Annotated in this window: 109 protein-coding genes, 4 tRNA genes and 1 pseudogene (1 of these 114 cut by a window edge); 53 read left to right on the top strand and 61 right to left on the bottom strand. The window is 58.4% G+C overall.

All coding sequences use genetic code 11. The features are described 5' to 3' along the window. On the bottom strand, positions 1 to 37 hold the start of the coding sequence (locus tag ACR0JF_RS00570; protein ID WP_170659515.1) for a YihY/virulence factor BrkB family protein. It extends 830 nt beyond the left edge of the window; the window shows 37 of its 867 coding nt (coding positions 1–37); the start codon lies at positions 35 to 37; its stop codon lies beyond the left edge, outside the window. Positions 38 to 176: 139 nt separating this feature from the next. Between ACR0JF_RS00570 and ACR0JF_RS00565 the strand changes: the two genes are divergently transcribed. The 7 genes from ACR0JF_RS00565 (at position 177) to ACR0JF_RS00535 (ending at position 7,546) form a co-directional block, all read left to right on the top strand. Next, positions 177 to 1,262: an AI-2E family transporter gene (locus tag ACR0JF_RS00565; protein WP_170659514.1), complete on the top strand. Its 1,086-nt coding sequence runs from the start codon at positions 177 to 179 to the stop codon at positions 1,260 to 1,262. 166 nt (positions 1,263 to 1,428) lie between these two features. Then, positions 1,429 to 2,406, top strand: a complete 978-nt coding sequence (locus tag ACR0JF_RS00560; RefSeq protein WP_170659513.1) for an AAA family ATPase — start codon at positions 1,429 to 1,431, stop codon at positions 2,404 to 2,406. Between the two features lie 20 nt (positions 2,407 to 2,426). Next, on the top strand, positions 2,427 to 3,374 hold the full coding sequence (locus ACR0JF_RS00555) for a DUF58 domain-containing protein (RefSeq protein ID WP_170659512.1): 948 nt from the start codon (positions 2,427 to 2,429) through the stop codon (positions 3,372 to 3,374). Further along, positions 3,371 to 3,844, top strand: coding sequence for a DUF4381 domain-containing protein (locus ACR0JF_RS00550; RefSeq protein WP_170659511.1), 474 nt, complete (start codon positions 3,371 to 3,373; stop codon positions 3,842 to 3,844). Before ACR0JF_RS00555 ends, ACR0JF_RS00550 begins: the two co-directional genes overlap by 4 nt. Then, positions 3,844 to 4,827 (top strand): vWA domain-containing protein, encoded by a 984-nt coding sequence (locus ACR0JF_RS00545; RefSeq protein WP_170659510.1) that lies wholly within the window; start codon positions 3,844 to 3,846, stop codon positions 4,825 to 4,827. The genes ACR0JF_RS00550 and ACR0JF_RS00545 overlap by 1 nt, the downstream gene beginning before the upstream one ends. Before the next feature lie 2 nt (positions 4,828 to 4,829). Beyond that, the gene (locus tag ACR0JF_RS00540; RefSeq protein WP_170659509.1) at positions 4,830 to 6,326 is read left to right on the top strand and encodes a vWA domain-containing protein; all 1,497 of its coding nucleotides are present in this window, start codon (positions 4,830 to 4,832) and stop codon (positions 6,324 to 6,326) included. After that, the gene (locus ACR0JF_RS00535; RefSeq protein ID WP_170659508.1) at positions 6,323 to 7,546 is read left to right on the top strand and encodes a BatD family protein; all 1,224 of its coding nucleotides are present in this window, start codon (positions 6,323 to 6,325) and stop codon (positions 7,544 to 7,546) included. The genes ACR0JF_RS00540 and ACR0JF_RS00535 overlap by 4 nt, the downstream gene beginning before the upstream one ends. Before the next feature lies 1 nt (position 7,547). On the opposite strand, the gene ACR0JF_RS00530 is transcribed toward ACR0JF_RS00535, so the two are convergent. Next, on the bottom strand, positions 7,548 to 8,228 hold the full coding sequence (locus tag ACR0JF_RS00530) for a Crp/Fnr family transcriptional regulator (RefSeq protein WP_170373655.1): 681 nt from the start codon (positions 8,226 to 8,228) through the stop codon (positions 7,548 to 7,550). A gap of 198 nt (positions 8,229 to 8,426) precedes the next feature. On the opposite strand from ACR0JF_RS00530, the gene ACR0JF_RS00525 reads away from it, so the two are divergent. The 3 genes from ACR0JF_RS00525 (at position 8,427) to cls (ending at position 12,521) form a co-directional block, all read left to right on the top strand. Continuing rightward, the gene (locus ACR0JF_RS00525; RefSeq protein ID WP_480523739.1) at positions 8,427 to 10,037 is read left to right on the top strand and encodes an arylsulfatase; all 1,611 of its coding nucleotides are present in this window, start codon (positions 8,427 to 8,429) and stop codon (positions 10,035 to 10,037) included. A gap of 73 nt (positions 10,038 to 10,110) precedes the next feature. Further along, a complete protein-coding gene (locus tag ACR0JF_RS00520; RefSeq protein ID WP_170659507.1) occupies positions 10,111 to 11,085 on the top strand; it encodes an HAD family hydrolase in 975 nt (324 codons plus the stop codon). 23 nt (positions 11,086 to 11,108) lie between these two features. Next, positions 11,109 to 12,521 carry a cardiolipin synthase gene (gene cls, locus ACR0JF_RS00515; RefSeq protein WP_170659506.1) on the top strand — a complete coding sequence of 471 codons (1,413 nt, stop codon included), beginning with the start codon at positions 11,109 to 11,111 and terminating at the stop codon, positions 12,519 to 12,521. Here cls and ACR0JF_RS00510 read toward each other — a convergent pair. Continuing rightward, the gene (locus ACR0JF_RS00510; RefSeq protein WP_170373652.1) at positions 12,518 to 12,952 is read right to left on the bottom strand and encodes a potassium channel family protein; all 435 of its coding nucleotides are present in this window, start codon (positions 12,950 to 12,952) and stop codon (positions 12,518 to 12,520) included. The two genes, cls and ACR0JF_RS00510, sit on opposite strands and share 4 nt — an antisense overlap. Positions 12,953 to 13,111: 159 nt before the next feature. Here ACR0JF_RS00510 and ACR0JF_RS00505 point away from each other — a divergent pair, with 159 nt between their 5' ends. Genes ACR0JF_RS00505 through ACR0JF_RS00495 form a run of 3 tightly spaced genes read left to right on the top strand, consistent with a single transcriptional unit; the run spans position 13,112 to position 17,191 of the window. Further along, positions 13,112 to 13,759: an ABC transporter ATP-binding protein gene (locus ACR0JF_RS00505; protein ID WP_170659505.1), complete on the top strand. Its 648-nt coding sequence runs from the start codon at positions 13,112 to 13,114 to the stop codon at positions 13,757 to 13,759. Further along, a complete protein-coding gene (locus tag ACR0JF_RS00500; protein WP_170659504.1) occupies positions 13,756 to 16,161 on the top strand; it encodes an ABC transporter permease in 2,406 nt (801 codons plus the stop codon). The genes ACR0JF_RS00505 and ACR0JF_RS00500 overlap by 4 nt, the downstream gene beginning before the upstream one ends. Next, entirely contained in the window at positions 16,151 to 17,191 is a 1,041-nt protein-coding gene (locus ACR0JF_RS00495; RefSeq protein ID WP_170659503.1) for a lipocalin-like domain-containing protein, read from the top strand. The genes ACR0JF_RS00500 and ACR0JF_RS00495 overlap by 11 nt, the downstream gene beginning before the upstream one ends. A 1-nt stretch (position 17,192) precedes the next feature. Here the strand turns inward: ACR0JF_RS00495 and ACR0JF_RS00490 are convergent, their stop codons facing one another. From ACR0JF_RS00490 to ACR0JF_RS00475, 4 genes are all read right to left on the bottom strand, one after another. Continuing rightward, complete coding sequence (locus ACR0JF_RS00490; RefSeq protein WP_170659502.1) at positions 17,193 to 17,624, bottom strand: universal stress protein; 432 nt, start codon at positions 17,622 to 17,624, stop codon at positions 17,193 to 17,195. Continuing rightward, a complete protein-coding gene (locus tag ACR0JF_RS00485; RefSeq protein WP_170548871.1) occupies positions 17,621 to 20,233 on the bottom strand; it encodes a TRAP transporter permease in 2,613 nt (870 codons plus the stop codon). The genes ACR0JF_RS00490 and ACR0JF_RS00485 overlap by 4 nt, the downstream gene beginning before the upstream one ends. A 102-nt stretch (positions 20,234 to 20,335) precedes the next feature. Further along, positions 20,336 to 21,304: a TAXI family TRAP transporter solute-binding subunit gene (locus tag ACR0JF_RS00480; protein ID WP_170467054.1), complete on the bottom strand. Its 969-nt coding sequence runs from the start codon at positions 21,302 to 21,304 to the stop codon at positions 20,336 to 20,338. 403 nt (positions 21,305 to 21,707) lie between these two features. After that, positions 21,708 to 21,793: transfer RNA gene (locus ACR0JF_RS00475), tRNA-Leu, on the bottom strand. Between the two features lie 145 nt (positions 21,794 to 21,938). Here ACR0JF_RS00475 and ACR0JF_RS00470 point away from each other — a divergent pair. Then, positions 21,939 to 22,517, top strand: a complete 579-nt coding sequence (locus ACR0JF_RS00470) for a YqaA family protein (RefSeq protein ID WP_170373645.1) — start codon at positions 21,939 to 21,941, stop codon at positions 22,515 to 22,517. After that, positions 22,514 to 22,981 carry a disulfide bond formation protein B gene (locus ACR0JF_RS00465; protein ID WP_170467057.1) on the top strand — a complete coding sequence of 156 codons (468 nt, stop codon included), beginning with the start codon at positions 22,514 to 22,516 and terminating at the stop codon, positions 22,979 to 22,981. Before ACR0JF_RS00470 ends, ACR0JF_RS00465 begins: the two co-directional genes overlap by 4 nt. Here the strand turns inward: ACR0JF_RS00465 and ACR0JF_RS00460 are convergent. Beyond that, positions 22,978 to 23,565, bottom strand: coding sequence for an HNH endonuclease (locus tag ACR0JF_RS00460; RefSeq protein ID WP_170458136.1), 588 nt, complete (start codon positions 23,563 to 23,565; stop codon positions 22,978 to 22,980). The genes ACR0JF_RS00465 and ACR0JF_RS00460 overlap by 4 nt on opposite strands. Positions 23,566 to 23,778: 213 nt before the next feature. On the opposite strand from ACR0JF_RS00460, the gene ACR0JF_RS00455 reads away from it, so the two are divergent. Both ACR0JF_RS00455 and ACR0JF_RS00450 read left to right on the top strand, forming a co-directional pair. Further along, a complete protein-coding gene (locus ACR0JF_RS00455) occupies positions 23,779 to 24,384 on the top strand; it encodes an rRNA large subunit pseudouridine synthase E (protein WP_170659501.1) in 606 nt (201 codons plus the stop codon). Between the two features lie 32 nt (positions 24,385 to 24,416). After that, a complete protein-coding gene (locus ACR0JF_RS00450; RefSeq protein ID WP_170659500.1) occupies positions 24,417 to 24,842 on the top strand; it encodes a VOC family protein in 426 nt (141 codons plus the stop codon). A gap of 5 nt (positions 24,843 to 24,847) precedes the next feature. Here the strand turns inward: ACR0JF_RS00450 and ACR0JF_RS00445 are convergent, their stop codons facing one another. Genes ACR0JF_RS00445 through ACR0JF_RS00430 form a run of 4 tightly spaced genes read right to left on the bottom strand, consistent with a single transcriptional unit; the run spans position 24,848 to position 26,944 of the window. Beyond that, a complete protein-coding gene (locus ACR0JF_RS00445) occupies positions 24,848 to 25,150 on the bottom strand; it encodes a putative quinol monooxygenase (protein ID WP_170659499.1) in 303 nt (100 codons plus the stop codon). Continuing rightward, positions 25,144 to 25,647 (bottom strand): GNAT family N-acetyltransferase, encoded by a 504-nt coding sequence (locus tag ACR0JF_RS00440; RefSeq protein ID WP_170659498.1) that lies wholly within the window; start codon positions 25,645 to 25,647, stop codon positions 25,144 to 25,146. The genes ACR0JF_RS00445 and ACR0JF_RS00440 overlap by 7 nt, the downstream gene beginning before the upstream one ends. Before the next feature lie 2 nt (positions 25,648 to 25,649). Further along, a complete protein-coding gene (locus tag ACR0JF_RS00435) occupies positions 25,650 to 26,315 on the bottom strand; it encodes an alpha/beta fold hydrolase (RefSeq protein ID WP_170659497.1) in 666 nt (221 codons plus the stop codon). Beyond that, complete coding sequence (locus ACR0JF_RS00430; RefSeq protein ID WP_170659496.1) at positions 26,312 to 26,944, bottom strand: DNA-3-methyladenine glycosylase 2 family protein; 633 nt, start codon at positions 26,942 to 26,944, stop codon at positions 26,312 to 26,314. The genes ACR0JF_RS00435 and ACR0JF_RS00430 overlap by 4 nt, the downstream gene beginning before the upstream one ends. Before the next feature lie 97 nt (positions 26,945 to 27,041). On the opposite strand from ACR0JF_RS00430, the gene ACR0JF_RS00425 reads away from it, so the two are divergent. After that, positions 27,042 to 28,268, top strand: a complete 1,227-nt coding sequence (locus ACR0JF_RS00425) for an MFS transporter (RefSeq protein WP_170659495.1) — start codon at positions 27,042 to 27,044, stop codon at positions 28,266 to 28,268. Here the strand turns inward: ACR0JF_RS00425 and ACR0JF_RS00420 are convergent, their stop codons facing one another. Genes ACR0JF_RS00420 through cysS form a run of 3 tightly spaced genes read right to left on the bottom strand, consistent with a single transcriptional unit; the run spans position 28,269 to position 32,131 of the window. Continuing rightward, positions 28,269 to 29,051, bottom strand: a complete 783-nt coding sequence (locus ACR0JF_RS00420) for a squalene/phytoene synthase family protein (protein WP_170659494.1) — start codon at positions 29,049 to 29,051, stop codon at positions 28,269 to 28,271. It abuts the gene before it with no gap. Continuing rightward, positions 29,048 to 30,682 (bottom strand): citramalate synthase, encoded by a 1,635-nt coding sequence (cimA, locus tag ACR0JF_RS00415; RefSeq protein ID WP_170659493.1) that lies wholly within the window; start codon positions 30,680 to 30,682, stop codon positions 29,048 to 29,050. The genes ACR0JF_RS00420 and cimA overlap by 4 nt, the downstream gene beginning before the upstream one ends. A 57-nt stretch (positions 30,683 to 30,739) precedes the next feature. Next, positions 30,740 to 32,131, bottom strand: coding sequence for a cysteine--tRNA ligase (gene cysS, locus ACR0JF_RS00410; protein WP_170659492.1), 1,392 nt, complete (start codon positions 32,129 to 32,131; stop codon positions 30,740 to 30,742). 207 nt (positions 32,132 to 32,338) lie between these two features. Between cysS and ACR0JF_RS00405 the strand changes: the two genes are divergently transcribed. After that, a complete protein-coding gene (locus ACR0JF_RS00405) occupies positions 32,339 to 32,683 on the top strand; it encodes an MmcQ/YjbR family DNA-binding protein (RefSeq protein WP_170659491.1) in 345 nt (114 codons plus the stop codon). Positions 32,684 to 32,740: 57 nt separating this feature from the next. After that, entirely contained in the window at positions 32,741 to 33,928 is a 1,188-nt protein-coding gene (locus tag ACR0JF_RS00400) for a pyridoxal phosphate-dependent aminotransferase (protein WP_170659490.1), read from the top strand. Positions 33,929 to 33,934: 6 nt separating this feature from the next. Here the strand turns inward: ACR0JF_RS00400 and ACR0JF_RS00395 are convergent, their stop codons facing one another. From ACR0JF_RS00395 to purC, 7 genes are all read right to left on the bottom strand, one after another. After that, complete coding sequence (locus tag ACR0JF_RS00395; protein WP_170373632.1) at positions 33,935 to 34,453, bottom strand: outer membrane beta-barrel protein; 519 nt, start codon at positions 34,451 to 34,453, stop codon at positions 33,935 to 33,937. Between the two features lie 255 nt (positions 34,454 to 34,708). Next, entirely contained in the window at positions 34,709 to 36,043 is a 1,335-nt protein-coding gene (locus ACR0JF_RS00390) for a sigma-54-dependent transcriptional regulator (RefSeq protein WP_170659489.1), read from the bottom strand. A gap of 14 nt (positions 36,044 to 36,057) precedes the next feature. Continuing rightward, positions 36,058 to 37,800 carry an ATP-binding protein gene (locus ACR0JF_RS00385; protein ID WP_170659771.1) on the bottom strand — a complete coding sequence of 581 codons (1,743 nt, stop codon included), beginning with the start codon at positions 37,798 to 37,800 and terminating at the stop codon, positions 36,058 to 36,060. Between the two features lie 69 nt (positions 37,801 to 37,869). Further along, a complete protein-coding gene (purQ, locus tag ACR0JF_RS00380; RefSeq protein WP_170659488.1) occupies positions 37,870 to 38,538 on the bottom strand; it encodes a phosphoribosylformylglycinamidine synthase subunit PurQ in 669 nt (222 codons plus the stop codon). A gap of 11 nt (positions 38,539 to 38,549) precedes the next feature. Continuing rightward, positions 38,550 to 39,593: a zinc-dependent alcohol dehydrogenase family protein gene (locus ACR0JF_RS00375; RefSeq protein WP_170659487.1), complete on the bottom strand. Its 1,044-nt coding sequence runs from the start codon at positions 39,591 to 39,593 to the stop codon at positions 38,550 to 38,552. Positions 39,594 to 39,597: 4 nt separating this feature from the next. Next, complete coding sequence (purS, locus tag ACR0JF_RS00370; protein WP_170659486.1) at positions 39,598 to 39,828, bottom strand: phosphoribosylformylglycinamidine synthase subunit PurS; 231 nt, start codon at positions 39,826 to 39,828, stop codon at positions 39,598 to 39,600. A gap of 235 nt (positions 39,829 to 40,063) precedes the next feature. Then, a complete protein-coding gene (gene purC, locus ACR0JF_RS00365) occupies positions 40,064 to 40,819 on the bottom strand; it encodes a phosphoribosylaminoimidazolesuccinocarboxamide synthase (protein WP_170467720.1) in 756 nt (251 codons plus the stop codon). A 275-nt stretch (positions 40,820 to 41,094) separates the two neighbouring features. On the opposite strand from purC, the gene ACR0JF_RS00360 reads away from it, so the two are divergent. After that, positions 41,095 to 41,412, top strand: a complete 318-nt coding sequence (locus tag ACR0JF_RS00360) for a DUF1476 domain-containing protein (protein ID WP_170659485.1) — start codon at positions 41,095 to 41,097, stop codon at positions 41,410 to 41,412. Positions 41,413 to 41,533: 121 nt separating this feature from the next. Further along, positions 41,534 to 42,547: a betaine--homocysteine S-methyltransferase gene (gene bmt, locus ACR0JF_RS00355; RefSeq protein ID WP_170659484.1), complete on the top strand. Its 1,014-nt coding sequence runs from the start codon at positions 41,534 to 41,536 to the stop codon at positions 42,545 to 42,547. Between the two features lies 1 nt (position 42,548). On the opposite strand, the gene ACR0JF_RS00350 is transcribed toward bmt, so the two are convergent. From ACR0JF_RS00350 to ACR0JF_RS00305, 10 genes are all read right to left on the bottom strand, one after another. Next, positions 42,549 to 43,325 carry an enoyl-CoA hydratase-related protein gene (locus tag ACR0JF_RS00350; protein ID WP_170659483.1) on the bottom strand — a complete coding sequence of 259 codons (777 nt, stop codon included), beginning with the start codon at positions 43,323 to 43,325 and terminating at the stop codon, positions 42,549 to 42,551. Positions 43,326 to 43,399: 74 nt separating this feature from the next. Continuing rightward, positions 43,400 to 43,855, bottom strand: coding sequence for a cytochrome c-type biogenesis protein (locus tag ACR0JF_RS00345; RefSeq protein ID WP_170641474.1), 456 nt, complete (start codon positions 43,853 to 43,855; stop codon positions 43,400 to 43,402). After that, the gene (locus ACR0JF_RS00340; protein ID WP_170659482.1) at positions 43,852 to 45,816 is read right to left on the bottom strand and encodes a heme lyase CcmF/NrfE family subunit; all 1,965 of its coding nucleotides are present in this window, start codon (positions 45,814 to 45,816) and stop codon (positions 43,852 to 43,854) included. Before ACR0JF_RS00340 ends, ACR0JF_RS00345 begins: the two co-directional genes overlap by 4 nt. Positions 45,817 to 45,891: 75 nt before the next feature. Continuing rightward, positions 45,892 to 46,467 (bottom strand): holin family protein, encoded by a 576-nt coding sequence (locus tag ACR0JF_RS00335; protein ID WP_170548935.1) that lies wholly within the window; start codon positions 46,465 to 46,467, stop codon positions 45,892 to 45,894. After that, a complete protein-coding gene (locus ACR0JF_RS00330; protein ID WP_480668846.1) occupies positions 46,458 to 47,069 on the bottom strand; it encodes a holin-associated N-acetylmuramidase in 612 nt (203 codons plus the stop codon). The genes ACR0JF_RS00335 and ACR0JF_RS00330 overlap by 10 nt, the downstream gene beginning before the upstream one ends. A 151-nt stretch (positions 47,070 to 47,220) precedes the next feature. Then, complete coding sequence (gene ccmE, locus ACR0JF_RS00325) at positions 47,221 to 47,667, bottom strand: cytochrome c maturation protein CcmE (protein ID WP_170458116.1); 447 nt, start codon at positions 47,665 to 47,667, stop codon at positions 47,221 to 47,223. Positions 47,668 to 47,674: 7 nt separating this feature from the next. Then, positions 47,675 to 48,703, bottom strand: a complete 1,029-nt coding sequence (gene argC / locus ACR0JF_RS00320; RefSeq protein WP_480668845.1) for an N-acetyl-gamma-glutamyl-phosphate reductase — start codon at positions 48,701 to 48,703, stop codon at positions 47,675 to 47,677. Positions 48,704 to 48,797: 94 nt separating this feature from the next. Further along, entirely contained in the window at positions 48,798 to 49,607 is an 810-nt protein-coding gene (locus ACR0JF_RS00315) for a glutamate racemase (RefSeq protein WP_170373618.1), read from the bottom strand. A gap of 7 nt (positions 49,608 to 49,614) precedes the next feature. Further along, a complete protein-coding gene (locus ACR0JF_RS00310) occupies positions 49,615 to 50,493 on the bottom strand; it encodes a lysophospholipid acyltransferase family protein (protein WP_480668844.1) in 879 nt (292 codons plus the stop codon). 80 nt (positions 50,494 to 50,573) lie between these two features. Beyond that, the gene (locus tag ACR0JF_RS00305; protein WP_170659475.1) at positions 50,574 to 53,993 is read right to left on the bottom strand and encodes an indolepyruvate ferredoxin oxidoreductase family protein; all 3,420 of its coding nucleotides are present in this window, start codon (positions 53,991 to 53,993) and stop codon (positions 50,574 to 50,576) included. A gap of 169 nt (positions 53,994 to 54,162) precedes the next feature. On the opposite strand from ACR0JF_RS00305, the gene ACR0JF_RS00300 reads away from it, so the two are divergent. From ACR0JF_RS00300 to grxD, 5 genes are all read left to right on the top strand, one after another. After that, positions 54,163 to 55,071 carry a LysR family transcriptional regulator gene (locus ACR0JF_RS00300; protein ID WP_170659474.1) on the top strand — a complete coding sequence of 303 codons (909 nt, stop codon included), beginning with the start codon at positions 54,163 to 54,165 and terminating at the stop codon, positions 55,069 to 55,071. A gap of 299 nt (positions 55,072 to 55,370) precedes the next feature. Further along, positions 55,371 to 57,632, top strand: a complete 2,262-nt coding sequence (locus ACR0JF_RS00295; protein ID WP_170659473.1) for a mechanosensitive ion channel family protein — start codon at positions 55,371 to 55,373, stop codon at positions 57,630 to 57,632. A 188-nt stretch (positions 57,633 to 57,820) separates the two neighbouring features. Then, the gene (gene purL, locus ACR0JF_RS00290; protein WP_170659472.1) at positions 57,821 to 59,980 is read left to right on the top strand and encodes a phosphoribosylformylglycinamidine synthase subunit PurL; all 2,160 of its coding nucleotides are present in this window, start codon (positions 57,821 to 57,823) and stop codon (positions 59,978 to 59,980) included. Positions 59,981 to 60,118: 138 nt separating this feature from the next. Further along, complete coding sequence (locus ACR0JF_RS00285) at positions 60,119 to 60,355, top strand: BolA/IbaG family iron-sulfur metabolism protein (RefSeq protein WP_170373612.1); 237 nt, start codon at positions 60,119 to 60,121, stop codon at positions 60,353 to 60,355. 249 nt (positions 60,356 to 60,604) lie between these two features. Next, a complete protein-coding gene (gene grxD / locus ACR0JF_RS00280) occupies positions 60,605 to 60,967 on the top strand; it encodes a Grx4 family monothiol glutaredoxin (RefSeq protein WP_170659471.1) in 363 nt (120 codons plus the stop codon). Between the two features lie 7 nt (positions 60,968 to 60,974). On the opposite strand, the gene ACR0JF_RS00275 is transcribed toward grxD, so the two are convergent. The 3 genes from ACR0JF_RS00275 to ACR0JF_RS00265 are packed head-to-tail and all read right to left on the bottom strand — an operon-like array spanning position 60,975 to position 62,562. Continuing rightward, complete coding sequence (locus ACR0JF_RS00275; RefSeq protein ID WP_170659470.1) at positions 60,975 to 61,322, bottom strand: MliC family protein; 348 nt, start codon at positions 61,320 to 61,322, stop codon at positions 60,975 to 60,977. Next, positions 61,319 to 61,711: a cell division protein ZapA gene (locus ACR0JF_RS00270; RefSeq protein WP_170373609.1), complete on the bottom strand. Its 393-nt coding sequence runs from the start codon at positions 61,709 to 61,711 to the stop codon at positions 61,319 to 61,321. The genes ACR0JF_RS00275 and ACR0JF_RS00270 overlap by 4 nt, the downstream gene beginning before the upstream one ends. Continuing rightward, the gene (locus ACR0JF_RS00265) at positions 61,711 to 62,562 is read right to left on the bottom strand and encodes a hypothetical protein (protein WP_170659469.1); all 852 of its coding nucleotides are present in this window, start codon (positions 62,560 to 62,562) and stop codon (positions 61,711 to 61,713) included. The genes ACR0JF_RS00270 and ACR0JF_RS00265 overlap by 1 nt, the downstream gene beginning before the upstream one ends. Positions 62,563 to 62,798: 236 nt before the next feature. Between ACR0JF_RS00265 and tkt the strand changes: the two genes are divergently transcribed. Further along, entirely contained in the window at positions 62,799 to 64,820 is a 2,022-nt protein-coding gene (tkt, locus tag ACR0JF_RS00260) for a transketolase (protein WP_170659468.1), read from the top strand. Between the two features lie 50 nt (positions 64,821 to 64,870). Here tkt and ACR0JF_RS00255 read toward each other — a convergent pair whose 3' ends face one another. Then, on the bottom strand, positions 64,871 to 65,671 hold the full coding sequence (locus ACR0JF_RS00255) for a thioesterase family protein (RefSeq protein WP_170659467.1): 801 nt from the start codon (positions 65,669 to 65,671) through the stop codon (positions 64,871 to 64,873). A gap of 77 nt (positions 65,672 to 65,748) precedes the next feature. After that, positions 65,749 to 66,720, bottom strand: a complete 972-nt coding sequence (locus ACR0JF_RS00250) for a DUF808 domain-containing protein (RefSeq protein WP_170373605.1) — start codon at positions 66,718 to 66,720, stop codon at positions 65,749 to 65,751. Between the two features lie 181 nt (positions 66,721 to 66,901). Between ACR0JF_RS00250 and gap (ACR0JF_RS00245) the strand changes: the two genes are divergently transcribed. The 3 genes from gap (ACR0JF_RS00245) (at position 66,902) to gap (ACR0JF_RS00235) (ending at position 69,205) form a co-directional block, all read left to right on the top strand. Next, positions 66,902 to 67,903: a type I glyceraldehyde-3-phosphate dehydrogenase gene (gene gap, locus ACR0JF_RS00245; protein WP_480668843.1), complete on the top strand. Its 1,002-nt coding sequence runs from the start codon at positions 66,902 to 66,904 to the stop codon at positions 67,901 to 67,903. Between the two features lie 71 nt (positions 67,904 to 67,974). Continuing rightward, entirely contained in the window at positions 67,975 to 68,118 is a 144-nt protein-coding gene (locus ACR0JF_RS00240; protein WP_170458101.1) for a hypothetical protein, read from the top strand. 82 nt (positions 68,119 to 68,200) lie between these two features. Then, positions 68,201 to 69,205, top strand: a complete 1,005-nt coding sequence (gene gap, locus ACR0JF_RS00235; RefSeq protein WP_480668842.1) for a type I glyceraldehyde-3-phosphate dehydrogenase — start codon at positions 68,201 to 68,203, stop codon at positions 69,203 to 69,205. Here the strand turns inward: gap (ACR0JF_RS00235) and coaD are convergent. From coaD to ACR0JF_RS00220, 3 genes are all read right to left on the bottom strand, one after another. After that, positions 69,197 to 69,688, bottom strand: a complete 492-nt coding sequence (gene coaD / locus ACR0JF_RS00230) for a pantetheine-phosphate adenylyltransferase (protein ID WP_170548987.1) — start codon at positions 69,686 to 69,688, stop codon at positions 69,197 to 69,199. The genes gap (ACR0JF_RS00235) and coaD overlap by 9 nt on opposite strands. Positions 69,689 to 69,769: 81 nt before the next feature. Then, a complete protein-coding gene (locus ACR0JF_RS00225) occupies positions 69,770 to 70,207 on the bottom strand; it encodes a CBS domain-containing protein (RefSeq protein WP_170659465.1) in 438 nt (145 codons plus the stop codon). Positions 70,208 to 70,267: 60 nt separating this feature from the next. After that, positions 70,268 to 71,170 carry a LysR family transcriptional regulator gene (locus ACR0JF_RS00220; protein WP_170659464.1) on the bottom strand — a complete coding sequence of 301 codons (903 nt, stop codon included), beginning with the start codon at positions 71,168 to 71,170 and terminating at the stop codon, positions 70,268 to 70,270. A gap of 103 nt (positions 71,171 to 71,273) precedes the next feature. On the opposite strand from ACR0JF_RS00220, the gene ACR0JF_RS00215 reads away from it, so the two are divergent. Both ACR0JF_RS00215 and ACR0JF_RS00210 read left to right on the top strand, forming a co-directional pair. Next, positions 71,274 to 72,773: a CoA-acylating methylmalonate-semialdehyde dehydrogenase gene (locus ACR0JF_RS00215; protein WP_170467131.1), complete on the top strand. Its 1,500-nt coding sequence runs from the start codon at positions 71,274 to 71,276 to the stop codon at positions 72,771 to 72,773. 201 nt (positions 72,774 to 72,974) lie between these two features. Further along, the gene (locus ACR0JF_RS00210) at positions 72,975 to 73,559 is read left to right on the top strand and encodes a L,D-transpeptidase (protein WP_170641445.1); all 585 of its coding nucleotides are present in this window, start codon (positions 72,975 to 72,977) and stop codon (positions 73,557 to 73,559) included. 71 nt (positions 73,560 to 73,630) lie between these two features. On the opposite strand, the gene ACR0JF_RS00205 is transcribed toward ACR0JF_RS00210, so the two are convergent. Continuing rightward, positions 73,631 to 74,107, bottom strand: coding sequence for a fasciclin domain-containing protein (locus ACR0JF_RS00205; RefSeq protein ID WP_170373597.1), 477 nt, complete (start codon positions 74,105 to 74,107; stop codon positions 73,631 to 73,633). A gap of 71 nt (positions 74,108 to 74,178) precedes the next feature. Then, complete coding sequence (locus ACR0JF_RS00200) at positions 74,179 to 75,030, bottom strand: class I SAM-dependent methyltransferase (RefSeq protein ID WP_170659463.1); 852 nt, start codon at positions 75,028 to 75,030, stop codon at positions 74,179 to 74,181. Between the two features lie 139 nt (positions 75,031 to 75,169). Between ACR0JF_RS00200 and ACR0JF_RS00195 the strand changes: the two genes are divergently transcribed. The 4 genes from ACR0JF_RS00195 (at position 75,170) to mmsB (ending at position 79,458) form a co-directional block, all read left to right on the top strand. Beyond that, entirely contained in the window at positions 75,170 to 76,285 is a 1,116-nt protein-coding gene (locus ACR0JF_RS00195; RefSeq protein ID WP_170638793.1) for a carboxylate-amine ligase, read from the top strand. Between the two features lie 106 nt (positions 76,286 to 76,391). Continuing rightward, positions 76,392 to 77,534, top strand: a complete 1,143-nt coding sequence (locus ACR0JF_RS00190) for an acyl-CoA dehydrogenase family protein (protein WP_170659462.1) — start codon at positions 76,392 to 76,394, stop codon at positions 77,532 to 77,534. Positions 77,535 to 77,541: 7 nt separating this feature from the next. After that, entirely contained in the window at positions 77,542 to 78,582 is a 1,041-nt protein-coding gene (locus ACR0JF_RS00185) for a 3-hydroxyisobutyryl-CoA hydrolase (RefSeq protein ID WP_170747542.1), read from the top strand. Between the two features lie 3 nt (positions 78,583 to 78,585). Continuing rightward, positions 78,586 to 79,458 (top strand): 3-hydroxyisobutyrate dehydrogenase, encoded by an 873-nt coding sequence (mmsB, locus tag ACR0JF_RS00180; RefSeq protein ID WP_170747543.1) that lies wholly within the window; start codon positions 78,586 to 78,588, stop codon positions 79,456 to 79,458. A 79-nt stretch (positions 79,459 to 79,537) separates the two neighbouring features. Here the strand turns inward: mmsB and uvrA are convergent, their stop codons facing one another. The 3 genes from uvrA to ACR0JF_RS00165 all read right to left on the bottom strand — a co-directional run bounded on the left by uvrA (position 79,538) and on the right by ACR0JF_RS00165 (position 82,770). After that, complete coding sequence (gene uvrA, locus ACR0JF_RS00175; protein WP_170659461.1) at positions 79,538 to 82,396, bottom strand: excinuclease ABC subunit UvrA; 2,859 nt, start codon at positions 82,394 to 82,396, stop codon at positions 79,538 to 79,540. Between the two features lie 175 nt (positions 82,397 to 82,571). Beyond that, positions 82,572 to 82,648, bottom strand: a tRNA-Asp gene (locus ACR0JF_RS00170). Between the two features lie 45 nt (positions 82,649 to 82,693). Then, a tRNA-Asp gene (locus ACR0JF_RS00165) sits at positions 82,694 to 82,770 on the bottom strand. Between the two features lie 289 nt (positions 82,771 to 83,059). Here ACR0JF_RS00165 and ACR0JF_RS00160 point away from each other — a divergent pair. From ACR0JF_RS00160 to ACR0JF_RS00150, 3 genes are all read left to right on the top strand, one after another. Beyond that, entirely contained in the window at positions 83,060 to 83,779 is a 720-nt protein-coding gene (locus tag ACR0JF_RS00160; RefSeq protein WP_170659460.1) for a porin, read from the top strand. A gap of 91 nt (positions 83,780 to 83,870) precedes the next feature. Then, positions 83,871 to 83,945 (top strand) — tRNA-Val (locus tag ACR0JF_RS00155). A 90-nt stretch (positions 83,946 to 84,035) separates the two neighbouring features. Continuing rightward, positions 84,036 to 85,622, top strand: coding sequence for an APC family permease (locus ACR0JF_RS00150; protein WP_170659459.1), 1,587 nt, complete (start codon positions 84,036 to 84,038; stop codon positions 85,620 to 85,622). A 37-nt stretch (positions 85,623 to 85,659) separates the two neighbouring features. Here ACR0JF_RS00150 and lon read toward each other — a convergent pair whose 3' ends face one another. The 3 genes from lon to ACR0JF_RS00135 form a co-directional block, all read right to left on the bottom strand. Continuing rightward, on the bottom strand, positions 85,660 to 88,068 hold the full coding sequence (gene lon / locus ACR0JF_RS00145; RefSeq protein ID WP_170659458.1) for an endopeptidase La: 2,409 nt from the start codon (positions 88,066 to 88,068) through the stop codon (positions 85,660 to 85,662). A 203-nt stretch (positions 88,069 to 88,271) separates the two neighbouring features. Then, positions 88,272 to 89,402 (bottom strand): tRNA guanosine(34) transglycosylase Tgt, encoded by a 1,131-nt coding sequence (gene tgt, locus ACR0JF_RS00140; protein WP_170659457.1) that lies wholly within the window; start codon positions 89,400 to 89,402, stop codon positions 88,272 to 88,274. A 63-nt stretch (positions 89,403 to 89,465) separates the two neighbouring features. Beyond that, on the bottom strand, positions 89,466 to 90,377 hold the full coding sequence (locus ACR0JF_RS00135; RefSeq protein ID WP_170659456.1) for a nucleoside hydrolase: 912 nt from the start codon (positions 90,375 to 90,377) through the stop codon (positions 89,466 to 89,468). 175 nt (positions 90,378 to 90,552) lie between these two features. On the opposite strand from ACR0JF_RS00135, the gene ACR0JF_RS00130 reads away from it, so the two are divergent. The 3 genes from ACR0JF_RS00130 to ACR0JF_RS00120 all read left to right on the top strand — a co-directional run bounded on the left by ACR0JF_RS00130 (position 90,553) and on the right by ACR0JF_RS00120 (position 92,174). Next, entirely contained in the window at positions 90,553 to 91,443 is an 891-nt protein-coding gene (locus ACR0JF_RS00130) for an SPFH domain-containing protein (RefSeq protein WP_170373587.1), read from the top strand. After that, entirely contained in the window at positions 91,443 to 91,721 is a 279-nt protein-coding gene (locus ACR0JF_RS00125) for an NfeD family protein (protein ID WP_170659455.1), read from the top strand. The genes ACR0JF_RS00130 and ACR0JF_RS00125 overlap by 1 nt, the downstream gene beginning before the upstream one ends. A 90-nt stretch (positions 91,722 to 91,811) precedes the next feature. Further along, positions 91,812 to 92,174, top strand: a complete 363-nt coding sequence (locus ACR0JF_RS00120; protein ID WP_170458085.1) for an SUF system Fe-S cluster assembly protein — start codon at positions 91,812 to 91,814, stop codon at positions 92,172 to 92,174. Positions 92,175 to 92,386: 212 nt separating this feature from the next. Here the strand turns inward: ACR0JF_RS00120 and ACR0JF_RS00115 are convergent, their stop codons facing one another. Then, complete coding sequence (locus ACR0JF_RS00115; RefSeq protein ID WP_480668841.1) at positions 92,387 to 92,725, bottom strand: hypothetical protein; 339 nt, start codon at positions 92,723 to 92,725, stop codon at positions 92,387 to 92,389. A gap of 206 nt (positions 92,726 to 92,931) precedes the next feature. Here ACR0JF_RS00115 and ACR0JF_RS00110 point away from each other — a divergent pair, with 206 nt between their 5' ends. Continuing rightward, positions 92,932 to 93,297, top strand: a complete 366-nt coding sequence (locus tag ACR0JF_RS00110) for a HesB/IscA family protein (RefSeq protein ID WP_170467154.1) — start codon at positions 92,932 to 92,934, stop codon at positions 93,295 to 93,297. Here ACR0JF_RS00110 and ACR0JF_RS00105 read toward each other — a convergent pair. Next, positions 93,294 to 94,205, bottom strand: coding sequence for an isopenicillin N synthase family oxygenase (locus tag ACR0JF_RS00105; protein WP_170659454.1), 912 nt, complete (start codon positions 94,203 to 94,205; stop codon positions 93,294 to 93,296). The two genes, ACR0JF_RS00110 and ACR0JF_RS00105, sit on opposite strands and share 4 nt — an antisense overlap. A gap of 127 nt (positions 94,206 to 94,332) precedes the next feature. Between ACR0JF_RS00105 and tpiA the strand changes: the two genes are divergently transcribed. Next, entirely contained in the window at positions 94,333 to 95,082 is a 750-nt protein-coding gene (gene tpiA, locus ACR0JF_RS00100; protein WP_170659770.1) for a triose-phosphate isomerase, read from the top strand. 6 nt (positions 95,083 to 95,088) lie between these two features. Here the strand turns inward: tpiA and ACR0JF_RS00095 are convergent, their stop codons facing one another. The 7 genes from ACR0JF_RS00095 to ACR0JF_RS00065 all read right to left on the bottom strand — a co-directional run bounded on the left by ACR0JF_RS00095 (position 95,089) and on the right by ACR0JF_RS00065 (position 102,785). Further along, on the bottom strand, positions 95,089 to 95,400 hold the full coding sequence (locus ACR0JF_RS00095) for a DMT family transporter (protein ID WP_170373583.1): 312 nt from the start codon (positions 95,398 to 95,400) through the stop codon (positions 95,089 to 95,091). Positions 95,401 to 95,553: 153 nt separating this feature from the next. Beyond that, a complete protein-coding gene (locus tag ACR0JF_RS00090) occupies positions 95,554 to 96,930 on the bottom strand; it encodes a TRAP transporter large permease (protein ID WP_170659453.1) in 1,377 nt (458 codons plus the stop codon). After that, entirely contained in the window at positions 96,930 to 97,607 is a 678-nt protein-coding gene (locus tag ACR0JF_RS00085) for a TRAP transporter small permease (protein WP_170659452.1), read from the bottom strand. The genes ACR0JF_RS00090 and ACR0JF_RS00085 overlap by 1 nt, the downstream gene beginning before the upstream one ends. Before the next feature lie 115 nt (positions 97,608 to 97,722). Beyond that, positions 97,723 to 98,724: a DctP family TRAP transporter solute-binding subunit gene (locus ACR0JF_RS00080; RefSeq protein ID WP_170641417.1), complete on the bottom strand. Its 1,002-nt coding sequence runs from the start codon at positions 98,722 to 98,724 to the stop codon at positions 97,723 to 97,725. A 355-nt stretch (positions 98,725 to 99,079) separates the two neighbouring features. Next, complete coding sequence (locus ACR0JF_RS00075) at positions 99,080 to 100,309, bottom strand: sigma-54-dependent transcriptional regulator (RefSeq protein WP_170373579.1); 1,230 nt, start codon at positions 100,307 to 100,309, stop codon at positions 99,080 to 99,082. Further along, positions 100,306 to 102,039 carry an ATP-binding protein gene (locus tag ACR0JF_RS00070; protein WP_170659451.1) on the bottom strand — a complete coding sequence of 578 codons (1,734 nt, stop codon included), beginning with the start codon at positions 102,037 to 102,039 and terminating at the stop codon, positions 100,306 to 100,308. Before ACR0JF_RS00070 ends, ACR0JF_RS00075 begins: the two co-directional genes overlap by 4 nt. 266 nt (positions 102,040 to 102,305) lie before the next feature. After that, entirely contained in the window at positions 102,306 to 102,785 is a 480-nt protein-coding gene (locus tag ACR0JF_RS00065) for an Lrp/AsnC family transcriptional regulator (protein WP_170659450.1), read from the bottom strand. 141 nt (positions 102,786 to 102,926) lie between these two features. On the opposite strand from ACR0JF_RS00065, the gene cobA reads away from it, so the two are divergent. The 7 genes from cobA to infC all read left to right on the top strand — a co-directional run bounded on the left by cobA (position 102,927) and on the right by infC (position 108,566). Beyond that, a complete protein-coding gene (gene cobA / locus ACR0JF_RS00060) occupies positions 102,927 to 103,703 on the top strand; it encodes a uroporphyrinogen-III C-methyltransferase (RefSeq protein ID WP_170659449.1) in 777 nt (258 codons plus the stop codon). Next, positions 103,703 to 104,017, top strand: coding sequence for a DUF2849 domain-containing protein (locus ACR0JF_RS00055; protein WP_170659448.1), 315 nt, complete (start codon positions 103,703 to 103,705; stop codon positions 104,015 to 104,017). Before cobA ends, ACR0JF_RS00055 begins: the two co-directional genes overlap by 1 nt. 65 nt (positions 104,018 to 104,082) lie before the next feature. Continuing rightward, positions 104,083 to 105,747: a nitrite/sulfite reductase gene (locus tag ACR0JF_RS00050; RefSeq protein WP_170659447.1), complete on the top strand. Its 1,665-nt coding sequence runs from the start codon at positions 104,083 to 104,085 to the stop codon at positions 105,745 to 105,747. Continuing rightward, complete coding sequence (locus tag ACR0JF_RS00045; RefSeq protein ID WP_170659446.1) at positions 105,737 to 106,498, top strand: phosphoadenylyl-sulfate reductase; 762 nt, start codon at positions 105,737 to 105,739, stop codon at positions 106,496 to 106,498. The genes ACR0JF_RS00050 and ACR0JF_RS00045 overlap by 11 nt, the downstream gene beginning before the upstream one ends. Continuing rightward, positions 106,495 to 106,902: a DUF934 domain-containing protein gene (locus tag ACR0JF_RS00040; RefSeq protein WP_170373572.1), complete on the top strand. Its 408-nt coding sequence runs from the start codon at positions 106,495 to 106,497 to the stop codon at positions 106,900 to 106,902. Before ACR0JF_RS00045 ends, ACR0JF_RS00040 begins: the two co-directional genes overlap by 4 nt. Before the next feature lie 105 nt (positions 106,903 to 107,007). Beyond that, entirely contained in the window at positions 107,008 to 107,859 is an 852-nt protein-coding gene (locus tag ACR0JF_RS00035; RefSeq protein WP_170487349.1) for a ferredoxin--NADP reductase, read from the top strand. 116 nt (positions 107,860 to 107,975) lie between these two features. Continuing rightward, positions 107,976 to 108,566 carry a translation initiation factor IF-3 gene (gene infC / locus ACR0JF_RS00030; protein WP_480668897.1) on the top strand — a complete coding sequence of 197 codons (591 nt, stop codon included), beginning with the start codon at positions 107,976 to 107,978 and terminating at the stop codon, positions 108,564 to 108,566. A 54-nt stretch (positions 108,567 to 108,620) separates the two neighbouring features. Here infC and ACR0JF_RS00025 read toward each other — a convergent pair whose 3' ends face one another. From ACR0JF_RS00025 to ACR0JF_RS00015, 3 genes are all read right to left on the bottom strand, one after another. Beyond that, a complete protein-coding gene (locus ACR0JF_RS00025; protein WP_170659445.1) occupies positions 108,621 to 109,010 on the bottom strand; it encodes a hypothetical protein in 390 nt (129 codons plus the stop codon). Between the two features lie 73 nt (positions 109,011 to 109,083). Then, positions 109,084 to 110,400: an aspartate aminotransferase family protein gene (locus ACR0JF_RS00020; protein ID WP_170659444.1), complete on the bottom strand. Its 1,317-nt coding sequence runs from the start codon at positions 110,398 to 110,400 to the stop codon at positions 109,084 to 109,086. Then, a complete protein-coding gene (locus ACR0JF_RS00015) occupies positions 110,397 to 111,149 on the bottom strand; it encodes a beta-keto acid cleavage family enzyme (RefSeq protein ID WP_170659443.1) in 753 nt (250 codons plus the stop codon). The genes ACR0JF_RS00020 and ACR0JF_RS00015 overlap by 4 nt, the downstream gene beginning before the upstream one ends. 89 nt (positions 111,150 to 111,238) lie before the next feature. Between ACR0JF_RS00015 and ACR0JF_RS00010 the strand changes: the two genes are divergently transcribed. Next, positions 111,239 to 112,138, top strand: coding sequence for a MurR/RpiR family transcriptional regulator (locus ACR0JF_RS00010; protein WP_170659442.1), 900 nt, complete (start codon positions 111,239 to 111,241; stop codon positions 112,136 to 112,138). A gap of 50 nt (positions 112,139 to 112,188) precedes the next feature. On the opposite strand, the pseudogene ACR0JF_RS00005 reads toward ACR0JF_RS00010, so the two are convergent. Beyond that, positions 112,189 to 112,279 (bottom strand): annotated as a pseudogene (locus ACR0JF_RS00005) (FAD binding domain-containing protein); the annotation flags it as partial.

The raw sequence follows: 112,279 nt of genomic DNA, 5'->3' as shown, positions 1-112,279 counted from the left end.
TCAAACGGCTTGATATGGGATTCGCAGCACTGGACATACGGAACTCTAACCTGCGCACCCTACGGGTAGAAGTCACCCAAGCGGAAAATCAATCATATAAATAATTGAGCGCATTGCATAAACTCTTTGCCCTGTGCAGGATCGTGCTAAGCACCTTTTGCCAAACTGGTTTGCACATGCCTCTGGACCCGAACACAACCACGGACGTACCCCGCGCCACACTGCCTGTGGTGCGTGACACCTGTATTGTCGCGACCCTTTTGGTTTTGGGGTTATACGCCGGGGCCGCGTTCCTGATCCCACTGACCATGGCCCTTCTGGTCAACGTCCTGATCATTGCGCTGAGCGACCGGATCGCCGCCCTGACACGTGTCCCCGTCTGGCTCGCCAACATAGCTGGTGTCACCGTCGTTCTGGCTGGCTTGTTCATGATTATGTATATCCTCGGAAGTCAGGCCACCCAGTTCGCCCGCACCGTCGGCACCTATGAGGAGCAATTCGACAATGCCGTGAATCGCGTCGCCGGATTAGTCGGCAGCGACGTGACGCGTTTTATCCGGGACAATCTGGTCAGCATCGACATGTCCTATGTCGCCCGCATCCTTCTGGGCAGCGCGACCTCGCTGCTGAACCAGTTCTTCCTGATCAGCCTCTATGTTGCGTTTCTGATGGCCGAGCGTTTAGCGTTTCGAAAGAAAATCCAGATGGCGGCCGGCAACCCGCAAACCGGTCGAGAATTCGCGGCCATGCTGGATGCGATCTCATTTAGTCTGCAACGCTATGTCGGGGTCAAAACCCTGATCAGCCTGATCACGGCGGGCATAAGCTACAGCATCTTTCGCGTGCTGGGCCTTGAATATGCCGAGACATGGGCGGTGCTGACCTTTGCGCTTAACTTCATCCCTTCGATCGGGTCGATCATTGCCGTCATCTTCCCCGCGATGATCGCCCTGGTACAATTCGAAAGCATCGCTCCGTTTCTGGTGGTGGTTCTGGGCTGCGGCACCATCCAGTTCCTGATCGGCAATTTCCTCGACCCGGCGTTGCTGGGCCGATCGCTGAACATGTCGACTTTTCTGGTCATCCTTGCCCTGATGTTCTGGACCACCGTTTGGGGCCTGATCGGAGCCTTCCTGAGCGTCCCCCTAACCGTCTGTATCCTGATCGTCTTCAGCCATATCCCCGCGCTGAGGCCTGTTGCGATCCTGATGTCTCTAGATGGCAGGCTTGGGGATGACAGCAACGGCGCGGTTTCTCGCTAGTTTCGCCGCCTCGCAAAAACAATCAAATATAAGGAAGTCAGAATTCCTGTTGGTCTGCGTGGTGTCGCGCTGATAACATGTTCTCATTACTTGAAAATCCCGATTCCGGGTCATTGCAGACATTGGGCTGCACGGCCTGCCTTTCGGGCCGCAACGGGATATTTATATGAGCGCACTCAATCAGATCATGGATCTCAGATCCCGCATGGCGCAGTCGATCATTGGACAGACCGAGGTAATTGATCGCCTGTTGATCGGTCTTCTGGCCAACGGCAACCTGCTGATCGAAGGGCTACCGGGTCTGGCAAAAACGCGCGCGGTCAAGGCCATGGCCAAGAACATGGACGCTCAGTTCAGTCGCATTCAGTTCACGCCGGACCTGCTGCCCTCGGACGTGACAGGGACCGAGATTTATCAACAGACGGATAAAGGCAGCGAATTCAAATTCGAACCTGGCCCCATCTTTGCCAACATCGTCCTCGCCGACGAAATCAACCGTGCGCCCGCCAAGGTTCAGGCCGCTCTGCTTGAGGCAATGGAGGAACGCCAGGTCACCGTTTCCGGCACGACCCACAAGATGGAGCCGCTATTCATCGTCATGGCCACCCAAAACCCGATCGAGCAAGAGGGCACCTACCCTCTGCCCGAGGCGCAGATGGACCGGTTCCTCATGCATGTGAAGATCACTTACCCTCCGGTCGAGGATGAGGTTGAGGTCATCCGCCTCGTACGTGGCGAGGACATCGCCGCAGGCAAAGATGCCCCCAAGGAACGTCCGCCAGCGATCCCGCAGGATGCAATCTTTGACGCCCGTTCTGAGATCGGACAGATTCACGTTTCGGATGCGATGGACCGCTATATGGCTGATATCGTGCAGGCCACCCGCACGCCCGAGGCACTCAGCCCCGAATTGGCCAGTTGGATCGAGATCGGCGCCAGCCCCCGCGCCTCACTTGCGTTGGACAAATGCGGGCGCACCCATGCGTGGATGAACGAACGCGACTATGTCGACCCCGCCGATATCCGTGCCATTGCCCATGACGTGCTGCGCCATCGCCTGACCCTCAGCTTCGAGGCGCAAGGATCCGGCAAATCAGCAGATGACGTGATCGACGAGCTGTTGCGTTTGGTTGCTTTGCCCTGACGCTTAAGGATACCGGACGCATGACTCAGACTGCGCCATATTCCGAAGACCCGCGCATCCATGTGGATGCCGACCAGCTTGTGCGTCTTGGTACCCGCGCCCGCGCGCTCAGCCTGCTGCCCCGTCAACCTGCACGGTCGATCCTGAATGGACGCCATGCCTCGCGCCTGCGCGGACGTGGCCTGAACTTTGAAGAACTGCGCGGCTATCTGCCCGGTGACGACATTCGCACGATTGACTGGAAAGTCACCGCCCGAACCGGAGACCCCCATGTGAGGGTCTATACCGAAGAGCGTGACCGCCCGGCCCTGTTGCTGGTCGATCAGCGTGTTTCGATGTTCTTTGGAACCGTCGCCTATATGAAATCCGTCATCGCAGCCGAGGCCGCAGCGATTGCAGCGCATCGCGTATTGGGCCAGGGTGACCGCGTGGGCGGCCTCGTATTCAGCGACACCAGCGTGGCCGAACATCGCCCTCAGCGCCGCGCGACCGCCCTGACGCGATTGTTGTCTTCCATAGCGGCAGCCAACTCCGCCCTGCATGCGGGCCTGACGCCGGAACCGACCGTATCATTGAACGATATGCTGACCGAAGCCGCGCGTGTCTGCCAAACCAGCGGTTTGATCTGCCTTTTCTCCGACTGCGACGGGCTGGATGACCGGTCGGAAGCCCTGCTCCGTCGTCTTGCAGTGTCGAACGACCTGATCGTGTTCAACGTCGCGGATCCGACGTCGCGCAGCTTGGCACCTGACCTCAAACTGACCGTCTCGGACGGTGACGCGCAGATCGAAATCGACAGCTCCGATCCCGAGCTTTCCGCGAAAATCCGCGCCTCCATGGAGGACCGTCTTTCGCAGCTCCACAAATGGTCGCGCCGATACGGGTTCCATGTGGTTCCCTTGACGACCTCGGAACCGGCGCTGGACCAGTTGCTGCGCTTGTTCGGACATGGCGGAGCACGGCGATGAGCATCGACACCACCGGGAAATCTCTGGTCGACTTGCTGAACATGCTCGAACCCACGCCCGAGCCTTTGCCCATTGCAATGTCGCCCCAGACATGGGGATGGGCTGCTTTGGCGATCTTGTTGCTGATCGTCTTATTCACCGCGGTCTCGGTCGTTCGCAAACATAGACGCGCCAACGCCTATCGCCGGGCTGCTCTGGCAGAGCTGTCGGTGCCAGACATCCCGGCAGCAAAGATTGCCGAGGTGCTACGGCGGACGGCTTTGGCCGCATACCCGAGGGACCAGGTCGCAGGTCTATATGGTGGGGATTGGACTAAATTTCTAAGCCAATCCTCTGATATACAGACATTAAATCAAGAGTTAAGTCATGCGTTGACCGAAGCGCCATACAAGGCAACACCCTCGAACGAAGACCTGAGGCAAATGGCCCGGCATTGGGTCAAGTCTCACAAACCGTATCGGAGCGCATGATGTTATCCTTCGCCGTGCCCTGGGTCTTCCTCTTGCTGCCATTGCCCGCAGCGGTGTATTTCCTTGCCCCACCTCGGCGTGAGAAGACGGCCTCCGTCCGTATTCCCTTCTTTCGCCGCGTCGCGCAAGCTGCTGGTGTTGAGCCCAAATCTGGCTCCGTGATCCGAAACCGCGCCAGACTGCAAACAGCCAGTATCATCATTATCTGGGCGCTGCTGGTTCTGGCCCTCGCTAGACCGGAGCGTTTGGGCGAGCCAATTGTGATCGAAAAATCCGCCCGCGATGTTGTTCTTGCCTTGGATATCTCAGGCTCGATGGATCAGCGCGACTTTCAGACTGACTCTGGCGCGCCGATGCAACGACTGGATGCCGTTAAAGGCGTTCTAAAGCAGTTTATTGCCGAACGAGATGGCGACCGGATGGCCCTGATCATCTTTGGGACCCGCGCATTCATTCAAGCCCCGTTCACCGAAGACCTCAATAGTTTGAATGGGTTCTTGGATCAAACGCAAGTCGGCATGGCTGGTCCAAACACGGCGCTTGGCGATGCTATTGGCCTTGGAATACGCACGTTCGAGTCAAGCGAGGTTGACCAGCGTCTGATGATCGTTCTCAGCGATGGGGCCGATACGTCAAGCCGCATGACGCCGGTGAACGCCTCAGCCATTGCTGCCGAGAAAAACGTGGTCATCTACACGATCGGGGTCGGAGATCCGAACGCCTCTGGCGAAGATCGCGTGGACCTCCAGGCCTTGCAGGACATAGCCGACCGGACGGGCGGAGAGTATTTCTTTGCCGACGATACAACAGCTTTGGCGCAGACCTACACGCGCATTGATGAGTTGAACCCACGAACCGTCGAAACCCAAAGTTATCGACCCCGTCAAAGCCTGTCTCATATTCCTTTGCTGCTGGCGCTGATGGCCATTCTGATCAGCACTACCGGGTTCCATATCTCCCACCGTAAGAAGGGAGTTAGCTGAAAATGGACCTCACTGATTTCCATTTTATTCGAGTGTATTACCTGTTGTTCCTCATCCCCATGGCGTTCCTGTGGTGGCGGATCAGACCTAAGCCTACCCGTCAATCTGCTCAGGCGGTCGGGATCGCACCACATCTTGCTGCCGCCCTGCAATTGGGCGCGGAGGAGACCCGTCGAATTCACCCCATCGACGTCGCCATGATCATCGCCACGCTTGTCACTCTCGCGGCGGCGGGGCCGACGTGGTCGCGCGCACCCAACCCGTTGATCGCGGATACCGCGCCGCTGGTGATCGCTCTCAAAGTCACCGAAAGTATGGAGACCACCGATCTTGCGCCTTCGCGCTTAGACCGGGCCAAGTTCAAAATCGCCGACCTGATCACCGAACGCGCCGGAGCGCGCACCGCCCTGATCGCTTATGCTGGTACCCCTCACCGCGTCGCACCTCTGACCGAGGATGCCAACATCCTTCGCCCACTGCTTGAGGGGCTGACGCCAGCCGTGATGCCCAAGCAAGGTGATGCCGCCGCCGATGCCCTAGCGCTAGCACAATCCATTTTGGACGAAAGCGAGAACCCGGGCGCAGTTTTGTTTGTTCTGGACGATCTCGATCCGTCTCAGGTTCCTGCTCTAAGCACCTCAGCCCATGATCTTTTCTTCCTGACCATGCTGCCCGACGGCGACCGGATTGCGCAGCTGGGAAATGTCCAAGCTGCTTCGACTGTTGCGTTCACGGATGACGACCGGGATATCTCTCGGCTGCAACGCCAAATTCAGTCGGCCTATACCGCAGCGCTGGCCGATGAAGATCGGCTGGACTGGCAAGACAAGGGTTGGATTCTGGCCTGGCCCGCAGCGCTGCTGTCGCTTTTGTGGTTCCGCAAGGGTTGGGTGATCCGTTGGGCGCTTTTAGCGTCGTTTGTACTGCCGGCCTCGGGCGCGCGCGCCGAGGGTTGGCGAGATTGGTTCCTGACACCGGATCAGCAGGGGCAAATTGCGATGAACCAGACGCGGTTTGGAGACGCGGCCGAATTGTTTGAGGACCCGTATCACAAGGGTTATGCGTATCTCAAAGACGGACAATATGAACAGGCCTCTGAGATTTTCGCCGGTTTGAACACGGCCGAGGCCGCTTTTGCCGAAGGTATGGCCCGTATCCGAAACCGCGAATACCGCCCGGCAATCGTGGCCTTCGAAACTGCTCTGGAACGGCGCCCGGATTGGCCAGAGGCGCAACATAACCTTGAGGTCTCAAAGGCTATCTTGGATTATGTCGAAACGACCCGGGAACAGTCGGACACAGGCGAAGAAGCTGGCATCGGCGCGGACGATACTGTGCTCGACAATGACGACGCGCGCGGTAGCGAAACCACGGTCCAAGCACCCAAGGACGGACCGCAAACGCTGAATGCGGAGCAATGGATCAGCACCATTGATACCGACATGCAGGATTTCTTGCGCAACCGCTTCCTATTGGAAAATCAGGAGAGAACGGAATGAGATACGCGCTCCTCTTCATTTTCCTCTTCCCCGTTTCCGTCTTCGCACAAGGCAGCGATACAACGGCACCTCAGATCACGGTGGAGGCTCCGGAGGAGCCTGTCATCGTCGGCCAGCCAGCGATTGTTCGGGTCAAGGTTCTGGTGCCGACCTTCATGCCACAACCGCCAGAATTTCCCTCTCTGGAGCAGCAGAACCTCTTGGTGCGCCTACCCGAACGGGCCTCGGGGCCGGTCAGCGGGACCGTGAACGGCGAGACATGGTCGGGTGTTCAGCGCAGCTATCGGGTGTATCCTCTGATCGCCGGCGACATCACCTTCGACGCGCAGTCAGTTGCAGTGACCTATGCCGATCCCGCCACAAACGCCCCGATTCAAGCCACGGTCGACCTGCCTCCGGTCAAGATAGCGGCCGAAATACCCGGTGGCGCGGAAGGCCTTGATCCGTTGATCATCGCAACCGGGTTTACCCTCGAGCAGAAACTCGAAGGCCCGACCGAGATGCAGGCCGGTGACGCCATCACACGCGAATTGACTGCGCGTATCTCTGGCACAACGCCGCTGTTGATCCCGGTTCTGACACCGCAACAGCAAAGCCCACTGCTGCGCACCTATCCCAAGGAACCCCGGATTTCAGAATCCGAGGAACGTGGAGTGTTGTCCGGCCAACGTCAGGAGGAGGTCGTGTATATCGCGCAGCAAGAAGGCGTCGCGCAGTTGCCCGAGGTTTCCATCGACTGGTTCAACCTGCAGACCAACCAGGTCGAAACCGCCTCAGTTCCCGCGACGGACCTGACGCTTGCGCCACCAAAATGGCAACCACCCAGTCTGGACGAAGCTCTGAAGATCGCTGCCTTCGCCGCGATCGCCCTTTTTGCGATTGGTGCTTTGTGGCGTTTTCTTTCCCCACGCATCCGCGATCTGAGAAAGGCACGCCGTGATCGCTATCTGGCGTCGCCGAGATATGCGGTGGACGCCTTGAAGACCGCCGTTCAAGCGCATGATTTAAATGCCACTTATACCGCATTGGAGCTTTGGAGATCGCGTGGCGGCAACTCTAAGAATGCAGCCCAGCTAGAGGAATGCCTGACCCGTATCGGCGCTGCCCGGTACTCCGGTCGCGATCAATCTGAAGACTGGAGTTCCGCCTTGCAAAGCCTAACCTTGCTGAAAGAAGCGGCAGCGCGCGACAAGGATGCTTTGCCTCCTCTCAACCCCTAGATTAACTCTGGCAATTAGCAATCAGTTTGCTGCGGTCGATCAGGCGCAGGCGCCCATAGCCGAGTTCGACCAGACCCAGATCCACCAAACGATGCAGGTTGCGATGCAAGGTCGGTTGAGAAACCGCGACCATCGCGGCCAGCTCCTCTTGCGATACGATGATCCATCCGTCGGCTTTCGCAGCACCCTCGTCCAGATGCAACAGACGCAAAACGAGGCGTTTCTCGGTGCCCGTGACGGCCAGATTGGCCATGATGCGCAGGGATGTTTTCATGTTCTCGCGCGTCAATGCGTAGAAATCGCGTATGTATTCTGGGTTGTCTTGGACCAGCCTCTCGACCCGTGAGGTGGGAAAGAACAAGGCCCGGGTTTTTTGGGTCGCCATCACACTGATCAGGCGTCGCGCTTCGGCAAACAGCGCCAAATCACCAACCCAAAACCCGCGCCCATCGCGATGAACGACAAATTCCTGCCCGTCATCGGCCGGGGCGGTGATCTGAACAGCGCCGCTGAGAACCGCGTGAATTCCATTTGCCTCATCGCCGTAGAGATAAAGCGTTTCCCCCGCATCAAAGGTTTTTCGCACGGCGCAGGTCATAAGATCGCTCTGAAATTTGTGGCCGCGCGCGCCAAACCAATCCGACTGGGTCAGCGTTCGGATATCCTCATCAACATCAAACATTAGTATCTTTCAAAGCGATCATATGATAAGTTTTCGATACGTTTCATAGCCTAATCTAGTTCTGTTCGATTCTCGGACCAATAGATAGTTTTTTGTCTGACAATCAACACCTTGCTCGCGGTCTTTTCCTTAAGTCGGCCGCTGCCATTAACGATAAAATTACCGGGCCATTAATTCCCGTTTACTGAGGAGTACTACATGTCACCTCCACGAATGTTTGCTAACAATTGGCGCAGTGCAGTGCGCAGGGTCGCTGTTGCCACTGTAGCCGTTGCCCTTGCCCTGCCGGCTTGGGCGCAGGATCAAAAGCCCAATATTCTTGTGATATGGGGCGACGACATTGGTCAGTCGAATATCTCGGCCTACACGATGGGCCTGATGGGATATCAGACACCCAATATCGACCGCGTCGCCAAAGAAGGCATGATCTTCACCGACTATTACGGTGAGCAATCCTGTACCGCGGGCCGGTCCTCCTACATCATGGGTCAGTCCGTGTTCCGGACCGGTCTGTCTAAGGTCGGGCTTCCAGGTGCTGATCTGGGAATGCAGGTCGAGGATCCGACCATTCCCGGCCTGTTGAAAGACCACGGCTATGTGACCGGTCAGTTCGGCAAGAACCACTTGGGTGACAAAGATGAGCATCTGCCGACAAACCACGGTTTTGATGAGTTTTTTGGCAATCTTTATCACCTGAACGCCGAGGAGGAGCCGGAAAACGAAGACTATCCCGGTGATCGCGTTTTGGCCGATGGCCGCACCTTCCGCGAGGCTTATGGCCCCCGTGGCGTGATCAAATCGAAATCTGATGGCACGATCGAGGACACCGGACCTCTGACCCGCAAGCGCATGGAAACTGTAGATGATGAGACCGTGGCCGCCGCCATCGACTTCATCACCCGCGCGCATGAGCAGGGTCAGCCCTTCTATGTCTGGTGGAACGGGACCCGGATGCACTTCCGGACCCACGTCAAGGACGAGATGCGCACCAAGGCCAACGAAATCTCGGGTCGTGTGGCCGATGAGTACACCGCAGGCATGATCGAACATGACATGCATGTCGGGCAGCTTTTGGATTTGCTGGACGAGCTTGGCATCGCCGACAACACGATCGTTCACTACTCCACCGACAACGGTCCGCACATGAACACGTGGCCGGATGCCGCCGCGACGCCATTCTGGGGTGAGAAGAACACCAACTGGGAAGGCGGATGGCGTGTGCCCTCGATGGTGCGCTGGCCGGGCCAGATTGAGGCCGGTTCTGTCACCAACGAGATCGTCCACCATATGGACTGGCTGCCCACGTACCTTGCTGTTGCAGGCGATCCGGATATTAAGGAAAAGCTGAAGGCGGGCTATAGCTCGTCCGGTATGGGCCGCGACTACAAGGTGCATCTGGATGGCTACAACATCCTGCCCTTGCTGACCGGTGAGTCCACCGAAAGCCCCCGGAAAGAGATCTTCTACTTCTCGGATGATGGCGACCTGACGGCACTTCGTTTTGAGGACTGGAAGCTGATCTTCCTGGAGCAGAAAGCATGGGCAACCCTTCGCGCCTGGATCGAACCCTGGACCGAGCTGCGCATCCCGTTGATCATCAACCTGCGCCGCGATCCTTACGAGCGCGCCTACCGGACCTCGAACACCTACTATGACTGGCTGTTGGATCGGGCCTATTTCCTGGTTCCCGCCCAGCAATATGTCGGTACGTTCCTGAGCACGTTTGAGGAATTCCCACCGCGCCAGAAAGCGGCAAGCTTCAACCTGGATCAGGTTATGGAGAAGCTGACAACGCCGACCAACAACTAAAACTGGCGTTCAAATATACCGGGCCGCCCGTCATGGGGCGGCCCTTTTCCATTCCAAAACCACCGAGAATTTCATGAAACACGCTGTTCTAGGCGCTCTTTTGTCCGTCGCCCCTATTGCGCTGTTGGCCGACCCTCTGCCCAGTTGGACGCAAAGTGACTCGAAAGCCGCGATTGTAGAGTTTGTCGAGGCTGTGACCGACCCTGACGGCCCGGATTATGTCACCCCTGCACAACGGATCGCGGTCTTTGACAATGACGGCACGCTTTGGGCAGAACAGCCTGTCTATTTCCAGTTCATCTTTGCTATGGATCGGCTGGCCGAGTTGGCTGAGCAGGACCCAGGCATCCTGGCCACTCCGACCTTGAAAGCTGCCGCAGAGGGTGATCTTGCTACCATCCTAGAAGGCGGTCACGACGCGTTGATCGAGGTCGTCAACGCCTCGCATTCCGGCGTCAGCGTCGAGGCGTTTCAGGCCGCGGTAGCCGATTGGCTGGACAATACGCAGCACCCCGATACCGGTTTACCCTTTGATCAGATGACCTACCAACCAATGGTCGAGTTGTTGCGCTATCTGCGTGATGAGGGATTTACGACCTACATCGTCTCAGGCGGCGGTCTTCATTTCATGCGGGTCTTTGCCGAACAGGCCTATGGCATTCCACCCGAGCAAATCCTCGGCACTTATGGCACCACCAGCTATGCGCAGGTCGATGGTGTTCCAACCATCGTCAAGGAACCGGGCATCGCCTTTATCGACGACAAGGAGGGCAAGCCGATCAACATCGAACGCACACTCGGCAAGCGCCCCATTCTGGCCGGGGGTAACTCGGACGGCGACTTCGCCATGATGGAGTGGACCACGGCGGGTGATGGTCCGCGTCTTGGTGTTCTAGTCCACCACACGGATGCGGAACGGGAATGGGCCTATGACCGTGAAAGCCCAATTGGCCGCTTGGTTGACGGGCTGGATAAAGGCCCAGACATGGGCTGGGTCATAGTGGATATGGCGCAGGACTGGTCGCGCATCTACACTGGCGCTAACTAACCTGCGCCGGAGGCCCTAAGCCCATGTGGACATTGCTTGTTTCTGCCCTCGTTTTTTGTCTCTACGTGACAGCAGGCGTGTTCTCGCTACGCGCGGCACAAACTGCGCGCACCCCTCAGGGGGCAGTGGGCTGGGTGGTCTTCCTGATCTCGGCCCCCTTCTTTGCGGTGCCGATGTATCTGTTTTTGGGCCACCATCGCTTTCGCGGCTACCGCATCGCGCGGCAGGAAAGCGAGCGCGTCGTCGAAGGCATCAAGACCTTTGCCGACTATTCGAAACCTGATCCCTCGACCATGACACTCAACCCGCGTCCGTTTGAGGTTCTAGCCCACCTGCCCGTCTCGCGCGGAAACGGGGCTGAGTTGCTGGTCGATGGGAAGGCCACGTTTGATGCGATTTTCAAGGCGATTGATGCCGCTAAAAACTACATCCTGATCCAGTTCTACATCGTCCGGGATGATACACTTGGGCAAGAGCTGCAGAAAAAGCTGATCGCCGCAGCCAAGCGCGGGGTACACGTTCGGTTCATGACAGATGCCGTCGGCAGCTACGGCCTTCCTCCCACATATCTCGAAACGATGCGCGAGGCCGGGATAGATGTAGCCGACCCCAAAGAACAACGTGGCCCGAACTTCCGGTTTCAACTGAACTATCGCAATCACCGCAAAACGGTGATCATTGACGGAGAAACCGGCTTTATCGGCGGCCACAATGTAGGGGTCGAGTATCTGGGCCAAAGTGAGCGTTTTGGCCATTGGCGCGACACCCACTTGGAAATGACTGGCCACATCGTGCGGCAGCTACAGCTGATTTTCTGCGAAGACTGGCATTGGGCGCGCGACGAGGATCTGATCGATCACCTTGATTGGGCAGGAAGCGAGGCCGAGCAAGACATGAATGCCCTATTGGTGGCGACCGGGCCGGGAGATGACACCGAAACCGGCGCCATGTTGTTTTTTTCCGCCATTGCAGAGGCCAAGGAAAGACTGTGGATCGCCTCGCCCTATTTCGTGCCGGATATCGACATCATGACCGCCCTACAGCACGCGGCCATGCGCGGCGTCGACGTCCGTATTCTGTTACCAGACGTGATCGACCACCGCCTGCCCTGGCTGGCCGCCTTCGCCTATTTCGATGAGATTCGAGACTGCGGCGTGCGCGTGTTCCGCTATACTGACGGGTTCATGCATCAAAAAGCGTTCGTGGTAGACGATGCCCTGGCTGCGGTTGGAACGACAAATCTGGACAACCGCTCATTCCGGCTGAATTTTGAGGCGATGGCGCTGTTCTTCGACCCACGCGCCGCGGAAGCCGTCAGTCAGATGCTGTCAGCCGATTTCGAGAACTGCTACGAGCTAACGCGATCAATGTCCCAGCAACCAGCCCATATCCGCTTTGGCGCCCCTCTGGCGCGGCTCTTTGCACCTATCCTCTAAGAGAAAATTCGGTCCTGAAATACGCGCGTCATCATGGCAACCATGTAGGCGGTCGACAGGCCAAAGGCCAACAGCCCCGCCACAGAAGCGAAAGATCCGAAAATCCGAAGTGCCTCACCCAGAACGATGTCGCCGTAGCCCAGGGTCGTGAAGGTCACCAAGGAAAAGTAAATCGCGGTGTTCCAATCCGGCAGAACATCGAGCAACACCCAGACGATCGCCCAAATCCAAACCTGAATGGTGTGGATCGCGACTATGAAAACGAGCGCCACCGCAATCGGCATCGCCGTGCCCATAAACACGCCTCTCTTTTCCAGATTGGTTTCCATCTTCATGATCACCACGGTACACCATGTCAAAAGCAGGATTTCGACCAGAAAACAAAGGCCCAGAAACGTGCTTCCCCAGACAATCTGATGTAGCAAGGTCATGTTTTTACGTCCTGAATCAAGCTGCGGTAAGGTCGTCTCAGCATGACCTTTGCGGCCCGCAAGCACAAGGGCACAGGCCGATGTCACGTATCAAGACCCAGTCGGCACTGGACAGCGGATCAAACAGTTGCACATCTAGGACAAAAAGCGAGGCGGATCATGCTGTTGTTGATTGAACATGTTCACAAGACCTATCCCGGTGGACGGCCGGTGCTGCAGGATGTCTCGCTGTCGCTGGACCACGGCCAAACCTTGGCGCTGACCGGTGAAAGCGGCAGCGGCAAATCCACCTTGCTGAACCTCTCGGCCGCGCTGGATCATTTCGACGCCGGAGAGATCACGCTGGACGGTATTGCTCTGTCACACCTGGATGATGCCGGGCGCGCCGGGCTACGACGGAAACACGTCTCGCTGGTGTTTCAACAATTCAACCTGATCCCGTCGTTGTCGGTTGCCCAGAACCTCTCCTTTCACGCGCGGCTGGCCGGGTGCCACGAACCAGATTGGGAGGCGCATCTGGCAGATCGCCTTGGCCTGAGCGATCTTCTGTCCCGCTTCCCTGAGCGACTGTCCGGCGGTCAGCAACAACGCGTCGCCATCGGGCGCGCAATGGCCGTGAGGCCCAAGCTGCTGCTTGCGGACGAGCCAACGGGAAATCTCGATGAAACCGCCAGTGCGGCCGTTCTGGATTTGATGCTGTCCCTCGTGGCCGAAACAGGTGCCGCTCTGCTGTTGGTAACCCATTCGCAAGATATCGCAGGCCAACTGGATCGCAGAGTTCACTTGGCGGGCGGGCGTATTCAATGACTGCAGCTGTTGTACAAGCGCTTTTGTCTCATTGGCGAAGCCATTGGTTGCAGCTTGTTACACTGCTCATCGGGATCGCCTTGGCAACCGGGCTTTGGTCTGCGGTTCAGGCGATCAATGCTGAGGCCCGCGCCAGCTACGCCCGTGCCAATGCGCAGCTTGCCCTCGGCCAGTTTGATGAGCTGCGCGATCCTTCGGGCGCGATCCCTTTGGCCCGCTATGCCGACCTGCGTCGCGCCGGTTGGCAGGTCGCAGCGGTGCTCGAGGGGCCTTATCGCATCCACGGCCGAACGCTGCGCGTGTTAGGCGTCGACATGGTCGCCTATCCGGCCCTCCCTGCGATCACCGAGGCTGAGGCCGAAACGGATCCCGCTGATATCCTGACGGCGCCAGGTCGCTTGCTGGCCTCGGCTGAGTTGGCCACCCTATTGCAGGCGCAAGCCGATCTACCGCCGGTCCTGATCACAACCGAGCTTCCACCCGATGTCATCCTGACGGACATCGGAGTCGCCGAAACCATGCTCGGCGCGCCCGGCCAGATCTCTCGCCTTGTGATTCTGCCGAACCAACCCCGATCGACCCCTCCACTGTCGGAAATCGCGCCCGAGTTGGAGCGGGTCAGCCCCGCCTCACAAGTCGATACCGCGCAGCTGACCGACAGCTTCCACCTGAACCTGACCGCTTTTGGAATGCTGTCCTTTGCCGTGGGGCTGTTCATCGTCAACGGCACAGTCGGTTTGGCTTTTGCGCAGCGTCGCGGCATGATCCGAACGTTGCGAGCGCTTGGTGTCTCAATGCGGCGGCTTGTTTGGTTGATCCTTGCTGAGCTGACCATACTGGCCCTGATCGGAGGCATCATCGGCCTGTCCCTGGGCTTCTTCCTCGCCGGAGCGCTCTTACCAGATGTCGCTGCCACATTGCGAGGCCTCTACGGGGCACCTGTGACCGGGCAATTGACCCTCCAACCCGCATGGGCGTTGGCCGGATTAGGAATGGCGCTCGGAGGCACTCTGATCGCGAGCGCACAAGCCCTTTGGCGCCTGTCACGAATGCCGTTATTGGCTGGCCCGGGCGTGCAGGCCTGGCGCGGAAGCGGGCAAGGCCAACGGCTAGCGGCCTACTGCGGCTTGGCGCTGCTTGTCTTCGGGGGCCTCTCTTACACCACGGTCGGAGGCCTCCTCGGCGGTTTCGCACTATTGGCGGGCCTGTTGACGGGGGCGGCCTTGCTGTTGCCGATTAGCCTGTCTGTAGCGCTAAACCTCTGCGCCCGTCGCGCCCACGGCCCGGTGGCGCAATGGGTCTGGGCAGACATGCGCGCGCAACTGCCCGGTCTGTCGCTCGCATTGATGGCCCTACTGCTGGCCCTCGCGGCGAATATCGGCGTGGGAACGATGGTCTCCAGCTTCCGCCTCACCTTTGTCGGCTGGCTGGATCAACGACTAACCTCCGAGCTTTACCTGACCGCCGAAAGCGACCAACAAGGGCGTGAGATCACCCAGTGGCTAGAGCCGCAAGTCACAGCTACCCTCCCCATCCGCAACGTGGAACTGGCGCATGAAACCGGGCCGCTGTTCCTGTATGGCGTGGTCGACGACCCGACCTACCGCCAGTATTGGCCATTGATCGCGCGCACAGATGATAGTTGGGATCGGGTCATGTCGGGTGATGCGGTTTTGATAAACGAACAGCTTGCACGACGCGCCGACCTTTGGCCCGGTGACGTGCTACGCCTTGGTCCGAACCACCAACTGCCAGTCGCAGGGGTTTACTCGGACTATGGCAACCCGACCGGGCAAGCGATTGTTTCGATGGCGCAACTGGACCAAATCGCACCGGGGCAAGAGGCGCGCCGGTTCGGCATTCGGCTCGACCCAAACCGCGCGACCGAGTTGGCGCAAACCCTGCGCGAGCGGTTCGATCTTGCGCCTCAGGCCGTCGTTCAACAGGCCGCGATGAAGGCGCAATCCCGCGCGATTTTCGAGAAGACCTTTGTGGTAACTTCGGCCCTCAATGTCCTAACGCTTGGGGTTGCCGGGTTTGCCATCCTCACCAGCCTCCTGACGCTCTGGACGCAGCGACTGCCCCAGATTGCTCCTGTTTGGGCGCTTGGGCTAGACCGCGCGCAATTGGCACGGTTGGAGCTTTCGCGCAGCGCCATTTTGGCCGCGATGACGGCTTGCCTTGCGCTGCCGCTTGGGCTGGTCCTCGCCTGGGTGCTGCTGGCCGTAATTAATGTCGAGGCCTTCGGCTGGCGGTTGCCCATGTATGTCTTCCCATGGGACTGGCTGGTTCTCTTCCTGCTGACCCTCGTTGCCGCGCTGGCCGCGGCCGCCCTGCCCGCCCTGCGTCTGCTGCGTCTGCCACCCGCTGACTTGCTGAGAGTATTTGCCAATGAACGCTAAGGCCTTTTTGATTGCGGTGCTGTTTCTCTTCCCCTTTGGCGCATTGGCTCAGGGGTATGCAGGGCTTGGCGGTTCCGCCGAAGGATTTGAAGTCCCTCAGCGCGGCTACACGTTCGAATTCCCCGCAGATCACGGCCCTCATCCCGCGTATCGGATCGAATGGTGGTATTTGACGGCCAACCTGAAGGGCGATGACGGGAAAGACTATGGCATTCAATGGACCTTGTTCCGATCAGCCCTGAAACCCTTTGAAACCGAAGGCTGGCAGAGCCCTCAGATATGGATGGGCCATGCCGCAGTCACCACACCCGAACGCCACTTCTTTGCGGAACGCTTGGCGCGCGGCGGCGTGGGTCAAGCCGGTGTCACTGCGCAACCGTTTGCGGCCTGGATTGACGAATGGCGGATGAGTGGCCCGGACTTCAATACCATGTCCTTGACTGCCAATGGCGCAGATTTTGGCTATGACCTTTCGCTGAGCGCTCAAGGGCCGTTGGTCTTTCATGGGGACGCTGGCTACTCCGTAAAATCTGCCGACGGACAGGCAAGCTACTACTACTCGCAACCGTTCTACGCTGTGGAAGGCACATTGCACCTGCCGGACCGAGACGTCACGGTCACCGGTCAGGCGTGGTTGGATCGTGAGTGGTCTTCGCAACCACTGGCCGAGGATCAGAGCGGATGGGATTGGTTCTCGCTCAGCTTTGACACCGGCGAAAAGCTGATGGGTTTTCGCCTGCGCGGCGATCGTCAGGACTATACGGCCGCCACCTGGATCAATGCGGATGGCAGCACGCGGGCTTTGCCCGATGGGTCCGCCTCGTTCACGCCGCTTGAAATCGCGCCGGTTGCCGGGCGCGACGTGCCGATACGCTGGAACGTCACATTGCCGGACTATGACTTGGATGTTGAGGTCGCGGCATTGCTCCCCGATGCGTGGATGGGAACGCGATTTGAGTACTGGGAAGGTCCGGTCACCGTCTCAGGCAGCCACGCCGGGCGCGGCTATCTGGAGATGACCGGATACTGATCTACCGCACGACGTAGACCGAGACGTTTGCGTGCCGCACCACACGGGCGGCATTCGGTCCCAGAAGATAGTCTTTCAGGTCCGGCTTGTGCGCACCGATAACGATCAGGTCCGACCCTGCACTTTCTGCTGCTTTCAGGATCTCTTGATAGGCTGTCCCGGTGGCGACGACATGTCGGACGGAGGCATTACGCTCTGCACCCAAGGTCGCCACGCATAGCTCGGTCAACTCAACATGCGCCTGTTCCAACGCTTTTTCGTGGTGGTCGGCCTCGAAGAACCCCGAGACCCAGCTTTCACCGTAGTCCGGCAGAACGGTCACCACGTCCAGTTGCGCGCCGTCCATATCGGCTAGGGCAGCCGCTTTCTTCAGCACAGGGCTGTCCAGATCACCGTTGCTGATGTCTACGGCGCAGAGAACCGATTGTGTCATGCCGCCACCTCTTCTTGTCTGGCGGCCCGGCCGCGTTGCAGGAAGGCGATCAGGCCCAACAAGAGCATCGCCGGGATATAGATCAGCTGCTTCGGAGGCTGACCGGAGGGCAGGCTGACCGAGCTCAGACGCACCGCGTCATCGCCGTAGTAGTCGAATATCCCAAGCTCATCCGCGACGGGCGAACCGAATAGAGGCTCTTCGAGCTTGACCAGTCCGTCCTCTTCCAACAACAGCAGACCCATGGCGTCAACGCGCGCGGCACCGCCCTCTTCGTCGCCGACAGTCACAACCACTGTGGTGTCGGTCATCTCAAGCGTGTCAAAGTCTGGGCCACTGACAACAACGCGGACCTCGGTGCCCGGAGGGGTTTCTCCGATGGTTTCCACGAAGGCGGCTGGCTCGACCGAGCTAAAGGGCGGCGAGATGCGGTCCATGAAGAAATCTGGCCGGAACAGGGCAAAAGCCACCGCGATCAAAGCAACGCTTTCGTAGATGCGGTTATGAGTCAGGAAATAACCCATGGTACCCGCCGTGAAGACCAAAATCGCAATCGTAGCGAATATGGCGACGGTGATCCCTTCGACCCATGTCACGTCGATCAGCAGCAGGTCTGTGTTGAAGATGAACACAAACGGCAGCGCAACTGTCCGCAGGCTGTAGAAGAAGGCCGTGAAGCCAGTGCGGATCGCATCACCACCGGACACAGCCGCAGCCGCAAAGCTCGCCAACCCAACCGGAGGCGTCACGTCCGCCATGATCCCGAAGTAGAACACGAACAGATGCACGGCGATCAGCGGCACGATCAGTCCGCTCTGCGCGCCCAGCTCAACAACCACACCCGCCATCAGAGAGCTGACGACGATGTAGTTCGCCGTGGTCGGCAGGCCCATACCCAGGATCAGGCTGAGGATACCAACCATCACCAGCATCAGGATCAGGTTGCCGCCCGACAGGAATTCGACCAGATCGGCCATCACTTGGCCCACACCGGTCAGGGTTACGGTGCCAACGATCACGCCCGCCGTGGCTGTAGCCAGAGCGATCCCGATCATGTTGCGCGCGCCGTCGATCAGGCCCTGCCACAGATCGGCAACACCATCGATGAAGCGGTTGTAGACCTCGCTCTCGCCCCGGAAGATCGCCTTGAGCGGCTTCTGCGTCAGAAGGATCACGAACAGCAGCGCCGTTGCCCAGAAGGCGGACAGCCCCGGCGATTTCTGCTCGATCATCAAGAAGTAGACCAGTACGATGATCGGCAGCAGATAGTGCAGACCGGCCTTGTAGATGTCCGCGATGACCGGCAGTTCAACCTCTTTGGCGTTTGGATCATCCGGCTCAAGGTCGGGGACCTGCGCAGCAAGATAAAGCAACGCCACATAGACTGCGCAGACGATCAGGCTCAGCACCATGCCAGCGGCGGTTGGCACCATGCTGGTGACCGCTTCGACCGGGTATTGCGAGCCATAGCATAGGCCAGCAAAGACGATGAAGAAGGACAGCATCCCGACCACGGTCCGCGCGAGGTGAACCTCACGGTTGCCCAATGTTGGCATGTTCCGCTTCACGGCTTCCAGATGCACGATATAGACCAGCGCAATGTAAGAGATCGCCGCCGGCAGGAAGGCATGGGTGATGACCTCAACATAGGAAATACCCACATATTCCACCATCAGGAAGGCCGCGGCCCCCATGACGGGTGGCATGATCTGGCCGTTCACGGACGAGGCAACCTCGACCGAGCCCGCCTGTTCACTGGAGAAGCCGACGCGTTTCATCAGCGGAATGGTGAAAGTACCGGTGGTCACAACGTTTGCAATCGACGAGCCCGAGATCAGACCGGTCGCCGCCGAACCCACGACAGCCGCTTTAGCCGGGCCACCCCGCAGGTGGCCGAGGGCCCCGAAGGCCATCTTGATAAAGTAATTCCCTGCCCCGGCCTTATCGAGCAACGCTCCGAATAGCACGAACAGGAAGACGAATTTCGTCGAGACTCCAAGCGCGATGCCGAACACGCCTTCGGACGTAATCCACATGTGGCTCATGGCTTTTTTCAGGCTCGCGCCTTTCCAGCGGATCACCTCAGGTACCCATTCGGACGAACCGAAGAAGACATAGGCCAAGAAGATCGTCGCAATAATCGCCATCGCCGGGCCTAGCGCACGACGCGCGGCCTCGAACAGCAACAGCAACCCACCCAGCGCGACCCATTTATCGGTGTCGTCCGCCAGACCGCCCGCATTCACGATCTTGTCGTAGAAGAAATACCCATAGAGCGCCACAAACGCGCCCAGCAGGCCCATGATCCAGTCCTGCACGGGGATATAGTTCCGAGGGCTGGATTTCAGCGCCGGATAGGCCGCAAAAGCCAAGAACATCGCAAAGGCCAAGTGGATCTGGCGCGAGTTGTTGACCACGCTGCCGGGCAAAACGACGTTTGATACCGGCGAGGCCAAAACGACCTGAAACACCGACCAAAGCGCGGCGACAATCGCCAGAAAGATCCCGACACTACCGACCGGGTTGCGACCGCCCGCGTCGGAGGAGGCAACAAGCTCCTGAAGCTCTTCTTCGGATAGCGGTCGGTTGGATTGCGTGTCGGAACTCATATAAATGTCTCCCCGTCATGTGGCCTTTTTGGCCTTATTTTTGCCCGTTCGATCCGGGCTTGGGTTGCAGGGCGCCCTTGGGCACCCTGCTTCAGGTCTGGTTTACTGAACCCAGCCTTTTTCTTTGTAGTACTTTTCAGCACCCGGATGCAGCGGAGCCGACAGGCCGTCCGCGATCATCTCTTCGGGCTTCAGGTTTGCAAATGCAGGGTGCAGCTTTTTGAAGTCGTCAAAGTTCTCGAAGACCGAGCTGACAACTGCATACACAGCATCTTCCGACACATCTGCCGAAGTCACGAAGGTTGCGCCAACACCAAAGGTGGTGGTGTCACCGTCCGAGCCACGATACATGCCACCCGGAATGGTCGCAGTACGGTAGTACGAGTTGCCGTCGATCAGGCCGTCAATCGCGTCGCCAGTGACGTTCACCAGAACGGAATCACATGCGGTGGTCGCTTCCTGGATCGAACCCGACGGGTGACCAACAGTGTAGATCATCGCGTCGATCTGGTTGTCGCACAGAGCTGCCGACTGCTCGGCCGCTTTCAGCTCGGATGCCAGTTCGAAGTCGTCCAGAGTCCAGCCCATGGCTTCCAGAACAACGTCCATGGTGCCGCGCTGACCGGAACCGGGGTTGCCGATGTTGACGCGCTTGCCTTTGAGGTCTTCAAAGCTGGCGATGCCGGAATCGGCACGGGCCACAACGGTGAAGGGCTCGGGGTGTACCGAGAATACGGCGCGCAGGTTTTCGAAGGGGCCAGCCTCTTCGAATTTCGATGTGCCGTTAAATGCGTGGTACTGCCAGTCGGACTGGGCGACACCAAACTCCAGCTCACCCTCGCGGATGGTGTTGATGTTGTAGACCGAGCCGCCGGTCGATTCGACCGAGCAACGTACGCCATGTTCCTTGCGGCCTTTGTTGACCAGGCGGCAGATCGCACCACCGGTGGGATAGTACACGCCGGTTACGCCACCTGTACCGATGGTGATGAACTCTTCCGCATAGGCGGCAGGTGCCATCATTGCGGCGGTCACAAACGCGCCGAGGCTAAGCTTGCTGCTGTTTTTCATTTAAGAACTCCCATTATTATGACTTGGGCGGGAAAAGGCTGACGCCTCCCTTCCGGGACCCGCATTGGGGATTGTGCCGATAGGTCAGATCAATCCGCATTGCAACAGGGCCAGCTGTATAGATTTTCCGATATCTCCCAACAGGTCCGAGGTTTCATTCAGATACGCTGAAAGTCAAGGCCAGCCCTTCAACAGAACGGCCCACGCATCAGATATGAGGTTGTTTTCAAATCTTTCCCCATCGAGCGGCGGCTTCTAAGCCATTTGACCCGCAGCGAGGTTAAACGCATTTTATTCAGGGGATCGCGGGTTAAACGCCCAATAAGGGTGCACATGCGTGGCAAGACATCACCTGAAAAAGAAAAAACAGAGAGCAGGTTCCCCTAACTCTCTGTTTTTACTTTGGTACCCAAGGCCGGACTCGAACCGGCACGGTATCACTACCGGGGGATTTTGAATCCCCTGCGTCTACCATTCCGCCACTTGGGCCACGGACATTGGATTAGCGCCCCTAACCGGGAAGGTCCAGAGGCAAAAACACACTGCCCCGTCGATTGTTGGCCGCGCGGCAGTTGACCCTTCCGCACGCCCGTGGTTTGCCTGTCACGACCTGAGACGCGACTGTGAGAGTGTGATGCTGCGATCCCTGTATGACTGGACCATTCGGCTGGCCGAGCACCCTCATGCCCTATGGGCTCTTGCAGTCGTGGCTTTTATCGAAAGCTCATTCTTTCCAATCCCACCCGATGTCCTGATGATCCCGATGATTCTGGCGCGCCCCTCGAAGGCGTGGCTGATTGCAGGCGTGGCCCTGGTGGCCTCGGTTCTGGGCGGTATGCTGGGCTATGCGATTGGCGCCTTTGCCTATGAAAGCATCGGACAACCCATTCTCGAATCCATGGGCAAGGCCGACGCGATGGAAGAGTTCAACACCCGCTTCAACGATTTCGGCTTCTGGGCCGTGCTGGCCGCCGGTGTGACTCCCTTCCCCTACAAGGTGATCACCATCATGTCCGGCTGGACTGGCATGCCACTGGGCACCTTCATCGCAACATCCATTCTGGCACGCGCATTGCGATTCTTCCTTGTGGCAGGCCTGCTGTGGAAGTTCGGAGAGCCAATCCGGGACTTCATCGAAAAGCGTCTTGGGCTTATGTTCACCCTTTTCATCATCCTGCTGTTTGGTGGGTTTCTGGCGGTTAAATATCTATGACAAAACGATCAACTTACGTGATCTTGGCAGCCGGAGGGTCGGCGGCCCTGTTGTTGGGCGCATGGGGATTTCAGCATATTGGCGGTCTCGCCCCGTGCAAAATGTGCATCTGGCAACGCTATCCCCATGTTGCTGCAGTCGTGATCGGCGCTTTGGCTTTGATGCTGCCAAAACTCAACCCGCTACCGCTGATTGGAGCCTTGGCCGCGATGATCACAGCCGGAATTGGCTTCTTTCACGCGGGTGTCGAGCAAGGATGGTGGGAAGGCCCCTCAACCTGCACCTCGGGTGATATCGGAGGGTTGTCAGCAGAAGAACTTATGAACCAGATCATGGCCGCCCCGCTGGTGCGTTGCGATGAGATTCCGTGGGAGATGTTTGGCCTGTCCATGGCCGGTTGGAACGCAGCCATTTCTGCGGTTCTGGTTCTGCTCTGGCTGGCCGCGTGGCGGGCGAAGGCCTAAGCTTCGTCCAGTTCCGCGTCCCAATAGAGGAAGTCGATCCAGCTGTCATGCAGGTGGTTCGGCGGGAATTTCCGTCCGATATTGCGCAAGGCTTCTGCATCGGGCTGACGCGGCGGCTTGCGGAGGTTCATGCCCGCCTGACGCAGCGATTTGGAGCCTTTGCGCAGGTTGCATGGGCTGCATGCTGCAACCACGTTCTGCCAGCTCGTTACACCGCCGGCTGCGCGCGGCACCACGTGGTCAAAGGTCAGGTTGTCCCGGCTTCCGCAATACTGGCAGCGAAACTCATCCCTCAGAAATAAATTAAAGCGCGTGAAGGCCACGCGCTTTCTGGGTTTTACATAGTCTTTAAGGACAACCACCGACGGTATTCGGATCTCGGTGCTCGGGCTGCGGACCACTTCGTCATATTCAGCCACGATGTCGACCCTGTCCAACCAGGCCGCCTTGACCGCCTCCTGCCACGGCCACAGAGACAAGGGATAGTAGGATAAAGGGCGGTAATCGGCATTCAAAACCAAGGCCGGATGCTGTTTGAGCATACCCGGTTCTCTTACAAAATCGGTCCTGAAGTCTCCGTCCATCACAGAATCGCTCCTCGCTCTCAGCTGCCCGTTTGTGACACCAGAGCGGGGAGCACCCGCCCCGGCCTTAAGATAACTATATATCGTGTTAAAACTCTGACAAGCCCTGATTTTCCACAATATGTCGCAGACTGGGTAAGCCGAATCCGTAACAGACAGATGACAGTTATCCACAGGTTGCACACAGCGTGTTTTGCAGGCTATGGCGGAGGTATGAGCTGGTTCATTCGATTCAACAAACCTTTTGACGTGCTGCCGCAGTTCACCGACCGCGCAAACGCCGAGTCGCCGCGCAGCGCCCTGTCGGATTTCATCGACCTGCCCGGCGTCTATCCCGCCGGTCGGTTGGACCGTGACAGCGAAGGGCTGATGTTGCTGACCGACAATGGCAAGCTGCAGGCGCAGATATCAGACCCCAAGCACAAGATGGCCAAAACCTATTGGGTGCAGGTCGAGGGCGAGCCGGATATAGCGGCCCTCAAGGCCCTGCGCGATGGGGTCGAGTTGAAAGATGGCCTGACCCGCCCCGCCAAAGTACGCCAGATTGATGAGCCCGAAGACCTCTGGCCCCGTACGCCTCCAATCCGCGAACGCAAGACCGTGCCGGACAGCTGGATCGAGCTGACGATTCGCGAAGGCAAGAACAGGCAGGTGCGCCGGATGACAGCGGCGGTTGGTCTGCCGACCCTGCGCCTGATCCGCTGTCGCATCGGAGACTGGACGCTGGAAGGGCTCAAGACGGGCCAGTGGGACAGCCTGCCGATGCCGCAGATACAGGCCACTCCACAGCGCAAACGGGATCGACGCCCCCGACGGTGACAGACCACGCGGGTCGGGCTAAACTGAACCGCATGAAGGTGACACCCGAGATACCGGCCCCCTCTGCCATCTTGGAAGCGGCACTTTATGTCGATAATCTGGACGCCGCCGAACGGTTCTACGGTGAGGTTCTGGGGCTGGAAAAGATACAGCGCATTGAGGACCGCCACGTGTTTTATCGCGTCGGAGCCTCTGTTCTGCTGATATTCAATCCTGAAGAGACCCAGCAGCCACCTCTGAACCCAGACCTGCCTGTCCCTCCGCACGGCGCGCTTGGGCCAGGGCATGTGTGCCTAGTCCTGACGCGGGATGAGATGGCTGCAATGCGAAAGCATCTGCTGGATTGGAACATCCCCCTGGATGCCGAGTTCGATTGGCCAAACGGCGCGCGATCCCTCTACGTGCGGGATCCTTCTGGCAACTCAGTTGAATTTGCCGAAGGGCACCTTTGGGTCTGAAACCGTCAGCGCAAGGGCTGCTTTTCCCCACCCACAACGCGATAGATCTCACTTGAGATCACACCGGCCTCAGCCAATACGGCTTGGAACGCCGCCATATGTGGGGCCGCGAAATGCGCCTCCAGCGACGCCTGATCCTGCCATTCTTCATAAACCCGGAAGAGGTTCGAATGGCCCAGTACCTGGCTGAACTCATAGATCAGGCAGCCCGGCTCTTTCACCGTTTCTGCGACCATCACTCTTGCAGCCTCAGCCGCCTTGTCCACATGATCGGCCGAGATTTCGACGGTTCCAGTGACAATCAACATGCTCTGCCCTTTCCAAGATCAAAGCGTTTCGAAATTCGATTGATCGGTGTGCCATCCCGCAGTGGGCGGCCATAGTCCACAGAATAGTCAACGAACCCCATTTTTTCGTAGTAGCCAAGGCCCGGCGAATTGTCCGCGCGTATGGTGGCGTTGATCGCCTTGAACCCCACGGCCGCCGCAGTTTTCGAGGTTTCTTGAAACAACGCACGCCCTGCGCCGCGCAACGAAGGATTGCGCCGGGTAAAGGTGGCAATATCCGCGCAATCCTCGGGCAAGGCATCGTGAGTTCCCAACCACTGAAACCCGGCCACCGTGCCTTGGCTGTCCAAAGCAACGTGGCAACAGATCTTGTCGGCGCCGGTCAAATAGCTCTGCGCGAACAACGCCTCCGAGAACGGAATTTCGTGTGCGGTTGTCCCACCTGTGGCGATGATATCGTTGAGGATGCGGCAGGCGTCAGCCACGTCCTCCGGCATCATGGGGCGAACCGCAATCATGCCTAAAGGCTCAGCTTGTCGCGCATGAAAGCCAGCGCCACGCTCAGACCATCAGGCGCGATACCGTGGCCGGTGCCTTTCATGACATGGGCGTAGACCTCTTTGAAATCAGCCGCTTGCAGGGCTTCGGCCGCCTCGGCTAAAGACTGCGGAGGCACCACGTCATCCGCATCACCATGGACCAACAGGATCGGCATCCGGCTGACGGTTTCGTCCGGCAACAAATCAGGCTCCAGCAAACGACCCGAAAAGGCAACGATCCCCGCCACCGGATCCTCACGCCGCGGCGCTACGTGCAGGCTCATCATTGTGCCTTGGCTGAACCCGAACAGAACGACCTGCTCGGGCAGCACGTCTTCGTCCACCATAAGCGCGTCGAGAAAGGCGTTGAAGTCGTCGCTTGCCATCTCCATGCCGCGTCGGGATTCTTCCTCGGATGAGCCGTCGATCCACGGGATTGGGAACCACTGAAACCCGTTTGGCATTCCGGGGATTTGTTCCGGCGCATCAGGGGCGACGAACAGCGTGTCGGGCAAATGCTCGCCCAGTGGGTCGGCAAGGCCCAACAGATCGGCCCCGTTCGCCCCATAGCCGTGTACGAACACCACGACCGAGCGTGTGTCGCCCGAAACCGGCTCTTTCCTGAGCGCGTTCAAAACCCGTGTCATCTGATCCCTTCTCTTTGCTTGGCCACCCGGTAATAGGCCCACAAAACCCGCGCCGCAACCGACCGCCAGGGCGACCATGCCTCGGACATCTGCCTGAGTTCCTTGTCCGTTGGACGTTTGGGTAAGTCGTAGAGAACCCGCGCCGCCTCTTGCAGGGCCAGATCACCCGGCGCGATCACGTCGGCGCGGCCCAGCGAAAACATGGCGTAGATTTCGGCGGTCCAGACACCGATGCCGGACACCTCGGTCAGGGTCGAGATGACCTCTGCATCAGGCACGTCGCGTAACGCCTTGTAATCAATACGAGCTTCGGCCAGAGCACGGGCATAGCGGACCTTCTGTCGGCTTAGCCCGACGGCCCGCAAATCCTCATCTGTCGCCCACATGATCTTGCGCGGGCCGGTCAATTTCGCGTCCTGCATCCGTTTCCAGATCGCATTGGCCGAGGCCACGCTGACCTGCTGACTGACGATTGCGCTCAACAACTGCGCAAAACCATCCGGTTTACGACGCAGAGGCAGCGGCCCCGTCTGTTCCATCGCGTAGGCCATACGCGGACAGGATTGGGCCAGCCACTCGGCCCCTTCGGATACACAGGCGTTGGTTTCGATGATGCGTCCGACGGACATGTGCGCTCCGGTGTTCTTAGTCACTTGCACGTTAGGGCGCTTTGCCGCGTATGCAACCCGCTTGTGCAAGCCGCAGATCGCCGATACGCATGGCGTCATGACTGTGATTTCAGAAACTCCGAACGATTATCAGGCCAAGCGCAATGTTGCCGTACTTGTGGCAGCGCAAGCTGTTCTGGGCGCGCAGATGCCGATGATGTTCATTGTCGGAGGGCTGGCCGGCCAATCGCTGGCCACAAACGCCTGCCTAGCGACGCTGCCCATATCGCTGATCGTTCTTGGATCGATGCTGGCGGCCACGCCTATCTCTGCAATCATGCAGCGCTGGGGCCGCCGCGCCGGGTTTCTGGTCGGAACAACCGCCGGTGCGCTTGGCGGTTTGATCGGAGCATATGGTCTGTATCTGGGCTCTTTCCCGGTCTTCCTGATCGGAAGCCTGCTGACCGGCATCTACATGAGCGCACACGGATTCTATCGTTTTGCGGCAGCGGATACCGCATCGGATGCGTTTCGGCCCAAAGCGATTTCCTATGTCATGGCGGGCGGGTTGGCGGCTGCCATTATTGGCCCGCAGATCGTCAAGCTGACCTCAACGGCCTATGTCATTCCGTTCCTGGGCACCTATTTGGCGGTGATCGGCATCAACGTCATCGGCTCGGCGCTGTTCTTCTTTCTCGACATCCCCACACCTCCACGCGCGAGCGAAGACAGCCCCAAAGGCCGGTCGCGGATCGAGATGCTGAAGACCCCTCGGATCGCCGTCGCCATCATTTGCGCCATGGTGTCCTACGCGCTGATGAACCTCGTAATGACCTCGACCCCTCTGGCTGTTGTCGGGTGCGGATACACGGCCAATGATGCGGCAGATGTGGTGACTGGCCACGTGCTCGCCATGTACATCCCCAGCTTCTTTACCGGCCACCTGATCGCCCGTTTTGGCGTCGAAAAGATCGTAGCGCTCGGCCTTGTCATTCTCGGCGCCGCAGGCGTTGTCGCCCTTCAAGGGGTGGAGCTTGGCAACTTCTTCGTCGCTCTGATCCTGCTGGGGATCGGTTGGAACTTCGGCTTCATTGGCGCGACTTCGATGCTGGCCGATTCTCATGACGTCAGCGAGCGTGGCCGGATGCAGGGCATGAACGACCTTCTGGTGTTTGGCGGCGTGACCTTTGCCTCACTGGCCTCGGGCGGGTTGATGAACTGTTCGGGTGGGTCCCCGGTCGAGGGATGGACGGCTGTGAACCTTGCCATGGTTCCCCTGCTCACATTGGCCGGAGGCGCACTGTTGTGGCTGGTCATGCGCCCGGCCGAGCCGGACACCGCCTGATCACCAACGGCCCGTGCTGGCCGTCCAAATCAGAGAGATCCTGCGCCCGAGTTCCCCCTGCGCCAGATCCCCGCGTGCGACCCGTGCGGGATTGGCCAGAATCTTCCGCAAAGCCCACTCGGCCTGCCATCCGGCATAAAGCGCCGGGCGAGCGGCGCGGGAAACCTCAGATCGCCTGCTGCGCGCGGACTTCAACCGCCTCAACGCAGTGTCTGCCAACGCGCGTACTCCGTCTTCAGTGCCGTCGACCAAGGGAATCCGCCCTCGGGCCTCCAACTCCGGAATGGCCCGAAACCAGTTTGTCACACCGACTGCGTAGCCGAAATCGCGCAAAACGCCCTCATCCGCTGCCCCGAGAGATTGCGCAGCTACTACCAACAATGTGCCAGCGCTTTGATCGATGTAATTCTCGAAATGCTCGGTATCTTCGAACGGATCGCGGTAGATATCCCACCGCCTGACAGCCACGTATTCATCCAGCAAACCGGCCAGATGTGGCGACAAAACCCTGGACAGAGGGGTCACCACCTCATGCCGCCGCACCTCTTGCCCTTCGGCAATCTCTTGCAAAGCGTCGCGCCACCATTGCAAGCGCATTTCGGCAATCATCGTCTCTTGCGTAACCCACGGCGCGCGCGCAACTTCGGCATTTAGCGCGTAGATCGGAAACAGAACGGCCCGTGCTTCGACGGGTGAGGCCATGGTGGCAAGAAATCGGTCCGGATCGGCCTTGTGCACAAGGGCCGCACAAGCCTTTACGTCGTCGTAAAAGACGGCAGTCACTCGGCCGCCGCTTTCCGATGCCCACTATCGCGGACCAGTTTCCACTGGATCGCCTCCAGCAGCGCTTCGAACGACGCGTCAACTATGTTGGCACTTACACCTACGGTCGACCAATGCCGCCCCTGCCCGTCTTCGCTGTCGATGATGACGCGCGTTACAGCCTCGGTCCCGCCTTGGGTGATCCGCACCTTGAAATCCACCAGCCGCATATCCGACAGCACCTGCGAATACTGCCCCAGATCTTTCGCCAGCGCCTTGGAGAGCGCGTTCACCGGCCCTCGGTCGCTGCCTTGATCATCCAACGATTCACTGACCGAGAGCTTTTTTTCACCGTCCACTTTCACCACAACCACGGCCTCCGACAGGCTGACCATTTTGTTGTATTTGTTCTTGCGGCGTTCAACGGTGACCTTGTAGCGCTTGACCTCAAAGAACTCGGGCATCTGCCCCAGCTCATCACGCGCCAGCAGCTCAAAACTCGCCTGAGCGGTGTCGTAGGAATACCCCTCAGCCTCGCGCTGTTTGATCCGGTCGAGGATACGGCCAAGGGCGGGATCCCCCTTTTCAACCATCAGGCCTGCGTCGGTCAGCCGTTTGCGCAGGTTCGATTGCCCGGCCTGGTTCGACATCGGGATGATCCGCGTGTTCCCTACCGTCGCCGGGTCGATATGTTCGTAGGTCGATGGATCCTTGAGGATCGCACTCGCATGCAGCCCCGCCTTGTGCGCAAAGGCCGAGGCCCCAACGTAAGCCGCCTGCTTGCTCGGCACCCGGTTCAGGATATCGTCCAACATCCGGCTCACCCGCGTCAGACCGGCCAGAGCCTTAGGATTGACACCGATCTCGAACCCCGAGGCATAGGGTTCCTTCAACAGCAAGGTCGGGATCAGAGCGGTCAGGTTGGCATTGCCACAGCGTTCTCCCAAACCGTTCAGAGTGCCCTGAATCTGGCGCGCGCCCGCATCAACAGCCGCCAGTGAACACGCCACCGCGTTTTCGGTGTCGTTATGGGTGTGAATACCCAGCCGATCCCCCGGCAGGCCTGCGGCGATCAACTCGGACACGATGCGCCCGACCTCGGATGGCAAAGCACCGCCATTCGTGTCACACAACACCACCCAACGCGCGCCCGCGTCCAAAGCTGCCCGGCAGACCTCGGTTGCATAGGTCGGGTTATCCTTGTAGCCGTCGAAGAAATGCTCGGCGTCGAACAGCGCCTCACGCCCCTGCGCCACGAGATGCGCGACCGAGGCCCGGACGTTCTCGACATTCTCTTCAAGCGAAATTCCAAGCGCATGGGTTACGTGGTAGTCATGCGATTTGCCCACCAAACAGACAGCCTGCGTCCCCGCATTCATAACGGCGGCAAGCACATCGTCATTCTCGGCCGACCTTCCAGAGCGCTTGGTCATCCCGAAGGCCGTCAACCGGGCCGAGGTCTTTGGAGCGGCCTCGAAAAACGCGCTATCTGTCGGGTTCGCACCGGGCCAACCGCCTTCGATATAGTCCACCCCAAGCGCGTCCAAAGCCTGTGCGATCTGCACTTTCTCCGCCGTCGAGAACTGCACACCCTGCGTCTGCTGCCCGTCACGCAGGGTCGTGTCATAGAGATAGAGGCGTTCCTTGGTCATGGCTTGCTCCCGCTGGCCCAGAGTAGTCGATCTTTCCACGTGGCGCGCGGATTTCCTTCAAACATCTTCCAGTTTCGACGCATCAAATCCCGCAGCCGGAACCAATTCAACGCCTTCTTTGCTCATGCGCACTTCCAGACCTGCAGCGACAAAAGCGGATTTCAAACGATCCACTTCCGAGAAGTCCTTGCTTTGCATCGCTTCGGCCCGTGCTTCAGCCAGCCGGGAAGCGAAAGTGCTCAGATCCGCCGCTTCGGCCCAAGCGCCCATTTCGTCGCCCAAAAGCCCGAGAACCTGTGCGCTGGCCAGCAGAGCAGCCGCATCTCCTTCTGCAGCCAAACGGTGCAGTTCTGCGATGGCACCCGCCGTGTTCAAGTCATCCGCCAGCGCCTCGATGACCGAGGGCGCCGCGCTGGCGGCGGGCTCGATGCCCGCTGTCAGCGCCCGCCACTTGCGTAAGGTGGCCTCCGCCTCACGTGCCTTCTTCTCGGTCCAGTCCATCGGCTTGCGATAGTGGGTCTGCAGGAAAACAAAGCGGATCACCTCACCCGGCACGCCCTGTTCCAAGAGATCATGCACGGTGAAGAAATTGCCCAGCGATTTGGACATCTTCTTGCCTTCGACCTGCAGCATCTCGTTGTGCAGCCAGACACGCGCGAACTCGCTCTCCGGGTGGGCGCAGCAGCTCTGAGCGATCTCGTTTTCATGATGTGGGAACATGAGATCATTGCCACCGCCATGAATGTCAAAGCTCGCGCCTAGTAACTCATAACTCATGGCCGAGCATTCGATATGCCACCCCGGACGGCCCCGACCCCAAGGCGAATTCCACCCCGGTAGCTCATCGGTCGAAGGTTTCCACAGAACAAAATCCATCGGGTTCTTTTTGTAAGGTGCAACCTCAACCCGTGCGCCGGCAATCATGTCATCGACCGACCGACCGGAAAGCTTACCGTACCCCGCCTTCCAGCTATCGACAGCAAATAGCACATGACCTTCAGCGGCATAGGCATGACCCTTCGCGATCAGCCCTTCGATCATCTCGATCATCTGCGCGATATACTCGGTCGCGCGCGGCATCGCGTTCGGCTCCAACGCCCCAAGCGCGCCCATGTCATGTAGATACCAGCCGATGGTCTCATCAGACCGTTCCTGCACCAACTGCTCCAACGACCCCTCGGCCCCGGCCTGTTTGCGGGTCAGAGCGGTGGCGTTGATCTTGTCATCCACGTCGGTGAAATTGCGCACATAGGTGACCTGATCCGCACCGTAGACATGGCGCAGCAACCGATAGAGCGTGTCGAACACAACCACAGGCCGCGCATTGCCCAGATGGGCCCGGTCATAGACGGTTGGTCCACAGACATACATCCGCACGTTATCGGAATCGATCGGAACAAAGTCTTCCTTCGTCCGCGTCCGTGTATTGTGCAGCTTGATTGTCGTCATCACTCGGGCTCCTAAAGCTTGCGCGTTGGCGCGGGCTTAGCAACTTGTCTCAGGGATGAAAACGAAAGAAACCGGCCCGCTTGAAGAATTCAGCAGGTAATGCAGCAGATAATGATGCAGGTCATCCGGTTCATGCGCTCGGCATAGCATGCGTAACGCGCCAAGCCAAGGCTTGTGTTCTAGCGTCTTCTCCAGCACTCTGCGCGCATGAGCCGGGATTTCGTCAACTCTATCTGCCGCGACCTACCGGGGGCCGAATGGTCGGATCCCTGGGGCGGCGGCCATGATGCGTGGAAGGTCGGCGATAAGATGTTCGCCTGCATCGGTATCGCGAATGATGGCGTTTCGGTCAAAACACCCGATATCGAAACTGCGCAGATGCTGATCGATGCGGGTGTCGGTGTGAAAGCCCCATATTTCCACCGCAGCTGGGTTCGCCTGCCTTTTGACGCGGATGAGGACGAAATGCGGTATCGCCTTGCCGCCTCTTACGATCTGGTGCGCGCATCGCTCACGAAAAAGGTTCAGGCCACACTTCCTGCGCGAAGCTGATTGACAATCCCTTAGCGCTCTGTCCCTGTCGCCACAAAGACAAACCGAGACAAGACCATGAAACTGTCAGATCGCATCACGCAGATCACCGGAGGCGGCAGCGACGGGTGGGATGTGTTCTATCGCGCGCGTCGCATGGTCGCCGAAGGCCACGCCGTGACTCAGCTGACAATTGGCGAACATGACATCGGCACCGATACCTCGATCCTGGATGCGATGAACCGATCGGCCTGCGACGGCCACACCGGTTATGCCATGGTGCCGGGCACCGATCTGCTGCGCGACACGGTCGCCGCACGGGTTCAGACCCGGACCGGAGTATCAACCACCCGAAACAATGTCCTGATCACTCCGGGTGGACAGGCAGGGTTGTTTGCGGCTCATACGGCTGTGTGCAACCCCGGCGATGTCGGGCTGTTCCTTGACCCCTACTATGCCACCTATCCCGGCACCATTCGTGGAACCGGAGCTGTGGCTCGGGCGGTTCAGACCACGGCTGAGGATGCGTTTCAACCTCGCGCAGAACAGATCGAGGGCAAGGCCGATAGCGCTGTGTCATTGCTGATCAACACGCCGAACAACCCGACCGGAGTTGTTTATTCACCCGAGACACTGAAGGCCATCGCCAAGCTGTGCCAGAAGCGCGACCTGTGGCTGATCTCGGATGAGGTTTACGACACACAGATATGGAATGGCACGCATCTGTCTCCGCGCGCGCTGCCCGATATGGCCGACCGCACGCTGGTCGTCGGGTCCATGTCGAAATCCCACGCCATGACGGGATCACGTTGCGGCTGGATCATTGGCCCGGAAGAGGTCATCAGCCACCTCATCAATCTCGCCACCCACACCACCTATGGCGTCCCAGGCTTCATTCAGGATGCCGCAAGCTTTGCCCTGAACGCGGGTACAACGCTCGAAGATGAAATCGCCGCCCCTTTCCGTCGTCGCCGGGCCTGCGCGTTAGAGGTGCTGGCCGAACAGAATACCATCGGCCTCGTCCCCGCGGATGGCGCGATGTACCTGATGTTGGATATCCGTGCGACCGGACTGACCGGTGAGGGGTTTGCAAATGCCCTTCTCGATAAACACGCAATTGCCGTCATGCCCGGAGAGAGCTTCGGTACAGCCGCTGCAGGACACGTCCGCGTTGCCATGACTGTCGATGACGATCGTTTCGAAACGGCTCTGAAGACGATCTGTGCCTTCGCATCCGAAGTGGCAGGTCAGCAAGCCGCTGAGTGAAGGCGCTTAGAACCGGAACGTTGTCCGCAGGTTGAAGATATTCGTGTCCAACCCACCGCCCGAGCGTGTGACATCGTCAAAATCCTGCCGCAACGCTTCGCCACTGATCACGAAGTTGTCGCCGATGGGATAGGCAATGCCGATTCCATAAACCGCCGCTGTGTCGTTCTCTTCCGAGGTTTCAACACGAGCAGCGCCGACCACGACATAACCCATTGCCGCGCCAAAATCATACCCGCCGCGAAACTTCAGCCGGGTTATACTGTCTACGCTGCCCTGATCCTGACCAAGGTTGAGAGAAAGCCGGTTATACTCCAGCTCACCGCCCAGAACGAAGGCGCCGAAATCGCGGTCATACCCGACATGAGGTCCGAAAACGGTATCGTTGCCACCCGCGCCGCCGGACCCGTCCGCATCCGCATAGCCAAAGCTGAACCCCGCATAGGCCCCCGTCCAGTCCTCGGCCGAGGCCGGGCTGGTTATCGCTATCGTCGCAGCGACAATAAGGGCTGAGAGGGGCTTCATAAACGTCTCCAAATCAGGCGAACCGCCGGGTTTTTGCCAAACAAATACCCACGTATTTGAGTGTTTAACCTAGGAACGCCACTGCTAAATTCAAATCTGCATCAATGATAAGTGAATGCAGTATAACAGATTTCCCCTATAACGGGTTAAAATCTCTTTAAGATACGTTCAAAAACCCAGCGCAGGCCTTTTCACCATAATAAACGCCCCGACCACCTGAGTGATCGGAGCGTTGAATAAGCGCCTGTATGGTTCTTAAAGATAGTCGGACCGCTGCAGACCGTATTTGGCCATCTTTTCGTTCAGAGTCCGGCGCGGCAGGCAAAGCTCATCCATCACCGACGCGATTGAGCCCTTGTGGCGACGCATGGTGTTGTCGATCAACATCCGCTCGAACGCTTCCACGTATTCCTTCAGCGGTTTGCCCTCGGTGGTCATGACCGGCTGCATTTCCTCGTGATCGGACATCAGCAAGGACGCAATAGTTCCCGAGCCACGTCGAGATTGCAGCACCGCGCGTTCGGCGATGTTGATCAACTGCCTCACATTGCCGGGCCACGGCGCCTGCAACAGCTGCGCCGCTTCCTGCGCACTGACCTGAGGGGCGTCACAGCCGTATTCCTCGGCAAATTGCTCACTGAGACGGGTGAAAAGCGTCAGGATATCCTCGCCGCGCTGTCGCAGCGGCGGCATTGTAATGCGCAGAGCGGCCAGACGGTAGAACAGGTCCGGGCGCAGAACGTCTTCGGAGGTCTTACCGGCTTCTTGCAGGTTCGAGATCGCGACGATCCGCGTTTCCGCAGGGGTGCCCTGCTCGTTCATCACGCTTAGCAAGCGGGCCTGCAACGTGTCGCTCAACGCTTCAACATCTTCCAAAACCAGAGTCCCGCCACGCGCCTCTTCAATCGCGGGAAGCAGCGCATCCTCGGGCATCATCGGGCCGAACAGGCGTTTCGACAGCACTTCTTCTTCCAGCGCCGCGCAGGAGACCAGAACGAACTTCTTGCCCGCGCGGCTGCCTACCGCGTGCAGAGCGTGCGCCACCAGCGTCTTGCCAGTACCTGTCTCTCCGTCGATCAGCACATGACCATCGGCCTGCCCCAGATCGAGGATATCTTCGCGCAGACGCTCCATCACCGGGCTGGCGCCGATCAGTTTGTTCATGATCTGGGTACCACCGGACAGCTCGCGCCGTAGGGCCCGGTTGTCCAGCGTCAGACGCCGCGCGTTGCTGGCGCGTTTGGCCAGTTCCGACATACGATCGGGGTTAAAGGGCTTTTCAAGGAAATCAAACGCGCCAACGCGCATCGCCTCAACCGCCATCGGCACATCGCCGTGGCCGGTGATCATGATAACGGGCAGCGTGCTATCCGCCCCCATCAGTTTTTTCAGCAATTGAATGCCATCCATGCCCGGCATCTTGATGTCCGAGATTACGATCCCCGGATAATCCGGCCCCAGAACCTTGAGCGCATCTTCGGCGCTGGCAAAGGTCTCGGTGTCATATCCCGACAGTGCCAGCCATTGGCTGATCGACTGGCGCATGTCCTGTTCGTCATCGACAATGGCGATTTTCATGGCCTGTGCCATAGTATTCCCTCGTGTTATTCAGCGGCCTGGAGGCCGTCGCTTCCCAGTGGCAGTTGCATCTCGAAGACCGCGCCACCCTTCTGGCCGTTACGTGCGGTTAGCCGTCCGCCATGGTCGTTTACGATCCCCGACGAGATAGCAAGCCCCAGCCCGACCCCGTCACCAGGCTGCTTGGTGGTGTAGAAGGGCTCAAACAGGCTCTCGATATCCTTAATACCATACCCGTTGTCGCGCACGGTCAGCACCGCCATATCGCCCGCCGCCAGGATGATCTCAACATCCGGCTCTGCTACAGATTTGGTGGCGTCCAGCGCGTTGCGCAAGAGGTTGACCATCACCTGCTCGATCCGCATCCGGTCCCCCATCACAACGACAGGGTCTTCGGGCAGGATCTGCGTGATCTTCACATGGCGCTGCCGCAGCTGAGGCTCCATCATCGACAGCGACGAGGCCAGCGCTTCGCCAAGGTTTACAGGCGAAAACGCATCCGCCCCCTTCCGCGCGTAAGACTTTAGCTGCCTGGTAATCGCGCCCATCCGCTCGATCAATCCATCAATGCGACCAAAGCTGGCGAGGGCCTCTTCCGGTCGGTTTCTGCGTAGCAGCAGACGCGCCCCGGCAAGGTAGGTTTTCATTGCAGCCAGAGGTTGATTAAGCTCATGGCTTACCGCCGCCGACATCTCACCCAAGGCGGCCAGTTTCGAGCTTTGCGCAAGCGTCTGTTCCGCCAAATCCAACGTCTTTTCAACCCGTTCGCGCTCAGCGATTTCCCGCTGCAGCCTCGCGTTCAATGCGCGAAGCTCTGCCGACTCGCGTTGAAACAAAACCACGCGCGACGCGGCGCGACGGCTGAGCAGATAGAACGCTGCCGCCAGGAGAATCGCAAAGCCCATGATTTCCAGCGCCAGCACGCTGTTCACCTTTTCACGGATCGAGTCGTAAGTGGTGAATGAGGCCATCTGCCAACCGCGGAACGGAATGCGAGTCTCAAGCCGTATGACGGCCTCACCTTCCAGATAGCCATCCGGCGGCAACGCAGACCAATCGGCCGTCGCCCGCAGCGCGCGCTGGATCGCACTTTCCGGCGTCTGTCGCAGCATGGCCGAGCTTTCGTCCAGCCCACGCCATTGCGGCTCGGTCGACAGGATGATGTTGCCGGTGCTGTCTCGCACCAGCACGGCATCAGAAATCCCGGCCCAGGCGCGTTCGAATTTCTGTAGGTCGACCTCAACCACGATCACGCCGAGGATTTCGGAATTCGCCTCGATCCTGCGGGAATAGATAAAGCTGTAGTCGCCAGTTTCGCGCGGGCTGACCGTGAAAATCGTCGCGTTCGAGCGGATTGCGTCCACAAAATATGGCGCATTGCGATGCCCTTCGAGCAGTCGGTTGCGGTCAGTAGCCGCCACCGTCACGCCATCCCCGTCCATCAGCATCAGGGACGCTGCCCCGATCTCTTCAACGAAAGAGATCAGCCGTTGGCTGGACAACAGATAGTCACTGGATTGCAGCGCCGAGATCAGAGTCGGGTCCCGAGACAGAAGCTGCGGCACAATCGCGTTGCGTCGCAATTCGCTGAGGAGGTTGCCGGAATATAAAGCTAGGCGCAGCTCGGCGCGGTTGCGGGTCGACTCAGTGAAACGGTCGGTCAGCAACCGGTTCGTCACCCAGATCGTCGCAACAGCGGTCAAAAGGACAAGAATAACAGCCACACGTAGCCGCCACCCCAAAGGGGCGCCGCGAAATGGACGGGTCATTTTGTCCTTAATCGAGTGAAGGCCTGAACTCATTCCCGAAAGTTACGCGTGCTGAGCGGCGACCTCAAGTCACGCCGGGGCCAGAACGCCGGACAATGCGCGGAACAATGCCGTCCCGTCTGTGCCGCCATGCCCCTCATCCGCCGCGCGTTCGGGGTGCGGCATCATGCCAAGAACGCGACGGTTTTCTGACAAGATGCCCGCGATATCCCCGACCGAGCCGTTTGGATTCTCGGTATAGGTGAACGCGATCCGGTCCTGATCCTTCAGCGCGGACAAGGTGCCGTCATCGGCGAAATAGTTTCCGTCGTGATGCGCTATCGGAATGCCGATCACGTCGCCTGCATTGTAGCCTTGGGTAAAGGCGCTGTCGCTGGTTTCGACCTTCAGGCCAACCGTTTTGCAGATGTATTTCAGACCGGCATTGCGCAGCAGCGCGCCGGGCAGAATCCCGGTCTCAGTCAGGATCTGGAAACCGTTACAGATACCAACGGCATAGCCGCCACGCTCGGTATGATCGACCACGGCCTTGCAGATCGGAGATTGCGCCGCAATGGCCCCACAGCGCAGATAGTCGCCATAAGAGAAGCCACCGGGAACGCCGACAATGTCGACACCCTCGGGCAGCGCGGCATCCTTGTGCCAGACCATGTCAACGGCGAAGCCGGCCTGTTCAAAGGCTACGGCAAGGTCCCGGTCGCAGTTCGATCCGGGGAATACGATGACGGCTGCGCGCATGGCGGACCCTCCTAGCAAGTAAAATCAGTGACAACCGCCACACCCGGAGGCGCAGGAGCGTCGAAAGCGGCGAGTTCTTCACTCACCTGGTTCAGAGATACGTGTCGTGTCACGAGCGGGCTGAGATCAAGATCCGAACCCGTGATCAACGACAGAAGCGATGGATAGCGCCAACTGGGCATCCCTCGTGTTCCATATACAGAGAGCTGACCGGAATAGAGAACATCCATCGGCAGCGTCATAGCAGCATGATCGCCCGCAGGCATGCCGATCTGAACCATTCGGCCAAGTTTGCGCAAGGACCGCATCGACGCCACGGTCGTGGCTTCAATCCCCAGCGCCTCGATCGCCACATGGGCACCACCGCCAGTGATATCTTTCACTGCTTCAGTCGCATCGCATGTCGCCGCGTTCACAATCGCATCCGCGCCCAGAGATTTGGCGTAGCTCAGCTTGTCTTCCGAAATATCGACGACAACCACCCGTGCGCCAAGCGCCTTGCCCAACAACAGGGTTGAGACGCCTACTCCGCCACCGCCGAACACGGCAAGCCATTCGCCGCCCTGCAACTGCGCGCGTCCAACCAACGCCTGCCACGCGGTCGTGACCCGACATCCAAGCGCCGCCGCGATCTCGGGCGCGAGTGTCTCGGGCAATTCCGTCAGATTGGCATCCGCATGCGCAACCGCAATGTACTCGGCGAAAGCACCATCACAGGTAAATCCCGGCACGACCTGATCTGCACAGGTGGTTTGGTTGCCTTGGGCACAGTCCTGGCAATGGCCGCAGGCCAGAATGAAAGGCGCAATCACCCGATAACCAACTTTCCAACGGCGGACACGGCTGCCCACCGCAACCACCTCGCCGCAATATTCGTGACCAGGAGTCATCGGCAGGATCACATCCGGGTCCGAACCCGACCACGCATGCCAATCTGACCGGCAGACCCCACAGGCCAGTACCCGGACGACAACGCCATCCTCGGCCGGTTCAGGGTCGGGAATGGTGGTCAGCTCCAGCGGCTGGCGATAGGTGATCAGACGCGCTGCCCGCATCCAATCAGACCAGTTCGATCTCGTAGCGTTCGATGACGGTGTTGGCCAACAGCTTTTCGCACATCTCAGTCACGTCTGCCTCGGTCGCGCCTTCGGCCAGTTCCAGATCAATGACCTTGCCCTGGCGCACACCTTCGACCTGATCAAAGCCCATGGCACCCAATGCGCGGCGGACCGCCTCACCCTGAGGGTCCAGCACCCCGTTCTTGAGCATCACATGCACCCGTGCCTTCATCTTCGCAACTCCACCTGAGGGCCACGATCGCCGGCCCATTTCGTTGCGCGGGGGATAGCGCGGTTGTGCCTTTGGGACAACCCTGTTTGCGGCGAAGATTGAAAAGCTACGAGAGGGTGTACCTCAAATCGGACCGCGCGGGTGTTTCGGGTCGAACGGTATACCCTGCCCTCAAAAGAAAAGCGCCGCCCAATCGGGGGCGGCGCTTTACATTTCTGTCAGGCAGAGACCGAGATCAGTTGATCAGCGTGGGCTTGGTCACATTGCTTTGCGGCAGAACACCCAAGCGGCGCGCGACCTCGGAGTAAGCGTCGGTCAGGTTGCCGAGATCACGGCGGAAGACATCCTTATCCAGCTTCTGGCCGGTTTCGATATCCCACAGGCGGCAGCTGTCGGGGCTGATCTCATCAGCAACGATCAGACGCTGGTAATCGCCGTCGAATACGCGGCCGATCTCGATTTTGAAATCGACCAGTCGAATGCCCACGGCCAGCATCACACCGCTCATGAAGTCGTTCACGCGCAGCGCGAGGCTGAGGATATCATCCATGTCCTGTTGGCTGGCCCAGCCAAAGGCCGCGATATGTTCCTCGGTGACCAGCGGATCACCCAGAGAGTCGTCTTTATAGCAGTACTCGACGATCGGACGCGGCAGCTGCGTTCCCTCGGCAATGCCCAGACGTTTTGACATCGTACCGGCGGCATAGTTGCGTACGATCACTTCCAGAGGGACGATCTCGCAATTCCGCACCAACTGCTCGCGCATGTTCAGGCGGCGGATGAAGTGGTTCGGAACACCGATCTGGGTGAGGCCGTTCATGAAGAACTCGGACAGGCGGTTGTTCAGAACGCCTTTGCCGTCGATCACGTCTTTCTTTTCAGCGTTGAACGCGGTGGCGTCATCCTTGAAGTACTGCACGATGGTGCCCGGCTCGGGGCCTTCATACAGGATCTTGGCTTTGCCTTCGTAGATTTTCTTGCGACGCGCCATCGGGGCCCCTTCCATATCGGCAATACGCGCAGATCGCGCGGCTGCGGCCCTCATAGAGCAGCCCGCCCCAACCCGCAAGTTGTCTGGTTGCTTTCCATCAGACCATGCGTTTTCGAAAGGTTCCTCATAGGTATTGCGCACCCTCAGAACCTGTCCACATGTCCCGCGTGCAGCAACACAGCGCATTTGGTCGCGCAAAGCCCATTTTCGCTATACATTCCGAAATTCGTTTCTTATCTAGATGAGGAATGTCCACGCTATGAGGTCCCAATACAATGACCACGTTCGACGAACGCGAAAACGCCTTTGAAGCCAAGTTTGCCCATGACGAAGAGATGCAGTTCAAGGCCCAGGCCCGCTGCAACAAATTGCTGGGCCTCTGGGCGGCGGCAAAGCTGGGGAAAACCGGCTCTGACGCGGAAGACTACGCCAAAACCGTCGTGATCGCCGATATGGAAGAGGCAGGCCACGAAGATGTCGTGCGCAAGGTCTCGGCCGATCTGGGCGGTCTGTCCTCGGATGACGAAATCCGCGCCAAAATGGCCGAGTTTTTGCCTGAAGCCAAAGCTCAGGTCATGAGCGAGACTGACTAAGCCACCGGTCCCCTCATGATCTTCATGAGTAATATGAATTTGATTTGACGCCCCGGTCATGAGACACGGGGCGTCTCATATTCATACGGGCGCTTTGCGCCAAACACGTCGGACCAAGCCCATGACAAACGCGTTGACCCAGCTTCTCGAGACCAAAGAGGCCATTCTGGCCGATGGTGCGACCGGAACCAATCTGTTCAACATGGGTCTGCAATCGGGCGACGCACCCGAGCTTTGGAATGTGGATGCGCCGGACAAGATCCGCGCTCTGTATCAGGGCTCGGTCGATGCGGGCAGCGATCTGTTTCTGACCAATACGTTCGGCGGCACCTCGGCCCGGCTCAAGCTGCATGACGCGCAAAACCGCGTGGGTGAGCTGAACCGCATTGGCGCTGAACTCGGGCGTGAGGTCGCGGACAAATCCGGACGCACCATCGTGGTTGCCGGCTCGGTCGGTCCCACCGGTGAGATCATGGAGCCAGTCGGAAGCCTGTCGCATTCCGAGGCGGTCGAGATGTTTCACGAGCAGGCCGAGGCCCTCAAAGACGGCGGCGTCGATGTTCTTTGGGTTGAAACGATCAGCGCCCCCGAAGAATTCCGCGCCGCGGCCGAGGCCTTCGCGCTGGCCGATATGCCCTGGTGCGGTACCATGAGCTTTGACACTGCCGGGCGCACCATGATGGGAGTCACTTCGGCTGATCTGGCTCTGTTGGTCGAAACGCTGCCCAACCCTCCGATTGCGTTTGGCGCGAATTGCGGTACCGGAGCGTCGGATATTCTGCGCACCGTACTTGGGTTCACCGCACAAGGGACCGAGCGGCCTTTGATCTCGAAAGGCAATGCGGGGATCCCGAAATATGTCGACGGTCACATCCACTATGACGGCACGCCCGATCTGATGGCCGACTATGCCGTGATGGCCCGCGATGCTGGCGCAAAGATCATCGGTGGTTGCTGTGGCACCATGCCTGCCCATCTTGAGAAAATGCGTGCAGCGCTGGACAGCACAGAACGTGGCGCGCGCCCGACGCTTGATCAGATCACCGATGCGCTTGGACCGTTCTCATCCGCCTCTGATGGCACCGGCGACGATGCCGCGCCTGAGCGCCGCGCCCGACGCCGCCGCCGCGCCTGAGTTAGCGCCCCTCGAATTTCGGGGGGCGTTTTTCCATGAAGGCCACCACGCCTTCGGCAAAATCGCGCGAGCGTCCACATTCACCTTGCAAATGCGCCTCGGTCGCCAATTGCTGTGGCAAGGTCTTTTCGTAGGTACCGCGGAGCGCCTGTTTGATCGCGCCATAGGCCGCCGTCGGACCTTGGGCCAAATGTGCGGCCCGGCTGCGCCAATGGGCATCAAACGCATCATCGGCGACCGCTTCCCAGATCAGCCCCCAATCATCGGCCTGACGCGCGGTGATCTTGTCAGCAAACAACGCGGCCCCCATGGCCTTGGCCAGCCCCATCTGGCGCGGCATGAACCATGTACCGCCAGCGTCCGGAAGCAAGCCGATGCGGGAAAAGGCCTGCAGGAAATAGGCGCTCTCGGTCGCGATCACCACATCGGCACAGAGCGCAACGTTGGCCCCCGCCCCGGCTGCAGGTCCGTTGACGGCGGCAATCGTGGGCACCGGGCTGTCATGGATGGTCTCGAGCATCGGCTCATATTCATCACGCAGCGAGCGTTCCAGGTCGATCTTTCCGGTCGAGGACGCATCACCCAGATCCTGCCCGGAACAAAAGGCCGGTCCGGCCCCGGTCAACACGATGCACCGCGCATTTCGGGCCGCGTGTTTCATCGCATGGGTGATCTCGGCCCGCATTTGCGTAGTGAGCGCGTTCATCTTGTCGGGGCGGTTCAGCGTCAGCACCGCAAGCCCGTCCTTGATGTCCAGCAGGATCGTTTCGTAGTCCATTAAAGCTCTCCCTCGCGCCTGTGCGTGAGCGGACACTGCCGTATTCACAAGCCGAGGAAAAGCAGAACCACGCGTCAGTCCTTCAGAATTTGGCTCAGGCGCTCTTTTTCGGCGTCGCTCAGCCCGTCGCTTTCACCCAACGCTTGCGCCTTGGCCCGGTTGCGCAGAAAGACCAAGCCAACACCGGCGGCAATAAGCAACATGATTGGCCCGGCCAGCCACAGCATTAAGTTCGAACCTGTAACCGTCGGCTTAAGCAGCACATATTCACCATAGCGGTCGACGATAAAGGCAATCGCCTCTTCATCCGTATCCCCGGCCACGAGCCTTTCACGCACCAGCAAGCGCAAGTCGCGCGCCAGATCGGCGTTGCTTTCGTCGATGCTCTCGTTTCGACAGACCAGACAGCGCAATCCGGTGCTAAGGTCGCGGGCACGTTGTTCCAGCACCGGATCGTCAAGCACCTCGTCCGGTTGCACAGCAAATCCCGGTGCCGCCAAAAGCATAAGGATCAGGATCAGGCGTTTCATTCTGCGGGTACTCCGGCAGAGGGGGCTTTGCGTGCGCCAGCCGCTACACGGAACCGACGATCACAGAGGCTGAGGACGCCACCCAATGCCATCATGAGACATCCGGCCCAGATCCAGTTGGCGAAGGGTTTGATATAGGTCCGCAAGACCCAGCCTCCATCCGCCTGTTGGTCCCCGATCACCACATAGAGATCGCGCATGACCCGGTAGTCAATCGCCGCCTCGGTGGTGGGCATACGCGCAACCGGATAGTCGCGTTTTTCGGGATGCAGCGTCCCGATCATGCGCCCGTTGGCCTCCACCTTCACATCCGCCATGGTCGAGAAATAGTTCGGCCCTTGCACACGATTGACATCCTCAAGTGTCAGGGTGAATTGGCCAACCTCGAAGGGCTGCCCCGGCTGGGCGACGCGGATATCCTCAACCTCCCACGCGGTCAGACCGGCGATGGCGAAGATGGTCACACCCAGACCCGTGTGGGCAACCGCCTTGCCCCAATCGGCCCCGGGCAGGCGGAACAAGCGTTTCAGACTGCCTTTGCGTCCCGTCCGGCTCCATAAATCAAGAACGGCGCCGAAGGTGATCCATGCGCCCAGAAACAGACCCACGGGTCCCAAAGCACTGCGTCCCGTCTGCATCGCCCAAACCAGCACACCAAGGGCGACGGCCAGCACAAACGCATAACGAAGCGACCATGCTGTTTTACCCAGTTTGCCGCGCTTCCACGGCAACATCGCGCCAACCGGCAGGACCAGCCCTAACAGTACCATGAACGGCGTGAAGGCCGTGTTAAAGAACGGAGGTCCGACCGAGAGTTTCCGGTCAAACATCATCTCGGCCACCATCGGCCACATGGTACCGACGAATACAACAAAGCAACTGACGGCCAGAAGCACATTGTTCACGACCAGCGCACTTTCGCGGCTGACCATGCCAAAGACGCCCTTCGCCTCCATCGCCTGCGCCCGCGCCGCAAACAGCGTCAGCGCACCGCCGATAAAGAACACAAGGATCAACAGAATGAACACGCCCCGCTCTGGATCTGTCGCGAAGGCATGGACCGAGGTCAGAAGCCCCGAGCGTACAATGAATGTCCCGATCAGCGAGAACCCGAAGGCGATGATCGCCAGCAGGATTGTCCAGCTCTTCAGCGCCTCGCGCTTCTCCACGACAATGGCCGAGTGCAACAATGCAGCCGCCAGCAGCCATGGCATGAAAGAGGCATTCTCGACCGGATCCCAGAACCAGAAGCCGCCCCAGCCCAGCTCATAATAGGCCCACCACGACCCCAGCGCGATCCCGATGGTCAGAAACACCCAGGCGGCAAGCGTCCACGGCCGGACCCACCGGCCCCAGGCCGCATCAATACGGCCCTCGATCAACGCGGCCACGGCGAAGCTGAACGCCATGCTCAGGCCGACATAGCCCAGATAAAGAAACGGCGGGTGGAACGCCAAGCCCGGATCTTGCAATAGCGGGTTCAGGTCGCGCCCATCGAACGGAGCAATCGCCAGACGATCAAAAGGGTTCGAGGTAAACAGGATAAAGGCAAAAAACGCCACGGCCACAGCCGACTGCACAGCCAACACGCGCGCTTTCAGCGTCGGCGGCAGGCCAGCGCCAAAAAACGCGGCCATTGCGCCGAACAGGGTCACAATCAACACCCACAACAGCATCGAGCCTTCGTGGTTCCCCCATGTCCCACTGATCTTATAGATCATCGGCTTCGCCGAATGGCTGTTCTCAACCACGATCCTCAGCGAGAAATCAGACGTGGTGAACGCCCAAACCAGCGCTCCGAAGGAGAAAGCCGTCAGCAGGAATTGTGAGATTGCCGCCGGTTCCGCAAACGCCATCCATCCAGCCCAGCGTTTCGATGCCCCGATAAGGGGCACCACGCTTTGCACGATAGCGACGAAAAAGGCGAGGATTAGCGCGAAGTGACCTAGCTCTGTAACCATAGGGCAGGATATATGCCGGAGGCACTGCAATCGCCAACCACTTTCGTTTGATTTCGGGGCACATAGTGTCGCAACTCAGCCCCTTTCGCGTCGCCAATCCTCTAAAGCCGGGTTCGCGTCGGCCAGCAGGCTCTCTTGTGACAAGCGCGCATCCGGCCCCGTATCTGCCGCACCGGGTCGGTCGCTGCGCATATTTCCAAGCGCATCAAGGTTGGCCAGAACTGTCGGAGTCCGCGCCATCACGGCCGAGATCTCGCGTTGCAAATCCTGCGATTTCGCCTGATGCCGTGCCCCAAAATAGAACGAGACAATAACGCCCAACAACCACCACAAAGGTTCTGGCACCAGCGCAATCCCCTGCATTCGCGCCGAAAACCAGATCGGATCGATCATGGCGGCAGCAAACAAGCCCAACGTTCCCAACGCCAAGGCCGGACGCGGAAGACGGTTCAACCCGTCCATAAACCGGTCGAACATGCCTTTGGGCGGCCTTTGAAACTCGGCTCCGAACTGCGTCATGGCCTGAGTTTGCGCCACCAACCGACGCTGGGCACCCGCATCGGCGTTCTCCCGAAAAACCTCTGCGGTTTCGCGCACCACGTTGCGCCCGCCACCGAACAAGAACCCCAAAACGCCCGAGATCAATCCCATCCCGAAACCCTCCTCTGAAACGCCTCATTGCTCAGGTGATAGCGATCCGACAGGAATTCTTCCGCCCGCCTGATCCAACCGCCTTTCCCGCCTGCACAGGTACGGGCATACTTTCGCGATGCAGGCCGCCGATCTGCGAGCCGAAAGTAATAATTCCGCCGCGCCACCCCATAGGCGTCCCGCAACTGAACCGGATTCGGGCGCGCCGCGTCCTGACTGGCGCCGATGGTCTGCGGGCCGATAACCCCGTCCACCACAACAGAAAAACCCATCTTCACCAAAAGCGATTGCAAAATGCGCACCGCCTGCGCGCCCGCGTTTACATACATGTCGAACACACTGGCCTGCAGCGCCTCGGGCAAAGCGGCGATCCCCGGTTTCTCAAAATAATGCTGCACAAAGATATCAACCGCCTGCGCGCTGCTGAGCGCTCGAACATCGGCGACATCAACCACCCCGTCCCGTGTCAAATCCAGCCCCAAACGCCGCATCGTGTGAATGGTCACGCCGAAATTGGTGGCTCCTCCCGGATCATCCGGATCATCCACAAACCCGCCTTCCCGACGCACAATCTCTTCGGCAATCTGTTGAACAGTCTGCATCACGACCCCCACCTGCATCAGTCGAGGGAACGATCCTGCAAACTCCTTAACAACCCCAAACGAAACAGAGCGCCGCCTGCCATCCGCACGCAACGCCCCTTCTTCTTCTGTTCAAAAATACCTCCGCCGGAGGCACGCAGCGCAGCTGCGTTCAGCTTTCGCCGGGATCTTTGTAAACGCCCTGTTCCTTCAAGGCGTCCATGACCTCTTTCGGCATATAGGTCTCATCGTGTTTTGCAAGAATTTCAGTCGCTTCAAACACACCGTTCACATAGCGACCCGTCCCAACCATACCCTCATTTTCCGAAAACAGATCCGGCAGAACCCCGGTAAACGCCACCGGAACGCTCTCTCCGCCATCAGTGACTACAAAGCGCACCGTTTCACCCTGCCCCCGGACGATCGAGCCCTCTTCGACCAGACCACCAATACGAAACACCTCGGTCGGCGAAGGCGGCTCGGCGATCACTTGGCTGGGCGAGCGGAAGAAGTTGATGCCATCGCGCATTGCATACCCAATCAACGCCGTCGACACCGCCAGGGCCGCCACGGCCACCAAAATGATCTGAACTCGACGACGTTTCTTGAGCGTTTTCATACCGTCCTCACGGGAACAAGGGGGCCATCATCAGCCCTCGGGTTTCATCCTCACCTAACATCAGGTTGGCATTCTGCAAGGCCTGCCCGCTGCTACCTTTTGTCAGGTTATCCAAAGCGGCGATCACAATCGCGCGCCGTTCAATCCGGTCCGCAACAACACCTATGTGGCAGAAATTCGATCCCCGCACATGGTGGGTCGAGGGCGCCTCGCCCGTCGGCAGAACCTCAATAAAAGGCTCGTCAGCATAGGCTTTTGCCAGCGTATCAAAAACGCTCTGCGGGTCGCCCTTCACGTAGGAGGTCGCCAGAATACCCCTGTTTGCCGGGATCAGGTGCGGCGTGAATTGGATATGCACCGTACGACTGGCCAGTTTTGAAAACTCCTGATCGAACTCTCCCAAATGACGATGCGCACCACCTATGGCATAGGCATTCGCGCCTTCGCTCAGCTCGGCATGCAGCAGGTTTTCTTTCAACGACCGGCCAGCGCCCGACACGGCGCATTTCAGATCGAGGATGATGTCGTCCAGATCAATCACACCGGCTGAAATCAGCGGCCGCAGCACATATTGCCCGGTCGCCGCGTTGCAGCCCGTACCCGCCACCAGTCGTGCCATCCGGATGTCTTCCCGATAGAACTCGGTCAGGCCATAAACAGCCTCTTCCTGCTGCTCCAACGCGCTATGCGGGTTTCCGTACCATTTTTCGTACTCATCCGCGTCCTGCAGCCGGAAATCGGCTGAAAGGTCGATGATCTTCAGATTCTTCGGTAGGTCCCGGATTACTTCCTGACTGGTTTTATGCGGCAAAGCGCAGAAACACAGGTCGATCTGGGAAAAGTCGATTTCAGAAATCTTACACAGATCCGGCAGGTTCATGTGGCGCAGATGCGGGAAGACCTGAGCCATCGACAGGCCCGCCTTACGTTCCGCCGCCAGCGCAACGATATCCATGTTCGGGTGCTCGGCGATCAGCCGCACCAGTTCAGCGCCAGTATAGCCTGAGGCGCCCAGAATTGCGATTTTATGGGTCATGTCAGACCTCTTCTTTGCATGTGTCACATATCATGACCGCCACTGTGACGGTCTTGGATTTAGAAAATCGGAGGGGTGGCGTCCTTGACCTAAATCAGGCCGCCTCAAACGAGATTTGTCGTCGGAGGAACTGCGTTGCCCGATCGCTGACAAAACCGGGCTTGCCGGTGGTTAGGTAGCCGCCTTCTCCCTCACCCAGCATGGTCGGGTGGCGTTGCAGATAATCGGCCAGGCTTTCGGCCACCAGATCGCCCTGGCTGAACACCTGAACATCCGCACCCAGAGCGGCCTGAAACGTCTCAGCCATCAATGGGTAGTGCGTGCAGCCCAGAATGGCAGCTTGAGGTTCGGGCATCTTGCGTTTCAACGCATCCACATGGCTGCGCACCAGCGCTTCGGCCAGAATCAAATCACCGTCTTCAATGGCATCGACCACGCCGCCACAGGCCTGTGCCTCGACATCCACACCAATCGCGCGGAACGCCAGTTCCCGTTGGAAGGCGCGGCTGGAGACTGTGGCGGGCGTTGCAAACAAGGCCACATGCTTGACCGCCACTTCCCGTGGAGGCGAGTTGTCACCCCATTGCCGCTCGGTCAGCGCCTCGATCAGAGGGACAAAGACGCCCAGAACCCGTTTGCCTTCCGGCACGCCTTCCTCCTGCATCCGACGCAGGGCAGCCGCGCTGGCGGTATTGCAGGCCAGAATCACCAGATTGCAGCCGCGATCCCACAGGTCGTAAACCGCCTTGCGGGTTAGCTGATAGATATCCTCGGCATCGCGCACGCCATACGGCGCATGCGCACTGTCCGCGTAATACAGGAAATCCACGTCGGGCAGCCGTTGCTGCGCGGCGTTCAGGACGGTCAAACCGCCCAAACCGGAATCAAAGATACCTACTGCCATTAACCCTTCAGGCGCGATGCCGTTCCTCAAATTCATAGCCGTAGTCAAAAGACTTCAGCGGTGTCGGAGACAGCTCATACGTGGCTTTGCGCAGGAAATCCATCATCTTGCGCGTATCCTTGCTGAGTGGGTCCAGAACATCACGACCAATCGGCTCACCAATCACCACCCTCACAGGGGTATCAACGCGTTTCTTGAACTCCTTGATCAGCAATCCCATCCGTAGGGTGTTGTGCAAGTGGCTGGCGATCTGGAACAGACGAGAGGTATGGCCGTCAAAGAAGACCGGCACCACGGTGGCGTTCGATTTGGCGACCATCCGCGCGGTAAAGCCCCGCCAGCCGGGGTCCATTGGGTGGTCGAACGGCGTGAGGGCTGTGCTGACGGTGCCACCGGGGAAGATCCCAATCGCCCCACCGTCGCCTAGATAGTTCAAGGCGGTCTTACGGGTTTCAAGGTTCAGCTTCATCGCCTCTTTCGTCTCATCAAATGAGATTGGCAGGACGATGCGGTTCAGATCTTCTGCCTTGCGAAACACACGATTTGCCAGAATCCGGAAATCACCGCGCGTTTCAGACAGGATATGCCCCATCATCAAACCGTCCAGAATGCCGTAGGGGTGATTGGCAATCAGGATCAGAGGGCCGTCCTTCGGAATATTCGACAGCGCCCCACCTGCAACATCCAGCGTCAGACCGTAGCGTTCGACCATGACATCCCAAAAATCGCGCCCCTTGGCGACGTCTTGTTCATACCCGTCCGCACGCTTGATCAGTCGCATGCGGCCTGTGGTGTTTTCCATCAGCTTGATGACCATCCGACCGCCCTTGGTTTCGGCGGAATGGGCATAAGAAATGTCTCGAACGACATGACGGCGCGAGGGCATCTGAAGACTCCGGAACGAACTGCCTGCATTATACGTTAAGCGGAGATTTTGCCTAGCGAAGGTGACAGGTTTGTGACGCCTCATTCCGCCGCAGCGCGCATCTCGGGCCCGCCACTGCGGATCATTGCCAGAAGTTCTTCGCGCCGTTTGGCTGCTTTCGCCTCATTTTCCAACAAAACAGGGCCAAAACCGCGGATATCCAGTGGCAAACGGGCCAGTGCAACAATCGCCTCCCGCGTATCTTCCGTTGTCAGAGGCAGTACCTCTTTCATATCCTGTTCGTATTGTTTGATCAGCGCGCGTTCCATCCGTCTCTCGGCCGAGTAGCCGAAGATGTCCAAAGGTGTGCCACGCAAACTTTTCAACTTGGCCAACAGCTTAAGAGGCCCAAGCATCCATTCTCCAAAGGCACGCTTGCGCGGTCTGCCATTGCTGCCCTCCCCACCAAAAATCGGCGGGGCCAAATGGAAGGTCATGTTGAAATCGCCGTCGAACTCGGCAGCAGCCTTTTCCCGACTGGTGAGCAACAGGCGCGCGACTTCGTATTCATCTTTGTACGACAACAGCTTGTGATAGCCTTTTGCCACTGCCTCGCGCAGCGTTTCATCTGCAATACCGTCCACTAGCTTGCGGTAGCGTTTCGCCAATCGAGCCGACTGGTAGTTGGTCAGGTGCTGCGCTCGGAAGTCGATCATTTGGTCCAGGGTCTTCGGCAATTCCGAGACGGAAGGGGCCAGCATCGCCTCTACCTCCTCCGGGTGCAGAACCGCCCAGCGACCCACGTCAAAGGCCCGCTTGTTGCGCTCTACGGCGGTTCCGTTCAGCTCTATCGCGGTCATGATCGCCTCATGACTGACAGGCAGGGTACCGCGCTGCCATGCCGCGCCAAAGACCATCATGTTGGAGTAGATCGAATCGCCCATCACGATCTTGGCCAGATCGGTCGCATCGAACAGGCTCACCCCGTCTTTCAGCCGCGCTTTCAGCGCCAGCTCCAACTGGTCGCCCGGAATGCGGAATTCGGTATCGCGGGTAAAATCGCCGGTCACTGTGCTGTGGTTATTGACCACTGCGCCGGTCTGTCCGACCCGTGTCAGACCCAGGGTTTTGGCCCCGGCAGAAACAACAAGGTCGCCGCCAATCAGCGCATGCGCTTCGCCGGTTGCGACGCGAATGGCGCTGATATCTTTTGGCTTGTTCGCCAAACGGCAATGGATGTGAACTGCGCCGCCTTTTTGGGCGAGGCCGGCCATCTCCATCATACCCGCGCCTTTGCCGTCAATCTGTGCCGCTTGCGCCAGAATCGCCCCGAGGGTCACGACGCCTGTGCCGCCAATCCCGGTGATAACCACGTTATGCGTGCCATTGATCTGCGGCAGATCGGGTATAGGAAGATCGGGCAAATCAAGCTGTTTGGTCGCCTCTTTCCGGATCTTTGCCCCTTCCAAAGTGACAAAGGACGGACAGAACCCGTTCAGGCACGAGAAATCCTTGTTGCAGCTGGATTGATCAATCGCGCGTTTGCGGCCCAGTTCGGTCTCTTTCGGCACGATCGAGACGCAGTTCGACTGAACCCCGCAATCGCCGCAGCCTTCGCAAATATCGGTATTGATGAAGACGCGCTTGTCCGGGTCCGGGAACTCACCGCGCTTGCGGCGACGGCGTTTCTCGGCCGCGCAGGTCTGGACATAGACGATGACCGAGACGCCCTCGGTCTCGCGGAAGCGGTCCTGCACTTTCATCAACTCAACGCGTTCAAAGCTCTCTACACCCGTCGGCAGAGCCCCAAGGTTCACGTCTTCCTTCTCATCATAGACCAGAGCCACGTGCTGCACGCCCATGGCCTTGACCTCGGCCACGATCCTTTCAGCCGTCAGATCGCCTTCGTTCCCCTGCCCGCCGGTCATGGCAACCGCATCGTTAAACAGGATTTTGAAGGTGATGTTTGTGCCCGCCGACAGCGCCGCCCGGATCGCCTGCACGCCAGAGTGGTTATACGTCCCGTCGCCCAGGTTCTGGAACACGTGTTTGGTGGTCGAGAACGGAGCCTCACCAATCCAGTTCGCGCCCTCGCCGCCCATCTGGGTGAAACCGGTGGTCTCGCGGTCCATCCACTGCACCATGTAGTGGCATCCGATGCCTGCATAGGCGCGGCTGCCCTCGGGCACTTTGGTTGAGCTGTTATGGGGACAGCCCGAGCAGAAATAGGGCAAACGCGTCGCGATTTCTTGTGCGTTGTCAGCCCGTCGCGCCTCGTACAATTTGGCGAGGCCTGCGCGAACGCCATCCGTTTCACGTCCCTCTTCGATCAGGATGTCACCCAGCTTTTCGGCAATCATGATAGGGTCCAATGCGCCGCGTGTGGGGAACAACTCCTCACGATGCAGCGTTCCGGCGCCGCCCTTATACCAGCCATAAACGCGGCGACCCCGGCGGTCGTCAAAAATTGCCTCTTTGACCTGCACCTCGATCAGCTTGCGTTTTTCTTCAACGATCACAATCAGGTCCAGTCCTTCAGCCCAATCATGGAACCCGGCCATATCCAGCGGGAACGTCTGCCCGATCTTGTAAGTCGTGATGCCCAGCCGTTCCGCCTCGGCCTCATCAATGTTCAGCAAAGACAGCGCGTGGGTCAGGTCCAGCCAGTTTTTACCCGCCGCAACGAACCCGATCTTGGCCCCCGGCTTGCCCCAGACACGTTTGTCCAGCTTGTTGGCATGCGAGAACGTCTCGGCCGCGAAACGCTTGTAGTCGATCACGCGGGCCTCTTGCAGATGCGGCGTATCGCCAAGACGGATGTTCAACCCACCCTCGGGCATGTCGAATTCGGGGATCACGACGCCCATCCGATCCGGCCTGCCATCGACGACCGAGGTCACCTCGATCGTGTCCTTCATTGTTTTCAGACCAACCCAGACACCCGCGAACCGGCTGAGCGCAAAGCCGTAAATGCCGTAGTCCAGAATCTCTTGCACGCCTGCGGGGCTGACCACGGGCATATACATATCGACCAGAGACCATTCCGATTGGTGCAACACGGTTGAGCTTTCGCCGGTGTGGTCATCACCCATCGCCATCAGCACACCGCCGTGTTGCGCAGTTCCTGCCATATTGGCGTGACGCATCACATCGCCCGACCGGTCAACCCCCGGCCCTTTGCCGTACCAAAGACCAAAGACGCCGTCATACCGGCAATCGCCGCGGAGGCCTGCCTGCTGGCTGCCCCAAAGCGCGGTGGCCGCCAGATCCTCGTTCAAGCCGTATTGAAAGGTCACATCGCTTTCAGCCAGATAACGCTGGGCGCGCATCATCTGCTGATCCACCGCACCCAGAGGCGAACCGCGATAGCCCGTCACCAGCCCGGCGGTGTTCAACCCGGCCTGTTGATCGCGGGCTTTCTGCATCAGCATCAGACGCACAAGCGCCTGCGTTCCGTTCAAAAGAACGGGTGATTTCTCAAGATCGAAGCGGTCGTTCAGCGTTATATGTGGCTGACTCATCAGACGTCTCCCCTCGTCAGATCAGTGTGCTTTATATTCACGCATTTTAGGTCATAATTATTGACCTGTATAGCCATTATCCCCTGAATCCCAAGGATTTCATGGTTTGATTGTGGAACTTGTTACCTATTTCATATAGGGCTTCACGAGGATAACGAAAGTTGCGGCGATGGATTGGGACAAGCTTAGAATATTTCACGCGGTGGCCGATGCGGGCAGCCTGACCCATGCGGGGGATAGGCTCAATTTATCTCAATCCGCCGTGAGCCGTCAGATCCGCGCGCTTGAAGAATCGCTCGACGCAACCCTTTTCCACCGCCACGCCCGCGGCCTGATTCTGACCGAACAGGGTGAGCTGCTGTTTGATGCGACCTCGGCCATGTCCAAACGTTTGGACGCCGCAGCCGCACGCATTCGAGACAGCGAGGAGGAAGTCTTCGGCGTCCTGCGCGTGACCACCACTTTCGGCTTCGGCACCCTATGGCTCGCCCCGCGCCTGCCCAAACTGTACGAACAGTACCCTGATCTGAACATCGACTTGATGCTCGAGGAGCGTGTTCTGGACCTGCCCATGCGTGAGGCCGATGTTGCCATCCGCATGAAAGAGCCCAGCCAGGCCGATCTGATCCGCAAACGCCTGATGACCGTTCAGATGAAGCTCTATGCAACGCAGGAGTATCTGGAATCCCATGGCGGGATGCTGAAATCGCTGGACGAGATCAAGGAACACCGTCTGATCAGCCAGACCCCGTCGGCCCCGCAGGTGGGCGCAAGCGCGGCGATGGTGCGCCATCTGATGACCTTCAATCCGGGGTCCCTGCTGACAGTGAACAATTATTTCGGCGTGCTTCAGGGCGTGTTGCACAACCTGGGAATTGGCGTCCTGCCCGACTACGTGACGCAGGACTTCCCGCACCTCGTTCCGATCTTGTCGGAAATCGAAAACGCGGACGTTCCCGTTTACCTCGCCTACCCGGAAGAATTGCGCCATTCCAAGCGGGTCGGAGCATTCCGCGACTTCGTTCAGGACGAGATCATCGCGCAACGCAAGCAGCTGAAAATGATGGGTAAACTCTAGCTATGCACTCGCAGCATAGCAGCAATGCTGAACGATCAGATTAAAACTTCTTGAACGTTCACAAACCGACCCCTAAATGAGCACTCGAAGGCGGTGATGCTGAAACGCTCATCATCTTCATACCTCCCTGTTGGACTATGGCCGAGCTTAGTGCTCGGCCTTTTTTTTTGACTTCTCCCAGATTCATTTTTTAGTTTTCTTCAATCTCACAATCCAGAGCGATGAAATTTCTGGGAAAATCACCGACACCTGCCTATGATCCGAGAAAACGTTAAAAATTCGTGTTCGAGGACAGAACCATGATTAGCCCCCTCCGCTTTCTGGCGGCGATTTTTTCACTATTTTTACTAGTTGGCCCTCTGCATGCCCAAGTTGCGGGCACGTCGACCTCCAGCGCGCCTGCCACCGTCGACATTCCCGAGGACCTGACACCGGAACAAGTGGACGATCTGGTCGCCCGTATGTCGGATGATCAGGTCCGCTCGATCCTGTTAGAGCGTCTGGACGCGGTGGCAGAGAAAAACGCAGCCGCTGCAGAGGATCGCGAGGATCCGATTACCGAGTTGAATGAAGTCTGGAGCGAAATGGTCGCCTCGTGGACGCATGTCATAACGACCGTCCCCAATCTCTTCAGCGCGCAAGCCACCGCCATCAAGAATTTTGCGACCACTTTCACCTCATTCGGTGCGTTGGTTCTGATGGGGCTGGTTGCTAGTGTTCTGGTTGTGGGCTTCATCGCCGAAAAACTGTTCGAGATTCTGACCCGCCGCTGGCATGTCCAGACCGAGGCCGAAGCCGAAGGCGATCTCTGGGGCGCTGCCCGCTATCTTTTCGGTCGTTTCTGTCGGGAAATCGCGGGGCTTGTAGTTTTTTACGTGGTCATCCGCGCGGTTGGGCGCGGCCTGCTTACGCCCGAACAAATCACCTATGCCGGGCCGTTTGTGTTCTACCTGATCTGGGTGCCACGGCTGGGTGCCGCCGCCTCGCGCTTTGTACTGGCCCCGAACAAGCCGCATTACCGTCTGGTCAATATCGACGATCACTGGGCGAAGTATCTGCATCGCAACCTGATCGGGCTGCTGATCCTGATCGGTTTCACCCTGTTCCTGCTGCACTTCAACAACCTGAACGGCATCACAGGGGATGATACGCGTATCGGCTTCTGGCTGAACGCAGGCATCCACATTTATATTGGCTTGATCGCATGGAAAGCGCGCGAAGGTCTTTCGCAGATGATGCTGGGAACTGACCCGGACCACACCAAGTTCGACGAGGAAGTGGCACATTATTACCCGTACTTCGCCATCGCGGTCTCGGCAGCGACTTGGCTTCTGGTCGAGTTTCTGGTGGCGCAGCGTAACCCGGCATCGCTGGCTCTGCTGGTTCAGGGGGCGCATTTCACCACCATGTTCTGGCTGTTGATCGCCCCGGCGCTCGACACTCTTATCCGAGGACTTGTCCGTCATCTGCAACCTCCGATGCAGGGCGAAGGTTCGGTGGCCGAACGCGCCTATAAATCAACCAAGCGCAGCTACATCCGTATCGGTCGGGTTCTGGCCGGTATTCTGGTCATCCTGATGATCGCCAACGCATGGGATCTCGATCTGCAGGAAATCGCTGGTGGGGATGCGGATTCAGGTAGCAAACTGGTGCAGTTCTTCATCATCATCGCCGTTGGCTACATCCTCAATGAGGTCGTCTCGCTCTGGATCAACCGCCGACTGGCGAAAGAGATGACCGCCGCGCAAAGCCCGGACGAAGAAGCTGGCGAAGGCGGCGGTGCTGGTGGCTCGCGTCTGGCAACGGTTCTGCCGCTGCTGCGAGTAACGGCTCAGGTGGCGATTGCCGTGATCTTCGTTTTGCTGGCATTGGGCGCCCTTGGGCTCGACATCACGCCACTTCTGGCTGGTGCAGGTATCCTGGGTCTGGCCATCGGTTTCGGCGCGCAAAAGCTGGTATCCGACATCGTTGGCGGCATTTTCTTCCTGATCGATGATGCATTCCGCGTTGGTGAGTATGTCGATGTGGGAGGCACCACCGGGACAGTCGAGAAGATCTCGATCCGCTCCATGCAACTGCGTCACCATCGCGGGCCGGTGCACACCATTCCATATGGTGAGATTCAGAAACTGACCAATTACAGCCGCGACTGGGTCATCATGAAGCTAAAATTCACCGTGCCGTTCGACACCGATCCCAACAAGGTGAAGAAGATCTTTAAGAAGATCGGCGCCGAGATGATGGAGGACGAGACCCACAAGGATGGCTTCCTGCAGCCGTTCAAGTCTCAGGGTGTGTTCGACTTTGACGATGTCGGCATGATCATCCGGGGCAAGTTCATGGCCAAACCCGGCAAGCAGTTCACCCTGCGCAAAGAGATCTTCAACCGCGTCAAAGCCGCCTTCAAAGAAAACGGCATCGACTTCGCACGCCGCGAAGTGCGTGTCGCCATTCCCGGTCTGGATGATGCGGAACACCTGAGTGAAGACCAAAAAGCAGCCGTTGGCGCTGCCGCTGGTGCCGTCGCGCAGCAGGCGCAGCAACAGGACCAGCAGAAGTAAACTCATCCGGCACGCGGCTGTCTCTGTCGCGTGCCGGAACCCTATTTGTGGCTCTGTCCGATCCCCGCAATTTGCACCTTTGTCCGGTTTGCAACAGGACAGCGCGCGGAAAGTGCCTTTTCTCTTCCCCCCGGCGGTCCCTTCCCCTAAAAGGCGCCAAACATTGCCATCTCGGGGACCGAAACAGGATGCAAGAGCCAGCCATCACACCTGATCTGATTGCCGCCCACGGGTTGAAGCCCGAGGAATACGACATGATCCTCGAGATCATCGGGCGTGAGCCGACATTCACCGAGCTTGGCATTTTCTCGGCCATGTGGAACGAGCATTGCTCTTATAAATCCTCCAAGAAATGGCTGCGCACCCTGCCAACGTCTGGTCCTCAGGTCATTTGCGGACCGGGTGAGAACGCAGGCGTTGTTGATATCGGTGACGGGCAAGCAGTTGTTTTCAAGATGGAAAGCCACAACCACCCGTCTTACATCGAACCCTATCAGGGTGCGGCAACCGGCGTTGGCGGCATTCTGCGCGACGTCTTCACCATGGGCGCGCGCCCGATTGCCTCGATGAACGCCCTGTCCTTTGGTGAGCCCGGTCACCACAAGACCCGCCAACTGGTCAACGGCGTGGTCGAAGGCATCGGCGGCTATGGCAACTGCTTCGGTGTGCCCTGTGTCGGAGGTGAGGTTCGCTTCCACCCGGCCTATAACGGCAACTGCCTTGTGAATGCGTTCGCTGCAGGTTTGGCTGATAGCGACAAAATCTTCTACTCGGCGGCCTCTGGCGTCGGCATGCCCGTCGTTTACCTCGGTGCCAAAACCGGACGTGACGGCGTTGGTGGTGCGACCATGGCCTCGGCTGAGTTCGACGATACCATCGAAGAGAAACGCCCCACCGTTCAGGTCGGCGACCCCTTCACCGAAAAGCGCCTGATGGAGGCGACGCTGGAGCTGATGAAAACCGGCGCTGTAATCTCGATCCAAGACATGGGCGCGGCAGGCCTGACCTGCTCGGCCGTTGAGATGGGCGACAAGGGTGGTCTGGGTGTCCGTTTGGACCTCGAAAACGTCCCGCAGCGCGAAGAGAACATGACAGCTTATGAAATGATGCTTTCCGAGTCACAGGAACGCATGCTGATGGTTCTGAAGCCCGAGCTGGAGGCCGAAGCCCGCGCCGTATTCGAAAAGTGGGACCTTGACTTTGCCATCGTCGGCGAAACCATCGCCGAAGACCGTTTTCTGATCATGCACAATGGAGAGGTGAAGGCTGATCTGGTCCTGTCGAAGCTCTCCTCGACCGCGCCGGAATATGACCGCCCATGGGTCGCGACGCCTGAGGCTGAGGAACTAGCCGACGTCCCGCAGATTGACCCGATTGATGGTCTGCGCGCCCTGCTCTCTTCGCCCAACTATGCGGGCAAGCAGTGGGTGTATGAGCAGTATGACACCATGGTTATGGCCGACAGCGCCCGCACCCCGGGTCTGGGCGCCGGTATGGTCCGTGTTCACGGTACCGACAAGGTGCTGGCCTTTACCTCAGACGTGACGCCGCGCTATGTCCGCGCCAACCCGGTTGAAGGTGGTAAGCAAGCGGTGGCAGAGGCTTATCGCAACCTGACCGCTGTCGGGGCCAAACCGCTGGCCACAACCGACAACCTGAATTTCGGCAACCCTGAAAAGCCCGAGATCATGGGCCAGTTCGTTGGCGCGATTCAAGGCATCGGAGCCGCCGTTGGCGCGCTGGATGTGCCCATCGTGTCCGGCAACGTCTCACTTTACAACGAGACCGATGGTCAGGCGATCTTGCCGACCCCGACCATTGGTGCCGTTGGCCTGCTCGACCACACCGATGAGATTATCGGAAACGAGGTGCGTGAAGGTCACGTTGCCCTCGTGATCGGCGAAACCAAAGGCCACCTGGGCCAGTCCGCCCTTCTTGTCGAGGTGTTCAACCGCGAAGAAGGCGATGCGCCCCACGTGGATCTTGAGGCCGAGAAACGCAACGGCGACTTCATCCGCGCCAACCGCGAGATGATCAAGGCCTGTACCGACCTGAGCGACGGTGGCCTGGCGCTTGCAGCGTTTGAACTGGCCGAAGCAGCGGGCGTTGGCGTTCACCTCGACGATGCCTCGACCGAGGTGCTGTTCGGCGAAGATCAAGCCCGTTATTTGATCGCCTGCAACTTTGATCAGGCCGAAGCACTGATGATTGCAGCTGGTCAGGCCGGCGTCCCATTGACCTCGGTTGGCCGTTTCACCGGAGATAGCGTGAAAATCGGAAGTTCCGAAGCCCCTCTGGCCGAATTGACCGAGGTTTTCCGCCAAAGCTTTGCCACCGCGGTCGCCTGATCTCACTTCTCGTTCTGCAAAGGAATAGTCCCGCGCCCTGATCGGTGCGGGATTTGCATATCTGAAAGACCTTCCACATCTTGCACGCGCCTTCCCATCGCTCTACATCTTGGGAAAGACCTTCAGGAGTAAACCTACATGCCGATGAGCGCCCACGAGATTGAAACCCTGCTGCGCGAGAGCTTTCCCAACGCGGAAATTCAGGTTGGCGGCAGCGATGGCGTTCACATGTCCGCCATGGTCGTGGACGAGAGCTTTCGCGGCAAGAACCGCGTCCAGCAACAGCGCGCTGTTTATGCGGCCCTGAAAGGCAAAATGGACGGCCCGGACGGTGACCTGCACGCGCTGGCGCTGACCACCAAAGTGCCGGAGTAGGATGGAACATGCGATTGTAATCTCAATTGCGGTTTCCGTCTTTGTTCTGCTCATCACGCTGTTGGCGCGGAACAAATCAAAGACTGGGCGCAAGACGAGGCGAGGATCGCCGCCATGACAGGGAAAACACCTCCTGCAGTCCTCCTATAAATCACATGACAGTGCAATTAGCTCGGCAGAGCCCCATATCCCCAAGGATACGCAAGACTACGCCAAAGCTATGATGCCGAAGAGCAAAGGAAACGCGAAATGACCGACGTGAAAACCCAGATCGACGAAACCGTCAAAGCCAATGACGTGGTGCTGTATATGAAAGGCACCAAAGAGATGCCTCAGTGCGGTTTCTCATCCCGTGTGGCAGGTGTGCTGAACTACATGGGCGTGGATTATGCCGATGTGAATGTTCTGGCCGACGATGCAGTCCGTCAAGGCATTAAGGACTATTCGGACTGGCCCACCGTACCGCAGCTTTATGTCAAAGGCGAGTTTGTCGGTGGTTGCGATATCATCACTGAAATGACCCTGTCGGGTGAATTGGACACGTTGTTTGACGAAAACGGTGTCGGCTACAACAAGGACGCAGCCGACAAAATCCGTGAGGCTAACGCCTGACCCGGCCTTAACGGCTGGAGCAATCTTGAAAAATGATCTGCTCACTGGCGGCGTTTGTCGCCAGGAAGCTCACCGTGGCATTCCACCCTTTTGAACTCAGGATATAGGTTCCGTTCGTATCCACAGATTCGTACCGAATGCCCGAACCGCTCTCGACCTGACGCATCGCGACCAGAGAATTGTCGACCATCGTTGCCGCGGCCCCCGAGCCGTCCGATGCGTTGAAATAGGTCACTGGCAGCGGAATACCGTTCTCGCAGTTGAACGTCACCGTCAGTATGTCGATCTCGGCCATTGCCTTGGACGCACATACAAGGGCCACGGCCCCGCAGATCAAGCCGCATGCTCGTTTCATTTTGCTTTTTCCTCGATATCTGATGCCAGGGCTTCGGCCCGTGCAGCCAATTCGGCCAGTGTATCCGTAACCGAAGGCGGCACGACAGCGACCTCGATCCGTTCGGGTTCAGGTGCAGGCGCGCTGCGTAGCGTTTGAAGCTCAGCCTCGGTTTCCGCCAGTTTCGCCTCAAGCGCTTTGACCTTGTCGTCAGTCGCAGCTGTTTTGTCAGCCAACATCAGACCGGCCATCAACAACATGCGGGATTCAGGCATACGCCCAATCTGATCCGACAGCACTTGCGCTTCGTCATCCAGCATTTTCGCGGCGGCCTGCAGAAAGCTTTCTTCCCCGTCCTGACAGGACACGTCAAACCCGCGCCCGCCGATATGAATGGTCACTTCGGGCATTACTCAACCTCACCTTCTGCCAGTTTCGCCTGCGATAGCAGAGGCTCAAGGCGAGCCAGAACAGCCCGCGCCTCAGCCGCATCGGTCGCCTGCGCCGCGCGCGTTGCTTCCAACTCCGCCACGGTCGCCTGATTCAACAGCTCCGCGTCCTGAACTCCCTCTTGCGCCGCAGCGCGCAGGGCATCAACCGAGTTGCGTAGTTGCTCATTCGCCTGCCGCATCCTCTGCAGATCGTCATCAAGACGTGACATGGCAGCCCCGTGGCTTGCACGCTCGGCCCTCAGCATCTCCAGCTCCGCGTTCAGCTCGGCCACCCTTTCGCTATCGGCCAATTCGGCCCGCAAACGGCTATTTTCGGCCTCGATGTCTCCAGCACGCAAGATAGCAGCCCTCATCTCTTCAATCTCGGCCCGCAGCGCGGCCGGGTCTTCCTGACCTTCCAGATCAGCCCGCAATTGCGCGTTCTCGGCTTTCAGAGCGTCCCGTTCCTCAGTGTTTTCCAGTGCCGCCTTGGCCTCGGCCAGTTCGGCCCGCGCAGCCTCAACCGCAGAAAGCTTGGTTGCGGCTTCGGCCAACTCAGCCCGCAGCGCGTCCACATCGGCCGTAGGCTCTGGCGCAGCACGCAGCGCCTCCATATCGGCGCGCATACCGTCAACTTCCTGCTCGTGGCGTTCCTTCAACGAAGTCAGGCGCTCTTGCAGCTGTGCGTTGGCAACACGTTCATCGTCCAGCGCCGCTTGCAACCCTTCATCTGCATCGCCCGCCGGCGCATTTTGCAGGGCTGTCACGCCCGTGCCAATTCGCTCCATCGCGGCAAGAATGCGTTGCTGTAACTCTTCAATCTGGCTCATGCCCCTGTCACCTCTTAACCAAGGTTCATTCTGTTGCCGAACCGCCCGAATCAAGAATCGGTTCCGCTTGACCCCAGTCTAGCGGAATGTGACAGAAAATACCCACTGTTTGGTTTCAAAGGCTTGGACAGCTCTCTTCAAGCGGTGCGACCTTGTTTCGCCCGGTTCTGCTTGCACTTTGAGGGCTGAATGCTATTGAGCGCGCAATCTGCTTCAAACCCAAAGGAACAACGCCCGTGGACCTGACTGCGCTGCGCAATGCAAACCCCGAACACTGGGAGAAAGCTGCGGCCATCCGCACCCTGACCCTTGACGCCGTCGCCGCCGCCAATTCCGGCCATTCCGGTATGCCGATGGGCATGGCCGATGTTGCGACCGTCTTGTTCGAAAAGCATCTGAAATTCGACGCCTCTGCCCCGAACTGGCCGGACCGCGACCGGTTCATTCTGTCTGCGGGTCACGGCTCGATGCTGATCTATTCGCTGCTGTATCTCACTGGACACGCGGATGTGACGCTGGATGAGATCAAGAACTTCCGTCAGCTGGGCGCGAAAACTGCGGGTCACCCGGAGAACTTCCTGGTCGACGGGATTGAAACTACAACTGGCCCACTGGGTCAGGGCATCTCGAACGCTGTGGGCTTTGCCATGGCCGAGGAAATCCAGCGCGCACATTACGGCAAGAAGATCGTTGATCACTATACCTATGTGATCGCAGGCGACGGCTGCCTGATGGAAGGCGTGAGCCAAGAAGCGATCACTCTGGCCGGCCGTCATGAGCTGGGCAAGCTGATCGTCTTCTGGGACGATAATAACATCACCATCGACGGCACCGTGGATATTGCCGACCGTACCGATCAGGTACGCCGTTTCGCGGCCTCGGGCTGGCATGTAATCGAGATCGACGGCCATGATCCTCAGGCTATCGACGCGGCGATTACGCAGGCGAAAAAGTCGAAAAAACCTTCGATGATTGCCTGCAAAAGCCACATCGCTCTGGGGCACGCCGCACAGGATACCTCGAAAGGTCATGGCGCACTGACGGATCAGGAGCAGTTGAAAGCCGCCAAAGAAGGCTATGGCTGGCCGCATGACGCATTCGAGATCCCTGCCAACGTGAAGTCGGCTTGGGAAGCCATCGGTGCCCGTGGCGCCGCCGAACGAGCGGAATGGGAAGAGCGTTTTGCGCAAATCTCGGAACGCAAACAGGCCGAGTTCAACCGAGCCTACGCGTCTGAAGCACCCAAGAAACTGGCCGGTGCGATCCGTTCCTTCAAGAAACAGATGTCGGAGGATCAGCCCAAGCTGGCCACCCGCGCCTCGTCCGAAAAGGTTCTGAACGTTGTGAACCCGATCATGACCGAGACCGTGGGCGGCTCGGCTGACCTGACCGGTTCGAACAACACCAAATCGGCTGATATGGGTGTGTTCCTGCCGGAAAACCGCAAGGGTCGCTACATCCACTACGGTATCCGTGAGCACGGCATGGCCGCCGCGATGAACGGTATGGCGCTACACGGTGGCATCCGCCCCTATGGCGGTACCTTCATGGCCTTCACCGACTATGCCCGCCCGTCCATGCGTCTGGCCGCGCTGATGAAAATCCCGTCGGTTTTCGTGATGACCCATGACTCGATCGGTCTGGGTGAAGACGGCCCGACCCACCAGCCCGTCGAGCATCTGGCGATCAGCCGCGCGACGCCGAACACCTATGTGTTCCGCCCCGCCGACACCGTTGAAACCGCCGAAGCCTGGGAACTGGCGCTGACCTTCAAGGACAGCCCCTCGGTCCTGTCGCTGACCCGTCAGGGCGTGCCGACCGTTCGCAAGGAGCACAAAGCCAAGAACTTGACCGCACAGGGTGCTTACGTTCTGGCGGAAGCCGAGAGCAAGCGTCAGGCGATCCTGATCGCTACGGGCTCTGAGGTTTCCTTGGCGATGGAAGCCAAAGCGATGCTTGAAGCCGAAGGCATCGGTACCCGCGTCGTCTCCATGCCCTGCATGGAACTGTTCGCCGAGCAGGACGAAGCCTACCGCAAGCGCGTGCTGCCCGCCGGTGCCGTGCGCGTCGGAATCGAGGCCGCCGTGCGCGCCGGTGGATGGGACCGCTGGTTGCTGGGTGAGCGTGGTCGTGAAGCCAAGGCAGGTTTCATCGGCATGTCGAGCTTTGGTGCCTCTGCCCCGGCAGGTGAGCTGTATAAGCATTTCGGCATAACCGCCGAAGCGACCGTTGCCAAGGTCAAGGAACTTCTGGGCTAAACCAGCCTGCCACAAAATGAAAAGCCCCGGTCCACACCGGGGCTTTTTTCTTAGACAAAGATGATCACAGACTGCATTCCATCCACGATCAAATCGCCTTCTGTGTTCCAAACGCGCATGACCTGCGAACTATAGCCGTCGCGGCCTGCGGTAAGTTGGTGCTCCAGTAAGAACCAACCGTCGCGTGTTTGAATATCTTCGGACAACACGTTGAAAATCCAGTTCATTGACGAATTTGGTCCGGGTTTCTTCAGTGCGGGGTAGATAGCTGGCGGTGGCAGGTCAGCGATTGCAATCAACCCCTCCGTCCTGTTCCACATCCGAGGATCGTTGTGTCGGGCCCAAAGGCGCAGATACCCGCGATCTGCCCCCATGAAAGGCAATTCACCCTCGACCTTTCTGACGTCAAAGTTTGTAAGGAAAGGTATCGGCGGTCGCGGCAAATCTGGAGGGAAATAATACTCCGTCATCTCGGGCGCATCTACGGGCTTGGCCGGGCAATCGAACGCGACATGGCTGTCTTGCGCACAGCCAAAAGAAAATGTCGCTTGCGCCGCAACATTGCCACCGATTTCGGCACGAGCGTTGATGGTCGTCACATTGCGCCCCTCGCGCAAGACTTCCGTTCTGATTTGCGGCGGATCACTGATCGGCGCCGTGAAATTGACCAGAGCCGATCTGAGGGGCGGTAAATCTTTGTGCCGATTGTAAACCGTTGACAGCATTAGGGCCGACGAAAATCCACCGAATGTTGTGCGGCCTTGCTTCCAGTTCTGCGGCACCGGGTAGCAGAGGCAATCGCCTTGCGCCTCAGCGGCGCTGAGGACATCGAAAAGGGATGGCTCGGACATGGTAATTCCACTTAGCTATTGGCACGTCGAGGATAATCTGACCGCAAGGGGAGGCCAGCAGGACCTAACGTCATCGCCTAGTGTTCTTTGGATGAACCTGAAAACGCCCCCATCACGGGCCCGATGACTTTGGTTGCCAGGGGGATCAAGACCATCCCCCAGGCCAGACCAAAGATGCCGTCCATCGTCGCCTTGGCGATCCACTCCGCCGCGGCCTCCCACTGCGCCGAGACCGAATGACCAACCGCATAGGCCCAGTCATGGATATGATGCCCCAGCCAGCCAAAGCCCAGAACCTCCATCCCGTGGATGACGATTGATCCGCCCACCCACAGCATGGCCGCCGTTCCGACGATCGAAAGGGTTTTCATCACCGTGGGCATGGCCTTGACCAATCCGCGCCCCAACCCTCGGCCCACCGGCGTCGGAGCGTTTCCGGCCAGATACAACCCGACATCGTCCATTTTCACGATCAAGGCGACCGAGCCATAAACGGCCACAGTCACCCCAAGCCCGACAACGGCCAAAGTCGCCGCTTGCATCCACACATTCGGGGCCTCAATCGCGGCCAGCGCAATGGTCATGATCTCAGCCGACAGGATGAAATCCGTCTTGATTGCGCCCTTGACCTTCTGTTCTTCAAGATGGCCCGGATCACGCACATCCATGTCCTTTTCGATGGCGTGGCTACCATGCGGGAACAGAACATGGAAAATTTTCTCGGCCCCTTCAAAACACAGATATGACCCACCCAGCATCAGCAAAGGTGTGATCAGCCACGGCGCAAAATTCGCAAGCAACAAGGCGACTGGTAGTAGCAGAATGAGTTTGTTGAAAACCGACCCACGGGCAATGCGCCAAATGATCGGCAACTCACGCGCGGGCGCGAAGCCCTGTACGTATTTCGGCGTAACCGCAGCGTCGTCGATAATCACCCCGGCCGTTTTGGCCCCTGCCTTGCCAGCAGCCGCCACGACATCATCCACCGAGGCCGCAGCCACCTTGGCAATCCCCGCCACATCATCCAAAAGGGCCAACAGTCCGCTCATCGCGTGTCCTTTCCTGTCACCTGCCGCAAACGGACCCTACCCGATCCAACAGCTAGCGCAAGCGTTAGCGCAATCTGCCCAGGTTTGCGCTAACACCTTAAAAATATGCCGTTTTTGCCCTTTTGAGATTCCGGTTTCAAGGCTATATGGCCTCAAACGCAAGCGCATTTGGAGACGTCACATGACCATCAAGGTCGGTATCAATGGTTTTGGCCGCATTGGCCGCTGTACCCTGTCGCACATTGCCGCCTCGGGCCGCAACGACATCGAAGTGATCAAAGTCAACGCCACCGGCCCGCTCGAAACATCGGCGCATCTGCTGAAATATGACAGCATTCACGGCCGTTTCCCGCGCGAAGTATCGATCGAAGGCGACACCATGGATCTGGGCCGAGGCCCGATGCAGATGTTCTCGACCTACGACATGAACGAACTGGATTGGGAAGGCTGCGACGTCGTTTTGGAATGCACCGGCAAGTTTAACGACGGCACCAAGGCTAAAACCCACTTGGATCGCGGCGCGCGAAAGGTTCTGCTGTCGGCCCCCGGCAAGAATGTCGACAAGACCATCGTGTTCGGCGTGAACCACAACACGCTGACCGCGAATGACAACATGGTCTCGAACGGCTCCTGCACCACCAACTGCCTTGCTCCGCTTGCCAAGGTTCTGGACGAAGGTGTCGGCATCGAACACGGTATCATGACCACCATCCATGCCTATACTGGCGACCAGCCGACACTGGACCGTCGTCATAGCGACCTGTACCGTGCCCGCGCGGCGGCGATGTCGATGATCCCGACCTCGACCGGCGCGGCGGCTGCCTTGGGCGAGGTTCTGCCCAACTTGAAAGGTCGTCTGGACGGCTCGGCGATCCGCGTCCCTACTCCGAATGTTTCGGCCGTAGACCTGAGCTTCCGAGCCTCGCGCGACGTGACCGTTGATGAGGTCAACGCAATCGTTGAAGAAGCTGCCAAAGGCCCGATGCAACGCGTTCTGGGCTATGAGCCCGCGCCGCTGGTCTCGACAGATTTCAACCATACCGAGGAAAGCTCGATCTTCGCACCGGATCAGACCCGCGTGGTCGACAACCGCATGGTCCGCGTGTTGGCGTGGTATGACAATGAATGGGGCTTCTCGGTTCGTATGGCCGATGTCGCCGTCGCCATGGGACGCCTTAACTGATTTTCCCATGATCGCTTGAACAGCTTCGCCCGCTCAGGTTATCTGAGCGGGCGTTTTTGTTCGGGGCCCTCATGACAAATCAAATCGCCATCTGGCTGGCGCTGCTGATCCTTGGCGCAATCATGCTGGACTATGCCCTGTTCGGAACTGAGCATTTTCTGTTCCTCGGCAAGAAACTTTACGACTTTCTCGACTGGCTCGCCTTCTGGCGCTGAGCAAGGTTTTACTTGACTTTCTCGCCGATCTCGCTTTGTTAGCGCTAACTCATTTCGAGCAGAGACTCTGACGGAGCAGGACATGACACTTAAACTGGCCATTAACGGATTTGGACGTATCGGGCGCGGCGTTTTGCGCGCGGTTATGGAGTCGGGACGGACCGACGTTGAAATCGTTGCGATCAACGATCTGGCCAAGCCGGAAATGAACGCCCATCTGTTCGAGTTTGACAGTGTTCATGGCCGCTACTCCAAGCCCGTCACGCTGTCCGAGGCCGGTCTCGACGTCGGCGCGGGTCCGATCCGTCTGACCAGCGAACGCGATCCCGAAGCGTTGGACTGGTCGGATGTCGATGTTGTACTGGAATGCACTGGCGTATTCCGGACCCGGGAAGCGGCTGAGCGTCACCTGAAGAACGGCTCCAAGAAGGTTCTGATCTCGGCCCCGGCCCGTGGAGACGGCGGCGTCAAGACGATCGTATTTGGGGTGAACGACTCCGAACTGACCACTGAGGACACGATCGTGTCGAATGCCTCATGCACCACCAACTGCCTGTCGCCTGTTGCTGCGGCGCTGGATGCCGGATTGGGGATCGTGCACGGCAACATGACTACCGTTCACGCCTATACCGCAAGCCAGCCGGTGCATGACACCGCGGGCAAAGACCCCTACCTGTCACGCGCGGCGGCTCTGTCGATGATCCCGACAACCACCGGCGCCGCCGCAGCTGTTGGACTGGTTCTGCCGCAGTTGGCGGGCAAACTGACCGGTCAGGCGATCCGCGTTCCAACCCCGAATGTCTCGGTGGTTGATCTGGTGGCCGAGGTCTCTCGCCCGACGACCGAGGACGAGGTCAACGCCCTGTTTGTTGAGGCCGCTGCCAAAACCCCCGGCGTTCTGGCCGCAGAAAACCGTCCGCTGATCTCGATTGATTTCAACCACGATGCCCATAGCTCGACCGTGTCGCTGGCCGAGACCAAGGTCACGGATGGCACGCTGGTCCGTGTTCTGGCGTGGTATGACAACGAATGGGGCTTCTCGAACCGGATGCTGGACACAGCCGCTGCGATGGGCGCGCTATCCTAACCGCTCTTTAAGGGCCACATTCACGCGGGGCGTGACGAATTTCGACACGTCCCCGCCTAATCGCGCGATCTCTTTCACCAGTTTCGAAGCAATGGCCTGATGCCGCGCTTCGGCCATCAGGAACACGGTCTCGATGGAATCGTCCAGAGCCCGGTTCATGCCAACCATCTGGAATTCATACTCAAAATCAGCAACGGCCCGCAGCCCCCGCACGATGACCTGCGCGCCCACATCCCGCGCGCAGTCGATCAGCAGGTTCTCGAACGGATGCGCCACGATCTGGGTCCCGGTCTGTTCTGACAGATGCGCGCATTCCGCCTCGATCATGGCAACACGTTCTTCCAGTGAAAACAAAGGCCCTTTGTCGCGGTTAATGGCCACGCCGATCACCAGCTTGTCCACCAGCGCCGAGGCCCGACGGATGATGTCGATATGCCCCAAGGTGATCGGGTCAAAAGTTCCGGGATAAAGGCCAACCCGCATCACGCTCTCCTGCGTTCAAAAACTGGGCGATAGCAAACACAATCATGCTGCAGGTGCAAGAGGGCGATATGCCCTGCCCCCTCAATGCCCCATGATCATGCCCTGCAGGGCGTCTTTTTCCATTGCAAGCTCGGTCAGTTGCGCCTTGACCACGTCCCCAAGGGTGACGATGCCGACAAGCTTGCCATCCTCGACAATCGGCATGTGGCGGAACCGGCCTTCGGTCATACGGGCCAGAATATCTTCGACCGATTCCTGTCGTGTCGCGGTGATCAGGTCCTTGGTCATATAGCTATCGACCGATTGGTTCAGGCAACCGCTGCCGCTGGCCGCCAGCTCTCGGACAATGTCGCGTTCGGACAGGATACCGACGGCCGTGCTGCCTCCGTCCTCTGAGACAACAACTGTACCGATGCGTCTTTCCGCCAGTATCTTCGCCGCCTCGGACACAGTCGCGGATGGAGCGACGGTCACCACCTCATCGGTGGCTTTGGATGTCAGAATGGCTTGAACGAGCATAAAAAAACCTCCGGCAATAACGTACTGTTTTCCAAAGCGTTGCCGGAATGGTCATGTGTGTCAAGTTCCGGCTTCCGCCTCAAGCCGTGCAACTTCGTCGCGAATCCCACGGGTCAATGCCTGCGCAAAGCGGTTGAGGCGTTCGTTTCGCTGATCGCCTTGATGCCGAACCAGATGAAAGCTGCGGGTCAGACTGACCTGATCAGTCAACAACCTGCGCAGGTTCGGATGAAACGGAAGCGTGAAGTCATGCGCAACACAGATCCCCGCCCCAAGCGCCGCCTGACGCAATTGAACAGGTACCGAGTTCGATGCAAGCGCCACCCGGTCGATTCCCAAATCATTGAGGTAGTCCAACTCGCGATCGAAGATCATATCCGGGATATAGCCAATCAAACGGTGGGCTTTCAGGTCCTCGACCGTCTGGATCGGGGTGTGTCGGTCCAGATATTTCTGCGCCGCAACCAGATGCAGTTTGTAGTCGCTGACCTTTTGCACCAGCAGCTTGCCTGCGGTCGGAGAGCTGACCGTGACAGCCATATCCGCCTCACGCCGCGACAGGTTGATGATCCTGGGCAGCGCCAGGATCTGAATATCCAAATCTGGATTGGCATCGCTGATCTTCGCGCAGACCTGAGGCAACAGGTAGTTCGCCGAACCATCCGGAGCGCCGATCCGAATCTGACCACTCAGCGACTCGGTCGACCCAACCACTGCGCCAGCGGCAGCGCGCATCGCCTCTTCGGCTTGAAGGCCGTGATCCAACAGGCGTTCCCCAGCGGTCGTTAAAATGTAACCTTGTTGCGACTTGGTGAAAAGCTGCGCGTCCAGACTGCCCTCCAAACGGGCGATCCTCCGGCCAACAGTAGCTGGGTCGATCTTGAGGATACGCCCCGCCGAAGACAGGCTTTCCTCGCGCGCTACGGCAAGAAAAACGCGCATATCATCCCAATTTGGTGTCATCCTACCCTTCTTGCATTTTTGCAAAGCTCTTTTGAGACATTGCCTCTGTTCAGGTTATTTCTGCAAGCCTATTCTGCGCGCAAACATATCGGAGGAGTTTGCAATGCAAGATCTGACTCATTTCATCAATGGCGAGAACGTGGCCGGAACCTCGGGCCGTTTTGATGACGTTTTCAACCCGGCAACGGGTGAAGTTCAGTACAAATGCCCAATGGCAAGCGCGGCCGAAACCACCGCCGCGATCGAAGCCGCCGCAGCCGCGCAGCCCGCATGGGGCGCGACCAACCCGCAGAAGCGCGCGCGCGTCATGATGGCCATGGTCGGCCTGATGAACCGCGACATGGACAAACTGGCCGAAGCGCTGAGCCGTGAGCATGGCAAGACCATCCCTGACGCCAAGGGCGACCTGCAGCGCGGACTGGAAGTGATCGAATATTGCATCGGCGCACCGCAAATGCTGAAAGGAGAGTTCACCGACAGCGCAGGTCCGGGTATCGACATGTACTCGATGCGCCAGCCTCTGGGTGTTGTCGGTTCGATCATGCCGTTCAACTTCCCGGCGATGATGCCTCTGTGGCACGTTGGTCCGGCACTGGCTTGCGGCAACGCCGTGGTTCTGAAACCGTCCGAGCGTGACCCCTCGGTTCCTCTGATGCTGGCCGAACTGTTCATCGAGGCCGGCCTGCCCAAGGGCGTCTTCCAGGTCGTCAATGGCGACAAAGAGGCCGTGGACACCATCCTAGACAGCGAAATCATTCAGGGCGTCAGCTTTGTAGGCTCGACCCCGATCGCACAATACATCTACAGCCGCGCGACGGCCAACGGCAAACGTGCGCAGTGCTTTGGCGGCGCCAAGAACCACATGATCGTCATGCCCGACGCGGATCTGGACCAAGCTGCAGACGCGCTGGTCGGTGCAGGCTTCGGCGCGGCGGGCGAACGCTGCATGGCGATCTCGGTTGCCGTTCCTGTGGGCGAAGAAACCGCAGACCGTTTGATCGAGAAACTGATCCCGCGCGTCGAAAAGCTGAAAGTCGGCCCCTACACCGCCGGAGACGACGTGGACATGGGCCCCGTTGTGACCGGAGCCGCGAAAGAGCGTATCCTCGGCCTTATCAACTCGGGTGTGGAACAAGGCGCGAAACTGGTCGTCGACAACCGCGATTTCAGCCTGCAGGGCTATGAGGACGGTTTCTTTGTCGGCCCGCACCTGTTCGACCACGTGACGCCTGACATGGATATCTACAAGCAGGAAATCTTCGGCCCGGTCCTGTCGACAGTTCGCGCAGGCTCCTACGAAGAGGCGATTGGCTTGGCGATGGACCATGAATACGGCAACGGCACCGCGATCTTCACGCGCGATGGTGACACTGCACGTGACTTCGCGAGCCGGATCAACATCGGCATGGTTGGCATCAACGTCCCAATCCCGGTTCCGCTGGCCTACCACACCTTTGGTGGCTGGAAGAAATCCATGTTCGGTGACCTGAACCAGCACGGCCCGGATAGCTTCAAGTTCTACACCCGCACCAAGACTGTCACGGCCCGCTGGCCGTCGGGCATCAAGGAAGGTGGCGAGTTCAACTTCAAAGCGATGGACTGATCCAAAGCCAAATCTCTTCAAACCCGGCCGCTCTGGCCGGGTTTTTCATTGGCAGGGTTCCGCCAGAACCCTCCAAACCCGGAAACTCACGATAAATTCAAGCTGTAAAGGCTGGCTATTTTCGAGCCTGGCAAATATTTTCAACGCAACTATATATTCGAGCAGAATGAACCTCCGGAGGTCGCCTTGTCCAAATCCAACATGACTCGCCGTTCGGCCCTTTTGGGGGCCGCATCCGTTCTGGCCACTCCGGCCCTCGTCCGCGCGCAAAGTTCTGACGCCTTCCCGCAAAGCGAAGACGCGATCAGCACGCAACTACCGGTACGCCGAAATGTCTCGTCATTCTCGCAGCAGAACTGGCAAGACCATTTTGATCAGCTGGGTGCGGGCTGCCTGCTGGCCGACATCACCAGCCGCGCGGTTCACTATTGGGGGCCGGACGGGACGTATAAGCTGTATCCCAGCTCGGTTCCGATGAGTGAAGAGCTGACTAGGCGCGGCTACACCAAGGTTGTCCGCAAGGCCGAATACCCGACATGGACGCCAACCGCCTCGATGCGGGAACGCGATCCGTCTCTGCCCGTTCGGATGGAGGGTGGTGACCCCGGCAACCCGCTGGGCACGCGCGCGATGTACCTGGGCTGGCCAGCTTATCTGGTCCATGGAACCCACGACACCCGCAAGATCGGACGGCAGAGTTCCTCCGGCTGTATCGGCCTTTACAACCAACATGTGGAAGAGCTGTACCCTCTGGTCCAAATCGGCACGCAGGTACGTTTGGTCTGAGGTCTAAAACTAAAAAACAGCAAAGCCCCGGTCATCAAGACCGGGGCTTTTTGTTTGGCGGGACGCCAAGGTTATTCGGGCAGAATAACCTCATCGACCACATGGATAACGCCATTGCTGGCTTCGATGTCGGCCTGCACCACATCAGCGCCATTCACGCGAACACCGTTTTTAGCGTTGACGCTCAGGCGATCGCCCTGAACGGTCAGAACCTTCGCGCGCTTGCCAGCGATATCACCCGACATCACTTTGGCAGGCACAACGTGGTAGGTCAGAATCTCAACCAGTTTGTCCTTGTTTTCCGGCAGCAGCAGGCTTTCGACTGTGCCCTCGGGCAGAGCAGCAAACGCCTCATCCGTCGGTGCAAAAACGGTGAACGGGCCGTTGCCCTTCAGCGTGTCGACCAGACCGGCGGCCTGAACGGCTGCGACCAGTGTGGTGAACGATCCCGCAGATACGGCGGTGTCAACGATGTCAGCTGCCTGAGCCTTAATCGGCATGGCAAGTGCAACGGCGGCGGCAGCGCCCATCAATGTACGACGAAACATGGCTGTCTTCTCCTCTCCAGCTTGTTATGGAAAGGGGTACGGCGCGTGTTTCACACCGGATCACTTTAGGATCACTGTTCTTTAGTCTGAACCCAGATACTCTGCGCCCGGCCAACGTTCAAAAACGGTAGCGCGTCACACGCATCGGGGCGGTCCTGTTGCAGATAATACCCCGGCCAAAGCATTGAAAACGCTCCAGATTGCAGAAGGGCGTGCAACATGTACTGCTCACCCCAACCTGGACAGTCGTAGAAAAAACGCTTGGGATATTCGTAAGGTAAAAAAACATCATGCACGTGGATGACAACGCCCGGTTTCAGCGTCGGGATGATGCGGCAAAAGAGATGTGCGACGTCATTGCTCATCCTAACAACATGGCTGGAATCGATGAACAGAACGTCCCCCGCCTCAAGCTGTTCGAACAGAGCCGGATCTACCTCCTCAAGCCTTTTTTGTTCGAACGCATCGACCACATGCGCGATGTCCGCGCGCGGATACGGGTCGATGGCTGTAATCTGCGTGTCCAACCCTCCGTCGAGGATAGCTTGCCGCGTCACGCGGGTTGAGTTGCCGCAACCAACCTCGATCACGCGTTTCGGTTTGAACCTGCGGATCATCAAATACAGAGCGTCAGCATCGGGGCTGTCATAATACCCGTTGCCCAGCAGGTAGCCCGTCTGGTTCTTGGCCGGGTTCTTCAATGCCTCCAGCGCATCCTTGTGCTGGCCGTATTCGGCGATCAGCTGCGCGATGTCGAAGCTTTCCATTCCCGGTGACAGCGCGTAAGCGGGGCGCTCCAGCCCGCCTGCCCGCTCGAACGCCTCCAGCCGGGCGCGTTCGTCCTGTTCGGTCACCTTGTCGACCAGCTTCACCCCTAGCTCATCAAGGGCTGCGTTGATCTGTGGGAATTTTCTGGGTTTCACGAGGCCGGCTCCGTTATCGCATTGCTGCCCGTTCCTTAGCGCTGCTTGCGGTCGCTCTGCAAGCAGCGCAGCGGCAAACCCTTGGCAAAACGTTGATTTACGTATTCACTGATTGCATTGGAAAACGGCAGGTAGGCCCATGCAACAAGATTTCACGATCGGCATTGAAGAAGAATACCTGCTGGTCGACCGCGACAGCCTGCATCTGGCCGAAGCCCCATCCGCATTGATGGAAGCCTGCCAGGCCGATTTCGAAGGACAGGTCAGCCCTGAATTTCTGCAGTGTCAAATCGAAGTTGGTACCCGCCCCCACACGACCGTCAAAAGCGCGCGCGAAGATCTCAGGCGTCTTCGGTCCTGTGTGTCAAAGCGGGCCGCCGAGTACAACCTAAGCCCGATCGCCGTGTCCTGCCATCCTTTCGCCGATTGGAAAAAACAGCACCACACACGGAAAGAGCGTTACGATGCGCTGCAACACGCTTTGGGCGGCGTTGCGCGGCGGATGCTGATTTGCGGGATGCATGTGCATGTTGGGGTTGAGGACCCGGCCCTACGCGCAGACCTGATGCCGCAGCTTAGTTATTTCCTGCCGCATCTGCTGGCACTTTCGGCGTCCTCCCCTTTCTGGAATGGCGAGGATACGGGGCTGTCCTCCTACCGCCTGACCGTGTTCGACAACCTACCGCGCACGGGATTGCCGCCGGTCTACAACAGTTGGAGCGAGTACGAACGCACAACCGGCGTGTTGGTCGAGCTTGGCGTGATCGAGGATACTACGAAAATATGGTGGGATCTGCGCCCTTCCCATCGATTCCCGACGCTGGAAACACGCATCATGGACGTCCAGCCGCGGCTTGAGCACACCTTATCTCTGGCCGCGCTCGTGCAGGCCTTGACCCGTATGCTGTGTCGCCTGAAGGCCCGTAATCTGCGCTGGCGGCAATATGACCGCTTCCTGATCGGTGAAAACCGCTGGCGTGCGCAACGCTATGGGGTCGGCGAAGGGCTGATTGATTTTGGGGATCGGTCGATCAAACCCATGGCCGAGCTGATCGGCGAACTCATGGGAATGTTGGCTGAAGATGCTGAGGCGTTGGGGACCATGACCGAACTCGCCCGCCTGCGTCAGATCGCCGAGACAGGCACCTCGGCCACCCGCCAACGGCGCGTCCATGCCGAAGCTGTCGCGAAGGGCGAAGACCCAGGCCAAGCCGTTGTCCGCCATCTGATCGAAGAGTTTCACGCGGACCTTTAGCGAACTCTACACTCAAACAGCTCTCAGGATTGCTCATCCTGAAATAGTTCTGTAACGATTGCGAAATAAACAATCGTTCAATTCTTTGCCTGTGGGAGGGTGCGCAATGGATTTCGGGCTGACCGAGGAACAAACGGCCATTTTCGATATGGCCTATGGATTTGGGCAGGACAACATCGCCCCATTCGCCCACCAGTGGGAGGCCGAAGGCACAATCCCCAAAGAGCTTTGGCCCCGTATCGGAGAGCTTGGCTTTGGCGCGCTCTACGTCTCGGAAGACAGCGGCGGAGCCGATCTCAGCCGTCTCGACGCAACCCTCGTGTTCGAGGCGCTGTCCATGGCCTGCCCCTCGGTCGCGGCGTTCCTGTCGATCCACAATATGTGCGCCAAGATGCTGGACAGTTTCGCCAGTGATGAGCTGAAATCACGGGTCATGCCCGATGTACTGAGCCTGAATACAGTGCTGAGCTATTGCCTGACCGAACCCGGCTCCGGCTCGGACGCCGCCGCGTTGAAGACGCGGGCTGAGCGCACGAACGAGGGCTACACTCTGAACGGTACCAAGGCCTTCATCTCGGGTGGCGGATACTCGGATGCCTATGTCTGCATGGTCCGCACGGGCGCGGAAGGTCCAAAAGGAATCTCGACCGTCTATGTCGAAGACGGCACGCCGGGTCTGAGCTTTGGAGCGCTGGAACAGAAGATGGGCTGGAAAAGCCAACCCACCGCGCAGGTCCAGTTCGACGATTGCAACATCCCCGCGGGCAATTTGGTCGGTTCCGAAGGCGACGGCTTCAAATACGCCATGATGGGCCTTGATGGAGGGCGTCTGAACATCGCCTCCTGCTCGCTTGGGGCTGCGCAGGCCGGATTGAACATGACCTTGCAATATATGTCTGAACGGAAGGCATTCGGCCAATCCATCGACCAGTTCCAGGCTCTGCAATTCCGTCTGGCCGATATGGAGATCGAATTGCAGGCCGCGCGCACCTTCCTGCGACAGGCCGCCTGGAAACTGGATCAAGGCGCGCCGGATGCGTCGAAATTCTGCGCTATGGCCAAGAAATTCGTGACCGAGACCGGCTCAAATGTTGTGGATCAATGCCTGCAATTGCATGGCGGCTACGGATATCTTGCCGACTATGGTATCGAAAAGCTTGTGCGCGACCTGCGGGTGCATCAGATACTGGAAGGCACAAACGAAATCATGCGCGTGATCGTGGCGCGCCACCTGCTGGCCGGAACCTGAGGGGATCATGCCTGACATCGACATTCGCACGACCGGTCGCGCCGGGCGCATCACCCTGACCCGCCCAAAGGCATTGAACGCCCTGAGCTATGAGATGTGCATGGCCATCGACACCGCCCTGCGCAACTGGCGCGAAGACGACGAGGTCGACCTGATCATCATCGACGCCGAGGGCGACAAAGCCTTTTGCGCAGGCGGCGACATTGCCAAACTCTTTGAAACCGGACTCGCAGGGGATTTCTCACACGGGCAAACCTTCTGGCGCGATGAATACCGCCTGAATGCGCTGATCTTCGCGTACCCCAAACCCATCATCAGCTTTCTGCAGGGTTTCACAATGGGCGGCGGAGTCGGCATCGGCTGCCACGGAACCCATCGCGTGGTCGGAGAGACGTCGAAAATCTCGATGCCGGAATGCGCGATCGGGCTGGTTCCGGATGTCGGCGGCTCGTTGATGTTGGCATTGGCGCCTGGGCGGCTTGGCGAATATCTAGGCCTCACAGCATTACGGATGGGACCAGCGGATGCTATCTACGCCGGTTTCGCCGATCACTTCATCCCTCAAGCCACCTGGCCGGACCTGATCGAACTGCTCGAGGCGTCGGGCAATGCCGAACTTGTCACCGATCACGCCCAACCCGCACCCGACGGGAAACTGCAGCAGATGCAACCCGAGATCGACCAGTATTTTGCAGGCGAAACGCTCGAGGATATCCTCATCACCCTTCGCTCAGAAGAGACTGATTTCCCGTCGAAAGCGCTGGACATGATGCGTCAGCATTCCCCGCTCTCCATGGCCTGCACGGTTGAGATGATCCACCGCCTGCGCGGCCCGTCCCTGACCATGCACCGTGCATTGGATATGGAGTACCGCTTCACCTACCGCGCGCAGGAACACGGAGATCTCATCGAAGGTATCCGCGCGCTGATCATAGATAGGGATCGTAGCCCAAGCTGGCAGTACCCGGATATGAAAGTCCCCGCTGTTGCGGTGTCGAAAATGCTGCAACCGCTTGGCGCGAACGCACTGACTTTTCAGGAGGATTAAGAGATGCAAATCGGTTTTATCGGCTTGGGCAATATGGGCGCGCCGATGGCGGCCAACCTTTCGAAGGCCGGGCATCAGGTGACAGGTTTCGACACGGTGGGCGTTCGCGTTGATGGCGTGACGAAAGCGCAATCCGCAACAGAGGCCGTCTCGGGCGCCGATGCCGTCATCACCATGCTGCCGAACGGCGACATCCTGCGCGCGGTCGCCAACCAGATCATCCCGACCATGCAACAGGGCGCGGTGTTGATAGACTGTTCGACTGTCGACGTAGACAGCGCCCGAGCCGTGGCAGAGCAAGCCATCGCCGCGCATCTTCTGTCCGTGGACGCGCCGGTCTCCGGCGGAATCGGAGGGGCCTCAGCTGGTACCCTGACCTTCATGGCTGGCGGATCATCCGACGCCTTTGCCAAGGCCGCCCCGCTCTTCGACATCATGGGTCAAAAAGCCGTGCATTGCGGTGAGGCCGGTGCTGGACAAGCGGCAAAAATCTGCAACAACATGATCCTCGGCGTCACCATGATCGCAACCTGCGAGGCCTTCGCGCTGGCCGACAAACTGGGCCTGGACCGGCAAAAGATGTTCGACGTGGTCAGCACGTCCTCCGGCTATAGCTGGACCATGAACGCCTATTGCCCCGCCCCCGGAGTCGGCCCCACCAGCCCCGCGGACAATGACTATCAGCCGGGCTTCGCCGCCGAATTGATGCTGAAAGACCTTCGCCTCAGCCAGCAAGCAGCCGAAAGCGCCGATGCAGACACCCCGATGGGCCAAGCCGCAACTGCGCTCTATCAGCAGTTCGTTGAAGCCGAAGGTGGTTTGGGCATGGATTTCTCAGCCATGCTGCCTAGATTTGAAAAACGCAGCCGAGTATAAGGCGCAAGGATCCTTCATTCATCTGGCTAAAAATATCCCGGAGCGCGAGGCAGAGACTCGCAAAAAACCGTGTCGCAGCCTATTCAGCCGCGACACGGGTGCCTGAAAGCATCGGCTTGAGGTAACGCCCCGTGTGGCTCCGCTCGACCTCGGCCACCTCTTCCGGTGTTCCGGTGGCAACGATCTCGCCACCGCCATCGCCACCTTCCGGGCCGATATCAATGATGTGGTCCGCGGTTTTCACAACGTCCAGATTGTGTTCGATCACGACAACCGTATTCCCCTGATCGACCAGTTCATGCAGAACTTCCAACAACTTACGAACATCTTCGAAATGCAAACCCGTCGTCGGCTCATCCAGAATATACAGTGTCCGCCCGGTTGAGCGCTTCGACAACTCCTTCGACAGTTTGACCCGCTGCGCCTCACCTCCAGACAGCGTGGTCGCCTGTTGGCCTACCTTTATATAGCCCAGCCCAACACGCGCCAGAGCATCCATCTTATCGCGGATCGACGGCACGGCCTTGAAGAACTCCTGCGCGTCTTCGACCGTCATATCCAGCACATCGGCGATGGACTTGCCTTTGAATTTGATCTCCAGCGTCTCGCGATTGTACCGCGCGCCCTTGCAGGTCTCGCAGGTGACATAGACATCGGGCAGAAAGTGCATCTCGATCTTGATGACACCGTCGCCCTGACACGCCTCGCACCGGCCGCCTTTGACGTTGAAACTGAACCGCCCGGGCTTGTAGCCGCGCGCTTTGGCCTCGGGCAATCCTGCGAACCAGTCACGGATCGGCGTGAACGCCCCGGTGTAAGTCGCTGGATTCGAACGCGGAGTCCGCCCGATGGGACGCTGATCGATGTCGATGACCTTGTCCAGATGCTCCAACCCTTTGATCGTTTCGCACGGCGCAGGCGTCTGGCGCGCGCCGTTCAACCGCATCGAGGCGGTTTTGAACAGCGTCTCAATCGTCAGCGTCGACTTGCCCCCACCCGACACGCCGGTCACACAGACGAATTTGCCCAGAGGGAACTCGGCCGTCACGTTCTTGAGGTTGTTGCCCGTCGCTTTCACCACGGTCAGCTTTTTCTTGTTGCCCTTGCGCCGTTCGGTAGGCACCGCAATTTCTCGCGTACCAGCCAGATATTGTCCCGTGACGGAGGCCGCATCTGCCGTGATCTCGGCGGGCGTTCCCTTGCTTACAACCTGCCCGCCATGAACACCCGCGCCAGGGCCGATGTCGAACACGTAGTCGGCCTCACGGATCGCTTCCTCATCGTGCTCAACGACGATCACCGTGTTGCCCTGATCTCGCAGGTTTTTCAGAGTGCCCAACAGGCGATCATTGTCCCGTTGGTGTAGGCCGATTGACGGCTCGTCCAGAACATAGAGAACGCCAGTCAGGCCCGATCCGATCTGGCTGGCAAGACGAATACGCTGGCTTTCACCGCCAGACAAAGTACCACTTGAACGCGACAGCGTAAGGTATTCCAAACCAACGTTATTCAGGAACCCAAGGCGTTCGCGAATCTCTTTCAGAATCGCCCGCGCGATTTCATTTTTCTGAACGCTCAGATGGTTCGGCGCGTCCTCGACCCAAGCCAGAGCCTCGCGGATCGACATCTCGACCACCTGACCCACATGCAGGCCTGCGATCTTTACGGCCAAGGCTTCCGCGCGCAGGCGGTAGCCTTCGCAGGTGCCGCACGGACGGTTGTTCTGGTAGCGCTCAAACTCTTCCCGAATCCAGGCGCTGTCAGTCTCGCGGTAGCGACGCTCCATATTCGGAATCACGCCCTCGAAGTTGCGCGTCACCTGATAGACACGCCCACCCTCATCATAGCGGAACTGGATTTCCTCATCCCCAGAGCCGCGCAGAAACACCTGTTGCACCTTCTTGGGTAGGTCTTTCCACGGCGTGCTCTTGTCGAACTCATAGTGGCGCGCGATGGCTTCAATGGTTTGCAGGAAATACGGAGACTTCCCCTTTCGCCACGGCGCTAGTGCCCCGTCATACAGCTTCAGTGTCTGGTCCGGCACCACGAGGCGTTCGTCAAAGAACAGCTCAACCCCCAAACCATCGCAATCCGGGCAGGCCCCGAACGGCGCGTTGAACGAAAACAGCCGGGGTTCGATTTCAGGAATCGTAAAGCCACTGACCGGGCAGGCAAAGTTTTCACTGAAAGTAATCCGTTCGGGATCCCCTTCGCGCGGCGCGGTTTCCAGAATCGCGATCCCATCAGCCAGATCCAGAGCGGTGCGCAGGCTGTCGGCCAGCCGCGTCTCCATCCCCTCGCGAACGACGAGACGATCCACAACCACATCGATATCGTGGCGGAATTTCTTGTCCAATGTCGGCGGTTCATCCAGTTCATAGAACTCACCATCCACCTTGACGCGCTGGAAGCCCTGTTTGCGCAGTTCGAGGAACTCTTTCTTATACTCGCCCTTCCGGTCGCGCACGATGGGGGCCAGAAGGTAACCGCGCGTGCCCTCTTCCATCGTAATGATCCGGTCGACCATGTCCTGTACTTGCTGCGCTTCGATCGGCAGACCAGTCGCGGGGCTATACGGCGTGCCCGCACGTGCAAACAGCAGGCGCATGTAGTCATAGATTTCGGTCACCGTTCCAACGGTCGAGCGCGGGTTCTTGGACGTGGTCTTCTGTTCGATCGAAATCGCCGGAGATAGACCGCTGATATGGTCCACATCCGGTTTTTCCATCATATCCAGGAATTGCCGCGCATAGGCCGAGAGGCTTTCGACATAGCGACGCTGACCCTCGGCATAGATCGTGTCGAAGGCCAACGAGGATTTGCCCGAGCCAGACAACCCGGTGATCACCACCAGCTGGTCGCGCGGGATATCCACGTCGATGCTCTTGAGGTTATGCTCGCGCGCGCCGCGCACCTCGATATTCTTAAGCTCAGCCATTCTGGCCCCCAACAAACACGTCCCTCAGAGATAGGCGAGCGGCGCTGAGTCTCCAACAGAAATGTTAGAACAAACTGTGAACGAACAGATTATTGCCGACACTTACTGACATCAGCCCGAAACAACGCCGACCTCGCGCCATGAACCAGTGATTTACGGAACTTTCAAGGAAAAATGGCGCGGTTGACGGGGCTCGAACCCGCGACCCCCGGCGTGACAGGCCGGTACTCTAACCAACTGAGCTACAACCGCGCATCTTTTTTCGTGGCCTTTATACTGGACCAAGTCTGGCAGCGATGGCGCGGTTGACGGGGCTCGAACCCGCGACCCCCGGCGTGACAGGCCGGTACTCTAACCAACTGAGCTACAACCGCCCGCTGCCCGTTCGTTGCTGAACGTTGGGGTGTATTATGGCTACGCTCGGGCATCGTCAAGCGGCGTTTTAAAGTTTTTTGCCAGAAGCCTGATTTTTGTTTGCAGCCACTCCTCGGCCATCCTTCGAGGCGCGGCGCGTGGGACCGCGCATTTGTGCCCCACCTGCAACAGCATATTGAAATCGAGCCAAACCCCTACTCATCCTTAACGATAAAAACTAACCAGACACTCATGCGCGTTAGTCTCATTTTGACCCGCGCCAACAAAAACACAAATCGGAACAGCAACATGAAAAAAATCATTGTTACCAGTGCATTGACCAGCCTTCTACTGACTGGCGCAGCATATGCCGTCGAGGTGACCGGCGGATATGTAGACCTGGGTTATTCTACCTTCACGGACAGCGATCTTGGCGATGTCTACAACCTCAACGGCGCGGGCGAGTTGGCGTTTTCCCGTGCGTTCAGCCTGCAGCTGGATGCCGGCGCTTATCGGTTCGAGGATGAGGACTTTGACGGTACAAGCGTCACCTTGCACGCCAATCTGCATACACAAAACGCCTCATTCGGTGCTTTCTACGGGCAGGACCATATCGAAGACGAGACGTTCCAATTCTACGGCGTTGAGGCCGGTTTCGGCGCAGGCCCTGCACAGATCGAAGGGTATCTGGGCTTTCAAGATCTGAAAGAATTCTCTGACGCAGATGGTGTGATCCTGGGCTTTTCGGCCGGAGGAGCCGTCACCGAGAAATGGACTGTGATCGGCAAATACGACTACGTAAACGATATTGAAGGTGCTTTGGACGTCAGCGCATTTTCGATTGGCGCGACCTATAATGTTGGCACCAATGCACAGGTTTACGGCGAATTCGGCGCAGCCCACCTGTCCATCGGCAGCGCCAGCAGCACCGAACCCTTCCTTGGCGCAGGTGTCCGTATCAATCTGGGCAACGAGCGCGGCACAACCTTCGGACGCCGTGGCGTTCTGGACAAACTGCCCGGCCTCTAAAGAACATCAGACTCCGGCTTGCATACTGGCCGGGGTCCCGCCCCTATAAGTCTTGCAGCCGGGAATGAGCTGCGATAAGACGCCGAGCAATGGGTGATTAGCTCAGTGGTAGAGCGCTTCGTTCACATCGAAGATGTCAGGAGTTCAAATCTCTTATCACCCACCACCTCCAGTTTTTCCCATCTCCAGACAACGCTTGTCAGGTCAGAAGCCGCCTGCGTATCCTTGATATACGCAGTGTAAAGGGTTGACGCAGATGGCCAAATTGAAGCGTGACATTGGCCTATTGGGTCTGACCTTCATTTCCGTTGGCGGCATTATAGGCTCTGGATGGTTGTTCGGCCCGCTCTTGGCTGTGCAACATGCAGGACCAGCTGCGGTTCTGTCCTGGATCATTGGCGCGGTGGCCATGTTTGTTCTGGCCATCACCTTCGCCGAAATCTCGGCCATGCTGCCTATCCCCGGCGGGATTGCTCGGGTTCCTCAATTCTCTCATGGCAACATCGTCGCGATGGCAATGGGTTGGACGGCCTGGATCGGCTACAACACCACTGCGCCCATCGAGGTTGAGGCAATGTTGAAATACTTAGCCCCCTATGCGCCGTGGTTGCACACTGCCGAGACCGGAGATCTGACGAGCGCAGGTGTGCTGGTTGCTCTGTCCTTCATGCTGCTATTCGTTGTTGTAAACGCCTTGGGCGTCAAATTCTTCACGCGTGTCAACGCCACCCTAACCTGGGCGAAAATAGCGATTCCGATCATTCTCTCAGTACTCTTGATCGTGAGCAGGTTTGAGGTTCAGAACTTCAGCCGACCCGACGGGTTCGCCCCATACGGACTGCAAGGCATCATGGCTGCGGTGTCGACTGGGGGCGTGATCTTTTCCTTCATCGGATTTCGTCACATCGTCGATATGGCGGGTGAGGTCCGCAACCCGAAATTCGCAATCCCAGCCGCACTGGTCCTCTCGATCGTGATGTGTGCGGCCATCTATCTAGCCCTACAGATCGCATTCATCGGCGCCCTTGATCCAACCTCGCTTGCACAAGGCTGGTCCAGTCTCAGCTTCGGCGGTGAAGGGCCGTTGGATGCCGTGATTATGTCTGTCGGCATTGTCTGGTTCCTAAGTGTATTGAATGTCGGCTCAGTCATCGGACCGTTCGGCAACGGACTTGTTGCAACAGGTTCGAATGCCCGGATTGCCATGGCCCTGTCGAAGAACGGATTTCTGCCTCATCGCATAATGCGGTTGTCCTCGTTCGGAGTACCCCTCTGGGCGCTTTTGCTGAATTTCGGGATCGGACTTTTGTTTCTGCTTACAGTCCCGTTTACCACGGTCATCGCATTGAACGGGGCGGCCATTGTTTTGTCCTTCGCGGTAGGCCCAATCGCTGTCGTATGCCTCAGAAAGCTGATGCCAGATCACCCTCGCTCGATCCGAATCCCCGCTGTCCACTTCGTAGGCGCTCTGGCCTTCGCCATCGCGACACTTATCGTTTATTGGAGCGGATGGGACACCGTCTGGCGTCTAGGTATCGCGCTGATCATCGGCATGATCTTGTTGCTGATCCGCTTTCACAATCGCCTGGACGAAATGGATGTAGTCGAAGCTCGTTGGCTGATGCCCTATTTCGTCGGCATCGGTGTGATCTCAGTATTTGGCCAGTTCGGAGAGGGTGCTCTAAAACTCATCCCGTTCGGCTGGGATATTCTGGTCTGCATTCTGTTCTCAACATCGATCTTCATGATCGCCGTCCGGTCGTCTTTGGCAGACGTTAAGTTTCAGAAATACATCGAAGAAGAGGAAATTTTAGACCCGAAACAACCTGTTATCGGACTATAGTAAAAAGGCGGGGACCAGCCCCGCCTTTTTTTGTGTCTTAGTGCGCCGTTGCAGACGGCCCTGAGCTTTCAGCCGCTTTTGCTGCCGCAGCCGCAGCCTCTTCCGCAGCTTCGTCCCATTCGATGGGCTCAGGAGTTTCCACAAGCGCCTGTTTCAGCACTTCCGAGACGTGTTCGACCGGGATGATCTCCAGCCCTTCTTTCACGTTGTCCGGAATGTCGGCCAGATCCTTTTCATTCTCTTCCGGGATCAGAACTGTCTTGATGCCACCGCGCAGAGCCGCCAGCAGTTTTTCCTTCAAACCACCGATCGGCATCGCATTCCCGCGCAGTGAGACCTCACCAGTCATGGCGATGTCCTTGCGTACCGGGATACCGGTCAGGACCGAGACTATCGAAGTCACCATCGCCAAACCAGCCGACGGGCCATCCTTAGGCGTCGCGCCATCCGGCACGTGTACGTGGATATCGATCTTGTCGAACTGAGGCGGCTTCACCCCGATCTGAGGCGAAATTGAGCGCACATAGGACGAGGCTGCGTCGATGGATTCCTTCATCACATCGCCCAGTTTACCGGTGGTCTTCATCCGCCCCTTGCCGGGCAATTTCAGCGCCTCGATATGCAGCAGGTCTCCACCAACAGACGTCCATGCCAGACCGGTCACGACGCCAACTTGATCGTCCTGTTCAGCCAGACCATAGCGGAACTTGGGCACGCCGAGGAAATCATCCAGATTCTCAGGCGTCACGGTAACCGAGTCAGCCTCTTTCTTGATGATCTTGGTCAGCGACTTCCGCGCCACTTTTGCGATTTCACGTTCGAGGTTCCGCACGCCCGCCTCGCGAGTGTAAGTGCGGATGATCGACTGCAGCGCCTCATCAGTCAGTTCAAATTCCTTGGCTTTCAGACCATGGTTTTTGACCTGCTTGCTGATCAGGTGCTGTTTGGCGATCTCGGATTTTTCCTCTTCGGTGTAACCGGCCAGCGGGATTATCTCCATCCGGTCCAGCAGAGGCCCAGGCATGTTGTAGCTGTTCGACGTGGTCAGGAACATCACGTTGGACAGGTCATATTCGACCTCAAGGTAGTGGTCCATGAACGTGCTGTTCTGTTCCGGGTCCAACACCTCGAGCATCGCCGAGGCCGGATCGCCACGGAAGTCCTGCCCCATCTTGTCGATCTCATCGAGCAAGATCAGCGGGTTCGTTGTTTTCGCCTTTTTCAGCGCCTGAATGATCTTACCGGGCATCGAGCCAATATACGTCCGGCGGTGGCCACGAATCTCGGATTCGTCGCGTACACCACCAAGCGAGATGCGAATGAACTCGCGCCCCGTGGCTTTGGCAACCGATTTACCCAGCGAGGTTTTACCCACGCCCGGAGGGCCAACAAGGCACAGGATCGGGCCTTTCAGCTTTTTCGAACGCTGTTGAACCGCCAGATACTCAACGATCCGCTCCTTGACCTTCTCAAGCCCGTAGTGATCGGCATCCAGAATGTCCTGCGCCCGGCCCAGATCCTTTTTGACGCGGGATTTGGTGCCCCATGGCAGCGACAGAATCCAGTCCAGATAGTTGCGCACAACGGTGGCCTCAGCCGACATCGGGCTCATGTTGCGCAGCTTCTTCAGCTCGCCTTCAGCCTTTTCGCGCGCCTCTTTCGACAGTTTGGTCTCGTTGATCTTCTCTTCCAGCTCGGCAACTTCGTTCGAACCGTCCTCACCGTCACCAAGCTCCTTCTGAATGGCCTTCATCTGCTCATTCAGATAATACTCGCGCTGGGTCTTCTCCATCTGAGATTTGACGCGGGTCTTGATCTTTTTCTCGACCTGCAGAACCGACATTTCGCCCTGCATCAGGCCATAGACCTTCTCAAGCCGCTCGCTGACCGAGAGCGTCTCAAGCAGTTCCTGCTTTTGTTCGACCTCAATGCCCAGATGACCCGACACAAGGTCGGCCAGTTTGGCAGGCTCGGTGGTCTCACCCACGGCAGCCAAAGCTTCCTCGGGGATGTTCTTGCGAACCTTGGCATAGCGCTCAAACTCATCCGCGACGGTGCGCAGCAGCGCTTCGGTCGTGGTGACATCGCCGGGGATTTCGGTCAGATACTCGGCACGGGCTTCGAAAAACTGATCGTTTTCAAGAAATTCCGTAATCTGCACACGCGCCTGCCCTTCGACCAGCACCTTGACGGTGCCGTCGGGCAATTTCAGCAGCTGCAGAACATTGGCCAGAACGCCGGCCTGATAGATACCATCCACATCCGGATCATCGACACTGGGGTCGATCTGGCTGGACAACAGAATTTGCTTATCATCCTGCATGACCTCTTCCAGCGCGCGGACCGATTTGTCTCGGCCCACGAACAGCGGCACGATCATATGCGGGAACACCACAATATCGCGCAGCGGCAGGACGGGGTATGAGGAATTCAGAGGCTCTTGCATGCTCTATCCTTATCATTGGCAAGACGGCTCTGGTCCCTGCTTTAGGCAACCACTGGCCGTCTCCTGTCTTGGATGGTTTAAGGTGGGGCTGTTACCGCCCTATTTCAACCTCACCACCGTGTCTCAATTCGCAGCATGACCAAAGGTTTTGCGGACCGCAAGGCGCGCCGGGAAGATATCCACCGAAATTGTGCGGGTGCCTGCTAAATCGGCTCAATATCGCCCTGCGCGCGCTGCGCATGGAAATTGGCCTGCCAGGCCTCAAACGTTCCTGCCGCAATCGCGTCGCGCATACCCTGCATGACTTCCTGGAAGTAATGCAGGTTGTGCCAGGTCAACAGCATGCCCGAGATCATCTCATTCGAGCGGAAAACATGGTGCAGATATGCGCGCGAGTAGTTCGAACAGGCCGGGCATGTACACTCTTCGTCTAGCGGGCGTGGATCATCAGCATGACGCGCGTTTTTGATGTTCACCACACCGCGCCTCGTAAAAACTTGACCGGTGCGTCCGGACCGGGACGGCAAAACGCAATCCATCATGTCCACACCGCGCGCCACGGCACCTACGATATCATCCGGTTTACCCACACCCATCAGGTAGCGCGGCCTGTCGCTGGGCAGGAAACCAGGTGCAAAATCGAGGCAATCAAACATCGCCTCTTGCCCCTCACCGACGGCCAGACCGCCGATAGCGTAGCCTTCGAACCCGATCGCTTTCAAAGCCTCGGCGCTTTCTTCGCGCAGGTCCTGTTCCAGCCCACCTTGCATGATCCCGAACAGCGCGTGGCCGGGGCGATCCCCGAACGCGTCGCGCGAGCGTTGTGCCCATCGCATAGACAGCTGCATCGACTCGGCAATGCGCTTCCGGTCCGCAGGCAGTGAGGGGCATTCATCGAAACACATCACGATGTCCGACCCCAGCAGGCGCTGAATTTCCATCGACCGTTCCGGCGTCAGCTCATGCTTGGAGCCATCGATATGCGATTTGAAGGTCACGCCCTTTTCGGTCAGTTTGCGCAACCCTGCCAGAGACATGACCTGAAAACCGCCTGAGTCGGTCAGGATGGGACGATCCCAATTCATGAACTTGTGCAGCCCGCCCAATCGGTCGATCCGTTCGGCCGTGGGGCGCAGCATCAAGTGGTAAGTGTTGCCCAGTAGGATATCGGCCCCGGTCGCACGTACGCTTTCCGGCATCATCGCCTTGACCGTCGCTGCGGTGCCAACCGGCATGAAGGCAGGCGTGCGAACCTCGCCGCGTGGCGTGTTGATAACGCCGGTGCGGGCTTTGCCGTCGGTTGCTTTGAGGTCAAAGGAAAACTGCTGGGTCATGTCATCATCTCGGATCGCGGAACCGGGCAGGATTTGCCCGATCCGCCAGTTCTTTGCAACCCGTCAGGGCAGAGAGGCCACGCGGGCCGTAAAGAGATCAACAACCCCTGCCCCGTCAACGTCCCGGCAGACCCAAACCGGAGGCCGCGCCTCGTCTGGCACTGTAGCTCCGATTGCCTCACCTTCTGTTGCCACCTTCAATCCGGTCTGAACGAAGTCGAACATATGATCATGGGTACAGGCGATGACCGCGGTCGAGTCGTGCAAGCCACAGCCTTCCAACCCTCCGATCTCTTTATAGAACTTAAGAAAGAACCGAGAGATATCGCGTAGAAATGCCCCCATATTGGGCGATTTCAGAGCCAAATCCTCGAAATCAGCACTCTTGTAGAGAGTTTTCAGCGTCACATCCAAACCGACCAGAACAGTCTCAGGCGGTGCCGAAAACACCGCGTCGGCGGCTTTGGAGTCGTGGTAGATATTCGCTTCGGCATGTTCCGTGACGTTGCCGGGGCAATAGACTGCGCCGCCCATGATCACCAGACGTTTGAGGTTGGAGGCGAATTCGGGATCCAATGCCATGGCATCCGCGATATTGGTCAACGGGCCGACCGCGCACACGACAAGCTCACCCGGATGTTGGCGTGCCGTTTCAACCAGAAACGCGGCCGCGCTCAGGTCGTGGTTCTGCCCGATCTCTGGGATTTCGGTCAGATCACCAAAGCCTTCCGGCCCATGCACATGCTCGGATGGGCGATGGTCGTCCTCGCCTTGAGCAAAGGGGGCGCCCTGTGCCACCGGGACAGCTAGTCCAAGCTTATCAACCAGATAGCGCGCGTTGCGGCTGGATTGATGGACATGGGTGTTTCCGAAAACGGTGGTTAGCCCGATCAGGTCAATCTCGGGTGCGGCCGCAGCGTAGGCAATCGCCATTGCATCGTCGATGCCGGGGTCTGTGTCGATTATCAGTTTCATCCTCACCCGATAGCGCAAGCATTCACAGATGCAAAGCGGTCACTGACTTTAGGTTCAGCCGTAAATTTCGGGTATTCTGGATTTGCAACCACCCCGGTTCCCGCCATACCAGAGTTGAAATCGGGCGACTCAATCCCCAAATGTATACTATAGTACACAATAAAAGAGGACAGTTATGACAGAAGAGCAGATCATCGGATTGCTTTCGTCGAATATCATTTACCTGTTGGCCGCCATTCTGGTGGTGGTCGTCATTTTCAAAGGTATCAAAATCGTTCCCCAATCTGAGAAGTATGTGGTGGAGCGGTTCGGGCGCCTGCACTCGGTCCTTGGGCCGGGGATCAACTTTATCGTTCCGTTTCTGGATGTTGCACGTCACAAGATATCCATTCTTGAGCGCCAGCTGCCCAACGCAACGCAGGACGCGATTACCAAGGATAACGTGCTGGTACAGATCGATACCTCGGTCTTCTATCGCATTCTCGAGCCGGAAAAGACTGTCTACCGTATCCGTGATGTGGACGGCGCGATTGCGACCACGGTCGCAGGTATCGTGCGGGCTGAAATCGGCAAGATGGACCTGGATGAGGTCCAATCGAACCGCGCGCAGTTGATTGCGCAAATTCAGGCCAGCGTAGAAACCGCTGTCGACGACTGGGGTATCGAAGTGACCCGGGCCGAGATTCTGGATGTGAACCTCGATCAGGCCACTCGCGATGCGATGCTGCAGCAGTTGAACGCGGAACGCGCGCGCCGCGCTCAAGTCACTGAGGCTGAAGGTCAGAAACGCGCGGTCGAGCTGCAGGCGGACGCCGAACTCTACGCGGCCGAGCAAACCGCAAAGGCCCGCCGCATTGAGGCCGAAGCCGAAGCCTACGCAACCGGCGTTGTTGCAAAGGCCATTCAGGACAACGGCATCGAGGCCGCTCAGTACCAGGTTGCTCTGAAACAGGTGGAATCGCTGAACGCTCTGGGCAATGGTACAGGTAAGCAGACGATTGTTGTGCCGGCCAACGCGCTTGAGGCGTTTGGCGATGCGTTTAAGATGCTCAAAGGGGTTAAATGATGGCAGACCCGTTTTGGATGACGTGGTGGATCTGGATGGCGGGCGCTCTGGCGCTCGGCATTCTGGAGATCGTCCTGCCCGGCTTCATCTTTCTCGGATTCGCCATCGGGGCGGCGGGCACCGGCCTGCTGCTATTGATCCCGGGTCTTGCGCCTTCTCTGCCGATTCTGATGCTGATCTTCGCGGTTCTGTCGCTGGTCGCGTGGCTGGCCCTGCGCAAGACCTTCGCGCACCCGCATGGGCAGGTGAAAACCTTTGAACGCGATATCAACGACTAAGCACAGGCAGCGCCCAAGAGTCACTGCACGACTGGACGCTGCCAGACCTGTTCCCTATATAAACACTCAGGCAACTGACCCGAGGCAAAGATGACTCACCCGAGTGAACAGTTAGAAGGCACACCCTTGATTGCGCCATCGAGCATAGAACACCCTCTGTATGACCAGGTGGTCGAAGCGTGCCGGACGGTCTTTGATCCGGAAATCCCGGTCAATATCTACGACCTGGGCCTTATCTATACGATAGACATCAAGGACGATAACGCCGTCAAGGTGATCATGACTCTGACCGCCCCGGGTTGCCCCGTCGCCGGAGACATGCCGGGCTGGATTATGGAAGCCATCGAACCCGTCGCTGGCGTGAAAGAAGTCGACGTCGAACTGACCTGGGAACCGCCCTGGGGCATGGAGATGATGTCAGACGAAGCGCGGCTAGAGCTGGGCTTTATGTAACATCAGCACCTAGCTAAGCCTTTGTCACAAAAGGTTAACCCTTCTGTTACCAAAGTGTAGAGCTACTGTCACAGTACTGCGGGACACATGCGGCGCAAGTGTTTGTATTCCCAAAAGCTCTTGCAAATGGGCCTGACTGGAAGACACCGCCCCCCATGGTACCGGCCCCGAAATTGGACCGCCCTTGCCCGAGGGCGGTCTTTTATTAAGCCTTAGCTTACCCCGCACTTGGCTTTGATTTCAGCCGATCGCGCATCGAGCTGTTTGATGTAGTCACCGGACAGCATCTGCAATCTCTTGTTCTCGGTCCCCGTCACCAACCCAAGCAAAGCACCTGCCGGCGTTATGGCTGCAACGCTTTCCAATTGCTGGTCCTCAGCATGTTTCTTCTCGGCTGCAATCGCGCGCAGATCACCTTCTGCTGTTGTGCAATTGATGGGATGTCGTTTCAAAGTTTCCTCGGCAGAAGCGGGAACTGAGAAAGCCACAAGAGCCGCGCAAGCCAAGAAAGCCCCCAAACTTACCTTCACTTTACCTTTTAACCTGTTCATTTTATTTAAATCTCCTCAGAAAGATCTCTGATCTCAAGCGCGTGGCTGCGATCACCCATAAACAGGCTATGCCTATCCTCAATGCGAAAGCAACACGGACACGGCTGTGCTTTCAGTATCAAATTTCAATTTCTAGGGGCGCTCTGACTTGAGCCTACTGAAAGACGACCCTAAATTACATCTATCGCTCGACGACGGAGACTCAGATGTTCGGCATCCCCGGCAAACAAGCCGTGACCATGACGCCCAAAGCGGCAGAGCAGATCACCCGCCTGATGAAATCCGGCGGCCATGCCGGTCTGCGCATCGGCGTGAAAAAAGGTGGCTGCGCCGGTATGGAATATACCATGGACTACGTCGATGAGGCCGATCCCCATGACGAGGTCGTGGAACAAGACGGTGCGCGCGTCATGATTGCTCCAATGGCGCAGATGTTCCTGTTCGGCACCGAAATCGACTACGAGGTTTCGCTGCTGGAATCCGGGTTCAAGTTCAAAAACCCCAATGTCGTTGACGCTTGCGGTTGCGGCGAATCCATCAAATTCGACGAAACCCTAGCCCAGCAATCCTAACTTGCGTTCAAGTGAATGTAGGTCTCGTTGTAACGCCGTGTCAGGTGCTCTCCGGCCGTGATCACCTGATCTGACGTCGGAGGGGCCACATTCGTGTGGTAGGACGGGTTGAAGAAAAGCGGGACCGAGATCCTCTCATTCGTGCCGCCAACCACCCGATGCTCGGTCGCCTTGACGCGACCGGCGGTCCAGAATTCCAGCATCTCGCCGAAATTGATGATGAATACGCCCGGCTCGGCCTCAACCTTTTCCCAGCTGCCATCGGGCATCCGAACCTCAAGCCCCGCAGTGCCATCGGTCGCCAACAGGGTCACGCAGCCATAATCGGTATGCGCGCCGATGCCAAAATCCTTCTCCCCAGCCCAATCGGGACGCTGCGGGTAATAGTTGCCACGCAGCAACGCCATGGGCGTATCAAACGCGTCGTCAAAACTGTCCGAGCCGCGCCCCAGAGCAACCGCAATTGCCCGCAGAACACGCATCGCGACATCGCAGGCATCGGTGTAATAGGACTGAACAGCCTCACGGAACCCCTCGGGCTTCGCAGGCCAAAGGTTGGGCGCATAGACGCTGAGATTCTCAGCGCGATATGGGATTTCGGGCGGCAGCTCAAAGCCGCAATCGAATACTTCCTTGAAATCGGGGTTCGCGTTCGGGTCGACCTGTTCTGATTTCGGTGCGCCCCAGCCCCGGTTCGAGCCAGTTGACGCCATGTCGACCGACTTTTTCTCCTGCTCAGGCAAATGGAAAAAGGCGCGGTAGGCCTCGATGACGCGCTGAACCCGCTCAGCGCTAAGCCCAGTGTCGCCCACCGTAAGAAACCCCACCTGCCCGACGGCCCGCAGCAATCTGGCAAGCTCATCAATGTCCTGACTGTCCAATTTTTCAAGGTTGAGTTTGTCGATCATGGCGCCCTCGGAATCGCTGCGCGGACCCTGCCTCTCCAGTATCGGAACTGCAACCGGAATTGTAAGGCCGGACCAAGGGTGATATCGCATGGAAAAACCTCAAGATAGCGACAAGGGAGACGCGGAGATGCGGCGTAAACTGGCGGCTGGAAACTGGAAAATGAACGGAACCAGCGCGGCGCTGAGCGAGTTGGATGCATTGGCCGCGAAACACCCCTCGCCCAGCGTTGATGTGCTGATTTGTCCCCCCGCCACGCTGTTGCACCGGGCCGCCGAGCGCACCGAAGGCACAGGCGTCGCCGTCGGTGGACAGGATTGCCACGCCGCACCCTCGGGTGCGCATACCGGCGATACCAGCGCCGAGATGCTGAAAGACGCCGGAGCCACTGCCGTGATTCTGGGGCATTCCGAACGGCGCGAGGACCATGGCGAACAGAACGAAGATGTGCGCGCCAAGGCCAACGCCGTGATGGAGGCTGGCCTCCAGGCGATCATCTGCGTCGGCGAAAGCCTTGAGCAGCGTGAGGCCGCCAACACATTGGACATCATCGGAGGTCAGATGTCGGGGTCGATCCCGGACCGCTCCACCGGTGAGAACCTGATTGTCGCCTACGAACCGATCTGGGCCATCGGCACCGGCAAGGTACCGACTTTGGATGAGATCGGAGAGGTCCATGACTTCATCCGCGCCCGGCTTGAGCGCCGCTTTGGCGAGGGCGTCGGGCGCTCGGTGCGTCTGCTCTATGGTGGTTCGGTCAAACCGTCCAACGCGGCCGAGATTTTCGGCGTGTCCAATGTGGATGGCGCGTTGGTCGGTGGGGCCAGCCTGAAAGCGGCCGATTTCTCAGGCATCGTTGAAGCGCTGGAAACCGCCTAAGGGCCCTCAGGCCAGTTTCATTGTAATTAGGCCCGCGACAATCAGAACTGCCGCGCAGATACGCGTGGCGGTCACGGCTTCACCCAAAAACATGATGCCAACCAGAAACGCGCCCACCGCGCCAATGCCCGTCCAGATCACATAAGCCGTCCCCAGAGGCAGGGTTCTCATCGCGAGCGCCAGCAACGCGAAGGACCCGATCATTGACACGCCCATCACAGCCGTGGGCCACAGCCGCGTGAAACCGGCTGATTGCTTCATGGCAACGGCCCAGACAATTTCCAGCAGGCCGGCAAGTAAAAGAAAAATCCAGGACATCGAGGACCCTTTTTAGATTTTCGGGTCGTCCCGAGTGATCACCCTTGGTGGGGAGGTCGTCCTCTGACGCTCTAGTTAGGTACTCCGCACCCGTCTTCAAGGCACAAAAAAACCGGGCGAGAAAACTCGCCCGGTTCACACTCGTTTATCACCCTAGTTGGTTATGATTTCCGGCCCCATGAAGGTGTTGGGCAGGAAGGTCGATATCCACGGGATATACGTCACCATTATCAGGAAGACGAACAGCACAGCCAGGAACGGCAGCGCGGCCTTCACAACGCCCATCATCGGCATCCCGGCAACGCCCGAGGTCACGAACAGGTTCAGCCCGACCGGAGGTGTGATCATCCCGATCTCCATGTTGACCACCATGATGATGCCCAGATGGATCGGATCGATGCCCAACTCGATCGCAATTGGGAACACCAGAGGCGCCACGATCACCAGCAGACCCGAGGGCTCCATGAACTGACCGCCGATCAGCAAAATCACGTTCACCACGATCAGGAAGGTCACCGGACCCAGCCCAGCGGACAGCATGGCGCTGGCGATATGTTGCGGCACTTGTTCATCCGTCAGCACGTGCTTGAGGATCAGCGCGTTGGCGATCACGAACAACAGCGTGACGGTCAGCTTGCCGGCCTCGAACAGCGTGTGCTTGGTATCAGGGTGGAAGAAAGCCGTGAGCAACGCATAGGGCTTTTTCAGCAGCGACAGGTTCTGCGTGCCTTCCTCAGTGCTGAGCGGCCCCATATCCTTGTAGACAAAGCTGGCGATGAAAAAGGCATAGACAGCAGCCACCGCAGCGGCCTCGGTCGGGGTGAAGATGCCCCCATAAATACCGCCGAGGATGATCACGATCAGGAACAGGCCCCAACCGGCCTCGCGGGCGGAGACAAAGATCTCACCCCAACCCTTCCAACCGCCCTTGGGCAGGTTCTTGACCTTGGCCATGACGTAAATGGTGATCATCAGCATCAAACCAGCCATCAGGCCAGGGATGACCCCCGCAAGGAACATACGCCCGACCGAGACCTCAACGGCGGCCGCATAGACAACCATCACAATCGACGGCGGGATCAGGATACCCAGCGTACCGGCGTTACAGATCACACCAGCGGCGAATTCCTTGGAATAGCCAACTTGACGCATCCCTGCGATGACGATTGAGCCGATGGCCACAACTGTTGCAGGGGAAGACCCCGAAAGCGCAGCAAACAACATACATGCAAACACGCCTGCAATCGCCAGACCACCCGGAAGGTGCCCCACACAGGCAATCGAGAACCGGATGATCCGCCGCGCGACCCCTCCGGTCGTCATGAAGGACGAGGCGAGGATAAAGAACGGGATCGCCAGCAGGGTGAAGTGCCCCTCGAACGCCTCAAACAGCGTGCCTGCAACCGAAGCTAGTGAGCTGTCTGAGTATATCAGCAGGAACAGGGTCGAGCTGAGGCCAAGTGCCACCGCAATCGGAACCCCGATCAGCAGCAGGCCGATGACCATGGAAAAAAGAAGTACAACGTCCATTAGTCATGCTCTCCTTGCTGCGCACGAACCTCTTCGATCTCGTCCTCAACCTCGTGACTGGCGACCAGACGGTCCGCCTCACCCCGCCAGATCTGCACAGCGACCTGCGCAAAGCGGATCACCAGCAGCAACATCGACAGCGGTAGGATGAAGTAAGGAACAACTTTGGGCAGCTTTTCGTAATATTCGCCGTAGTTGATCAAGTCCTCGAGAAAGCGGAAAGGCGCGATTATCGGGATATCGTCAACCTCGTAAAAGCTCTGACTGCGCGCGTCGAAGTTCAGACCCGTGGGAAACCAGCGTCCCGAGGTTGGCGGCAGATCCGCGAAGACAGCCCAATAGTCATATGACCCCTTCAGCAACAGCAGCGAAAACGCCAGACAACAGGCTACCGAGATCAGCGCTAGAATCCGACGCGGCGCAGGGGCCAGCATGTTCAGGATGGCATCAACGCCCAGATGGGCGTGTTTCTTGACGGCGTAGGACGCCCCCAAAAGCACCAGCCATCCAAACAGGAAGACCGTAAGCTCAAGCGCCCACAGGATATTCGAGTTGAAGAAGAACCGCGCGATCACGTTGGCAAAGGTCACGGCCGTCATCAGGCCAAGCAACACCGCGATCAGGGTTTCTTCGATATGGTCGACCAGCCCAGTCGGGCCGGATTTCGCACCAGACATCTATCTGTCCCCACATTTTTTATGATGATGAGAGTGTTGGGGCGGGCCTTTGTTTGGCCCGCCCGGCCTGCGCGCAGATTACTCCCCAGTCCCCAGCGCGCGGCCTGAACCGGGATCAGAACCCAGCGTTAATGGCCTGAGCGGCGTCGATCTTGTCCTGACCGACGTCATCCGCGAACTGGTCCCAAACCGGTTTCATTGTGTCGACCCAGGCCTGACGCTGTTCGGGCGTCAGCTGACGAATGATGCCACCCGCTTCGGTGATCGAGGCCTTGGCGGCTTCGTTCACGGCAAAGGCTTCTTTGTTACGGGTCTCGGTGACCTCAGCCAGAATGGTCAGGAATTGGTCACGCACTTCGGGGTCGAGGCTGTCCAGCCAGTCCACCGAGGTCACGACCAGATAGTCGATGATGCCATGGTTGGTCTCGGTGATGCCGTCCTGCACCTCAAAGAACTTCTTGCCGTAGATGTTGGACCAGGTGTTCTCCTGCCCGTCGACAACGCCCTGTTGCAGCGCGCCATAGACTTCAGAGAACGCCATTTTCTGCGGGCTGCCACCGATGGCTTCCATCTGCGCGACCAGCACGTCCGAGGACTGCACGCGGAATTTCAGACCATCTGCATCGGCAGGCGTTTCCAGCGGTTTGTTCGCCGACATCTGCTTCATGCCATTGTGCCAGAACGCCAGCCCTTGCAGACCGCGGCGTTGCATGCTGTCCTTCATTGCCTGACCGGCATCCGAGGCCTGGAAGGCATCTACTGCGTCAATGTTCTTGAACATGAACGGCAGGTCGAAGAGGCGGAACTGCTTGGTGAACTTTTCGAACTTGGACAGCGAGGGTGCGGCCAGCTGGACGTCGCCCTGAAGCATCGCCTCAAGAACCTTGTCATCATTGTAGAGCGTCGAGTTCGGATAGACCTCCATGCACATAACGCCCTGCATCTCGTCATTGACGCGCTGTTCCAGCAGCGAGGCAGCGATACCTTTGGGGTGCTTGTCTGTGTTCGTCACATGCGCGAACTTTACGACGATCTCACCATCGTCACACGCAGCCATGCCCGCCGTCGCCGTTACCGTCAAAGCCAGCGCTGTGGCTGCTGTTGTTAGGAATTTCATCTGTTTTCCTCCCAGACTTCCTCGAATTGTCTCATCGGCCCCATCTCGGCACCGTATGGACGGCAGTGAACAGACTGCTTCACGGTGAAACAACAATTTGTAACAGACTTTGGGATGTCAGGATTTATCTTTTTAAAACAGCGTATTAAAACCTAAATTTAAAACACGGAATTTGACCATGATCGCACATGTGCGAAATCCCGCACATCTCTCTACGACGCTGTGCGGAATCCCGCACAGTTTTTCGAATCACCCCCGAATCGCTCTAGCACCACCCGCAGTCCGCCTTGGCGGACTGCTTGGCCCAACAGCTTTAACCGCATGCAAATGCGGGTAAAGCTGGCGGGAGGGCCTCCTATCGCCGGTAATCCTCGGGCCGAATCTGATACCGCGCCAGTTTGTCGTAGAACGTTTTGCGCGGCAGCTTCAGCGCCTTCGCCGCGTCCGAGGCCTTGCCGTTGTGCCGCCCCAACGCAGCGATCAGCAACGATCGTTCCACCCGTGCCATCTGCTCGTTCAAGCCCAGATCCGTCGCCTGTGCAACCTCCTCGGGCATTCCCAAAACAAACCGCATGGCCGACGACATCAAAGAGCGCGCATTGCCCGGCCAATCGCCGGCCATCAACGCCGCAAGATGCTCGGACGACACGTCTGGTTCAGGAATCCCTGCCTGCTCGGCGGCCTGCGCGACATAGTGACGAAAGAGCGTCGGAATATCCTCGGGACGCTCCGCCAGAGATGGAATACGCACCCGCATCACATCCAGACGGTAGTAGAGATCGGCGTTGAATCGACCCTCTGCAGAGATCGCAGACAGGTCCGAGGTCGTGCCCGCAATAATCCGCGCCCCTGCGCCGCGCTCAATCATTTCCAGCGCTTCATACTGAGTAGCCTGCGGCATCACCGATATCTCGTCCAGAAACAGGGATCCGCCCTTGGCATCTTCGCAGGCTTGGGCGAATTCCTGAACGCTCAATCCGGCCGCCGCGCGTTTGACGAACGGTCCCTGCCCAACGGGCGACATCAGATGAACAACCTCGGCGACTTTGGAAATCCCGCTGCCCGCCGGACCGGTAACAAGAACCTCGGCCCCGGTCGGAGCGACGTTACGCACCCGCTCACGCAAGGTCTCGGCCAGAGGCGAAAGGCCGAACAAAAGTCGCGCCGCAGGGTCTCCGCGTTCCAGCTCGGATTTCAACGCCCGCTGCTGAATGATATGCGTACGGACATCAAACGCCTTGTCGAGAACCGCCAGAAGGTCCGCCGCGGCACAGGGTTTCTCCAGAAAGTCGAAGGCCCCCTGCCCCATGGCCTGAACCGCCATCGGAATGTCACCCTCACCCGTCAGCAAAACCACCGGCAACTCCGGGTCGATTTCTTGCGCGTAGCTGAGCAGATGAAACCCATCCCGCCCCGGCATCCGGATGTCTGAGAGGATGACACCCGGAAAATCAGCTCGAATGTGGTCTTTGGCCGCCACAAAAGACCCCGCCGCAATCGGTTGATACTCGGCCAGTTCGAGGGTCTGGGCCAGCGCCTCGCGCACCGCAGCGTCGTCATCCACCAACAAAACGACCCGAGTCATGCAGCCTGTTCCTTCTCGCAGGGCTCCAGTTCGACTGTGAACTCTGCCCCTTCTTCCGTGTTGATCCCACGGATGTTGCCCCCGAAGCTCTGGACCAGACCGTATGAGATCGAAAGCCCAAGCCCCATCCCTTCGGATGAGCCAACAGCCTTGGTCGAATAAAACGGCTCGAACAGCTTTTCCGTGTTCTCGATCCCCGGCCCGATGTCCCGCACAATAACCGATAGCTTTTCACCCGGATGAATCGCGATCTGAATGCGGCGGTCTTCTTGTTGGCTCATTGCATCGGCTGCGTTGTTGATCAAGTTCACAAAAACCTGCACCAACCGAACCTCGCCCCCCCAGACAAAGACAGGATGTTCGGGCGCGAACCAGTCCAGCGAGACACTTTCGGAACGCAGCCGTGCTTCGGTCAACTCGACCGCAGCGTTCAGAACCTGCACCAGATCCACGCGCCCCATCGGTTCGCTTTCATTGCGGGCAAATGCGCGTAGGTTCTTGATGATCCGCGCCATACGTGCTGCCATCTGAGAAATTCGACCCAGATTTTCCGCGGCCTTCTCGGATTTCCCTCTCTCCATGAAAGCTGAGCCATTGTCGGCAAACTGCTGGATCGCCATCAATGGCTGGTTCAATTCATGGCTGATCCCGGCGGACATCTGTCCGAGTGCACTTAGCTTACCAGCTTGCACAAGATCGGCCTGCGCGCGCTTCAGGGCGGCTTCGGCCTCCTGCCGCTCTGTGATCTCGCGGCGCAGCGCGGCGTTTGCTTTCGTCAGATCCTTGGTGCGTTTTGCCACACGGGTTTCCAAGACGGCATTCGCCTCTGTCAGTGTGCGCCTACGCTCGGTCGCCAGAAACAGCAACGCGCCGAAAGCCAAACAGAGGGCTGCAACTGTCGCGGCCTGCAAGCCGGCCAATCGCCGGGCCGGAGCAACATCCATCAAGACCTCTCCGGTCATACCGATCACTGGCAATTCCTTGACAAGATGCAAAGCCCGACGCGGCAGATACGGACTCCAATCCAACGTCCAGAGTTCATATGGCCCCAAACGCCGCGCCTGGAAAGAGACGGTCCGGCCATTCGGAGGAGTCAAACCAACCTCCTCACCCATTCGTTGCCACATCAGCAATTCCAACCGGTTCGAAATGAAGACCAGACCGGAATGGTCAACAAAGAACACCGCTTCGGTGCTGCCACGCCAAGTTTGTTCGATATCCTCAACGTCGGCAATCACGATCAAAGCCCCGATCACCGCTCCGCTCTTATCGAAATCGGGTGCAGCATAGGTGAATATGCGTCTACCAGCTGCTGGCAGGATACCATGTGCACTTCCTAGTGCCCCTTGCATGGCGCGTGTGAATGCCGGATTGTCTTGGACTGAGACGGCGACGCCTTCATGTGCAGAGGCCAGAACCGTCCCTGACCGGTCGGCATAAAGAACATCGACTGCCGCCGTTTTATCCGCGACCTCCAACAGCAAAGCCTGCGCGGTGGCCCGACCGGATAGCGTATTGAGATCTTCAAGCACAGGGTGGCTGGCCATCAGCACCGCAAGTTCCTGATAGACCTGCAATTGCGTGGTCAAGCGATCCGCCGCCAGATCCAGATCCGCCTCGGCCTTTTCGCTGAGTTGAAATACAGCCTGCCGGTAGCCATAGGACCATACAGCCGAAGACAAAACTCCGACCATCAATAGAAATCCGGCAATTAGCAAAATGCGCTGCATGTCTTACGGTCTTGCATTGGCGGCGCCTTATGGCAAGTCTGCACAACTTCCAAAAAGCTTCGTGCCAGACTGCATCCCGCCGCAAAGACGAAATAAATCAGCCTCCGGGCGGGTGAAAAATTCTGCAAAACCGCGCTAGCGCGCGATGCCTCCGGCGGGGATATTTAGGGCCAGATGAAGCATCGAATCCTTTATTCATCTGGCTAAAAATATCTCGGGGGAGTCGCCCCTTCAAGGGTGGCGGGCGCAGCGCCCCCAGTCTCTTGTTAGCCATCGACCAAAGCACTTAGAGGCAGCATCGTGGTCGACTTAATCTCTTCCATAGATAAGAGAGCGGTTACGTTATGAACACGCACCTCTGAGATCAGCTGTTGGTAGAACTGATCATAGGCTCGGGCATTCTTGACTCTTACTTTCAGGATATAGTCGATGTCCCCTGCCAGCCGATGTGCCTCTTGGACTTCAGGTTGATCACGCAGGGCCTTCAGGAACTTGCGCTGCCATTCGGCCTCATGCTCTGAGGTCCGGATCAAGACGAAGAACGTGGCCTCGAAACCAAGCGCTTCGGCATCAAGCAAAACGGTCTGTTGACCGATGATACCGGCCCCCTTCAACTTGCGGATTCGATTCCAAACAGGCGTCTTGGAACTGCCGACCTGCGCCGCTATTTCGTCCAGAGATTGGCTGGCATCGCGCTGCAGCTCAGCCAGAATTTTCCGATCTGTGTCGTCTATTCGCACCGACATTCTAATTTTCCTTACGTTTCGAAACCAGCGTTCCGAATTTTAAAATAAGAAGAACGCATGTTCTTATTTGGCGCGACATATGGCGCTATACCGGGAATATTTCCTATATATCAGGACAAGTCAAACCAACTGGAACTGAAGATGACGCAGTCGGAGTCACAAAAGAACCTGGGCCACGTCGATTTTGTCGGCGCAGGACCGGGTGATCCGGATTTGCTCACGCTCAAGGCCGTCAAGGCCTTTGAGCGGGCCGATGTCGTGCTGCATGATCGCCTGATCAGCGCAGAGGTTCTGAAACTGGCTGGTCAGTCCGCCATTCTGGTCGATGTTGGCAAGGCCGGTTTCGGGCCTTCGTGGAAACAGGAAGACATCGACGCGCTGCTTGTTTCTCACTCCCTTAAGGGTCAACGTATTGTGCGTTTGAAATCGGGCGACCCGACTGTGTTCGGGCGTCTGGAAGAAGAGATTGAGGCGGTCGCGGCAGCAGGTATCCCGTGGCAGATCGTGCCGGGTATCACTGCGGCCTCTGCCGCCGTGGCCGGGATCGGTCAAAGCCTGACGCGTCGTGGTCGCAACTCCTCAGTTCGGTTTCTGACCGGTCACGACATGAAAGGGTTTGCGGATCACGATTGGGCGGCCCTTGCGCGTGAGGGATCAGTTGCGGCGGTCTATATGGGCAAGAAATCAGCACGCTTCATTCAGGGGCGCCTGATCATGCACGGCGCCGACCGCCAGACGCCTGTGACGCTGATCGAGAACGCCACGCGCCCCGACCAGCGCATTCTGGAAACCAATCTGGATCGTTTGCCAAAGGATCTGGCTGCTGCCGAGATGGACGGCCCAGCCCTTATGTTTTATGGCCTCGCTCCGCGCCTAGCGGCCCTGGCCTTGACCGAATTCGAAAAGGAGCATGCCTGATGGCCCGTGCTTTTACCCCTAAAGTCGTCACTGCCAACGATCTGCTCGAAGGTGACGTGATCTATCAAACCGAAGATGACCGCTGGTCGCGTGAACTGTCCGAGGCCGAGCTGATCACCGATGAGGCCCATGCGCAGGTCCGTTTGCTGGACGCCGCGCGTCAGGCGAACAAGATCGTCGGCGCATATCTGGCCGATGCCGTAGCCGATGAAAACGGCCCCGAACCCACCCATTTCCGCGAGGAGTTCCGCCGCACAGGACCTTCGAATTATGCCCATGGCAAGCAGGAAACACAGTCGCAGCCCCGGGCCTGACCTCCGGCCCCTTTCTCCCCATTAAGGCCCCAAGGTTTCGGGGCTGCATTTAAGGACAGCTACACATGTATCGCTACTCCGAATTTGACACAGCATTTCTGGCCGAGCGTAACCGTCAGTTCCGCGCACAGGTCGAACGCCGCATCGACGGGTCACTGACCGAGGATGAATTCAAGCCGCTGCGCCTGATGAACGGCCTGTATCTGCAGCTGCACGCCTATATGTTGCGGGTTGCCATTCCCTACGGCACGCTCTCCAGCGCACAGATGCGCCAACTGGCACTTCTGGCCGAGAAATGGGACAAGGGCTATGGCCATTTCACCACCCGTCAGAACATCCAGTACAACTGGCCGAAACTGAAAGACGTGCCGGATATGCTGGACGCGCTGGCCGAAGTTGGCATGCACGCCATTCAGACCTCGGGCAACACGATCCGTAACGTGACAGCCGACCACTTTGCCGGTGCTGCCGCGGATGAAATCGCTGACCCACGCCCATATGCCGAACTGCTGCGCCAGTGGTCGACTGACCACCCGGAATTCCAGTTCATGCCGCGTAAGTTCAAGATCGCCATCACGGGCTCGGAAAACGACCGCGCCGTGATCAAAGCGCACGATATCGGCCTTCAACTGGTTGAGCGTGACGGCGTTCTGGGCGCTCGCGTGATCGTAGGTGGCGGTCTGGGCCGTACACCCATGATCGGTAAGGAACTGTCTGAGTTCGTCGCCTTTGACGACCTGCTGGCCTATCTTGAGGCTACCGTTTCCGTGTGGAACCAGATCGGTCGCCGTGACAACAAATACAAAGCACGGATCAAGATCACCGTGCACGAGCATGGCATCGACGCCATCCGCGCCAAAGTCAACGAGCGCTTCTTGCAGGTACGCCCGCAGTTCAAAGGCGCCGACATGGCGCTGCTGGAAGAGATCAAGGGTCATTTTGCAGCGCCAGACTTCCGCGAAGCTTCGGTTGCGTCGTTTGAGTCCGCCTACACCAACGATCCGGTCTTCCGGTCGTGGGTCGACACCAACATCGCGCCGCACAAGAACGCGGACCACGCGATCGTCACGATCTCGATCAAGAAGCACGGGAAAACGCCGGGCGATGCAACCGCCGAGCAGATGCGTGTGATGGCCGATCTGGCCGAAGAGTTCGCCTATGACGAACTGCGCATCAGCCATGAGCAGAACGTGATCCTGCCGCATGTCCACAAATCGGACCTGCCCGCGATCCACGCCAAGTTGAAAGAGCACGAGCTGGCCACAGCCAATATCGGCCTGATCAGCGACATCATCGCCTGCCCCGGCATGGACTATTGCGCGCTCGCCACGGCCCGCTCGATCCCGGTTGCGGAACAGATCGCGACCCGCTTTGACGAGTTAAAGCTGGAGCATGATATCGGCCACCTGAAGATCAAGATCTCGGGCTGCATCAACGCCTGTGGTCACCACCATGTCGGCCATATCGGCATCTTGGGTCTGGATCGTGCGGGTGTCGAAAACTACCAGATCACTCTGGGCGGCGACGGCACCGAGACCGCGGCTATTGGCGACCGCACAGGCCCGGGCTTTGCCTATGATGAGATCGTTCCCGCCGTCGAGCGCATCGTCGACGCTTATCTGAACCAGCGGGAGAGCGCTGAAGAAACCTTCCTGGAAACCTACCGCCGCGTCGGTATGGCGCCCTTCAAGGCTGCACTCTACCCCGAGGCACAGGCCAATGCCGCTTGACCTGATCCAGACGGAACTGGGTAAAGACCGCGCTGAACTGACCGAAAAGGTCAACGCGCTGAATGCCCGGTTCCGCCATCACTCGGCGCATGATGTCATGCACGGGGCGATTGAGGAAATCGACGATCTGGCTCTGGTCTCAAGCTTTGGGGCCGAGTCGGTTGTGCTGTTGCACATGGCTGCTGTTGTCGACCAGATGACGCCGGTTCTGTTCGTTGACACCATGATGTTGTTTGCGGAAACGCTTGAATATCAACAGGACGTCAGCGAGCGCCTCGGCCTGAAGAACGTTAAAATCATCCGTGCCGAGGATGAGGACATCCAGCGTGACGACCCCTATGGCGCGCTGCGTCTGCGGGATACGGATGCGTGCTGTAACCTGCGCAAGACCTTTCCGCTGCAACAGGCCCTGACCGGCTATTGCGGTTGGATCACCGGTCGCAAGCGGTTTCAGGCCGGCACCCGCGCCACGCTCGAGTTCTTTGAGGTCGAGGACGGCACTGGCCGGATCAAGGTCAACCCGCTGGCCCATTGGGCGCCCGAAGACGTGCGCGCCTATATGGATGAAAACAACCTGCCCCGCCATCCGCTGGTGGCCAAAGGCTATCCCTCCATCGGTTGTGCGCCCTGCACCTCGCCGGTCAAGGAAGGCGAAGACCCCCGCGCCGGACGTTGGCGCGACCAGAACAAAGAAGAATGCGGCATCCATTTCGTCGATGGCAAAATGGTGCGCGCCGGAGAGAAAACATGAACGTAATTGTATCGGATGAGGGGTTCTCCCCCGATGATTGGACAGACGGCTTTGTCACGCTTGAGGACGCGGCCAATGATGTTGTGGCGCTTGATGTGGCCTCGGACACCGACCCCGATGAGCTAGTCGAGCGTCTTGGCAACGCCCAGATGGTGCGGGTGGATTTCCCGTCCTCGGCGGATGGTCGCGGTTTCACTATTGCCCGCGTGCTACGCCTGAAAGGCTATACGGGCCGTTTGCGCGCCAAAGGGCACGTTCTGGCTGATCAATACGCCATGGCCCGCCGCAGCGGCTTTGACGAGGTCGAGATCGACGACGCCCTCGCCTCTCGCCAGCCCGAAGATCAGTGGTTGGCTCGCGCCAACTGGGAAGAAAACAACTATCAGGCTCGCCTGCGGGGCTGACCCCACATCGCCAGCTTGTGACGCTTAGGGGGCATTTCGCCCCTTTTCCTGACTTGGATCAAAGATTAAACGGAGATGTCGGTTTAGCAGACCGATAGCGAAACGATGACAGAGATGAAGCCCGTGAGTGAAGCAACCGCCGTAAAGGCCCCCGTTCTGCCGGACGCCCAGACCGTGACCGAGGTCAAACACTGGACCGACAGCCTGTTCTCGTTCCGGGTGTCGCGCCCTGCGACGCTGCGCTTCCGCTCGGGTGAGTTCGTGATGATCGGCCTGATGGGCGATCCTGATCCCAAAACCGGTCGGCAGAAACCGCTGTTGCGCGCCTATTCGATTGCATCTCCGTCCTGGGACGAAGAACTGGAGTTCTATTCGATCAAGGTACAGGATGGCCCGCTGACCTCGAAGCTGCAGCACATCCAGCCCGGCGATCAAATCATCCTGCGACCCAAGCCCGTGGGCACGCTGGTGCATGACGCCCTGCTGCCCGGCAAACGCCTGTGGTTCTTCGCCACCGGCACCGGCTTTGCCCCCTTCGCCTCGCTGCTGCGCGAGCCACAGACTTATGAGGACTATGACGAGGTGATCATCACCCATACCTGCCGCGAAGTGGCTGAGCTGGAATATGGTCGCCAACTGATCGAGAACATCCGTCAGGACGAAATGCTGGCCGAGCTGATGGGTGAAGGCTTTGCCGACAAGATTCGTTACTACCCAACAACGACTCGGGAAGAGAGCCCAAAGATGGGCCGCATCACCAACCTGCTTAAGGACGGCACCGTGTTTGCCGATCTGGGGATCGAAGGCGGCATCAAACCGGAAACCGACCGAGCGATGGTCTGCGGTTCGCTGGCGTTCAACCTGGACATCAAGGAAATCCTCGAGGAATTCGGCCTGCGCGAAGGTGCAAACTCCGAGCCAAAAGAGTTCGTGATCGAAAAAGCATTTGTCGGCTGATCAACCTGTTTGGCCGGGTCCATCGGGTTCCGGCCAGCGGTTTCCTGTGTTCAATCGTGGGAAATTCCAGTCTTTAAGCCTTTATGCTGCTTGAAACACTGCGCGCACCCGTCTAAATTCCCACCTCGAAATTCTGCAATAATCAAAGGAATGAACCCATAGCTCGCAGACCCCACAACGCGCCGCCGCAGAGAGACACTGGCCCGCGCGTCAATGAAAAGATACGTGCCCCCGAAATCCGCCTGATTGGTGCCGAAGGTGAAAATGTCGGGGTGGTTCATCCCGCCAAAGCCATGCAACTTGCCGCCGATGCCGGCCTTGACCTGGTCGAGATCTCGCCCAATGCGAACCCGCCGGTCTGCAAGATCATGGATTTTGGCAAGTTCAAGTACGAACAGCAGAAGCGCGAAAGCGAAGCCCGCAAGAAACAAAAGATCATCGAGGTGAAAGAGGTCAAATTCCGACCCAACACCGACACGCATGACTATGAAGTCAAAATGAAGAACGTCTATAAGTTTCTGGAAAAGGGCGACAAAGTCAAAGTCACCTTGCGCTTCCGTGGCCGTGAGATGGCGCACCAGAACCTTGGTCGCGAATTGCTTGAACGCGTCGCCGAAGACATCAAGGACCTGGGCAAGGTTGAAAATATGCCCAAGATGGAAGGCCGTCAGATGATCATGATGATCGGTCCGCTGCCGCAGAAGTAACTCGGCCTATCACCGCAAATTCCCAAGCCCCTTCGATCTCCGAAGGGGCTTATTTCATCCTGGCTTTCGGCTGCGCATCCAATGGGCCGCATCCCGCACGTCGAAAACCGACGAGATGACATCGACAATCAACAGCAGCCACAGGTACCGAACATAGTTGGGGTTGAGCGTTTCTGCAGCGCTCAGAAGTCCCACCACTACAATCACCAGCGGAACCCAGCACAGGAGATGCGGAAGGGCCATCGCCCCGCTCATCCCGCGCGCGGCCATCATGATCGGCAGGTTCAACGCCATTCCCGTGATCGCAAGAGCGGCAATCAATACCCCCTGCGGCTGGTCTAGAAAGAACAGCGGCATCAGGTTGACCGGAACCAAAATCACGGCCACCCAGATTTGCACCCAAAGGGGTAACGCTCGGAAACTATGCCAAATATCCTGCGCCATGGCCGCGCCCTCTTTTCATTTCGCGTCAAACCTACTGAATTTGGTTGGGGCAAAAAGGGCTGTCACGGGATTGTCAGATCGCGGCGGCGATCGCCCGGCCCAGCTTAGCGACAAGTTCGTCTATCTGCTCCTCTTCGATGATGAATGGTGGAGCCAGAAGGATGTGATCTCCGGCCTTGCCGTCGCGCGTCCCCGACATCGGATAACAGATTAACCCCTCGGCCATCGCAGCCTTTTTGATCTTTGCAGCCACCCCCAACTTCGGATCGAACGAAGTTTTGCTTTCGCGATCCGCGACCAGTTCAATCCCGCGAAACAGGCCCCGGCCTCGGATATCGCCCACATGAGCGTGCTGCCCAAAAGCCGCTTCCAGCGCTGACTGAAGTTTAGCCCCCATCACACTGGCTCGCGCGGGCAGGTCTCGGCTGGTCAACTCACGAACCACCGCCAAGGCCGCAGCCGTCGCCACCGGATGGCCAATGTAGGTATGACCATGCTGGAAAAAGCCCGAGCCGTGTTGGATCGCATCATAGATTTTATCCGTGCAGAGCATGGCTCCAATCGGTTGATAGCCAGCCCCCAACCCTTTGGCGATGCACAGAATATCCGGCGCGACGCCATCGTGATCGCAAGCAAACAGATGCCCGGTTCGGCCCATCCCGCACATCACTTCATCGAGGATCAACAGAACCCCGTATTGGTCACAAATCTCGCGAATGCGCTTGAAATACCCCTCGACCGCTGGGACGGCACCGAGAGTTGCCCCGACTACTGGTTCCGCCATGAACGCCATGACGGTCTCCGCTCCAAGTCGCAGGATCTCCTGCTCCAACTCATTCGCGACGCGTTGACCGTAGTCAAAGCTGCTCTCATCCGCGGGCTTTTCCGCGTATTCATAACACGCCGCGATATGGGTCATCTCGATCAGCAATGGCGAGAATTGCGCCCGCCGCCAAGAATTGCCGCCCGCAGACAATGCACCCAGAGTATTTCCGTGATAGCTTTGACGACGCGCGATCAAATGGCGACGTTCAGGCTGACCAATCTCAAGGAAATACTGGCGCGCCAGTTTGATCGCCGCCTCGGTCGCCTCGGAGCCGCCGGACACGAAATACACTCGCTCCAAATCGCCCGGAGCATGCTGGATCAGCAGATCGGCCAGCTCTTCTGCCGGTTCCGAGGTCATGAAACCGCTATGTGCAAAGGCGATCTGTTCAACCTGCTGCTGAACAGCTTCGATCACAGCGCGATTAGAATGCCCCAAGCAAGACACGGCCGCATCGCCACAATCCAGATAGCGTTTGCCGTCGGCATCAATCAGGTAACACCCGTCGCCGCCTGCGGCGATAGGCAACTCGGCTTTGGTATGGCGCGGAAACACATGGCTCATTCTTGTTCTCCCTTGATCAACGACACGAGTGCTGCAACTGACGCTGGATTGTTCGGCCAGGTCTGGCCTGAGGAGTCCGTCAGGCTGTTCTCAAACCCGACGCGTACATCCCCGCCCTGCCGCGTGGCCTTCAGCAAACACGCATGTTCCTTTGCCCCAAACGCGCAGAGCATCCACGGACCACCCTCTAGCGGAAACTGATCCAAGTCTTCGGGCGCGGATTCCTGCCCCGTCGCATACCGGCCCAAAACAAACAGGCGATCGACCTGCCCGGCCCTCACAACGCCCTCAGCCTGTAATCGCGCCAACAAAGCCGCGTCCTCAGCATCGTAAAGGATATGTTGAACGCGCGTCCCCTGATCATGGCACAGGCCGTAGACCCAATCCGCTATCTCCGCGACTTCTCGTACAGAGATCGAGGCCCAAGTGGGTCGCACCTGCCGCAAGCATTCGAATTGAGCCTCTGCATCATAGACCCCCGCGGCCTCGGTCGTGATCTGCACCTCCAGACCCGGCAACTGCTGGCGCAACTCGCCCAGGGCTTCACGATACAGCCCCGCATCCAAAGAGTGCCGCCCCTCCGAATCCCGGACATGCAGATGCAGCCCGTCCGCTCCGGCCGCGTGGCAGTCATGCGCGGTTTGAAGGGTTTCCCGCAAGCTCACCGGCAGCTGAGGATGATCCGCATGCCCGCGCCGCGCCCCATTGGGGGCAACAAGCACATAGGGTTTTCCTGCTTCGGACGTCATGAAACTCTCCGTTCTGTATGGGTTCGATCTACGCCCATACAGTTCGTTTTCAATTGGTTATCTTAAAAACATATGTTTTCTTCTGTTTTATGACCGACGCCCTAAGCCCTCTGATCTCTGCCCTCCGGCAAACAATCGACCAAATGCCGCCGCAACAACAGGCGGCAGCCAAATATGTGATAGACCATCCGGGCGACTTTGGCCTCGACCCGATCCGCATGACCGCGACGAAGATCGGTGTCAGCTCAAACGTTCTTGTTCGGCTCGCCCAACGGATGGGCTTTGATAGCTTCAACGCTTTCCGCAACCCCTTTCGACATGCCCTGGTCACGGATGGCGAGACCCGCTTGGATCAGAATTGGTTGAGCGAGGAGCGAACAGACCCTTCGTTCGACACCGCTCAGGCGGGGTTTGCACGCAATGAAATGAACGTCGTGGCAAGATCCCTACGTTTGATGGATCCGGAGAAAACAAGCGCCGTGATCCAGCTTATCTTAAACGCTAACCGCTGCTTCATAACAGCGACGCGCGCAAGTTATGCGCTCGCTCATTACTTCCACTATGCGGGCCGCATGGCCCATCCGGGTTTGCAACTGATCCCGCGTCACATGGGGTCCGCAACTGACGATCTGCTGGATGCGGGGCCGGATGATTGTCTGCTGGCCATAACTGTTCGACCCTATTCGTCCGAGACGATCCGAACCATGCGCTTCGCCGCGGACCGAGGTTTGAAGATCATCCTGATCTCGGACAGCGATATGATCGCACCCGGTATTCGACCTGACCTGAGTCTGCAAATCAGCACGCGATCGATGCACCACTTCTCCAGCTTTTCCGGAGCGATGGCCGTTCTGGAATGCCTGCTCAGCCACCTCTTTGCAGCCGGTGGAGAAAACGCTCTGCGCCGCGTGGAAGACTATGAGAAAACACGCGAAGACACCGGCGCCTATTGGCAGCCTGCAAAGCTCCCAAAAGTTAGAAAAACATAGCAAAAGCCCCGGGGTTTTGCCCGGGGCTTTTGGGTTTGTTGTTTCTGTGTTTACGAGCAGTCTTGGACGGCGCGTTTAGTCATCACCCCAACCAAATGCGCGCGGTAGTCTTTGCTGCCATGCAGGTCGGCGATCATGTTC

Source organism: Ruegeria sp. BG11 (assembly GCF_056538565.1).
The sequence above is the reverse complement of the archived record's forward strand: the minus strand, read 5'-3'. Positions and strand labels throughout refer to the sequence as shown.

Bases quoted from the DNA above. Each gene is read 5' to 3' on its own strand.
- ACR0JF_RS00565 (WP_170659514.1), top strand. From the start codon at position 177: ATGCCTCTGGACCCGAACACAACCACGGACGTACCCCGCGCCACACTG.
- ACR0JF_RS00560 (WP_170659513.1), top strand. From the start codon at position 1,429: ATGAGCGCACTCAATCAGATCATGGATCTCAGATCCCGCATGGCGCAG.
- ACR0JF_RS00555 (WP_170659512.1), top strand. From the start codon at position 2,427: ATGACTCAGACTGCGCCATATTCCGAAGACCCGCGCATCCATGTGGAT.
- ACR0JF_RS00550 (WP_170659511.1), top strand. From the start codon at position 3,371: ATGAGCATCGACACCACCGGGAAATCTCTGGTCGACTTGCTGAACATG.
- ACR0JF_RS00545 (WP_170659510.1), top strand. From the start codon at position 3,844: ATGTTATCCTTCGCCGTGCCCTGGGTCTTCCTCTTGCTGCCATTGCCC.
- ACR0JF_RS00540 (WP_170659509.1), top strand. From the start codon at position 4,830: ATGGACCTCACTGATTTCCATTTTATTCGAGTGTATTACCTGTTGTTC.
- ACR0JF_RS00535 (WP_170659508.1), top strand. From the start codon at position 6,323: ATGAGATACGCGCTCCTCTTCATTTTCCTCTTCCCCGTTTCCGTCTTC.
- ACR0JF_RS00530 (WP_170373655.1), bottom strand. From the start codon at position 8,228: ATGTTTGATGTTGATGAGGATATCCGAACGCTGACCCAGTCGGATTGG.
- ACR0JF_RS00525 (WP_480523739.1), top strand. From the start codon at position 8,427: ATGTCACCTCCACGAATGTTTGCTAACAATTGGCGCAGTGCAGTGCGC.
- ACR0JF_RS00520 (WP_170659507.1), top strand. From the start codon at position 10,111: ATGAAACACGCTGTTCTAGGCGCTCTTTTGTCCGTCGCCCCTATTGCG.
- cls (WP_170659506.1), top strand. From the start codon at position 11,109: ATGTGGACATTGCTTGTTTCTGCCCTCGTTTTTTGTCTCTACGTGACA.
- ACR0JF_RS00510 (WP_170373652.1), bottom strand. From the start codon at position 12,952: ATGACCTTGCTACATCAGATTGTCTGGGGAAGCACGTTTCTGGGCCTT.
- ACR0JF_RS00505 (WP_170659505.1), top strand. From the start codon at position 13,112: ATGCTGTTGTTGATTGAACATGTTCACAAGACCTATCCCGGTGGACGG.
- ACR0JF_RS00500 (WP_170659504.1), top strand. From the start codon at position 13,756: ATGACTGCAGCTGTTGTACAAGCGCTTTTGTCTCATTGGCGAAGCCAT.
- ACR0JF_RS00495 (WP_170659503.1), top strand. From the start codon at position 16,151: ATGAACGCTAAGGCCTTTTTGATTGCGGTGCTGTTTCTCTTCCCCTTT.
- ACR0JF_RS00490 (WP_170659502.1), bottom strand. From the start codon at position 17,624: ATGACACAATCGGTTCTCTGCGCCGTAGACATCAGCAACGGTGATCTG.
- ACR0JF_RS00485 (WP_170548871.1), bottom strand. From the start codon at position 20,233: ATGAGTTCCGACACGCAATCCAACCGACCGCTATCCGAAGAAGAGCTT.
- ACR0JF_RS00480 (WP_170467054.1), bottom strand. From the start codon at position 21,304: ATGAAAAACAGCAGCAAGCTTAGCCTCGGCGCGTTTGTGACCGCCGCA.
- ACR0JF_RS00470 (WP_170373645.1), top strand. From the start codon at position 21,939: ATGCTGCGATCCCTGTATGACTGGACCATTCGGCTGGCCGAGCACCCT.
- ACR0JF_RS00465 (WP_170467057.1), top strand. From the start codon at position 22,514: ATGACAAAACGATCAACTTACGTGATCTTGGCAGCCGGAGGGTCGGCG.
- ACR0JF_RS00460 (WP_170458136.1), bottom strand. From the start codon at position 23,565: ATGGACGGAGACTTCAGGACCGATTTTGTAAGAGAACCGGGTATGCTC.
- ACR0JF_RS00455 (WP_170659501.1), top strand. From the start codon at position 23,779: ATGAGCTGGTTCATTCGATTCAACAAACCTTTTGACGTGCTGCCGCAG.
- ACR0JF_RS00450 (WP_170659500.1), top strand. From the start codon at position 24,417: ATGAAGGTGACACCCGAGATACCGGCCCCCTCTGCCATCTTGGAAGCG.
- ACR0JF_RS00445 (WP_170659499.1), bottom strand. From the start codon at position 25,150: ATGTTGATTGTCACTGGAACCGTCGAAATCTCGGCCGATCATGTGGAC.
- ACR0JF_RS00440 (WP_170659498.1), bottom strand. From the start codon at position 25,647: ATGATTGCGGTTCGCCCCATGATGCCGGAGGACGTGGCTGACGCCTGC.
- ACR0JF_RS00435 (WP_170659497.1), bottom strand. From the start codon at position 26,315: ATGACACGGGTTTTGAACGCGCTCAGGAAAGAGCCGGTTTCGGGCGAC.
- ACR0JF_RS00430 (WP_170659496.1), bottom strand. From the start codon at position 26,944: ATGTCCGTCGGACGCATCATCGAAACCAACGCCTGTGTATCCGAAGGG.
- ACR0JF_RS00425 (WP_170659495.1), top strand. From the start codon at position 27,042: ATGACTGTGATTTCAGAAACTCCGAACGATTATCAGGCCAAGCGCAAT.
- cimA (WP_170659493.1), bottom strand. From the start codon at position 30,682: ATGACCAAGGAACGCCTCTATCTCTATGACACGACCCTGCGTGACGGG.
- cysS (WP_170659492.1), bottom strand. From the start codon at position 32,131: ATGACGACAATCAAGCTGCACAATACACGGACGCGGACGAAGGAAGAC.
- ACR0JF_RS00405 (WP_170659491.1), top strand. From the start codon at position 32,339: ATGAGCCGGGATTTCGTCAACTCTATCTGCCGCGACCTACCGGGGGCC.
- ACR0JF_RS00400 (WP_170659490.1), top strand. From the start codon at position 32,741: ATGAAACTGTCAGATCGCATCACGCAGATCACCGGAGGCGGCAGCGAC.
- ACR0JF_RS00395 (WP_170373632.1), bottom strand. From the start codon at position 34,453: ATGAAGCCCCTCTCAGCCCTTATTGTCGCTGCGACGATAGCGATAACC.
- ACR0JF_RS00390 (WP_170659489.1), bottom strand. From the start codon at position 36,043: ATGGCACAGGCCATGAAAATCGCCATTGTCGATGACGAACAGGACATG.
- ACR0JF_RS00385 (WP_170659771.1), bottom strand. From the start codon at position 37,800: ATGACCCGTCCATTTCGCGGCGCCCCTTTGGGGTGGCGGCTACGTGTG.
- purQ (WP_170659488.1), bottom strand. From the start codon at position 38,538: ATGCGCGCAGCCGTCATCGTATTCCCCGGATCGAACTGCGACCGGGAC.
- ACR0JF_RS00375 (WP_170659487.1), bottom strand. From the start codon at position 39,593: ATGCGGGCAGCGCGTCTGATCACCTATCGCCAGCCGCTGGAGCTGACC.
- purS (WP_170659486.1), bottom strand. From the start codon at position 39,828: ATGAAGGCACGGGTGCATGTGATGCTCAAGAACGGGGTGCTGGACCCT.
- purC (WP_170467720.1), bottom strand. From the start codon at position 40,819: ATGGCGCGTCGCAAGAAAATCTACGAAGGCAAAGCCAAGATCCTGTAT.
- ACR0JF_RS00360 (WP_170659485.1), top strand. From the start codon at position 41,095: ATGACCACGTTCGACGAACGCGAAAACGCCTTTGAAGCCAAGTTTGCC.
- bmt (WP_170659484.1), top strand. From the start codon at position 41,534: ATGACAAACGCGTTGACCCAGCTTCTCGAGACCAAAGAGGCCATTCTG.
- ACR0JF_RS00350 (WP_170659483.1), bottom strand. From the start codon at position 43,325: ATGGACTACGAAACGATCCTGCTGGACATCAAGGACGGGCTTGCGGTG.
- ACR0JF_RS00345 (WP_170641474.1), bottom strand. From the start codon at position 43,855: ATGAAACGCCTGATCCTGATCCTTATGCTTTTGGCGGCACCGGGATTT.
- ACR0JF_RS00340 (WP_170659482.1), bottom strand. From the start codon at position 45,816: ATGGTTACAGAGCTAGGTCACTTCGCGCTAATCCTCGCCTTTTTCGTC.
- ACR0JF_RS00335 (WP_170548935.1), bottom strand. From the start codon at position 46,467: ATGGGATTGATCTCGGGCGTTTTGGGGTTCTTGTTCGGTGGCGGGCGC.
- ACR0JF_RS00330 (WP_480668846.1), bottom strand. From the start codon at position 47,069: ATGCAGACTGTTCAACAGATTGCCGAAGAGATTGTGCGTCGGGAAGGC.
- ccmE (WP_170458116.1), bottom strand. From the start codon at position 47,667: ATGAAAACGCTCAAGAAACGTCGTCGAGTTCAGATCATTTTGGTGGCC.
- argC (WP_480668845.1), bottom strand. From the start codon at position 48,703: ATGACCCATAAAATCGCAATTCTGGGCGCCTCAGGCTATACTGGCGCT.
- ACR0JF_RS00315 (WP_170373618.1), bottom strand. From the start codon at position 49,607: ATGGCAGTAGGTATCTTTGATTCCGGTTTGGGCGGTTTGACCGTCCTG.
- ACR0JF_RS00310 (WP_480668844.1), bottom strand. From the start codon at position 50,493: ATGCCCTCGCGCCGTCATGTCGTTCGAGACATTTCTTATGCCCATTCC.
- ACR0JF_RS00305 (WP_170659475.1), bottom strand. From the start codon at position 53,993: ATGAGTCAGCCACATATAACGCTGAACGACCGCTTCGATCTTGAGAAA.
- ACR0JF_RS00300 (WP_170659474.1), top strand. From the start codon at position 54,163: ATGGATTGGGACAAGCTTAGAATATTTCACGCGGTGGCCGATGCGGGC.
- ACR0JF_RS00295 (WP_170659473.1), top strand. From the start codon at position 55,371: ATGATTAGCCCCCTCCGCTTTCTGGCGGCGATTTTTTCACTATTTTTA.
- purL (WP_170659472.1), top strand. From the start codon at position 57,821: ATGCAAGAGCCAGCCATCACACCTGATCTGATTGCCGCCCACGGGTTG.
- ACR0JF_RS00285 (WP_170373612.1), top strand. From the start codon at position 60,119: ATGCCGATGAGCGCCCACGAGATTGAAACCCTGCTGCGCGAGAGCTTT.
- grxD (WP_170659471.1), top strand. From the start codon at position 60,605: ATGACCGACGTGAAAACCCAGATCGACGAAACCGTCAAAGCCAATGAC.
- ACR0JF_RS00275 (WP_170659470.1), bottom strand. From the start codon at position 61,322: ATGAAACGAGCATGCGGCTTGATCTGCGGGGCCGTGGCCCTTGTATGT.
- ACR0JF_RS00270 (WP_170373609.1), bottom strand. From the start codon at position 61,711: ATGCCCGAAGTGACCATTCATATCGGCGGGCGCGGGTTTGACGTGTCC.
- ACR0JF_RS00265 (WP_170659469.1), bottom strand. From the start codon at position 62,562: ATGAGCCAGATTGAAGAGTTACAGCAACGCATTCTTGCCGCGATGGAG.
- ACR0JF_RS00255 (WP_170659467.1), bottom strand. From the start codon at position 65,671: ATGTCCGAGCCATCCCTTTTCGATGTCCTCAGCGCCGCTGAGGCGCAA.
- ACR0JF_RS00250 (WP_170373605.1), bottom strand. From the start codon at position 66,720: ATGAGCGGACTGTTGGCCCTTTTGGATGATGTGGCGGGGATTGCCAAG.
- gap (WP_480668843.1), top strand. From the start codon at position 66,902: ATGACCATCAAGGTCGGTATCAATGGTTTTGGCCGCATTGGCCGCTGT.
- ACR0JF_RS00240 (WP_170458101.1), top strand. From the start codon at position 67,975: ATGACAAATCAAATCGCCATCTGGCTGGCGCTGCTGATCCTTGGCGCA.
- gap (WP_480668842.1), top strand. From the start codon at position 68,201: ATGACACTTAAACTGGCCATTAACGGATTTGGACGTATCGGGCGCGGC.
- coaD (WP_170548987.1), bottom strand. From the start codon at position 69,688: ATGCGGGTTGGCCTTTATCCCGGAACTTTTGACCCGATCACCTTGGGG.
- ACR0JF_RS00225 (WP_170659465.1), bottom strand. From the start codon at position 70,207: ATGCTCGTTCAAGCCATTCTGACATCCAAAGCCACCGATGAGGTGGTG.
- ACR0JF_RS00220 (WP_170659464.1), bottom strand. From the start codon at position 71,170: ATGACACCAAATTGGGATGATATGCGCGTTTTTCTTGCCGTAGCGCGC.
- ACR0JF_RS00215 (WP_170467131.1), top strand. From the start codon at position 71,274: ATGCAAGATCTGACTCATTTCATCAATGGCGAGAACGTGGCCGGAACC.
- ACR0JF_RS00210 (WP_170641445.1), top strand. From the start codon at position 72,975: ATGACTCGCCGTTCGGCCCTTTTGGGGGCCGCATCCGTTCTGGCCACT.
- ACR0JF_RS00205 (WP_170373597.1), bottom strand. From the start codon at position 74,107: ATGTTTCGTCGTACATTGATGGGCGCTGCCGCCGCCGTTGCACTTGCC.
- ACR0JF_RS00195 (WP_170638793.1), top strand. From the start codon at position 75,170: ATGCAACAAGATTTCACGATCGGCATTGAAGAAGAATACCTGCTGGTC.
- ACR0JF_RS00190 (WP_170659462.1), top strand. From the start codon at position 76,392: ATGGATTTCGGGCTGACCGAGGAACAAACGGCCATTTTCGATATGGCC.
- ACR0JF_RS00185 (WP_170747542.1), top strand. From the start codon at position 77,542: ATGCCTGACATCGACATTCGCACGACCGGTCGCGCCGGGCGCATCACC.
- mmsB (WP_170747543.1), top strand. From the start codon at position 78,586: ATGCAAATCGGTTTTATCGGCTTGGGCAATATGGGCGCGCCGATGGCG.
- uvrA (WP_170659461.1), bottom strand. From the start codon at position 82,396: ATGGCTGAGCTTAAGAATATCGAGGTGCGCGGCGCGCGCGAGCATAAC.
- ACR0JF_RS00160 (WP_170659460.1), top strand. From the start codon at position 83,060: ATGAAAAAAATCATTGTTACCAGTGCATTGACCAGCCTTCTACTGACT.
- ACR0JF_RS00150 (WP_170659459.1), top strand. From the start codon at position 84,036: ATGGCCAAATTGAAGCGTGACATTGGCCTATTGGGTCTGACCTTCATT.
- lon (WP_170659458.1), bottom strand. From the start codon at position 88,068: ATGCAAGAGCCTCTGAATTCCTCATACCCCGTCCTGCCGCTGCGCGAT.
- tgt (WP_170659457.1), bottom strand. From the start codon at position 89,402: ATGACCCAGCAGTTTTCCTTTGACCTCAAAGCAACCGACGGCAAAGCC.
- ACR0JF_RS00135 (WP_170659456.1), bottom strand. From the start codon at position 90,377: ATGAAACTGATAATCGACACAGACCCCGGCATCGACGATGCAATGGCG.
- ACR0JF_RS00130 (WP_170373587.1), top strand. From the start codon at position 90,553: ATGACAGAAGAGCAGATCATCGGATTGCTTTCGTCGAATATCATTTAC.
- ACR0JF_RS00125 (WP_170659455.1), top strand. From the start codon at position 91,443: ATGGCAGACCCGTTTTGGATGACGTGGTGGATCTGGATGGCGGGCGCT.
- ACR0JF_RS00120 (WP_170458085.1), top strand. From the start codon at position 91,812: ATGACTCACCCGAGTGAACAGTTAGAAGGCACACCCTTGATTGCGCCA.
- ACR0JF_RS00115 (WP_480668841.1), bottom strand. From the start codon at position 92,725: ATGAACAGGTTAAAAGGTAAAGTGAAGGTAAGTTTGGGGGCTTTCTTG.
- ACR0JF_RS00110 (WP_170467154.1), top strand. From the start codon at position 92,932: ATGTTCGGCATCCCCGGCAAACAAGCCGTGACCATGACGCCCAAAGCG.
- ACR0JF_RS00105 (WP_170659454.1), bottom strand. From the start codon at position 94,205: ATGATCGACAAACTCAACCTTGAAAAATTGGACAGTCAGGACATTGAT.
- tpiA (WP_170659770.1), top strand. From the start codon at position 94,333: ATGCGGCGTAAACTGGCGGCTGGAAACTGGAAAATGAACGGAACCAGC.
- ACR0JF_RS00095 (WP_170373583.1), bottom strand. From the start codon at position 95,400: ATGTCCTGGATTTTTCTTTTACTTGCCGGCCTGCTGGAAATTGTCTGG.
- ACR0JF_RS00090 (WP_170659453.1), bottom strand. From the start codon at position 96,930: ATGGACGTTGTACTTCTTTTTTCCATGGTCATCGGCCTGCTGCTGATC.
- ACR0JF_RS00085 (WP_170659452.1), bottom strand. From the start codon at position 97,607: ATGTCTGGTGCGAAATCCGGCCCGACTGGGCTGGTCGACCATATCGAA.
- ACR0JF_RS00080 (WP_170641417.1), bottom strand. From the start codon at position 98,724: ATGAAATTCCTAACAACAGCAGCCACAGCGCTGGCTTTGACGGTAACG.
- ACR0JF_RS00075 (WP_170373579.1), bottom strand. From the start codon at position 100,309: ATGACTCGGGTCGTTTTGTTGGTGGATGACGACGCTGCGGTGCGCGAG.
- ACR0JF_RS00070 (WP_170659451.1), bottom strand. From the start codon at position 102,039: ATGCAGCGCATTTTGCTAATTGCCGGATTTCTATTGATGGTCGGAGTT.
- ACR0JF_RS00065 (WP_170659450.1), bottom strand. From the start codon at position 102,785: ATGTCGGTGCGAATAGACGACACAGATCGGAAAATTCTGGCTGAGCTG.
- cobA (WP_170659449.1), top strand. From the start codon at position 102,927: ATGACGCAGTCGGAGTCACAAAAGAACCTGGGCCACGTCGATTTTGTC.
- ACR0JF_RS00055 (WP_170659448.1), top strand. From the start codon at position 103,703: ATGGCCCGTGCTTTTACCCCTAAAGTCGTCACTGCCAACGATCTGCTC.
- ACR0JF_RS00050 (WP_170659447.1), top strand. From the start codon at position 104,083: ATGTATCGCTACTCCGAATTTGACACAGCATTTCTGGCCGAGCGTAAC.
- ACR0JF_RS00045 (WP_170659446.1), top strand. From the start codon at position 105,737: ATGCCGCTTGACCTGATCCAGACGGAACTGGGTAAAGACCGCGCTGAA.
- ACR0JF_RS00040 (WP_170373572.1), top strand. From the start codon at position 106,495: ATGAACGTAATTGTATCGGATGAGGGGTTCTCCCCCGATGATTGGACA.
- ACR0JF_RS00035 (WP_170487349.1), top strand. From the start codon at position 107,008: ATGACAGAGATGAAGCCCGTGAGTGAAGCAACCGCCGTAAAGGCCCCC.
- ACR0JF_RS00025 (WP_170659445.1), bottom strand. From the start codon at position 109,010: ATGGCGCAGGATATTTGGCATAGTTTCCGAGCGTTACCCCTTTGGGTG.
- ACR0JF_RS00020 (WP_170659444.1), bottom strand. From the start codon at position 110,400: ATGAGCCATGTGTTTCCGCGCCATACCAAAGCCGAGTTGCCTATCGCC.
- ACR0JF_RS00015 (WP_170659443.1), bottom strand. From the start codon at position 111,149: ATGACGTCCGAAGCAGGAAAACCCTATGTGCTTGTTGCCCCCAATGGG.
- ACR0JF_RS00010 (WP_170659442.1), top strand. From the start codon at position 111,239: ATGACCGACGCCCTAAGCCCTCTGATCTCTGCCCTCCGGCAAACAATC.